Origin of the sequence: Neptunitalea lumnitzerae (assembly GCF_027924185.1) — a bacterium.
Lineage (GTDB): Bacteria > Bacteroidota > Bacteroidia > Flavobacteriales > Flavobacteriaceae > Neptunitalea > Neptunitalea lumnitzerae.
In genome coordinates, this window is the sequence record NZ_BRVO01000001.1 from 1 (window position 1) to 115,343 (window position 115,343).

Consider the following 115,343-nt stretch of genomic DNA (forward strand, 5'->3'; position numbering starts at 1 on the left):
ATAACAAAATAAAAAGGAGGCTTAATAAGCCTCCTTTTTTGTTTCTTTAAAAGAATATAAAACTAACTACTAAAAATATAAATAAAAAAAGACCATCTAAAAGACGGTCTTTCTTTCTGTGGGCCCTACTGGATTCGAACCAGTGACCCCCTGCTTGTAAGGCAGGTGCTCTAAACCAACTGAGCTAAGAGCCCATTTAAACAATAAGAATCTAGAAGTTCCGAAGAACTTGTGGGCCCTACTGGATTCGAACCAGTGACCCCCTGCTTGTAAGGCAGGTGCTCTAAACCAACTGAGCTAAGAGCCCTTATTGCTTAAATGCGGATGCAAATATATAACAGTTTTTTAATCATGCAAAATTAAATTGCATTTTTTCAAACAATTTCTGCAACAATAAAATTACTTCCACCAACATAAACAAAATCTTTTTCCGTAGCACTCTCAATAGCAGCATTATAGGCGATTTCTACCGATTCGAAAGTTTTTCCGACCAACCCAAATTTTTTTGCTTTATTTTTCAAATCTACTTCTGAAAGTGCTCTTCGGTTGTTTGGTTTTGTAAAATAATAGTGCGCATTAGTAGGTAAAAGTGCCAAAACCCCGTCAATATTCTTATCTCCCACAAAACCCAGCACCATATGTAACTTGTCAAAAGTTTCTTCTTGCAATTGTTCCATTACAATAGTTAGCCCTTCTACATTATGCGCCGTATCACAAATAGTCTTAGGGTGCTCTCGTAACAATTGCCAACGCCCCAGTAAGCCTGTATTGCTTACCACGTTTAATAATCCATTACAAATAGCTTCTTCCGAAATATCAAACACCTCATCTAACTGCTCTAAAACCGCCAATACTCCCTTTATATTCTTTTTCTGATAAATCCCTTTCAAATCGGTTTTAAAGCTCTTAAACGTCATTTCTGAAGCAAATACAAGAGGTGCTTCATTCTTTTCAGCTACCTCCCTAAACACAGGAGCAGTCTCTAAATGGTATTCACTAATTACAACCGGAATATGCGGTTTAATAATACCCGCCTTCTCTCTAGCTATTTTAGGCAATGTATCCCCTAACATATCTACATGATCTAACCCAATATTAGTAATTAGTGACACCAACGGAGTTATGATGTTAGTAGAATCTAACCTTCCACCTAGCCCCACTTCTATCACTGCCACATCTACTTGTGCTTGCGCAAACATTTCAAAAGCCATTCCTACAGTCATTTCAAAGAACGACATTCTATTGGCCTCAAAATAACTTTTATGATTTGCTACAAACTCCACTACAGAGTTTTCAGAAACAGGCTTTCCACTAATCCTAATTCGCTCTCTAAAGTCCTTTAAATGCGGTGAGGTATACAATCCTACCTTATAACCTGCTTCTTGCAGTACAGAAGCCAGCATGTGGCTAGAGGAACCTTTTCCATTGGTTCCTGCCACATGTATACTTTTAAACTTATTTTCGGGATGCCCTAAATGAGCACTAAATTGAAGAATATTATCTAATTTATTATTCAACGCAACAGCACCTTGCGTTTGAAACATTGGTAATTGACTAAACAACCAATCTAAAGTTTCCTGATAATTCATGTATGTAAAAGGAAAATAATTATTCCCCCAGATCAAACTTCACTACCACAAAACCAATTTGCTTTTCTGGAGCATTATCATCTCTAGGCCATTTATAAGATTTTGCAATTTTCTCCGCCGGTTCAGCTAAGCAAGTAGCTGTATTGGTAGTCCCACGTTCTCCAGATCTTGCCTCTATCACATTGCCTGCTTTGTTCACTACAATTCTTACTACTACAGTACCAGACTCGTTACAATCTTGTTTAACACTCTGAAAAGTAGGCGTACCTCTACCATTTAATCCCCAACCTCTACCGCCAGAACCTTTCCCATTACCAGGCCCGTAAACGGCAGTTGCATACGGATCTCCGCCTTCTTTACCTATATCACCAGGACCATTACCAGGACCCTGCCCGTTTTCCTCTTTCCCATCTACCGCTTCTGCCCCCAGAATACCTCCTAAGGTTTCTGTGGTGGATTTATCAGGTTTTGGTTTCTCTTTTACTTTAGGCTTTTCAGACTTAGGCGTTTCCTCTTTTGGCTTTTCCTCTTCTTTCTTTTCAGCAGTAGGCACTACGGGCACATCTTCCTCCTCACTCGTTAAAACCTCTTCTTCCTCAGCTACTTCTTCTTGTGGTTGAGAAGGTGTTGGTTGTGGGGTCACCTTAACTTTTTCCATGGGTTGTACGTCTCCACTACCGGTATCCATATAACCCAAGTTAACTGCTATTCCATTTTCTATAGGCGGATCAAAACGGGTCATTCCAGTTACAAACATGATTAACAACAACAGTATCATCAAAACCACTGTTATTGTAAACGACTTCTTTTTATTCTTTGTATCCAGAAAACTCATAGCATGTTATTTAGGCCTTACCGCCAGTATTACTTTAAAATCATTCTGCTGCGCAACATCCATTACGGTTACCGCATTTTCAATTGGCACAGACTCTTCTACTCTTAATATAATAGTAGGTTTTTCTTCCCCTTGTAAAGCTGTCTGCAATTCTTGTTCCAAATTATCAGCTTCTATTAATTTTTCGTCTAAATAATATTCTAGATTCTTATTAATACTTACTGATACATTTTGCTTTTTGGTAGTTTTACCCTTCGCTTTTGGTAACAATAAATCTAAAGCATTAGGAGAATTAGCCGTTAGCATAAAGAACACCAATAACAGAAATACAATATCTGTCATAGATGACATGCTAAACTCTGGACTAACTTTATTTCTTCCTCTTAACTTCATAGACTACTTATACAGGTTCATTTAATAAATCTAAAAACTCTACTGCGTTTGCCTCCATTTGGTGCACTACTTTATCAGTTTTTACAACTAAGTGGTTATACCCTATATAAGCAACAATACCCACAATTAAACCAGCAACAGTAGTTGTCATAGCGGTGTAAATACCACCTGCAAGTTCTCCCATTTCTGCCTGCCCGCTGTTATTGGCCATATTTTGGAAAGCAATAATCATACCTATTACGGTACCTAAGAAACCAATCATTGGTCCAGCACCTGCAATAGTAGCTAACACACTCACATTTTTTTCAAGCTTATACACCTCTAATGTTCCTGCATTTTCAATAGCCTTATTGATATCCTCTAAGGGTTTTCCAATTCTAGAAACCCCTTTTTCAATTAATCTGGCAACAGGAGAATCTGTACTACCACATAAAATCAAAGCAGCATCTAACTTACCGTTAGAAATATGATCTTTAATCTGATTCATGAAATTGCTATCTATTTTAGAAGCCGATTTAATAGCAAAAGTTCGTTCAAAATAAATGAACAATGCCACACCTAGCATAATAAACAGAATAGAAATAATAATTACACTACTCATTCCACCATCTAGAATAAGTTCAATAATGCTAAAGGTTTCTTCCTTTGGAGTAGCTGCGGCAGTAGCATCAACTGCACCCTCTGCTAAATTTTCCTGAAAAAATAAAAACATAAATAATTTAGTAATAAGTTTTGTTAACTAACGTAGATTTCAATCTAAAATTATGGAAAGATACTCAATTTCCCATAAAATAGAATTGCCTTTTTAAAAGAAGTTGATTTCTTTTAAAAAGGCAATTATCTTAACTAAATTTTATTATTTAATTTAAAATAAGATTTCTAATTAACATAAATCCTATAGAACCCGATAAAAACCCTAAAAAGGCTAACCACGAGATCTTTTTAAGATACCACATAAAGTTAATTTTTTCCATTCCCATTGCTACTACCCCTGCAGCAGAACCAATGATTAGCATACTACCACCAGTACCCGCAGAAAAAGCAATAAAATGCCATACAGGATCATCTATAGGGACAGAGAACATACCAATACTAGCAGCTACTAAAGGTACATTATCAATAACCGCAGAACCAGCACCTAATAACATCACTGTTAAATCAGACACATGCTCCCCAACAGTTTCGGTACCCATTTTTGGCATTGAAGCATCTAAAACACCCGCAAACTCAAACAACATACCTAAAGACTCTAAAGCCGCCACAGCTAATAAAATTCCTAAAAAGAATAAAATACTTGGCAGCTCAATTTTAGATAATGCTCTATGAACAGGACTATGATGTGAAGCCGCTTCACTCTCCCCATCAACGTGAGAGATAGATATTTTTGTATTACTATAAAACTCTGCAAAAGTAGCTACTACCGCCAACGCTAACATCATACCAACATACGGAGGTAAGTGTGTTATCATTTTAAATACAGGTACAGATACAATACCCGCTAACCCTAAGTAAAACATAGTAGAACCATATTTAGAGGCTGGCCCATCTTCTGCGTTTTCATCTACCTCAACGTTACCAGCAAAAATTTTCATTCTTGATGCTACAAAAGTAGGCACTGCAAAACATAAAATAGACGGCACTAAAACATGCTCTATCAAAGAAGGTGCACTTACTTTATTTGCTATCCAAAGCATGGTAGTAGTAACATCACCAATAGGAGACCATGCACCACCCGCGTTAGCAGCAATAATAATAATACCTGCAAACCACAAACGCAACTCTTTATCATTCACCAATTTCTGTAAAATGGTAATTAATACAATAGTTGCCGTAAGGTTATCTATAATTGCAGAAAGCACAAATGCTAGAATAGAAAATATCCATAACAGCGTACGCTTCTTTTTAGTTTTAATAAAAGACTTGATTGTTGAAAAACCATCGAAATAATCTATTATTTCTACAATAGTCATTGCTCCTAAAAGAAAGACAATAATCTCTGCTGTTTTACCCAAATGATGCAATAAAATTTCATCAATATGTGTAGGCTCCAACTCTCTTAATTCAGTATTCACCTCAAAAACCGGCATATGAGCCACCCCAATGATTGCCCACAATACAGCCATCATCACTAATGCCGGGATAAGCTTATCTACCTTAACGCTATGTTCAAAGGCAATACCAAGGTATCCTAAAACGAATACGATAATAATAATTGTTTCCATGTATAATATACTTAACTATTTATTTGTTTGTTATAACAATTGGTTTAATGCAATTTCAAAAGCAGTACTACTAATACCAGTAAGGCTAGTACTTTTTTCGTATGTTTTTTCTAATGCCTTTCTAATAGTCTTAGAAGTATCTTCAAAAATAGCCTCATCGGTCATTTCTACTCTTCGTTCCATAAAATAAGCAAATACTCTTGCCATACCACAATTAGAAATAAAATCAGGAATTAAGCTAATTTTAGAATCTGCATACTCCATAATCTCGCCAAAGAAAATTTCTTTATCTGCAAAAGGTACATTAGCCCCACAAGAAACCACCTCTAAACCTGCATTAATAAGGGATTCTATTTGGTTTCTGGTAATTAAACGTGAAGCAGCACAAGGAGCAAATATTTCTGCTTCTAGATTCCATATCTTTTCATTGATTTCTTCAAAAGGGATTAGGTTATCGGCCTGAAGCATATTTCCGTTTTTATTTAAAAATAAGTCCTTAATTTCTTCAAACGTAAAACCTTCCTCGTTAATTAATCCGCCAGCAATATCTATAATACCAACAATTTTAGCACCCATTTGCGATAAATAATAAGCAGCTGCCGACCCAACGTTTCCAAAACCTTGTACTATAGCTCTTTTACCTTTAATATCACCATCATAAATACTATAAAAATGATGTACCGCCTCTGCTACACCATACCCGGTAATCATATCTGCTACCGTATACTTTTTATGAATATCAGGAGAAAATTGAGTATTTTCTAAAACCTTAATTACGCCTTGGCGTAATTGCCCTATTCTATTAATTTTATCTGCCTCTGTTGGATGAAAGTGTCCGTTAAACACACCTTCTTGCGGATGCCATACCCCACAATTTTCGGTAATTGGAATTACTTCGTGAATTTCATCTACATTCAAATCACCACCAGTACCATAATAGCTTTTTAATAAAGGAGAAACTGCTTTATACCATCTTTCTAAAACGCCTTTTTTTCTAGGGTCTTTCGGGTCAAAATTAATACCTGACTTAGCCCCACCAATAGCCGGACCAGAAACAGTAAATTTAACCTCCATAGTTTTAGCAAGAGATAACACCTCATTCATATCTAAACCAAGCCTCATACGCGTACCACCACCAGCTGCACCTCCTCTTAAAGAGTTTATAACTGCCCAACCTTCGGCTTCAGTTTCTGAATCTTTCCAGTTAAATACTATTTCAGGAGCCTTATCCTCGTATTTCTTTAATAATTCTTTCATGTTCGTGTGTTAGTTACGGGAGGCAAATATAAAAAATTGTAAAAGGTTTAGTATCATCGTATAAATTAGGTTGTTTGTTTAATCATAAGCATACACGCTTGATAATTATCTAACACATTCATAACAAAGGTATTATTAATGTTCTAAAAATACTTCTTTGTATATTAAATTATTAAGATTTAACACTTTAAGGATTAAAAACAACACCAGAACTATGATCTTTTAATGCGCCAGTTACACTACTCAAACAATTCACCTCTCCTCTAACCTTTAAAACCCCAAGAAAAGCAAATACCAAAGCTTCCTTAAATTCTATAAGTTTCTCATCTACAGGCGCCACCTTTACCTGAGCTTCTGTAACCATTAAACTCATTAAAAATAGATTATAAGCTCCGCCACCAGTTACCAACATAGAAGCATCTTTTTTTACCACCCGACTAACCTGCTCAACTATATGCTGTACAAAAGTTCTTAATATATCAGGTACCGTTAACTGAAAACTATCAATAATAGGAAACACTTCTTTTTGCACCCACTCTAACCCTAACGATTTTGGATACGATTGTTGGTAAAAAGGTAATTCATTTAACGCCACCAACAAACCTGCATGTACCTTACCAGACTTAGCTAAAGCACCACCATCATCATACTCTAACCCTATTTTTCGGGTATAATAGTTCATCACAATATTTACGGGGCACACATCAAAAGCAAGTCGTTTACCATTTTCCTCAAAAGATATATTTGCAAAACCACCTAAGTTTAAACAGTAATTATAATTATTAAATAACAACTGATCTCCTATTGGTACCAAAGGTGCTCCTTGTCCACCCATAGCAACATCTTGCACTCTAAAATCGCACACCACGGTACAACCTATATAAGCAGCAATTTCTTGTAAATTGCCAATTTGTTTTGTGTAACCGTTATCAGGATCATGAAAAATGGTATGCCCATGAGAACATACCATATCTATATCTACTAAATTATTTTCAGTAATAAATTGTTTAATTAGTATACCTAAATATTTGGTATAGCTAACATCTAACTTCTCCACCTCTTCTTTAGAAGTGTGTATAGCATCTGCCAAAAGTTTTTGCCATTCCGGCGGATAACTATAGGTTTCACCAAGTTTTATCTGGTAATCCCATCCATTATTAAAACGTAACTCGGTGTAAATAATGTCTACCCCATCTAAGGAAGTACCCGACATAACACCTACAACCTTGTATATTTCATTTTCCATATATGTAAAAATAGCAATTGAATATTGAAAATATCATATTTTACATCTATATTTGAAACAGAACTTCAATAATTTGTTAATAATATTACATTCATATGGACTTTTCCTTAACTGAAGAACACCTGATGATTCAGGAAGCGGCAAGAGACTTTGCACGTGCTGAACTATTACCAGGAGTTATAGAAAGAGACGAAAAACAAGAGTTCCCGAAAGACCAAGTTAAACAAATGGGAGAACTTGGCTTTTTAGGAATGATGGTTGACCCTAAATACGGTGGTGGCGGAATGGATACCCTTTCCTACGTTATTGCCATGGAAGAAATTTCTAAAATAGACGCTTCTGCTTCGGTAGTGATGTCGGTTAACAACTCATTAGTTTGTTGGGGACTTGAAGCGTACGGAACCGAAGAACAAAAAGAAAAATACCTAACCAAATTGGCTTCAGGCGAATCTATTGGTGCTTTTTGCCTATCGGAACCAGAAGCTGGTAGTGATGCTACTTCTCAAAAAACTACAGCGTTTGAGAAAGATGACCACTATGTTTTAAACGGCACAAAAAACTGGATTACGAATGGTAGCACAGCAGACTTCTATTTGGTTATTGCACAAACTCACCCTGAATTAAAACATAAAGGTATCAATGCTTTTATTATAGAAAAAGGATGGGAAGGTTTTGAGATAGGAGCAAAAGAACAAAAACTTGGTATTAGAGGGTCTGATACACACTCTTTAATGTTTACCGATGTGAAAGTGCCTAAAGAAAACCGCATTGGGGAAGATGGGTTTGGTTTTAAGTTTGCCATGAAGGTATTAGCCGGTGGGCGTATTGGTATTGCAGCACAAGCCTTAGGTATTGCAGCAGGAGCTTATGAACTTGCTAAAGAATACTCTAAAGTACGTAAGTCGTTTGGTACAGAAATTTGCAACCACCAAGCCATTGCTTTTAAACTTGCAGATATGCATACGCAAATTGAAGCTGCAAGAATGCTAGTATACAAAGCAGCAAAAGATAAAGACAATAAAGAAAACTATGATTTATCGGGTGCTATGGCAAAATTATATGCATCACAGGTAGCCATGGATACCACTATAGAGGCAGTACAAATTCACGGTGGAAACGGATATGTAAAAGAATATCATGTTGAAAGACTTATGAGAGACGCCAAAATAACCCAGATTTACGAAGGAACATCTGAAATACAAAAAATAGTAATTTCAAGAGCTGTCTTAAAAGACTAATTCAGCTTGAAATTAATCAATTTTTACAAACAATTACTTTTATCATTTTGTAAACTCCCCTAGTTATAGGGGAGTTTTTCTATTTATATGATTCATCTTCTACATCACCCCATTATTTATAGGGGTATTTCTACAAAAAATACATTTTTAAACCACTACACCCCACTAAATCACCATACTACCACTACTCACTTCCTTGTTTTTTTGATAATTTATAAATAACTTCATAATAAAAAATAAAGCATTATCAATTTAACAACTGTAATTTAAAAATTACACATTAATTTCAAATTACTGTTAATTTTAGTTAAATATTTATAACTAATAACATAAATTAGTAAACATATCTCAAATAAATAACATAAATAGAATGAGCGGATTATATAGAGAAAGCTTTGAACATGATGCATGTGGAATTGGCTTCATTACTCAGGTAAAAGGAGAGGCTAACCACCAGCTGGTGCTAGATGGAATTACTATGTTAGAAAACATGGAACACCGAGGAGGTACAGGTATAGATGTATGCTCAGGTGATGGTGCAGGAATGCTAACTCAAATACCCGATGAATTCTTTAAAAGTCAGCTTGATTATCTGGGACTCGATTTGCCGGAAGCAGGCAAATACGGGGTAGCTATGCTATTTATGCCAAGCGACAAACATTTAAAATCTAAATGCAGAAATGATATTAATGTTATTCTTGAGAAAAATGATTTTGAACTTATAGGATACCGAAAAGTTCCTGTAGACAACAGTACGTTAGGTGACACCCCTAAAAGTACAGAACCTGCCATTGAGCAACTTTTTGTAACCCATGAAACCTTTGCTGAAAACCCTAAAGAGTTTGAGCGCCGTTTGTATGTTTTACGCAAAGAGATTACCAACACCATACATACGAGTAGAAATATGACAGATGAGGATTTTTATATCCCATCCTTTTCCTCTAAAACTATTATTTATAAAGGTCAGTTAACTACCTTTCAATTAAAAGATTATTATAAGGATATAACCAATCCTTTATTTAAAAGTAGAATCATTTTAATACATTCAAGATTCTCTACCAATACATTCCCTAAATGGCACCTTGCACAGCCTTTTAGATTTTTAGCACATAACGGAGAAATCAATACCATTCAAGGAAATGTAAACTGGATGCAATCTTTCCAGAATCATTTAGAATCGTCTTATTTCTCACCACAAGATATCTCTACATTAAATCCTATAGTAAAGCACACAAATTCTGACTCTTGCAACTTAGACAACATGTTAGAGTTATTATACCAAGGTGGTAGAAGTTTACAAAATAGTATGATGATGCTTATTCCTGAAGCTTGGCAAGAAGATGATATTATGGATAAGCAGCGCAAAGAGTTTTACCAATACCATGCTTCTTTAATAGAACCATGGGATGGGCCTGCTTCTTTATGTTTCACCAATGGAGAAATTGTTGGGGCTACACTAGACCGTAACGGACTAAGACCTTCTAGATTCTGCTTCACCAAAGATGGAAGAATTATATTATCATCTGAAGCTGGGGCGCTACCTGTTGAGGAAGAGAACATTTTACGTAAAGGACGCCTAGAGCCAGGAAGAATCTTTTTAATAGACCTGAACAAAGAAGAGTTTATTGAAGACGAAGAAGTAAAGAAAAAAATTGTTACTGAAAAACCTTATGGTAAATGGTTAGAGAATAATGAAATAGAAATTGACAATCTTCCTGAAAGAAAACTACAGTACACCATTAAAGAAGACCAACTTTTCACCAAACAGAAAATGTTTGGCTATACCGAAGAAGATCTTCACCGTAATTTGGTAGATACCGTAACAGGAGGTAAAGAACCTATTGGCTCTATGGGAGCTGATACACCCTTAGCGGTATTATCAGAAAAACCTCAGCATTTAAGCAATTACTTTAAGCAACACTTTGCTCAGGTAAGTAACCCACCTATAGACCCGCTAAGGGAACGTGTGATGATGTCTACCAAAACAAGTATTGGTAGATCATTCAACATACTTTCTAGTACACCTGCACATTGTAAACAAATTACCTTTGAAAACCCGGTAGTTACCAATGAGCAATTAGAAAAGATTAGACAAATTGACCATACCAACTTTAGAACCCGACAGCTTAACGCTGTATATCTTGCAGACGGAAAACCGGGTAGACTTAAAGAAGCCTTAGAGCAACTTTGTAAAGAGGCAGACAAAGCTCTTTTAGATGAGGGTATGAATATATTATTACTATCTGATAGAGAAGCTAACGAGCTCTACGCTCCTATTCCTTCTTTATTAGCTACAGGTACCATTCACCATCATCTAACACGTAAAAAATTAAGAGTTAGAACAGGAATTGCTGTAGAAGCAGGAGATGTAATGGAATCGCACCACTTTGCTACGCTTATTGGTTATGGTGCCAATGTAGTAAACCCTTATATGACCTTTGCCAACATTGATGAAATTGTAAAAGAAAGCAAAGGTGAAATAGATACCGAAAAAGCTTATAATCATTATATAAAATCTGTAAACCAAGGGCTATTAAAAATATTCTCTAAAATGGGAATCTCTACCTTACAATCGTACCACGGAGCACAGATATTTGAAGCCGTGGGGATACACCCTGAGGTTATTGAATACTCCTTTACTGGCACCGTAAGTAGAATTGGCGGTTTAATGTTTGACGATATTTCACGAGAAATACTTAGCAAACATTCTTTTGCTTATAACGAACATACCAACTATTTACAAGCAGGAGGATATTTCCAATGGAAAAAAGACGGAGAAGAACATTTATTCTCGCCAGAAGCTATCCATTTGTTACAACAATGTGCTTGGAAAAACGATTATCAGCAATACAAACGCTTTGCTGAAGTTATAGATAATTCAAGTAGAGTTTCGTTAAGAAGCCTATTGAAATTTAAAATGCGTGTACCGGTGCCTATTGAAGAAGTAGAACCTGTAGAGAGTATATTAAAACGTTTTTCTACCGGCGCCATGTCATTTGGTTCATTGTCATGGGAAGCTCATACTTCATTAGCTATTGCCATGAACAAAATTGGCGGTAAATCAAACTCTGGTGAAGGCGGCGAAGATGAAAAACGTTACACCCCTCTTGAAAACGGTGATAACATGCGCTCTTCCATCAAACAGGTAGCATCGGGTAGATTTGGAGTTACCATTGAATACCTATCGGAAGCTAATGAGTTGCAAATTAAAGTAGCGCAAGGTGCTAAACCAGGAGAAGGCGGACAATTACCAGGATTTAAAGTAGATGAATGGATTGGTAGGGTACGTAATGCTACCCCAGGTGTAAGTTTAATATCACCACCACCACACCATGATATTTATTCTATTGAAGATTTAGCGCAGTTGATATATGATTTAAAATCGGCCAACCCTTCTGCTAGAATTAATGTAAAATTAGTGTCTAAAGCAGGTGTAGGTACTATTGCTGCCGGAGTTGCCAAAGCAAAAGCAGAAGCCATTATGATTTCTGGTTACGATGGTGGTACAGGAGCTTCTCCTATCAGCTCTATTAAACACGCAGGGTTACCGTGGGAACTTGGTTTAGCAGAAGCTAACCAAACGTTAGTAATGAATGGTTTAAGAGACCGTGTGGTATTACAAACAGACGGACAATTACGTACTGCTAGAGATATTGCCATTGCTACACTATTAGGCGCCGAAGAATGGAGTATTTCTACTGCCGCCTTAGTAACACAAGGTTGTATTATGATGCGTAAATGCCATACAAACACCTGCCCTGTTGGGGTAGCTACTCAGAACAAAACCCTACGAGAATTGTTCTCTGGTAAACCAGAATATGTAGTAAACTATTTTACACATATTGCAACTGAGTTACGTGAAATTATGGCTAAACTTGGTTTTAAAACCATTAACGAAATGGTAGGTAAAACCGATGTTTTAAAAGAAAGCAAAAAAGATGCTTTCTGGAAACTGAACAATTTAGACTTAACCCCTATTTTGTTTAAACCAGAAAACCAATATAATGTTACCAACCACGCATTTATATGTCAGGCTTTTGATTTAGAAGGTAGTTTAAACCAACGTATGGTAAACGATTTACTACCTAAATTTAGTACCGGTGAAAACATTTCTAAGAAGTATAAAATTATAAACCTAGACAGAGCCGTTGGTGCTACACTCTCTTACTACCAAGTTAAGTTTCAAAAAGAGAACCAGAAAAAACCGCCGTTTATAGCACTTGAATTTGAAGGTTCTGCCGGACAAAGTTTTGGATCTTTTACTAATGAAAACATGCGCTTAGTACTAACTGGAGAGTCCAACGACTATTTAGGAAAAGGATTATCTGGTGCTACACTGGTAGTTAAAAAGAACCGCATTGCTACCTTTAAATCTAGAGAAAACTCTATTACAGGAAACGTTGCGCTATATGGAGCTACCAGCGGAGATGTTTACATAAACGGGCGTGCGGGTGAACGTTTTGCTGTTAGAAATTCTGGGGCTCACGTTATTGCAGAAGGTATTGGTGCCCATGGATGTGAGTACATGACCGGAGGAAGAGTAATCATACTAGGTACTATTGGTAGAAACTTTGGTGCAGGTATGAGTGGTGGTATTGCCTATGTTCTGAAAAATCAGGAAAATTTTGAAGATATGCTGAATATGGAAATGATAGAATATGACACCTTCAGACAAGAGGAAATAGAATTTATTAAAGGTAAAATTCAGCAACATATAGAATACACTAACAGTAGTTTTGGAAAAGAAATACTTGCCGACTGGGATACGTATGTAACCAAGTTTGTGAAGATTATTCCAACCGAGTACAAGAAAATTTTATCACAACAAACACTAGAGGTTCAAAAATAATAGGTATGGCTAGTAACACTGACGGATTTTTAAAATATAAAAGAGAGACTGCGAAGGCTGAACAACCTGAAACTAGAGTAAAACACTTTAAAGAGTTTTACGCTCCATTTGAGCCTAAAGCAGAAAAAGAACAAGCAGCTAGATGCATGGACTGTGGCGTACCTTTTTGCCACTTTAAATGTCCATTAGAAAACAATATACCCGACTTTAACAAGGCAGCGTTTGAAGAACGTTGGGAAGATGCCTATAACATATTATTAAAAACCAATCCATTCCCTGAGTTTACCGGAAGAATTTGTCCGGCACCTTGTGAAGATGGTTGTGTGTTAGGTATTAATAGCGATGCGGTAACCATAGAAGAAATAGAAAAAACAATTGCGGAAAAAGCATTTGCTAACAACTATGTAAAACCAGCAAAACCCGACAGTTATATAGGCATCAAAATTGCCGTTATTGGGTCTGGACCTGCAGGCTTAGCAGCCGCACATTTTTTAAATAGTTACGGATTTTCGGTTACTGTTTTTGAAAAGGACCAAGAAGCGGGTGGCTTATTACGCTATGGTATACCCGACTTTAAACTGGAAAAGAAATTTGTAGAGCGTAGAATTCAGGTATTGAAAGAAGCAGGCATTACTTTTAAAACAGGTGTAGATATTGGTAAAGATATTTCTTTAGAAGACTTAGAAAGTGAATTTGAAACCATTATTCTAGCGGTTGGTGCGCAAGCCCACAGAAAATACGATGCAGACATTTCAGATATCAAGGGCGTATACTATGCGATGGACTACCTTACAGAGGCAAACCGCTTTGTTTCTGGCGAAAACACTGAAAGAACGATAGATGTAAAGGATAAGCATGTTATTGTTATAGGAGGTGGAGATACAGGCTCTGACTGTATAGGTACTGCCAATAGAGATGGGGCAGCTAGTATTACAGAGCTAGATTACCATGAACGCCCACCTTTAAAAAGATCAGATAAAACACCATGGCCAATGGATGCTTTAAAATACTCAGAGAGTACTTCGCATAAAGAAGGTTGTAATAGAATATTTAAAAGCTACGCCAAAGAGTTTCATGTAGACCAAAACAACACATTACATTCCGTTACTATAACCGAAGTTGTAATTGGTAGAGATGCTAAAGGTAACCGTGTTAAAGAGGTAGTACCTAATACCACACGCACCATACCTTGCGATGCTTTGTTTATTGCAATTGGCTTTACCGGGCCAGAAAATGCGCAATACTTTACTGAAAAAATAACGTTTGATAGAAAACCATTTCACCTGAAGAACTATGCTTCAGGAAACTCAAAATATTTTCTTGCAGGAGATGCCAGAACAGGGCAATCTTTAGTAGTAAATGCCATAGCCGAAGGTAGAGACGCTGCTAAACAAATAAAAGCCATGTACACGGTATAAGAATTTAAGTAGTAATAGTTTTTTTCATTAAAAAGAGACCTACAATTTTCCTTGGGTCTCTTTTTTGAGTTTAAAACAAGCTATTACACAACAAAAAAACGCAGCCCTACCGAACTGCGTTTTTCTATATTATATGCGATTAATTTTTACAACTTCTCAGCTGCAGCGGCATCTACAAACCATACAGCACTACCTGTATCTGGTTTAATAATTTGTGCCGGATATGTTTTTACATTCGGTTCTCCTTTTAACACCTCGTATAAGGCAGGAGCTTTTTTAGCACCAAACGCTAAAAATGCAACATTAGCCGCACTATTTATAAGTGGTGCAGTTAACGTAATTCTGTACATATCTTGAGGTTTTAAGAAATAAGCCACCACTTTTTTCTCTTGCTCTTCAATAACTGCTTCTCCAGGAAATAATGATGCAGTATGCCCATCATCTCCCATACCTAGAAATATTAAATCAAAAGTTTTACCATTAGCTAATACTTCTTCTAAAATAGCCGCATACGTATCGGCATATTCTTCAGGAGCTACTCCTTCTTTCCACATTGGGTAAATTTGGCTTTCAGGAATGGCTACCTTATTTAAAAAATCAGTATAAGCATTTCCTGCATTGCTTCGCTCATCATCAATAGGCACCCAACGCTCGTCACACCAAAAAACATATACTTTAGACCAATCTACAGCATCTTTGTAAACTGTAGTTAGCAGTGAGTACATTCCCGCAGGAGAAGAACCACCAGTAAGCGCTACCGTAAACTTATTATGCTTTTTAATGGCTTCATTAGCCTTTTCTATAAAGTAAGAAGCTACCGCCTCATTTAAAGCAGTAACTTCCTCAAATACGTTTAACATTCTTTGTTATTTTTTCGTTTCATAGTATTCACCGACCATACATGCCCATCCTGTGCAATTAATGCTTCGGCATTTTCTGGTCCCCAACTCCCTGCTTGGTAATTCGGGAAGTTAATAGACTCACGGCTATCCCATGATTCTAGTATTGTTTCTATAGCATCCCACGCCTCTTCCACTTGGTCAGAACGCATAAATAAGGTGGTATCACCTAACATAGCATCCAACAACAAGGTTTCATAAGCCTCTGGCGTATGTGTAGAACAGCTATCATAATTAAATACCATTTCCGCAGGTTTCAAATTCATTTCTAAACCTGGGCGTTTCACCATAAAACGCAAACGGATATCCATTTGTGGTTGTAAGTTTATAGTTAACTTATTAGGCATTAAATTATCTGATGCCGCACCTGGAAAAGTAGCATGAGGCACTGGCTTAAACTGAATAGTAACCGAAGATGTTTTTTCTTGCATACGTTTACCTGTTCTTAGATAGAACGGTACGTTTTGCCAGCGCCAGTTATCTAGGTAAAACTTAATAGCTGCAAATGTTTCGGTATTAGATGTTTCACTCGTTCCGTTTTCTTCTCTGTAACCAGGAACTTTTTCACCCTCTAACCAGCCTTCTCCATATTGCCCTCTAACGGCATTACGGTTTACTTCTTCTGGTTTTAAGCGTCTAATAGCTTTTAAAACATCTACTTTTCTATCTCTTATTTGTTCAGCATCCATAGAAGTTGGTGCTTCCATAGCCACCATACACATAATTTGCAATAAGTGATTCTGAATCATATCTCTCAAGGCTCCAGATGATTCGTAGTAGCCACCTCTATCTTCTACACCAACTTTCTCAGCTACCGTAATTTGAACATAATCAATATAATTGCGGTTCCAAAGAGGCTCAAACAACGCATTACCAAAACGGAATGCCAAAATATTCTGAACAGTTTCTTTACCTAAAAAGTGATCTATTCTATAAATCTGCTCTTCTTTAAAAGAGTTATTTATTAGCTTGTTTAGCTCAATAGCAGAGTCTTTATCATAACCAAAAGGCTTTTCAATAATTACTCTATCCTGATCATCTTCAGCTGCAAGCCCTTGCTTTTTTAAGTTCACTGAAATGGTTTCGATAAACTTAGGAGACACGGACAAATAAAATAATCTGTTGGCTCTTTTACCCCATTTCTTATCTAAGGCTTCCATTTTCTTAAGAAGGTCTTTATAAGACTTCTCATCGTTAATATCCGATTGAAAATAGTTGATATTATCTTTGAATGCTTCCCAGTCTTTTTTCTCAGGAGTTCTTCTAGAGAATTCCTTTAGACTTTTATAAGCCATTTTTTGATAATCTTCATCTGTAAGCTCAGTTCTTCCCAGTCCAAACACTGCGAAGTCATCGGCCATTCTTCCATCCATATACAGATTAAAAAATGCCGGAAGTAACTTTCTGTGTGCTAAATCTCCTGTTCCACCAAAGATAACCACAATGGTAGGAGCTGCTTTTTTTTCTGTTTTCATAACTAATTTGGGTTGTTTGGGGTTTGCTTAATTCCACTCGGTATGGAAAATTCCATCTACATCTGTTCTTTCATATTTGTGTGCTCCGAAGAAATCTCTCTGCGCCTGTATTAAGTTAGTTGGCAATGTTTCGCTTCTATAAGAATCAAAATACGCCAATGCCGTCATAAATACAGATACAGGCACCCCTTTATCTACTGCTAGTTTTACCACATCTCTAGCAGCTTGTTGTGTTGCACCAACTTTTTCAGCTAGTGTAGCATCTAATAATAAGTTTGGTAAATCTTTGTTAGCATCGTATGCTTTTCTAAAGTCTTCAAGACATACTGCACGGATGATACATCCACCTCTCCAAATTTTTGCAACTTCTTCTAATTGTAAACCGTAGTCATACTCTTTAGAAGCAATATACAATTGTGCCATACCTTGCGCATAAATATTAATCATGCTAAAGTAAAAAGCATCTTTTAATGTTTTTAAAAGAGTCTCTTCATCAATATCGGTAGCAATACCATCATAAGGCAATAATTTAGAAGCCGCTACCCGCTCTTCTTTGTACTTAGAAATATCTCTCATTTGTACAGCAGCATCAATAGAAGGTACCGGAGCCTGAATATCCATTGCATTTTGCGAAGTCCATTTCCCTGTTCCCTTTGCTCTTGCTGTATCAGAAATATAATCTAGTAATAAACCTTTACCGGTAACCTCATCATTCTTTTTAAGAATATCAGCTGTAATTTCTACAAGGAAAGAAGCCAACTCAGAGTTATTCCAGTCTTCAAATAATTGTTGAATGGTTTCATTCTTAACACCAAAACCTCTTTTTAAAAGATCGTAGGTTTCAGCAATTAATTCCATAATAGCATACTCAATACCATTATGTACCATTTTAGTATAGTTACCAGCACTTCCTTTACCTAAATAGGTAACGCAAGGCTCTCCGTTTACCTTAGCAGCAATAGCCTCAAAAATTGGGCGTAAGCGCTCATAGGCACTTTGGTTACCTCCTGGCATCATACTAGGACCAAAACGTGCTCCTTTTTCTCCACCGGAAATACCCATACCAAAAAAGTGTATTCCTTTAGCCTCAAGCTCTTCTACACGTCTGTTGGTATCAGGAAAATAAGAGTTTCCTCCGTCAACTACTATATCTCCTTCTTCTAAATATGGTAACAATGAGTTTATAACTGCATCTACTGGCTTCCCAGCAGGTACTAATAACATTATAGCTCTTGGTTTTTTTATAAGTGCCACAAAACTTTGGGCATCGGTGGTTCCTTTAACCTTATGTTCTTCTGTAGCTTCTTGCTCAAGAGAGGCAGCTTTCTCTGCATCTAAATCTAATCCGGCAACAGAAAAACCATGATCGGCCATGTTTAGTAATAGGTTTCTTCCCATTACTCCTAAACCAACCATTCCAAAATCAAATTCTTCCATGTTTATATATTAATTGTTATGTAAGTGTTTATTATTTAAAATTATCTTTCTCTAACTTCAATACTTTTTGAAGCCTTCTAGAAAAACGTTCTTCTCCTTGAAATTCTGCTTGTAAAAAAGCTTGAAGTAATTCCCAAATAAGTGAAGTGCCCAATACCCTGCCACCAACACATATTAAATTCATGTCGTCGTGTTCTACACCTTGGTGTGCAGAATAGGTTTCAGAAACCAAAGCAGCTCTTACACCTGCAAATTTATTAGCAGCAATAGACACTCCTACACCACTTCCGCATACCGCAATACCACGGTTTACTTCTTGGTTTTGAATTGCCTTTGCTAAAGGCGCAATAATATCTGGGTAGTCATCGTCGGGTATAAACTCATCGGCACCGTAGTCTATTACCTGATATCCATTAGATTTTAGTAGGCTAACGATGTTTTGCTTTTGCTCTAGTCCAGCATGATCTGCAGCAATTCCGATTTTCATAAGGGTCTTTTATTCAAAAACTTATTTTGAAAGAATAAAATTAACTATTTTATTCGGGCTGAGACCATGAAAACATGCAATTAAGATTTTATTATGATTTTAAAACGCTGTATCAGAAAATTTTTATGATAGCTTAATAATTCTCCCACCAATTTTCGAAAACTTTAGCGCCTGACAAGTCTACTATTTCGCCAATCTTTGGAGTTATTAGTTGAATATTGGAATTTTCTGCTGCCGATGTGATTCGTGAAATAGATTCGTTCCAAGGGTGATTAGCTAAAGTAAATTTCCCCCAATGCACCGGAATTAATTTAGCAGCTTTAATATCTTCTGCTGCCTGTAAGGTTTCTTCAGGTTTCATGTGAATATATGGCCAAAAATCATCGTATTGCCCGCATTCTAATAAGGCTATATCAAAAGGACCAAAAGCCTCTCCAATTTCTTTAAAATGATTTCCGTAACCAGAATCACCGCCTACAAAAATTTTCATTCCGAAAAACTCTACCACAAAAGAACTCCACAACGAGGTATCTCGTTTTAAACCTCGGCCAGAGAAATGACGTGCTGGGGTAGCCGTAATTTTTAAATCATTAGAAATCACTACCTCTTCTCCCCATTCTAGTTCGGTTATAGACTTGGCAGGAACATCCCATTTTTTAAGATCGGCACCTACATTTTTAGAAACCACAAAATCCATAGTTTGCCCAGACAGGCTAATAATAGTATCCTTATCTAAATGATCGTAATGGTTATGCGTTTGTAGTAACACATCTATATTAGGCATATCTTCTGCCTTATAATAGTCGGCACCTTCATAAGCTTTAATCATAAAAGAGAAAGGAGATGCAGAACCGCTAAAAACCGGATCTACTAATAAATTGAACCCCTTACAGCTTAACAAATAAGAAGAATGCCCAAACCAAACAAATACAGGTTTAGGTGCAGTTAAATTCTTCAAATTAGTAGTTACATACGGTAACTCTTTTGAAGGAAATGCATCTTTAGGTTTCTTAAAGTTCTTTTTTAATACTTTACCATAAGAAGCCTCTTTTGCCAACTGCGGTGTTTCCTCTATATTCAGAAACTTACCATTTTCTATAATCGGGGGGTGCACCTTTGCATTTCTACTCTTTCTCATAGCAATTGAATATCCCACAAATGTAAAATTCTAGTCGAATTATTTACTAAATAAAAACATTTTTTTAATGGATAAATAATAAGACAACCCACAAAGTTGCAGAAGCTATAGCCACCCACAACACTACTCCTTGCAGTAAAGGCCTGTACCCTACTTGCTTTAAACTACTAAAAGACAGCCCCGTACCTATTAAAAACAAAGTAACTAACAGACCACTTTTAGCAAATTCTGTAATATAAGGCGTAATTGTATGAAGTTGAGAAACATAGGTATTTGCCAAAATGGCTAGTATAAACAAACCTATAAAGTACGGAATTTTTACACCCTTTTTTCCCGTTTTAGAAAACAAAGCAACAATAATGCTAACAGGAATAATCCAAAGTGCTCTTGCTAATTTTACGGTAGTGGCAATCTCTAATGCCTTTTCTCCATATTTAGCGGCGGCCCCTACAACCGAACTTGTATCATGAATAGCAATGGCACTCCACACTCCAAACTGATTTTGACTCATATTAAAAAATGTACCTACCACAGGAAATACAAAAAGTGCCACCGAATTTAAAATAAAGACAACCCCTAGAGCTACGCTAATTTGCTTTTCTTTAGCCCCTAGTACAGGAGAAACTGCTGCTATTGCACTCCCCCCGCAAATGGCAGTACCAGAAGAAATAAGTAAAGAAGTCTTTTTATCTAAGCCTAATACTTTGTATAAAATAAAACCTAAACAAAAAGTTGCTACAATAGAACCAACCGTTATCCACATCCCCTGTTTACTGGCATTTAAAGCACTGGTCACATTCATACCAAACCCCAAACCTATTACAGAAAACTTTAACAAAAAAGAAGTGAGTTTATGATTCAAACCTAGAAATGGATTTTTAGAAATCTGAGCCAATATCAATCCTGCTAATAAAGCCAACGGGTCGCTTAACACTTTAAACGCACATAGTACAATCAATGCAAAAAACACCAATAAATACCATATACTCACCTGAGTTTTTAAAGTGCTGCTTGATAAAAGTGCTTCTTTGATTTTCATATTAAATGCGTTTACCATACAAATATTGGCAATCGTACATCAAAAATGAAATCATTTTTTGAAACACTCTATAACTTGAAGTTATAAGAAGACGCTTTTTCTATAAATAATTTAGCTAGGTAGTTATGAGCACCTTGACTTTGTACCCAATAAAAATTTCGCTCTATGTGCAATCCTTCCACATCTATCACTGTAAAAGTATGATCCTTCAATTCATTCAGTACAGCATATATCGATAAAAAGGCTACGCAATCAGAATTACGTAAATATAGTTTAATACTTTCTGTGCTACTTAATTGCATTACAGTTGTAAACTCGGGCTTTATAGCCACCTTATTTAAAGCATGGTTAATTACATCTAAGGTACCAGACCCCTGCTCTCTTACTAACATAGGCAGTTGTAATAACTCTTGTATTTCTACAGATGAAACCTCGGCAAGTGGATTTGCTGTAGAAGCTACTAACACAATTTCATCTTTTAAAAAAGTATCATAATGCAGCACTGAAGATTTAGTAAACCCTTCAGTTATACCTAAATCTATTTCTTTTTTCACTAGTAATTGTTCAATATGTTCTGTATTATCAATTACTAATTCCACTGTTATATCTGGAAATTCTTGTTTAAAACTTGGCAATACTACAGGTAAAATATAATTAGCTATAGTAGTACTAGCACCAATGCGTAAAGTACCCACATTAGCTTCTCGCATAGCATTTAAGTCTGCCTCCATTCTTCTATAAAGTTCCAACAGCTCTACAGTATACCCCAACAACTTAGTTCCAGCATCAGTTAATTTAATCCGGGTGCCATTGCGCTCAAATAATTTATTCTTAAAATGCGCTTCTAACTCTTTTATATGTTTGGTAACAGCAGGTTGCGAAATGTACAACTCTTTAGCTGCCTTTGTGAAGTTAAGTCTTTTAGCTACTGTATGGAAAACCCTTAATCGAAAATCGAACATATGTAAATGTACATATTTTTAAAATTACACATTAAAAATGAAGGGGTGCTAATTCACCCAAACAACACCCCTTCTAAAAGCTTAAAACTAAACTTCTAATCAATCTATTGTAATAATTCAAATGAACTTTTCATTTGTGTATCAGAATTAGGACCTACAAAAACCTCAAACATTCCAGGTTCTGCAACAAAGTCTAATTCACTGTTATAAAACTTAAGGTCCTCTACAGTAAGGTTAAAAGTAACCGTTTTAGTTTCTCCTTTTTTAAGAAAAACTTTTTGGAAACCTTTCAATTCTTTTACCGGTCTGGTAACCGATCCTACAAGGTCTCTAATATATAGTTGCACTACTTCTTTTCCATCGTACTTACCAGTATTGGCTACATCTACAGACACCTTTAGCGTACCATCTACGTTTAGTTCAGAAGCGCTAAGTTTCATATTTGCATAAGAGAATGAGGTATAACTTAAACCATACCCAAAAGGATATAAAGGCTCATTTCTCACATCTAAATAATTAGATCTAAATTTTTCAAATTGTCCTTCTTTATTCATTAGTGGTCTGCCCGTATTTTTATGATTGTAGAACAATGGTATTTGCCCCACATTTCTAGGGAAGGTAGCAGTTAATTTTCCTGATGGATTCACATCACCAAAAAGAACATCAGCAATAGATAAACCAGCTTCACTACCAGGAAACCATACATTTAGTATGGCAGGTACGGTAGCATCCTCTTCCACCATCATTAAAGGTCTACCAGTAAACAACACTAAAACTACAGGCTTACCTGTTTTTAATAACGCCTCTAATAAGTCTTTTTGTACTTGCGGAATACTCGGGTTTGTTCTACTACTACTTTCGCCACTCATTTCGGCAGACTCCCCTAAAGCAGCTACAATAACATCTGACTTTTTAGCTATCTCCAATGCCTCTTGCAACATGGCTTTATCAGACCTTCCGTCTCTTGGAATAGCCTTACCAAACATAGTGGCATTTTTCTCAAACTCTTCATTGTAATCTACATTACTACCTTTTGCATATAAAACCGTTGCTTTGTCGCCTGCTACTTCCTTAAGACCTTGTAACAACGGAATTGAATTTTCCTGAACTGTAGCTACACTCCAAGTACCAGCCATGTTCACCGCATTATTAGCTAAAGGACCTACTAAGGCAATAGTACCCGATTTTTTTAAAGGTAAAATGCTCTTCTCATTTTTTAGTAATACCGTAGATTCTGCTCCAACTTTTCTAGCAAAATCACGGTTTTCTTGTGTATACACTTCGCTTTCTGCACGCTCTACACTACAATATTTATAAGGGTCTGCAAACAACCCTAATTGATACTTAGCATGTAAAATACGTTTTACTGCTAAATCTATTTCTTCTTCAGATATTTTACCTTCTTCTAATGATTTTGCTATGGTACCTAAAAAGCCTTCACCAACCATATCCATATCTACCCCAGCATGTAAAGCCAATGCAGAAACAGTTTGTAAATCGCCCATACCATGCGCAATCATTTCAGGAATACCGGTATAGTCAGTCACCACAAAACCATTAAAACCCCATTGATCTCTAAGCAATTCGGTTAACAACCAACGGTTACCTGTAGCAGGTACTCCATCTATCTCATTAAACGAAGCCATTACAGAAGCAGCACCAGCATCTATCGCCGCTTTATAAGGTGGCAGATACTCATTAAACATACGTATTTTACTCATGTCTACGGTATTGTAATCTCTTCCAGATTCTACCGCCCCATACAATGCAAAGTGCTTAACACAAGATAAAATAGTATTTTCTTTAGTCAGGTCGTCTCCTTGGTAACCTTTCACCATTGCCTTCGCAATTTCACCACCTAAAAAAGCATCTTCACCATTACCTTCAGAAACACGTCCCCATCTTGGGTCTCTAGACACATCCACCATCGGAGAAAACGTCCAGTTAATACCATCTGCACTTGCTTCTTGTGCTGCAATTCTAGCGGTTTTTTCAATCATTTCCATATCCCATGAACTAGACAGCCCTAATGGGATAGGAAATGTGGTTTGATACCCATGGATTACATCCATTCCGAATAATAGGGGAATATGTAAGCGGCTTTTCTCTACCGCAATTTTCTGTACTTCTTTAATTTTTTGAGCCGATTTAATATTGAATAAACCACCCACTTTACCTTCTTCTATAAGTTTGGCAATATTAGAGCTCTTTGCTTGCCCGGTAGTAATATCACCTGAAGATGGTAAATTTAATTGCCCTAGTTTTTCATCTAAGGTCATTAATTCTAGTAGAGAATCTATCTGTTTATCAAATGGGCTACTAAAAGAATGGGTACCCGCAGCCCCGTATGCTGCGGAACCCTTCTTTGTTTGGGAGAAAGAAGCTTTATCATTAGATTGTGAGCAAGCAGCAATTGCCACTGCTGTAGTAACAGATATAATTACTTTGGATAATCTCATTATTTTGTAGTATTTGTTTGTTGTTTGTGTTTAGAGAACAGCCAAGTTAACAAACCTGGTTGTGCAAATGTTGGATCCCAACTGTTGTGGTTAGAATTAGCAAACAATGTAAATTGCGGAAATCCTCCGTTTTCTAAAATAGAGGACACCATATTAATTGAATGTTGAGGGGCTACAACATTGTCATGTGATCCGTGAAAAATCCATAATGGAATTTTAGTAGCATAAGCTGCTGCTGTTTCTGGATGAGCACCACCGCAAATGGCAATTGCAGCAGCAAACATCTCGGGCTTTCTATATAAAATTTCAAAGGTACCCATACCACCCATAGAAAGACCCATAACATAAATTTGATCTTTTTTTACATACGGCTTTTTTGCCATATCATCCATTAAATCCATAACCATAGAAAGCGCCTGTGTTGGTGCTCCTTCTGTTTTAAACGTAATATTTAATGGGTATGAAGATCTATCAATATCCGCATTTGCCCAGTAATCCTCTTTTGGGCATTGTGGAAAAATTACAATAGCAGGATGCTGTTTCTGAATACTGTCAGATAAAAACAATTGACTTCCGTTTACTAACTGCGAAGTATTATTAGAACCTCTTTCGCCTGCACCATGTAAAAACAACACCACAGGATATTCTTGAGATTCAGAAAAATTTTCAGGATATAGTATCTGGTAGTTCAACACTTTTTCTCCGCTACCCCAGGTAGCAGGGTTAAAAGTATTTTGTGCCGTTAAGCCAGCAGTTACCAATAGTAACAATATTAAAATATATTTATTCATATGTAAAGCCTAAAGTTGTTAATCCGTTTTGTATATCGGTATTTTGCATAAACAGCTGCCAAAACAATCCACTTCTGTAATTTTCAATCATTACAATTTGCGGACCTTGGTCTATTGCTAAATAAGCTTCTGCCACCCAAAAAGCATATTCAGGACTAAAAGCATCATAAAAACCTGCTTCCCCCACTAAATCATCTTTATGCGCATAGAAATACTGCATAGCTTGTAAAGACTCATTAGGCGTATAAGGTATAGAACTAACTGCTGCTGTAGGTGATATAACTCCTAAATCATTCTCTGGCTTATGAGCACTATATCCTCTTGACCCATCTGCATTACGAGAATAACTAGCTGTTAACCCCCAACAATCAGGTCCGTAATCTTCATAGTTTAATGGGTTGTCTACACAATAAGTGTAATTAACCATGGTATGGTTTACATTCACATCCCAATAACTAGGTGCATACTGATCGGATAAATTTTGTGGATTTAAACCTAGGTATGAATAATGTGCCCAGAATAAAGGTCCGCCATAATTAGCCCCGACATGATTTACATATAGCGGAAACCCATATCTCGTATTACCAGATATAATACCTCCTGAACTTGCCCAACCATTTTCATACACCGATGGCGTAATTGCATTTGAAGGAGAGGCAGCCGCCATTACATACGTAATTAAACACTCATTATACCCCACCAAAGGTAAGTTCATTTGCCAATTATAATTAGGAGACCAGTGCCAATACAGCACATCTTGCCCTTGCGTAAACCAATCCCACTCTACACCTTTCCATAGCGCATCTGCTTTATTAGCTAAGGTAACCTCACTGGTTGAGCCATCTTTAAAGTATTCTTTTACACAAACCAATCCTTGAGTTAAGAATGAAGTTTCCACCAAGTCTGCACCATCATCTTGTGTACTAAAAGGGATCACGGCACCGGTAGTACCATTTATCCAATGCGGCCAGGCTCCGTGGAACCTATCTGCATTTTCTAAAAAGTTCAAAATTGTAGTTAACCTCTCAACTGCTTGTGCTCTGGTAATATAACCTCTCTCAATTCCTACCAGAATAGCCATTAATCCAAATCCGGTGCCCCCTGTAGTAACCACATATTCATCCTGAGAAGGGTTTGCTGAAATATATCTTTCTCTGGCACAACCTGAGTTACTCTCTGCTAGATCCCAAAAATATTTAAAGGTTTCTTGTTGCACAAAATCCATCAACTCATTGTCTGTAGGTGGTTCCACTACAGGCTCTTCCTCATCAATAATATCCGGATTTTCTGTAAATTGAGTTCCAGAATCATCTTTAGAGCAAGATGCAAAAGTGATAATAAGGACAACTAAGAAAACTATTTTTTTCATTGCAATATTTTATTTTGTTACTGTAAAACCTAGTTTATCTAAACCGTTTTGTACATCTTCTCGCTGCATAAACAATTTCCAAAATAAACCAGATCTGTAGTTTTCAATCATCACAGGAATAGGCCCTTGATCTATGGCAAGATATCTTGGGGTGTACCAGTTTGCTGATTGACTGTAGGCATCATAAGGCCCATATTTACCTATTAAAGAATCTGCATCTTTATACAGGTATGCTATCATTTGTAAACTCTCTTTAGGAGTATAAGGTGTAGACGATAAAGCTGCGGTTGGCGAAATTACTCCTAAGTCCATACCAGGGCGGTGCCCTGCATACCCTTTCATAGAATAACTAGAGGTAAAACCCCACTGATTTTCTCCATAGCCTTTATATCCTTTCGGATTGTCTACAGCATATTTATAATGAATTAATGCATGGTTTTGCACTAATTTCCAATAATCTGCATATTTATCACTTAGCCCTTTAGGGTTTAAACCTGTATAGGAATAATGTGCCCAAAACAAAGGTCCAATAGGAGCATCATCATGCTCAAAGTAGTTTAATTCGGTTTCTAAACCATAGTATGTAGTATCTTTAGCTATAGCTCCATTTCTTGCCCAACCTTCATGATATACTTCTGGTTTAATAGCATGTGTTCTTGAAGCTGCCGCTAGCACATACATAATTAGACATTCGTTATACCCGCCCACAGGAAAATTCATTTCCCATTGATATTCAGGAGACCAATGCCAATACAATACATTTTTACCTTGGGTGTACCAATCCCACTCTACCTCATCATACAATTTTTCAATTCTTTCAGAGATTTTTTGCTCTCGCTCCGAGCCATCTTTAAAGTATTCAGAAACCGTAAGTAGACCTTCTACCAAGAAGGCTGTTTCTACTAAATCTCCTCCATTGTCCTTTTTAGAAAATGGTTTTACCTTACCGGTCTCACCATCCATCCAATGAGGCCAAGCCCCATGAAATCTATCTGCTTTTTCTAAAAAGTTAAGTATTTTTTCGTAACGTTCCACCGCTTGTTCACGGGTAATAAAACCTCTTTCTACACCCACTAAAATAGCCATTACACCAAACCCTGAGCCGCCTGTGGTTACAACATTTTTATCATTCTGCGGATACACATTATCCATATGAATTCGCTCTCTACCCAAACCTGAATTTGGCTCTGCGCCTTCCCAGAAATAATTAAATGTTTGGTATTGTAAGGTATCTAATAACTGATTATCTAGTACCTCTTTATTTTCTGTAGTTTCTTTATTTAATTGGTCACTCTCTTTCTTTTGAGTTTCATTACAACTAACTAAAAGCAAGACAAGTATCCAAAAGGGCAAATTTTTCATAATATTTTTTTTATAAGAATACCTGCGGATATTGATATCCGCAGGTATTGCTTCACATTTTAAGTTTACCAACCAGGGTTCTGCTCCATTTCAGGAGTTTGTATTAACTGATTGTTTGGTATAGGAAACAACTCATGCTTACCTGTAATAAATGTTTTTCCATCAGCACTCATAGCTGATTGCGCCTGTCCGGTTCTTACCAAATCAAACCAGCGGTCGTGTTCAAAAGCTAATTCAAGTCTTCTTTCGTTCCAGATATCTTGTAGTGTAGGTGTAGCTATATCGGCTAACCCAACACGCTCTCTTACCTGATTAAGAGGTGTAGCAGCATCTTGCCCTATTTGCACAGCTGCCTCTGCTTGTATTAATAACACCTCTGCATATCTTATCATTCTAATATTTTTATCGGTATCACCAGCCCCTCCATTTGCACTAGAGTATGCTTTCTCATTGTACATTGGGTTTTCTGGATTACTAATAATTACCGTACCATCCCACATAGTTTCACCTGGGAAAATAATGGTAGCATCTCTTCTTACAGTATCACCAGCATCGTTAAATGCATCTAAAAGGTTTTGAGAAGGCACGTTAAAGCCCCATCCAAACTGACCTCTTACACCTTGTGTTTGAGAATACTGTTGTACCCCATGAGCTACAACCTCACCTCTCGCTTGTACTTCAAAAATAGATTCAGTACCGTTTTCTGTAGAAGCTCTCCATACGGTAGCATAATCTGATTCTAACCCATACTCTCCAGAGTTAATTACGTTACTAGCCATATTGTAAGCTGCTTGGTAATCTTCTTCATATAAATATACCTTAGCCAATAATGCTTGTGCAGCCCCTCTAGTAGCTCTACCTAAATCTTCAGAAGCATAAGCGCTTTTTAAAGGTAATACAGCAATTGCATCCATTAAGTCTTGCTCTATAAATGCATATACATCTGCAGTAGATTGTCTTTCTACATAATCAATATGTTGTAAAGGCACATTACCAAAAGCACGTACTAACCAGAAATAGTGTAAAGCTCTTAAAAACTTAGCTTCACCTATTAATCTGTTCTTATACGCTTCATCAGTTAAACCATACTCTTCTGTATAGTTAATAGCTATAGAAGCTCTACCAATAGTTTTGTACCAAGTAGTCCAAACTGCCGCTACAGAACCTGCGCTACTAGTAAAGGTTAATTGATCTAAAACATCTTTATCTGCACCTGTATCAGAAGGAGAACTTCCTTTATCTGCATTATCAGAAATAATTTCTGTTACTCCTAAATAAGAGAACGCATACGTCCAATCTGTTAAATATCCGTAGATACCGTTTACCATTTGTTCTGGAGTAACGGTTTCGCTATCCTCTTGCTCATATCTGTCTCTACTGTCTACGTCAAGAAAATCTTCACTACAACTACTTACAATTAAAAGAGCTGCAAAAAGGAATGCTATATTTTTAGTTATTACTTTCATTGTATACAATTTTTTAAATATTATAAATCAACATTTACTCCAAACAAGAATGTTTTAGTATTTGGGTAAGCAGATAATTCTATACCTCCTGTACCAGCAGCAGACCCAACAATTTCAGGAGTAAACCCGCTATACTGAGTAATTAAGAATGGGTTTTGAGCAGTAGCATAGAAACGTACTCTAGAAACATACTCAGAGAAATCTTTTAAAGTATAACCAACTGTAATAGCGTTTACTCTAAAATAATCTCCATCTTCTAAGTAATAGCTAGATGCATAAGAATCTCTATACGCACCTGGGTGTGTATTGGTAGACCCTTCACCTGTCCAACGATTTGTAAACACATCTGCAGCAATGTTTTCACCACCGTCAATTCTAGTACCTTTTAAACCATTGTATATCTTGTTTCCTCCGGCACCATACCCGTCAATTGAAAGATCAAATTGCTTATAATTTAAAGTAACATTTAAACCAAAGTTGTAAGTTGGTAAATAAGAACCAAAGAATTTTTTATCGTTATCATCAATAACACCGTCTCCATTTTGATCTTTGTAACGTAAGTAACCAGGAGCTGGAGAACCATAGTGAGGGTTAGCGTCTATTTCAGCTTGATTTTGCCAAACTCCATCAGCTTCCCACATCCACCAAGAATATAATGGCTGCCCTTCTTGTAGTCTTTTTGTTATTTGACCGTTGCTTAAACTACCACCTGTTTGACCATCGTAAGCAGCTTTAACATTTTCAACGTTGTTTTTGTTTGTAGAGAAGGTTCCTCCAATACTATATGAGAAGTCATCAGTAATAGCATCTCTCCAATTTAGTTCAATTTCAAAACCTTTATTAGACACCTCAGCACCATGATCGTAGAATGCATCTGAAGATTCAGAAGTTAATACTGGTGTTACTAACAAAATAGCATTTGAAGTGTTTCTGTTATAATAGTTTAAAGCACCTGACAATCTAGAGTTAAACATTGCAAAGTCTAAACCAATGTTAGCTTCATCTGTTTCTTCCCATGAGATAGGATAGATTTCAGCTCCTAAGGCTGCTCCATACACTAAATCTTGACCAGGCCCAAATACATAGTTTACATTACTAGAAGCAGTACTTGTGGTAAAACTACGAATATTAAAACGTACATCTGAGTTACCCATTCTACCCCAACCTGCTCTTAATTTTAAGAAGTTAATAGCCTTAACATCAAAAAAGTCTTCGTTAGATAATGCCCAACCAGCACTAAATGAAGGGAAATTACCAAAATAATCAGTACCAGAAATGTTATCAGATTGGTTTTTAAAAGTACTTACACCATCTCTTCTAAAGTTAACTTGCAAGTAGTATTTAGAATCGTAGTTATATTGTAAACGTCCGAAATAAGACAATTGTGTAACAGGTGTTGTATACCCTTGTGTTACCGTATTATCAAATTCATCACCAGTAAAGTTCATACTCCAGTATTGATCTTGAGGAGGTACATTGTAACCTAACATATAAGTTGTAGAGGCATTATCTCTCATCCCTTTTGTTAAACCAACAACGGCATTTACATAATGTTTATCGTTAAATGTTTTATCAAAGGTTACAAAAGTATCCCAGTTATATCTGTAGCTCTCATACTTTGAAAAAGACAAACTATTGTCTGCATAAGTAGTAGACGTAGGGTTGTTAGTTTGTAAATCTTCAAAATCTGCATCAGAAAAATAAGGGTAAGAAGTTAACCACTGATTTCTAATATCTGTAAAGTTTCTAATCTCAGAAATAGATCTGGTTAGTGCTACACGAGAAGAAACCTTTAAATAATCTGTAATATCTAATTCTGCCTGGAACATACCTTGTAAGTCCATACCTGTATTTTTCTGATTCGCATAATATACAGAAGCTACAGGGTTACCAATAGAATTTAATCTACCCAATGTTTCAGATCCTGGAACTACATAAGTACTTGCATCACCAGTAGTTTGGTTCCAGATAGGCTGACCAAATTTACCATCAGGGTAATACACAGGAATAACAGGTGCCTGTCTGTAAGCAGAGTTAAAAGAACTAAATGGCTTAGGAGTTGCTTTTATAAAAGAAGCACTAATGTTAGAAGTTATGGTTAACTTATCATTAAAAAACTTCCCAGAAGTATTAGATCTAATAGTATTTCTTTGATAATCGTTATCATCTAAAATACCATCTTCATTATAATTACTAAAGCTAAAGTAGTAATTGTATTTTTCAGCAGCACCTGAAAAATTTACTTCATTGTTATTAACAGTACCAACATCTGTTAATTCATCATACCAATCTGTATTATACTGCTGGTTTGTATTTAACAATGCAGTTTCTCCTTCTGCTAATTGCTTTTCATTAAAATAGGTAATGTATTGGCTAGCGTTTGCCATTTCCACAGGATTCAGCATACTTTTAGCTCCGTAGTAAGAACTAAAACCAACTTTCATTTTACCTTCTTTACCTTTTTTAGTAGTAATAATAACAACACCATTTGCAGCATCCATACCATAAATAGCAGCAGAAGCAGCATCTTTTAAAACGTTCATACTTTCAATATCACCTGGGTTAATATTGGCAATATCTGTTGTTTGAACACCATCTACTATATACAGTACATTAGTACCAGAAGCAGCCGTACCTGTACCTCTAATAGTAATGTTTGGTGTACTACCAGGAGCATTGGTATTAATAATATTTACCCCTGACATTTTACCCTGAATAGATTGGGTAGCATTAACAGCAGGTTGCTTAGTTAATTCCTCCGCTTTAACACTGGATACAGCACCAGTAACATCGGCTTTCTTTTGCGTACCAAAACCAATTACTACTACCTCATCTAATTCAGATGCTGACTGAACCATTGTAATGGTAATTTCAGTTTCAGTACCCACGGTTATTTCTTGGGTTTGAAAACCTATATAACTTATTGTAAGCACATCGCCTTCACTAACCTCAATGGTAAAATTTCCATCAAAATCGGTAACAGCATATGCACTACCATTTTTAACAGTAACATTAGCTCCTGGGAGCGGCATGCTACTCTCATCTACAACAACACCGGTAAGTTGCGTCTGCGCAAAAACACCGATGGTGGTAAATAAAAATAAAACTAGAAATAAAGCTTTAACTTTCATTGTGTATAATATTTGTTCTTGATTACAACGTAAAATTATCACTAAAACACGAAATCGTTTTAGACGTAGCTAATAACGCATTACAAAAACAAGACATTTTTACACAAAACCCTATTAATTAGAGACTTACAAAACACAACAAACTTAACGTTAGGTTAAATTTTAACATATTGATGTAGTAATGATGTAGTGAAATATCTTAAAAATACCTTAATTTTATTGCCATATAGTCAAAATAACAATAGGTATTTTACTAAATCTTGCTCTTTCTCTAATTGAAGTTTTTTCCTCAAACGGTACCTATGTAGCTCTACCCCACGTGTGGTTACCCCCATCAGCGGGGCTATTTCTTTAGACATTAATCCCATTTTAAGATAAGCTGAAAGCTTTAAATCTTTAGACGTTAATTTAGGATGTTCTTTTATAATTTTCTTAAAAAAGTCGTCATGTAACTCATTAAAATTTGTTTCAAAAACTTTCCAATCTTCCTTGTTACTAATTGCATCGGTAGTCTTAGAAATTAAACTCCTAACTCGATATTCATTTACAGGGCTATCTTTTACCCTTTTCATCTCATTTTTTAGCTCTAAAAGCAATTCATTTTTCTTACTAATAAGAAGTGTAGAATTCATTAATTCCTTCTGTTTTAGTTCCACCTCTCTTTCTAGCGCTTCACGTTCTAGTTTAACTTTGCGCTTTTCTTCTTCCTCCAGCATTTTTTGATGCAACTTCTTGTGGTATTTTTTAATACTACGTTCATTGTACCAATACACTCCATATATTAATAAAATAAATAACAATACATACACACCAATCATTCCCTTAGACAAGTACCAAGGGGGTAATACAAAAAAGTTATAAGTAAGGATTTGACGATCAGAATCTTTTAAAAATACACTTAAGTTATAATTTCCATAGCTGAGGTTCTGAAGTGTAATATCTCCAGATGTAAAATCGCCCTCCTGTGCTATTGGGCCAGAAAGCTCATACACAAAATCTGCATTAATATCACTTATATACCCAAATGAAAAGGTTAAACTTCTAGCGTTTACATAAGGAATCTCTGCTACTTTATGTACATCATATAATTTGTTACCAGCACTAACCTTAGCCAAAACCGCCTTTTGATTCATATCGGCCGCATTAGTTTGCTCAATAGCTTCCATATCTAAAACACCATACCCTTCATTTAAAGGAACCTCAAAAACACGACCACCCGCTCCGTATTTTATTTTCTCGTACATAGGTGTCATCCTAGATAATAAACTCTTATCTGTTATAGTTATTCGTTCCTCATCATTTACATAAGTAAGCTTAGTTCTGGCAGTATTAATAAACCATTGAACATCATAGCTATTAAAAATCAATTTATTATTTTGATACTTCTTAAACGGCTCATATTCTTTAATTTCATTCTTATCACTATCATAGTAATACCACTTATTCAGCACATAAAATAACACGGTATTATCTACCTTATGAATTCTGGTTTGGTAATCAGTTAATTTCACCTCATGATCATTAAACCCTTCTTTGCTTAATTTTGTATACGTATCATTAAAAGTTAACTTATATAACCCTTTATAAGGGTGCGTACACCAGATGGTTTTATCATTTTCAAAAACGATAGAACTTACCGGAAAATCCATATTCGGTATACTAACCACCTCCCATGCTCCATCCATTCTGTGGTACACAAGTTTAAACAAGCCAATATAAGTACCTACTAGAAATTCAGAAGATCTACCAGGTATTTCCTGTACAGTATAAGTACCCTCTAATCCTTCTATTTGTTCAAATTCTGAGTTATTCATTTTAAACAAACCTTTATTATGGCAACACAACAGTTGCCCAGCTACACCAAAAGCAAAGCCCCAAACGTGTCCTTGGCTACCTTCTAAAAAGGTTAAGTCATTCTTGTCATCAAAATAATAAACACCTGTATTACTTGCCAAATATCTATATCCATCACTAGTAACAACATCATAAACGGTACCTAACTCACCCGAAGGCTCATTAAAAAAAGAGATACCCTGCCCTATGTCTACTAACGAAATACCGTTATCTTGCGCCACCCACAACTTGTTATTCTTGTAAGCAAGTCCTAAAACGGTATTATTTTGCAGCCCCAATCTCCTGTTAAATGGAGCAATTGCGTGCGTAGTTAAATCATAAAAAACTAGTCCATTTTTAATGGTACCAAAAACTACCGCATTATCATCTAACACAGTAACCTTGTTTAACTGACTTTCAATTAGCCTATCATTAATTTCTTTGCTAAAACCAGTAAGAAAATCTTCTACCAACAAAAACACACCATTAAACTTAGACCCTATAAGCAATCTGTTACTTTGGTCTACCCCTATATCTGCAATTGAAAGTGAACTAATAACCTCTGTACCTGGCAACCTATAAAAGCCTTTATCTTTGGTATAGGCGTGCACCCCTCTGCCTTCTGTACCAATTACCAACTGATTTTGCCAAGGAATAATTTTTGTAATAACCATACCAGGCTCTATAACCTTTATGGTTTTACCATCGTATATATAGATTGCCCTAAACGATCTAAAAACCACCAAATCATTCCACTTAACAATCTCCCAAAACTCTTCACTTCTAAACTCGTAATAAGCGTCTATCAATTTAGTTAACGAAGTATACTCATATACACCAACCCTATTAGCTTTCCAATAGCCAAATTCTTCATAAGAACCAGTATACACTCTATCATTATCTGCCAAAACCGACCTAACAATAGCTCCGTTCGGCAACTTTTTCAAAGACCAATGCTGGCCATCAAAACGTAACAACCCTTGATGATTGGCAACAAATAACTGATTGTTATTACTTACAGACACCCCCCAATTCTGATTTGCAGCGCCATAATCTGAAACTGTAAAATTATTAACCGGATAGGTTTGTACCTGAGCAATGGTAACGCTATAAAGTAAAGAGGCTATTATAAAAACAATACGTTTCATCTAAGAAATATTAGCTTTACGAATGTACCAAATTTATATACTTTAAAAAATATTGAAATTTTTGTAACATTTTTATTGTGCCTTACGTATAACTAAAGATAACGGAATAAATAACCCCTAATTTTAACAAGGATAGGAATATATGAGACAGCTCAAAATCACAAAACAGGTTACCAATAGAGAAACGGCATCATTAGATAAATATCTACAAGAGATTGGAAAGGTAGACCTGATTACTGCAGATGAAGAGGTAGAATTGGCGCAAAGAATTAAAGCAGGTGACCAAAGAGCGTTAGAAAAACTTACCAAAGCGAATTTACGTTTCGTAGTATCGGTTGCTAAACAATACCAAAACCAAGGTTTAACATTACCCGATTTAATTAATGAAGGTAACTTAGGTTTAATTAAAGCAGCACAACGTTTTGACGAAACTCGTGGTTTTAAATTTATTTCTTACGCTGTATGGTGGATTCGTCAGTCTATTCTTCAAGCACTGGCAGAACAATCACGTATTGTACGTTTACCATTGAACAAAATTGGTTCAATTAATAAAATTAACAAAACATACGCTTTCTTAGAGCAAGCACATGAGCGTGTACCTTCTGCAGAAGAAATTGCAAAGGAACTTGACATGACAGTAAACGACGTTAAAGAGTCTATGAAAAACTCTGGTCGTCACGTATCAATGGATGCTCCTTTAGTTGAAGGTGAAGATTCTAACTTATATGATGTATTACGTAGTGGTGAGTCTCCAAACCCAGATAGAGATTTATTACACGAATCTTTACGTACAGAAATTGAACGTGCTTTAGAAACACTTACCCCTAGAGAAGCTGATGTTATCCGTTTATACTTTGGTTTAGGCGACCAACACCCTATGACCTTAGAAGAAATAGGAGAAACTTTTGACTTAACTCGTGAGCGTGTAAGACAAATTAAAGAAAAAGCAATTAGAAGATTAAAGCACACATCTAGAAGTAAAATCTTGAAAACGTACTTAGGTTAATTTACAAGACCATAGATTTTTTTTATATCTTTTAAAAAATTAATATCGATTTTTTTATAACTTTGTTATTACAACTCTGATATTAAAACCAAAAATATATACAATTATAACAGTTTATCATAACTGTTCGTTTTTTGATTGATGAATGAACTCCGGCTGATTACCGGAGTTTTTTCATTTATAATATGTACTTTTACATATCTAAATATAAACTATATGAGTACTACAGCTAAACTTATTGCTCCTTCCCTTTTAGCCGCAGATTTTGCCAATCTTCAAAGAGATATAGAACTTGTAAACACAAGTGAAGCCGATTGGTTTCATATAGATATAATGGATGGTGTTTTTGTACCCAACATATCCTTTGGTATGCCGGTATTAAAAGCAATTACCCAACATACCAAAAAAGTAAATGATGTACACTTAATGATTACCAACCCCGATCAGTACATTCATACCTTTGCAGCCTTAGGAGCCAATAACCTAACAGTACACTACGAAGCCTGCCCACATCTACACCGTACCGTACAAGCAATTAAGGGTGCAGGAATGAAAGCTGGGGTAGCACTGAACCCACACACTCCTGTTCATCTGTTAGAGGATATTATTGCAGATTTAGATATTGTACTAATTATGAGTGTAAACCCTGGCTTTGGCGGACAATCTTTTATTGAAAATACCTATAGAAAGGTAAGTACATTAAAAGAAATGATTTTAACTAAAAATGCTAAAACCTTAATTGAAATAGACGGAGGTGTTTCTACAGCTAATGGTAAAAAATTGACCGACGCAGGTGCCGATGTTTTAGTTGCCGGTAGTTTTGTATTTAATAGTACAGACCCGATAGCAACTATTAAAGATTTAAAAAGTGCCATAGCACACTAACCTTTCTATATAAACTTAAAACACCAAGGCTAGGTATAATTTAAAGTTATAAAATTCTATCATAGTCCTAACTATTAGTTTGTTTAAAAATTAGACTGATTTTTTGAATTATTGTATATTTAAAACACAGTAATCAAGAACTTTATGAAAAAATCAGTTTACGCAGCCAGCATGCTTGCCATGCTCTTATTTGGTTGCACCCAAACTTCTTCTAAAACTGATAAAAACACACCCAAGGAATCTAAAAAGCCTAACATCGTTTTTATCATGGCAGATGATCATGCACTACAAGCTATAAGTGCATACAAGCATCCATTATCTAAATTAGCCCCTACCCCTAACTTAGACCGAATAGCAGACAATGGTGCTTTATTTTTAAATAATTATTGTACCAACTCTTTATGCGGCCCCAGTAGAGCTACCATATTAACGGGTAAGTTTAGCCATATGAATGGTTTTCGGATGAATGGTAATAAATTTGACAACACCCAAGATAATGTTGCCAAACAGCTACAACAAGGAGGCTACCAAACCGCAGTGATAGGAAAATGGCATTTAGGTACCACCCCCACAGGTTTTAACTATTGGGATATTCTAGACGATCAAGGTCACTATTACAATCCAGATTTTATTCATAACAATGACACTACCACAACCTCAGGGTACGCAACAGATATTATTACAGACAAAAGTATAGCTTGGATAGAACAACAAAAGGAAAGTGAAAAACCCTTTTTCTTAATGGTTCATCACAAAGCCCCACACAGAAACTGGATGCCCCCTTTGAGATACACAAATTATTACGACAATATAGACCCACCGTTACCAAACTCTTACTTTCCAGATTTTGACACTACCCAAATAGCTTCACAAAAGCAGTTAATGACCATCTATAAAGACATGTATGAGGGGTATGATCTTAAAATGACATTAAAAGAAGGATCACCAGAACTAGCACATGACCCTTGGCACAACGAATTTAGCCGTATGACGCCAGAACAGCGTGCGCAATGGGATAGCGCTTACCAAAAGAAAAATGATGCTATGCACCAAGCTCATCTAACGGGGAAAGATTTAGCCGAATGGAAAGGAAAACGATTTTTACGAGATTACCTAGGAACGGTTAAGGCTATTGATGATGGCGTAGGTAAAATATTAGATTATTTAGAAAAAGAAGGACTCTCTGAAAATACCATTGTTATTTACACCTCTGATCAAGGCTTCTATTTAGGAGAGAATGGTTGGTTTGATAAACGATTTATGTATGAAACTTCTTTTGGTATGCCCCTGTTAATTCAATATCCTAATCACATTAAAAAGGGAGAAAAAATTACCGCACTAACACAAAACTTAGACTTTGCAGAAACCTTTTTAGACTATGCAGAAACAAACATACCAGAAGACTACCAAGGAAAATCATTAAGACCTTTAATGGAAGAAAAAGTGTCTTCCGATGATTTTAGAGATGCCTTGTACTATCATTACTACGATTTTCCCGCTTTTCATATGGTACAAAAACATTATGGGGTAAGAACCAAAAGATATAAGCTTATACACTTTTATGACAACATAGATGTTTGGGAAATGTATGATTTAAAAGAAGACCCCAATGAAGAGCATAATGTATACAACAACCCAGAATATAAAGATATACAAGAAGAGCTTCTTACTACTTTAAATGATTTACAAAAACAATACCATGTAACGGATAAAGAATTTGAAACAGCTCCACAACAAAAAGTGAATAACGCTTATAAAATGTTTAAAAAACTAAGAGGCACACCTATAGAATAATTTATGAACCTTTTTTACCGATAACGACTTTATAAACACATTCATATAGTATATTTTGTGTATGTAAGCTTTTTTCAGTAACATTGGAATATATTTAACTATTCTATTACTATGAAAAAAATCTATACTCTATTTTTCTGCTTATTTATGTTTGCAGGAGTATCAGCATTTGCACAATCAACTGATGATGTAACTGCTTTAGCTAAAAGAAAATCTAATGAACTAGTAGTTGCATTAGACATGAACAAAGAACAAAGAGTTCAATTAACAGAGGCTGTAAAAGTTTTCGAACTTAACAAATTAGATAATGACTACCAAACACCTTCTGTATACCCAAATAGTAAGTTCACTTTAATGAGAGAAAATTACTCTGGTGAATTACTAGTTAAATTAAAAGAAATTCTAACGGATGACCAATACACTTTACTACAAGATTATTTATAGTATCAAGTAGTTAAAGTCGAGATATAAAAAAAGCGGATAAAATATTTTATCCGCTTTTTTTATGTCTACCAACTATCTTATTTTAAAGTAGGCACTACTTTTTTAAGAGCAGCAATGGTAAAATCTAAATCTTCATAGGTTAAAGCATCATTTAAAAAGTAGCTTTCAAATGAACTTGGTGGCAGATAAACACCCTCCTTTAACATACCATGAAAGTACTTTTTAAAAGTATCATTATTAGCCGCAGCAGACGTTTCAAAATCTACCACCGGTTCTTTAGCAAAAAACACAGAAAGCATAGAGCCAAATCTGCTAATAGTGTATTCTATACCAGAATCTTTTAAAACACTATCTAACCCCTTATGTAAATATGCTGTTTTCTTTTCAAGACTTGTAAATACTTCTGGGTTATTATTCAACTCCGTTAACATAGCTAAACCAGCAGCCATTGCTAAAGGGTTTCCACTTAAAGTTCCTGCTTGATAAACAGGCCCTTCAGGAGCTAAAAATTTCATAATTTCCTCTCTGGCTGCAAAAGCACCTACTGGTAATCCACCTCCAATTACTTTACCAAAGGTTACAATATCAGCAGCAACACCAAACACTTCTTGTGCACCACCTTTTGCCAATCTAAAACCGGTCATAACCTCATCAAATATCAACAATGTACCGTTGGCATCACATAGCGCTCTTAAACCTTCTAAAAAGCCTTCTTTTGGTAACACACAACCCATATTACCAGCCACTGGCTCTAATATAATAGCCGCTACCTCACCCTTATTTGCTTCAAACAAAGTTTTTACAGCATCTAAATTATTATAAGGAGCTAAAAGTGTATCCTTAGCAGTTCCTTGCGTTACCCCAGGACTATTAGGACTACCAAAAGTTACAGCGCCACTACCTGCCTGAATAAGAAAGGCATCTGAATGCCCATGGTAACAACCAGAAAATTTAATTATTTTTTCTTTACCCGTATATCCTCTTGCAAGTCGTACTGCACTCATACAAGCTTCTGTACCACTATTTACAAAACGTATTTTATCAATATTAGGCACCATAGAAACAGCCAATTCAGCAATTTTAGTTTCTATTTCTGTTGGCATACCAAACGAGGTTCCTTTTTTGGCCTTTTCAATAACGGCATTTGTTACAGGATCATAGGCATGACCTAAAATCATGGGACCCCATGATGCAATATAATCTATTAATCTGTTGCCATCTTCATCGTACAAATACGCACCTTTTGCTTCCTTTACAAAAATGGGAGTTCCGCCAACCGCTTTAAAAGCTCTTACAGGAGAGTTTACCCCACCTGGTATTACTTTACTTGCTTCTGCAAACAACTCACTACTTCGTTTATATAGCATTACTTATCTATTTTTAATTTTTGTCCTATATTAATATTTGTTCCTCGCATATTATTAGCCTTCTGAATAGACTCTACAGACACCCCATACTTTCTAGATATACTATACAGGGTATCTCCCTTTTCTACCACATGAATAGTTTCACCAGCATCTGCCACTACAGTTTCTACAACTAACTCATAAGTATCCTTAAGTACTAATTTATCATATTCATAAAGTTCGTAACGCTCTATAATACTAATTAACTTATTAGGATATTTAGGATCAGTAGCATAACCCGCTTTCTTTAGTCCACGTGCCCAACCCTTATAATCTGAAGGTTTTAGGTCGAACAAAAAGCCATAACGACCTCTAGAAGTTAAAAATTTAGAATGATCTTCAAATGACTCACTAGGGTACTTATACTTTCTAAAGCATTCCCCTTTTTCATCATCGTCATGCGTTACACTAGGACCCGTCCAACCTGTATGACATTTAATTCCAAAATGATTATTCGCCTTTAAGGTCAGCTCTCCTTTACCAGAACCACTTTCTAGTATAGCCTGAGCGAGTGTTATACTTGCCGGAATTTTATAGCGCTGCATTTCAACCATAGCTATATCCTTGTACACATTTATGTATTCTTCTACAGTATTGGTTTTCACTACAACTGTTGACGTAGCTGTAAGAATTTCTTCCTGCTCTTTTACTTCTGGAGCCGTAACTACTTGTTCCGTAGTTTTAGTAGGTTTATGATAGTATTTTTTCTTTTTTGCACTTGCTTTCTTTTTCCCTCCACAAGCCGCTAATGCTACAACCAAAAAAGTATAAAATAGTATTTTCTTAAATGTCATAATAATTAATAATGGTTCTGTTCTGTTTTTGCAATTTTTGGTTCATTCCTTTAATTCCCTGTAAGCCTCCGGTATGAATAATCAAAATACGAGAATGCTCTTTAAAATACCCCTTTTCAATCATATCATAAATTCCGTAAACCATCTTACCAGTATAAACGGGATCAAGAGGTATCTTAGTGTCTTTATAAAAACTATTCATAAAATTAATAAGCTCCTCAGACACTTTACCGTAACCTCCAAAATGATAATCCGTAATCAATTCCCAATTATCTTGCCGAACAAATTTACGAATATCCTCATTTAAAAAATCGCCCTTCAGTGCCGGAAACCCAAGTACCTTTTGATTTAATTTACTCGAATTAATAATACCAGAAATTGTACCTCCAGTTCCTACTGCACAACAAACATAATCAAAATTAAAATCATCCCCTTGTAAAATCTCCTCACATCCTTTCACTGCCAACTCATTAGTTCCGCCTTCAGGCAGTAAATAAAAGTTCCCATACTCCTTTTTAAGTGCTTCAATAAAACTATCCGAAGTTTTATCTCTGTAAGAAGACCTTGACACAAACTTTAACTCCATACCATTATCTACCGCAAACTTGAGCGTAGGATTATTATCAATCTGACTCTCAAGCTCTTCACCTCTAATCACGCCGATAGTAGTAAAACCATATTCTACACCGGCAGCTGCGGTAGCGGCTATATGGTTTGAAAAGGCACCTCCGAAAGTAAGTAAAGACGTATACTCTTGATTTTTAGCCTGTAAGACATTATACTTCAATTTTCTGAGCTTGTTACCAGAAATATAAATATGATTTAAGTATTCTCTTTTAACAAAAGCAGTAATACCCTTGTTAAATACCTTGTCTATAGTAGCATTTTCTTTCACTTTATCGAATATTTATGTGTTTTGTCGGTAAAATCAACAAAATCTTACTTTTCTAAAAAATTAAAAATCTTTTTATAATATTTTTGGAAGTAAACCCCTTAAAAAATCACAAAACTAACTGATTTTTTACTTTAACATCCTAACGCCCCAAAACATTATGAAAAAAAATTTTACCCCCAAATTCTTCTTTACTGCTATACTATTTTCAATATTTTCCTTGGCCACCTACAGCCAAACAACTACTACAATCTCTAACACCGGAAATGGAACTTTTACTGTGCCTTGTGGTGTTACCTCCCTTACTGTTGAAGTTTGGGGTGCAGGTGGTGCAGGTGGTGGTAGTGACAACAACAACGCTGGTGGTGGAGCCGGTGGTGGCTCTGGAGCTTACGTAAAAGGTACATACACTGTAACAGCCGGACAAACCATAACCTATTTTGTAGGAGCTGGCGGAACTGGATACAACGGAAGCGACGGAACAAATGGAGAAGATTCTACGATATCAACCTTCAGTATAACAGCAGGAGGAGGTACAGGTGGAGAGCAAAATAGATACAGTACTCCTGGAACAGGCGGTATTGCCTCAGGAGGAAATATAACCAACACTAATGGATATTCAGGCACCTCTGGTAACAATTCAACAGGGGGGGATGGGGCTAACGCACCTAACGGCGGTAACGGGGGTGATGGCCGCTCTAACAACAATGGATACAACGGAAATGCCCCAGGTGGTGCAGGTGGAGGCGGTGAAGGCTGGGGAAATAACTCTAGTAGAGGAGGTCATGGAGGTGATGGACGAATAGTATTTACCTACACAGCCCCTTTAAGTAGTTATTGCACTCCTAGTTTTGACAATGCCCGTGCTATTACTAATGTAACTTTTGCCGGAATCAACAATACAGTATCAAGTTATAATCCAAGTGAGTACCAAAGTTATTGTCAGGAGGCTTCTGTAACTACGGGTTCTGCATACGAAATTTCAGTAACCTCTAGCGCCAATAATTATAATAATTATTACATCACTGTTTATATAGACTGGAATCAAAACAACATTTTTGAAGAAAGTGAACGAAAAAATTTAGGTCATGTATGGTATAGCGGAACACGAACTGCAAATATAGCTGTACCCTCTTCAGCTTTAGCAGGAACCACCGCCATGAGAGTTATACATCATGAAGATGGCTACATAAACAATGCCTGCTCTAACAGCTATTACAGAGATGGACAGGCACAAGATTATCTTGTTAACGTAAGTACATTACCCTGTACAACTCCAACAGCACAACCAACAAACCTTTCACTTAATAGCTATGGTACAGGTGAAATTTCGGGTAACTTCTCTGCCGCATCTCCTGCTTCTGATAGCTATTTAATAATGTATAGCACCTCTAGCACTACCCCTAGTATAACAAACGGTACTACTTATAATGTTGGAAGCACCTATGGTGGTTATACTGTTGCCGCTAATAACGGCAACACATCATTTAACTTAACCAGTTTAAACATAGGTCAAACCTATTATTTTTATATATTTTCCAATAACTCTAATTGTATAGGAGGCCCATTATATAATACCTCAAATCCATTAACGGGGAATATACAATTATCAGTTTCTTATTGTACCCCCAACATAAATAATCCAGGAAACATTTATTTTGAACAGGTAAATTTTATAGGAACGCTAAATGATACCAACAATAGCTCTACTTACTCTTATTTACCTTCGGGATATCAAGATTTCACGAACCTTTCTAACCCGAGCATACAAGCTCAAGGACAGGGTGTTAATATATTTTTAGAACTTAATAATTTAGGTGCAGTATACGCTTGGGTCGACTGGAACTTAGATGGTGATTTTAACGATAGTGGAGAAAGAGTTTACTCTACTAATGGAACAGGTATTTACTCTACTACTTTTGGATTTGTTATACCTGACACAGCCAGCCCAGGAACTTACACATTGAGGCTACGATCCGGAGGCTCTTCCAGCTCTTGCGATAATGATAATACAGGTGAAGTCGAAGATTATTCATTTGTGGTTATTGAAAGTTGTAGTGCCACCATAACTAGTATTACAACCGCTATTAACTGTGGGGAAGGTTCTGCTACTCTAGGTGCTACAGGAAGTAGCGGTACAACAGAGTATAGATGGTACGATGCTTTAACAGGTGGTAATTTAGTAGGAACCACTTCCAATACAACTTGGAACTCTCCATCTATAACTGAAACAACTAGCTTCTATGTAACTGCATTTAATGGTTTCTGCGAATCTTTAGAGAGAACAGAAGTAAAAGCTACTGTAAGGCCAGTACCTTCTTTAACAACAAACCCTGAAAATCCAGTGATTTGTGGTGAAGATGCCGTTATTGAACTATCTGCTGGAGGAGAGTTAGAAGAAGTTATTTTAATAGACGAAAATTTTGAAACAGGCTCTTTAAACACATTTTCTTATCAGCAATTAGGCTCTACATCAAGTGGTGCTGTTTGGCAAGTAAGAGAGAGTCCATATATTCCGGATGAACAAGTATGGTTTCCTGCAATTTCTTCTGGTTTTAGTGGTAACCATTTTGCAATGTCTAATTCAGATCTTGGTGGAAGTACATCAGTAAACAATGCTATAGCATCGTCTAGTGTAAATACAAACGGTTTTATAAACCTAAACTTCTCTTTTGACATATATTACTCAAACTACAGTACTAGTAATTCTAGTGACTTAGTAAGAGTAGAGGTTTCTACTAACAACGGAGGTAACTGGACAACATTAGAAACCTATAACTCAGATCTTGGGGTAGGTTCTAATTTTGCAACCATGACATATGACCTTTCGTCTTATATTGGTTACAATCAATTTAGAGTTAGATTTAGGTACATTGCAGGTTGGAATGATGGTGTAGCTATAGATAATATCTTATTATACGGTAACAAGCCTCTATCTACTTCGTTTAACTGGAGTGGCGCTACTGTAGATGCCTATTTGGATGCAGCATGTACCATACCATATATTGAAGGTACTGACACCTCAACCACAGTATACATTAAACCTACATTAGACCAATTAGAAACAGAGTCTTACACCTTTACTATTAGTGCTGCACTTTCTAACGGATGTATTGCTAGTAAAGATGTTACGGTAACTAACCGTACCAAAATATGGCAAGGTTTAACAGAAGAGTGGGCAGACCCAAACAACTGGCACCCTTATGGTGTTCCGTCTGACATAAACTGTGTTATTATTAAAGATGACCCATTTAACTCATACATTCCTGATGGTTTTTCGGGAGATGCACTTAACTTTAAGGTAAAGAATGGTGGAGAATTTGTTATTGAAAGCGGAGGCTCTCTAACCGTTCAAGACGAAATTATTGTAGAAGATAATGGTAATTTCTTAATTGAAGACAATGCCAGTCTAATACAAGTATCAGATGTTGCTAACACAGGTATTATTACCCAACAGAGAAAGGTAAACATTAGCAAATATGACTATGTTTATTGGTCTACCCCTGTAGCTAATTTTGATTTAAATGACCTTTCTCCAGACACACCAGGTTCACTAATGTGGAAATGGTTACCATCGGTAGGAAACAATTTTGGTAACTGGATTAATACCACCGAAAACATGGTTAACGGAAAAGGATACAGTGTAAGAGCGCCTATGAATTACCCTATTAATACAGATATCGAATTTCAAGTAGATTTTGTTGGGGTACCAAATAACGGAACTATTACTACCACAATAGAAAGAGGTAATTATGTTGGGTTAAGCTATCTTAATATTTTAAACGGAATATTGGTTACCACCTATGATGACAACTGGAACTTAATTGGTAACCCATACCCTTCTGCCATTAGCACTAGTGCATTTTTAGCTGCTAATACGAATATCGAAGGTGCAGTACATTTATGGACACATGGTAACGATCCAAATACCAATACAGGAAATCCTTTCTATGACAACTTTAACTCTAACTATACCATAAACGATTATTTAACCTTTAACGGTACTGGAGTTATTAGTGGCTTACTTGGTTTTAATGGTTACATTGCTGCTGGTCAAGGATTTTTTGTAAAAATGGACGATGGTTTAGCAGCCACGCAAAACGTTGTATTCACCAACGATATGCGTAGTGCAACGTATGCTAATAACGAATTTTTTAAAGAAAATAACGCTGAGAACAGTAAGAACTTCAATGCTACCAACCCATTACCAGAAGGACGTTTTTGGTTAGATTTATATGCTGAATCCAATCAATTTACTAATAGAATTCTTATTGGATATGTAAATGGAGCAACCGATGCAAAGGATAGAATTTATGATGCTTATGCAGATGAAAACTCAGATCAAAACTTCTATTCCATTATCAATAGCGAGAACATATTAATTCAAGGTAAAGCTTTACCTTTCTTAGATACCGATATGGTTCCGCTAGGTGTAAAAGTTCCTGGAGCAGGCAATTATACCATTGCTATACATGAAGTAGACGGCCTTTTTGCTGACGGCACGCAAACGAGCATATATGTAGAAGATACTTACCTAAACATTACACATGATTTATATGTATCTCCGTATACGTTTACTGCTAACCAAGCAGCACGTTTTGATGATCGTTTTATTATAAAATATTCAAGCCTACCTTTACAAACCGATACTTTTATAGATGCTAACAGCATTAAAGTAGTTACTGCTAACAACCAAATAAAAGTAGTTTCTAGTGAGCAGCCTATTAAACTGGTAACGGTTTATGATTTAAATGGTAGAAAAGTATTAACAGTAGACGGAGCTAACAATTTAACTTGCGCGTTCAACTTAAAGAAAAACTTTGCTTCCTTAGTACTTCAAATAGAAACTACAGAAGGCGGTAGTGTTACTAAGAAAGTAATTCATTAATACTATCTTTAAACTATATGTAAAAAGAAGCACTTGTTCAGTGCTTCTTTTTTTATACCCAAAAACCAACAGCTGCATAAAATCTAAACTGCTATCTTTGTAGTTTAACCATTGCCTTATGAAAAAACGAATTCCTATTGAAGAAGGTGATTATTACCTAACACCTGAAGGATACCGATGCTTTACCGAGCAATACCACCTAAAAAGAGGGTATTGTTGCCAAAGTGGTTGTAGACATTGCCCTTATGGTTTTGACAAGAAAACCGGAAGCATTACCAAAAAGTAGTAAGCATATAAAGTTATATCAATGACATTTAAAGAACATATTTTACAAGGAATTCCCGATACACTACCTACCTCTAAACCTTACGATACTGATATAAACCATGCCCCGAAAAGAAAAGATATTTTAACGGCGGATGAAAAAAAGCTAGCATTAAAAAATGCCCTGCGTTACTTTAAACCAGAACATCATAGTACATTAATACCAGAGTTTAAAGAAGAACTTGAAACCTATGGTAGAATTTACATGTATAGGCTACGCCCAGACTATAAAATGTATGCACGCCCAATAGAAGAATACCCAGGTAAATCTAGTCAGGCAAAAGCTATTATGCTAATGATTCAAAATAATTTGGACTATGCAGTAGCGCAACACCCGCACGAGCTAATTACCTATGGTGGTAACGGAGCTGTTTTTCAAAACTGGGCTCAGTATTTGCTTACCATGCAATATTTGGCCGAAATGACCGACACACAAACCTTGGTTATGTACTCTGGTCACCCAATGGGGTTATTCCCTTCTCATAAAGATGCCCCTAGAGTGGTGGTTACCAACGGTATGATGATTCCTAATTACTCAAAACCTGATGATTGGGAAAAATTCAATGCCTTAGGAGTTACCCAATACGGACAAATGACTGCAGGTAGTTACATGTATATTGGTCCTCAAGGTATTGTACACGGAACAACCATTACCGTTTTAAACGGATTTAGAAAAATAAAAACTTCGCCAAGCGGGCACTTATTTGTTACCTCTGGCTTAGGCGGAATGAGTGGTGCACAACCAAAAGCTGGAACTATTGCAGGGTGCATTACTGTTTGTGCAGAAGTAAACCCTAAAATAACCAAAATACGCCATGAACAAGGATGGATTCATGAGGTTCATGAAGACATCAATGCATTAGTTAACCGTGTTAAAACCGCTCAAGATGCTAAAGAAGTAGTTTCGTTAGCGTATCTAGGAAATGTAGTAGATGTTTGGGAACGTTTTGATGAAGAAAATCTACATATTGATTTAGGCTCCGATCAAACATCTTTACACAATCCGTGGGCAGGAGGTTATTACCCAGTTGGACTTTCATACGAAGACGCTAATGATATGATGGCAAACAACCCTACCCTTTTTAAAGAAAAGGTACAGGAGTCGTTGCGTAGACATGCAAGCGCCATTAATAAACATACCGCAAAAGGCACTTATTTCTTTGATTACGGAAATGCATTTTTACTAGAAGCTTCTAGAGCAGGTGCAGATGTGATGGCAGAAAATGGTATTGACTTTAAATACCCAAGCTACGTACAAGACATTATGGGACCTATGTGTTTTGATTATGGTTTTGGTCCGTTCCGTTGGGTATGCACCTCTGGTAAACCAGAAGACCTTGCAAAAACAGATGCTATTGCCTGTAAGATATTGGAAGAAATAAAAGTAAATTCTCCTGCGGAAATCCAACAACAAATGGAAGACAACATTCAATGGATTAAAGGAGCACAAGAGAACAAACTGGTAGTAGGCTCACAAGCCCGTATTTTATATGCCGATGCTGAAGGACGTATGAAAATAGCCAAAGCTTTTAACAATGCTATTGCTAATAATGAAATTGGTTACGTTGTTCTTGGTAGAGACCATCATGATGTTTCGGGTACCGATTCTCCATACAGAGAAACCTCTAATATTTATGACGGCTCTAGATTTACAGCTGACATGGCCATACAAAACGTAATTGGCGATAGTTTTAGAGGTGCCACTTGGGTATCTATCCACAATGGAGGAGGCGTAGGCTGGGGAGAAGTTATAAACGGCGGCTTTGGTATGGTACTAGATGGTTCGGAAGATGCTGAGCGCAGATTACAATCTATGCTATTCTGGGATGTAAATAATGGAATTAGTAGAAGAAGTTGGGCTAGAAATGAAGGCGCTATCTTTGCTGCAAAAAGAGCTATGCAAACAGAGCCACAACTTAAAATAACACTACCCAATTTGGTAGATGACAAACTATTATAACAACAGAAAGGCAGGTATACACCTGCCTTTTCTTTGATGCTATTTTAAAAAAGATTAATTCATTTCCTCTTTAATTTTTATCTCTCCATCTTCCTCTTTAATTTTCACCTCTTTTTCGTCGGTTTCCATTTTAATTTTTTCCTCATCGCCGTCTTTTTTTCTTTTAATGTCCGCATCATTATCTTTCATTTCTTCAATAATCTCTTTTTTCTTTTGCTCTTGAGAAGTTTCACAAGACTGAAAACTTAAGGTTAAACCACCAAAAGCAATCAACATTAAAAATATCTTTTTCATAGCGTTTTTATTTTCTGATTCAGAACTAATATACTCTACCAAAACAGCATTCATAAACACGTTAATATAATTTAACGCTCAAAACAGCGTTTTTTCTAAAACATTAACAAATATTTTACCTTAGGCATAATATTTGTGATGTAACTTTATATAATAAATCACTGATTAGTAACTCATAAAAGCAATATATATGAAGCTGGTTAAATCACTTTTAATTATAGCATTGGTAGCCCTTACAGCTACTTCTTGCTCTAGCGTTCGGGTGGTATCTGATTATGACAAAGAAGCGAACTTTACAACGTACAAGACTTTTGCTTTTTACAAACCCGGAATTGACAAGGCAGAAATATCAGACCTTGATAAGAAACGAATATTAAGAGCTATTGAAGCAGAACTGATAGCTAAAGGCTTTACAAAATCTGAAAACCCAAGTTTACTGGTAAACATTTTCACCAAAGAACAAAAACAAGTAGACGTATATAACAACTATGGTTATTATGGCTGGGGATGGAACCCTTGGTACTGGGGCGGTAGCTACAGCAATGTGAGCACAAGTACAGAAGGGAGTCTTTTTATAGACCTTATAGATGCTAGTACTAAAGAACTCGTGTGGCAAGGTAAAGGTACAGGCTACCTAACTGATAATGTAGATAAAAAAGACGAACGCATTGGTACCTTTGTAAATGAGATACTATCTCAGTACCCTCCAGAACAAAAAAAATAAGCATACGCGATAATCACTATTATATACTTTGTGGACTAGCCATGAAGATAGTAAAAGCGCCTACTAAACAAATAGTAGGCGTTTTTAAGTAAGGCAGCACTGTAACTTTTGATACTTTCTATATGAGAGCTATTTAGTTTATTTGCTAAAAAAACAAAACAATGGGACTATTAGATAAATTTTTCGGAGGCGGCAAAAATGAAAAAATTCAAGACTTTGTAGAACGTGGGGCTATTATTGTAGATGTACGTACCCCTGGAGAATATAATGGCGGTGCCATACCAGGTTCTAAAAACATACCACTACAATCGTTATCTGGTAAGGTAGCAACTATTAAAAAATGGGATAAACCTGTTATTACCTGTTGTGCTAGTGGTATGCGCAGCGCCAGTGCTGCTACCGTATTAAAAAGTAATGGCATAGAAGTAATAAATGGTGGAGGTTATATGAGTCTTTACAACAAATTACAATAAGTATACATCTGAACAGTTTTCATAAAAACGGCTCCAATTATGGAGCCGTTTTCATTATAAATATTTTTCTTACCACCTATCTCATAACAGCTGATTCATACTACGCTCCAGCTCTTTATAATCTATTTCTTCATAACCTTCCGGTATTTTATTAGAAAACTCTTCATCAGCTACTGCTCCTAACTCTAAACTGGTAGCAACATACTCTACCTCTCTACCACCCATATGTATGTTCATACTTAAAATCAACCCATCAAAATTGCCATCTCCTATCGCTAAATCAAAAACCCCGGGGCAATTAACCGCCTCAATATCTTCGGCAACATACACTTCCAAAATAACACCCATTTTAAAATAGATGGCGTGCTTTTTACATGGATGACCCAATATTGCTTTTTCTTCTCCTTCAATGATCTTTTTATCTTTTACCTCTAGTAGTCTTTTAGCTGTATATTCATTATAAAAATCAACGTCTAAAATGCTCCCTAAATGCAAACTATCCTTATCAAACAATACAGTTCCTGTTTTGGCTTTTGTATCAAAAATACCCGTCACTCGTCTATGAGATAAATATTTAGAATCCATCACTGATTTAACCATCTTATTATTAAATAAAATTGTTAACTCACCCATTTTTAAGACATCCTCTCCATATTTAGTAGAAACATCATACGTTACCGTTCCCTCCGCTTTTGTTAACGATTGCGAAAAAACCTTACCACTAATCAATAAAATGATTAGAACCAACACTCTTGAATACTTAGTCATATATTTAAAATTTCATAAACGGATATTCCTTTTGTAATACTGCTACCCTAGCATGTAATTTTTGAAGAAACTTTTGATGCGCCTCTGAGGTAGGGTTAAAGGGTTTATGCGCTAATCCTTTTTGAACAGTTTCCACCTCTTCCATCACCTTCTTACCCTCTTCTGCAACCCAAGTGGCTACAAAACGTTCCCAAATATAGGAAACCGCCAAACTGTTAGGATGCACCATATCTTCCTTATAAAAACGATAGTCTCTCAATTCATCCATCATAATTTCATAGGAAGGAAAATAATAAATATGCTTTCTAATATTTACTACTTCCTGCAACCCGGCAATTAAATGGGCTTTACTACGCATATTTTCCACAAACCCATCTTTTAAATGTCTCACAGGAGAAACTGTTGTAAGAACACGTATTTCAGGGTTTATACTCCTTATTAAGGCAACAATAGCCTGTACACTTCCCATTACCTCATCCACCGTTAGAAGTTCCTTTAAAAAGCGTTTTTGAGGCACTTTATGGCAATTAGCCACCAAGCTATCTGTTTCAATAAATCTGTACACCCAAGCCGTTCCTAAAGTAAGTACAAAATAAGAACTCGTTTCCAAACCTGTTTTAAGTACGTCAAGTGCAGCATTCAAATTAGTTAAACATTGCTCTTTGTCAGAATTACTTAATTGCGAATGTACTTCATAACAATGCCATTGCTCATTAAAATAAAACAAGTCCTCTTCGGTAAAATAATCAACATTTACAGCACGTTCAATCAACTTCGCTATAGCTGCTGGTTGAAAAATAACCCCAAAAGGATTTACAGCATTAGGTAATTTATAATAACTAAACTTCTCAGCTATATGGGTAACAAAGCAAGACCCCATTAACAAAAACGAATCGTTATAAGTTATTGGGTGTACTACTTTTTCTAAAGGTACATTAGTTTGTAATTTCATCATACTACAAAAAAAGCCTGAATAGCAGTATGCTATTCAGGCTTAAAAGTTACGTAATTTATAATTACTGAATATATGTTTTTACCTGTTCTAAAGCCTCTGGTATACCCGCTGGGTTTTTACCACCTGCAGTAGCAAAAAACGGCTGTCCGCCTCCGCCACCTTGAATATATTTTCCTAGCTCTCTAACAATGGTTCCTGCATTTAATCCTTTTTCCTTAGCCAAAGTCTTATCAATAAAGCACGTTAAAACAGCTTTACCACCTTGGTCTGTAGCAAACAAAGCAAATAAGTTATCAACTTCGTTTCCTAAGTTAAACGCCATATCTTTAATAGCTCCGGCATCTAAGTCTACTTTAACCGCTAAGAAATTAACACCATTTACATCGGTTACTTGTTGTTTCAACTCATTTTTAAGTCCGCTAGCTTTATCTTTAAGCAATTGCTCTACTTGTTTCTTAAGTACGGCATTCTCATCTTGTAAAGTAGCGATAGCTTTCACAGGGTCTTTCGCATTTTTCAATACTGCTTTTACCTGCTGAAATGCATTTGCCTGTTCTGCAAAATAATCTTTAGCCGCATCAGAGGTAATTGCCTCAATACGTCTTACCCCAGCAGCCACAGCACTTTCTCCTGTTATAATAAAATGCCAGATATCCCCAGTATTTTTCACATGAGTACCACCGCAAAGTTCTACACTTTCACCAAACTTAATAACACGTACGGTATCGCCGTATTTTTCACCAAACAAACCAATAGCACCTTCTTCTACCGCTAGCGTATACGGCACATTTCTGCGCTCTTCTAAAGGTATTTGTTCTCTAATACGTGCATTTACAAAAGACTGAACTTCTCTTAACTCTTCTTCTGACACCTTACTAAAGTGTGAAAAGTCAAAACGTAAATACCCGCTACGTACCATAGAACCTTTTTGCTCTACGTGCGTACCTAATACATGGCGTAAACCTTGGTGTAGTAAGTGTGTTGCCGTATGGTTACTACTAGTTCTTGCGCGTTGTTTTTCGTCTACCGTAGCGGTAAACTTAGCCTTAATATCGCGCGGTAATGTTTTTGTATAGTGAATAATTAAATTATTCTCTTTTTTGGTATCAACTATATAAGTTATCTCTCCATTAGTACATTCTAGGTATCCTTTATCCCCTACTTGCCCTCCGCTTTCTGCGTAAAACGGAGTAAGGTTAAATACTAATTGATACATTTCACCATCTTTTTGGCTTTCTACCTTTCTGTACTTGGTAATTTTAACTCTGGTAGATAAATTATCATATCCTATAAATTCCTCTTCATTGTCATCTATAAGAATTTGCCAATCTCCAGTATCTACTTTTGTTGCTGCTCTAGAACGTTCTTTCTGCTTTAGTAATTCCTCATCAAACTTTTTCTCATCTAATGTATAACCACGCTCACGAAGTATCAATGCGGTAAGATCAATAGGAAAACCATAAGTATCGTATAATTCAAAAGCTTTACTACCAGAAACTTCTTTACCTTGGGTATTACCAATAATACTTTCTAGCAACAACAATCCTTGCTCTAAAGTTCTTAAGAAAGATTGCTCTTCTTCTTTAATTACGTTTACCACTAAGTTCTTCTGCGCTGCTAATTCTGGGAAAGCAGTTTTCATTTGGCTACTTAGGGTATGCACCAATTTAAAAATAAAAGGTTCATTTTGGTTTAAGAAAGAGAACCCGTAACGGATAGCTCTACGTAAAATTCTTCTTATTACGTATCCTGCACCAGTATTACTAGGCAATTGCCCATCTGCAATAGCAAAAGCTACCGCTCTAATATGGTCGGCAATTACACGCATAGCAATATCGGTTTGCTCTGTTTTCCCGTAATCTTGTTTTGTTACAAGTTCAATTTCTTGTAACAAAGGGGTAAACACATCAGTATCGTAATTACTTTGTTTGCCTTGTAATACCATACAAAGACGCTCAAAGCCCATACCTGTATCTACGTGTTGCGCTGGTAATTCTTCTAAATCTCCATTGGCTTTACGGTTGAATTGCATAAATACCAAGTTCCAGATTTCCACTACCTGCGGATGATCGTTATTTATTAAATCTGCTCCTGGAATTTTTGCCTTTTCTTCTGCCGAACGTATGTCAACATGAATTTCTGAGCAAGGTCCGCAAGGACCTTGTTCTCCCATTTCCCAGAAGTTATCTTTTTTATTTCCTAAAAGAATACGGTCTTCTGCAATATGTTTCTTCCAGAAGTTATATGCCTCCATATCTTTCCCAATACCATCTTGCTCATCGCCTTCGTATATGGTAACATATAAAATATCCTTGTCTATTTTAAATACTTCTGTAAGTAATTCCCAAGCCCAATCAATGGCCTCTTCTTTAAAATAATCTCCAAAGCTCCAGTTTCCTAACATCTCAAACATGGTATGGTGGTAGGTATCCATCCCTACCTCTTCCAAATCGTTATGTTTTCCGGAAACTCTTAAGCATTTCTGAGTATCTGTAACACGTGTACTTTTAGGCACACCATTACCTAAGAAATATTCTTTAAACTGGTTCATTCCGGCATTGGTAAACATTAACGTAGGATCGTTCTTAATTACCATTGGAGCCGATGGAACTATACTGTGATTTTTACTTTTGAAAAATTCTAAAAATGTGTTTCTGATTTCTTGAGAAGTCATATAAAATTAAATTCTATACCGATTTAAAATTGCGCTGCCAAGATACAATTTTTATATTTGCTAATTACACACTATAATAAACTATTATTTAGTGCGTTTGCAAAGCAAAAATAGTATATTTTAACTATGGCTAAAGTAAAATATTATTACGATCCAGATTCACTATCATACAGAAAGATAGAAACAAAAAAAGGGAAGAAAATTAGAAATCTTGCCCTGTTTTTTACCGCAGCAGCTATTGCAGGTGCTATGGGCGCTATCATATTACTGAACTTAAACATTATAAACACCCCTAAAGAACTGGCTTTAGAACGTGAAAACAAGCAACTTAAACTTAACTTTCAGCTGTTAAACAAAGACATGTCTCAGCTAGAAGAGGTGGTAAGTTACTTAGAAGATAAAGACAATAACATTTACCGTGTTTATTTTGAAGCAGATCCCATACCAGACAACCAACGTACCGCTGGGTTTGGTGGTGTCAATCGGTATAGCAATCTTGAAGGGTATGACAACTCTGAAATGATTATTGAGGCGAGAACGCGCATGGACATTTTAAAGAAACGTATTTCCATTCAATCAAAATCTTTAGATGAAATTGTTCACCTTGCAGAAGACAAAGAAGAATTTTTAGAAAAAATACCTGCTATACAACCTGTACGTAATGAAGACTTAAAGCGTATGGCATCTGGTTACGGATGGCGATCTGACCCTTTTACCAAAGCTAGAAAATTTCACTACGGCATGGACTTTTCTGCTAAAACAGGAACTCCTATTTATGCTACTGGAGACGGCGTTGTTGCCAGAGCAGATAACAGAGCTACAGGTTTTGGTAACCACATTAGAATAGACCATGGTTATGGCTATTTAAGCATTTACGCTCACTTGAGTAAATACAATGTAAGAAAAGGGCAAAAAGTAAAACGTGGTGATATTATTGGCTATGTTGGTAATACAGGACGATCTCGTGGACCTCACTTACACTATGAAGTTTGGAAAGACGATGAGCGTATTAACCCTATGAACTTTTACTATGGTAGCTTAACCGAAGAAGAGTTTGATGCGATGTTAAAAGCTTCTTCTTTAGAAAACCAATCACTGGATTAACGGTATGCACATAGACCTACCAGACAAATTGTATTATAACATTGGCGAAGTAGCCGATGCCTTTCAGGTAAACACCTCCTTAATTCGTTTTTGGGAGAAAGAGTTTGATGTGCTTAAACCTAAGAAGAATGCCAAGGGTAACCGAAAGTTTACCCGAGAAGACATCAAAAATCTTCAGCTTATTTACCACTTGGTAAAAGAGCGTGGCTTTACTTTAGAAGGTGCTAAAACTCACTTGAAAGAAGAAAAGGCAAAGACCCTTAATAATTTTGAAATTATTAGAAAACTAGAAAATATTAAAGCTGAACTAATTAAAATTAAAAATCAATTATAAAAATAAAAGCATGAAAAAGACAATCATTATTATAGTTGCCATTGTTGCCGTTGTATTAATAGGTGTATTTTGGTCGTTTAGCATTCAGAACAATGCTGTTGTAAAAGACGAAAATGTTACTGAAGCTTGGGCTAATGTAGAAACCTCTTACCAACGTAGAAACGACCTTATAGGCAACCTTGTAAAAACTGTACAAGGAGCAGCAGACTTTGAAAGAAAAACATTAACCGATGTTATTGAGGCAAGAGCAAAAGCTACCTCTGTAAATATTGACGCTTCTAATATTACACCAGAAAGCATTCAACAGTTTCAACAAGCGCAATCAGGTGTTAGCTCGGCATTATCTAGATTATTAGTAAGTGTAGAGCGTTACCCTGAGCTTAAGGCTAACCAAAACTTTTTAAAGTTACAAGACGAGCTTACCAGTACAGAAAATACTATTATGACTGCAAGAACACGTTACAATGCGGCTGTGAAAGACTTTAATATATACATTCAAAAAATGCCTAATAAGTTTTTCCTTTCTGGTTACGAGAAAAAGCCTAGTTACAAAGCTGACGAAGGAGCTGACAAAGCAAAAGAAGTTGAATTTAACTTTTAAGCAGTATGGCAACCCAACAAAGTTTTTTAACAGCTGAGGAAGAAAAAGAGGTGATTGATGCTATTAAAGAAGCTGAATTAAACACCTCTGGAGAAATTAGAGTACATATTGAAAAAGGAACTGACACCCCTTTAGAAGAACGTGCAAAAGAGGTTTTTGAGCTTTTAGAAATGCACAAAACCCAACTTAAAAATGGTGTTTTAGTGTACATTGCCATAGAAAAGCACAGCTTTTACATTTGTGGAGACGAAGGCATTAATACCCTTGTAGCTGATAATTTTTGGGATAGCACCAAAGAAATTATGCTACAAAACTTTAAACAAGGTTTATTTAAAGAAGGTATTGTTGCCGGAATTTTAAAAGCAGGTGAGCAGCTAAAAGTTCATTTCCCATACCAGGATGACGACATTAATGAATTACCCGATGAAATTTCTAAACTATAACAGCATGAAACAATTTTTTAAAATAGCCTGTTATTGGTTTTTATTATTTATTTCGGTTACCGCCTACGGGCAATATGATATACCAGAAAAACCTTCTGGAAGCAAACAAACAAGTGTTTATGATTATGCAGACATTCTACAACCCAGAGAAGAAAATGCATTAAAAAATAAACTTTTACGGTATGCCGATACCACCTCTACCCAAATAGTAATTGTAACTATTAAATCTTTAAAAGGAGAAAACATTGGTTTATTAACTCCTAAATGGGCACAAGAATGGGGTATTGGGCAAAAAGGCAAAGACAATGGTATTCTTATTTTACTATCTGAACAAGACAGAGAAATTTGGATATCTCCAGGATACGAGGCAGAGCAAAAACTTACCGCAGGTATTAACGGAGAAATTATTAGAAACTACATTTTACCACAGTTTAAAAGAGGCGATTATTACGCAGGTTTAAACAACGGTACCGATGCTATTTTTAAAGTTTTAAACGGCACCTTTGTAAATGACAACCCTAGAGGTAACGTACCTCCTCAAAAATATATAGGCCTTATTTTTGCCATTATATTTATTATTATCATTCTGCTATTAAACAGAAGAAACCGTGGAGGTGGCGGAGGAAACGGCGGAAGAAGATCGTCTACCCTTACCGACATTATTATTTTAAGTAGCCTTGGAAGAGGCTTTGGCAGCGGCGGAGGTTACTCTGGCGGTGGCGGCGGTTTTGGCGGCGGAGGCTTTGGAGGAGGCTTCGGCGGCGGAGGCTTTGGAGGAGGCTTCGGCGGCGGCGGATTCTCTGGTGGCGGAGCCGGAGGTAGTTGGTAAACCATAAAATTGAAACATAAAAAAAGCAGCACTGAGTGCTGCTTTTTTAGTATTAAAGACTTTTCTATTAATGCATTCTAAAATGATTATTGCTTTTTCTTTTACCTCCAAACATCTCAAGATTGTAGGTTAACGAGAACATTACATATCTTTTCAACACCGTATTTTCTTCATCTACAATAGCGGTAGGTGTAATGTTTCTGGTAGTACTCAGATTTTGGTCTAAAATATCATACACCTTTACTTTTGCTAACAGCTTTTTGTCTAAAAAGTAATACCCTAAACTAGTATTCCACAGGTAAAAATCCTTTCGGAAACCATCTGCAATATTAGAATTATATGTGTACCCAAAATCATTACCCCAAACTAAGTTTGCAGGCCAATATAAGGTAGTTTCTACACGTCCTCTATGGGTATAATTACTACGTTCATCAATTACATAGTTCTGGTAGCTTGTATTATAATAATTAAACTCATAGCTAGGTTCTACAGAAAAGAAATCAGTTATTTCATAGGTAAGCGAAGCACTAGGTGTTAACTGCCAACCAGAAGACTCATACAACTCTGCATTGGTTAAACCCTTACTCTTGTTTTGGTTCAACCTCATCCCTAAGCGGTAACGCAAGCTCTTGTTATCTTCCTTTTTCTGCTTATTAATACTAAAACCAGCGTACCAGTTATAAACATCACTTAAGTTTTGATAGGTAGTAGTTGCTCTGTTAGCATCATCATACACAGTAGACCCCACTATTTGATCTTGAAAATAAGAACCTCCTGCATACATAAAGAAACCACTACGTGTAGACCAATCATAATTATTAAAATTAAAATATAAATTATGTCTTCTAGAAGGTTTTAAATCTTCATTACCAATAATTGTATTTAACGGATTAGCTAAGTTAGCCACTGGTAATATTTGCTGAGCAGAAGGTAACGATACATTATACCTATAGTTTGTCCATATAGACTTAGATTTACCCATACGCACATTTAAACGAGCACTTACTTTAGGAAACACATAGTTTTTATCTAAACGGGTAGTTTGCCCAATGTACAATGAAGTATTATTAAAGTCAACAATTTCTGTACCCACATCTAAAGACCCACGTAATTTGCTTTTTCTTAAACTTAAAGACAGTTCTGGGCTGAAAGTATTTCTGGTAGATTCATAATAATTAGATTGCTCAGCATTTAAATCGCTATAGCTACCAGATGTATCATTAAAGTCATACGTATTCCTACTATCAACATTATTTGCATACGTATAATCCATACCAAAGCCTAATCGTAAAGAGTCTGCTATAGGTTCTCTGTAAGACACCCCAACTGTATATTCATCGTTATCTCCATTATCAAAACGGTTCTGATTACGAATGTCTGCCGGATCTCCCGTCTCATAAAAATACGTTTCTGAATTGGTTACAAGGTCAGACTCTGTTTTACTATTATCATTTTCAAACCTAAAACTTAATCCTCTACCCTTCTTTTGGAAACTCTTATATAAAAACAACTCGTTACTAAATGATGAAGTATTTCTTTGTTCAAAAGAATTATTAAAACTCTCATTCAAAATATCACCATCTGTATTCGTTGTATTTTGTATCTGCGAATAGTTATTCTCATTCACTCCATTATTATACTTAGGATTCAAATAAATAGAGAATGTTGAATCTACTTTAATCTCAATATCTGTACTTACATTGTGCCCTCTACTGTAGTTATCTGTAGTATACTCAGAAGCTGTAATTGTAGTTCTATCTGGTAATAAATTTTCAGTATTGGTTCTATTAACGTTATCAGTATTCGTTTCGGTAAAATAATATGTTACACTAGGCTCTACCAACTCTTTCCCATACACATCGGCATAATTTAAACCAATCATATTAGATTGAGTAATACCCGTATTACCACCAAAGCTATTTCCGTTAATACTAAAAGACCCATCAGAATTCACCCATAAAGATTGGCTTCTACCACCTCCCATGTTATCAAAAATATCATCCATAGAAAACCCTATAGAGTTGATATTATTAGAAGAGCCTAACACACTTATTTTCCGGTCTCCTTTAAAGGTATTAAACAACAAACTACTCTCATACCTATCATCAGTACCATACCCAGCGGTAGCCTTTCCAAAAAGCCCTTTATTCTTATCCTCTTCTATAGTAAGATTAATGGTTTTCTCCTCGGCACTAGCATCATCACCAGATAATTGTTCTTCTTTGGTTTTAGTATCGGTAACCTGAATTTTCTTTATCAAATCAGCAGGTAAATTTTGTGTAGCAATTTTACCGTCACTACCAAAAAACGGCTTTCCATTAACCAAGATATTATTTACTTCTTTACCGTTCACGGTAATAGTACCATCAGAAGTTACATCTACTCCGGGTAATTGCTTTAATAAGGTTTCTACATTAGAATCGGGTGCAACTTTAAAAGAGCTTGCGTTAAACTCTAGGGTATCTGCCTTTACGGTAATAGGAGTAGCCTCGGCTGTAACACTTACCCCATCTAACTCAAATGCCATTGGCGCCAAAGCTATGGTACCAGCATTTATAACGGGCTTGTTTAACTGAATTTCTTTTCGGTAAGTTTCATAACCGTTGTAAGTAACAACTAACCTAACCGCTAGTTGTTTGGTTTTAAACTCCAGATTAAAATTACCAGTAGTTCCTGTAACGGTATAATTGATTAATGTACTGTCTGCCAAGGTTTGAGCAAACACGGTAGCAGAAGCAAGATCCTGCTCATTCTCATCTTTTACATTTCCTGTTATCTTGTAATCTTGTGCATTTAAGGCATGAAAAGCACATAGAAAAAACAGCAAAAAGTATGTGACTTTTTTCATAAAATTTGTTGGCTATTTTCGATTGATGATTAATTTTGACGAAAATAGCTACAAATTTCACGCCATACTGTTAACCTCTGTTATTTAAGATATGTTTAACATGGTGTTAAAACCCAAAAACAACGTTAACAGCTTCTTATTTTTTTCTGAAATATACATCTATAGGAACCCCAGTAAAATCAAACTCCTCTCTAAGCTTATTTTCAATAAAACGCTTATAAGGGTCTTTTACATACTGCGGTAGGTTCGCAAAAAATGCAAATTGTGGTACAGGGGTTGGCAACTGCGTACAGAATTTAATTTTGATGTATTTACCCTTTACTGCCGGTGGAGGATAATTCTCTATCACAGGCAACATAAACTCGTTTAGCTTACTAGTTGGCACACGCTTAGATCTGTTCTTGTAAACTTCAACAGCAGTTTCAATAGCTTTGTAAATACGTTGTTTTGTAAGTGCCGACATAAAGATAATTGGTACATCTGTAAACGGAGCTATTTCTCTTTGAATTTGCTTTTCAAACTCTTTAGCAGAATTGGTATCTTTCTCAACCAAATCCCACTTATTTACTAATATAACAACTCCCTTACGGTTACGTTGAGCCAACCAAAATATATTGGTATCCTGACCTTCAAAACCTCTAGTAGCATCTAACACTAATAAACAAACATCAGCATGCTCAATAGCTCTTACCGAACGCATTACTGAATAAAATTCTAAATCTTCCTTTACCTTAGCTTTACGTCTAATACCTGCAGTATCAATTAGGTTAAACTCAAAGCCAAAGCGGTTGTATTTTGTATCGTTACTATCTCTAGTTGTACCAGCAATATCTGTAACAATATATCTATCTTCACCAATAAGTGCATTAATAAAAGAAGACTTCCCAGCATTAGGTCTACCCACAACAGCAAAACGAGGTAATTCACTAATTTCCTCTTCTTCTTTCTCTGGTAATGCTGCTACCACAGCATCTAACAAGTCTCCGGTACCACTACCATTAATACTTGAAATGGTATAATACTCTCCTAACCCTAACGAATAGAATTCTAATGCATCTGCTTCTCTCTTAGCTGTATCAACTTTATTAACCGCTAAAAAAATAGGCTTCTCTACCTTTCTAAGTAAATTTGCCACATCTTCATCTAAACCAGTTACACCTGCCTCTGCATCTACTACAAAAACAATAGCATCTGCTTCATCAATAGCTAATTCTACTTGTTTATCAATTTCTTGCTCAAAAACATCATCACTTCCTACTACATACCCTCCAGTATCAATAATAGAAAACTCCCTACCGTTCCAATCGGTTTTACCGTAATGTCTATCTCTGGTAACACCACTAACGGCGTCTACAATAGCCTCTCTACGCTTTATTAATCTATTAAAAAGCGTTGACTTACCAACATTTGGTCTACCTACTATAGCTACTATACAACTCATCTGCTTAAAAAATTAACTGCAAAGGTACTATAAAGATTGTTACTAAAAAACAAAACAATACCTACACCCCAATAATATACAAAAATTAATAATCATTTCGCGGGTTGTTTAGCAGGGTTTTGCGCAAAACAAAGCTCTAACATGGCATATAATTCTGGGTGTTTACGTTTCATTAATTTTGGTCTGCTAAAAAAATATTCAGCAACCACAGCAAAAAATTCTTCTTGAGAAGTACCCCCATAAGCACGTATATCAGACGCATCTTCATTAATAGCTTCCATGGTTTCATGTATTAATTTTAACCAAGGCACTATGTTAGGTTGTGCCAATAATTGCGCTGGCACACCATCTACACTACCATCTACCCCATCTATTAAATGAACAAATTCATGAATAGCGGTATTCAATTTATCCGATTCATTTTCAAAACCATGATGTAATGCTTTTCTAGATAATATCATGGTATTTTTTAGCCTTCCTGAACCTACAACCCCCAGTATTCTTCTGTTTTTATCTGCTTTATCAAAACTAAAATCATTATTAAACGCATCTGGATAAATAAGCACCGAACTTAAATTTGGATAATACCAATCTTTAAAAGCCAAAGTAGGTATTACAGCAGCAGTGGCTACCAAAACTTTATCGTAATCGGTAATCTTAAATTCTACGCCTTCTACATGCACTTCTGCTAAAAACTTCATCATTCGTTTTTTAAACAAACGCTTTTTAGTAGCAGGCAATCGTTTATAAAAAATAAGATCTGATAGATATGCTTCCCATTCCTTTGGAAAAGGTTGTACGTTAACTTTCTTTTTATAAAAGAAAATAAAATAAAGACTTAATACAAAAGCTACCCCTAATATAATATATCCCATTAAAAAATTTTGCTTCAATTAGTAGGGGATAAAAATAGAGGTTACTTTTATAGTGCCCTATTAATAATAGGCCAATTCTAACATAAAATTTTCAAAATAATACGTATGCAGTCAAACTTACCTAAAATAGTACGCTACTACTTGGTGTTTATATGCATACTTTCAACCGTGTTTATAAAACAAATTAATACAATCTTCTTCTTATTTCTCTCCCTTTGGCTTCCAATACATTTATATTTAATTTTAAAAACAATTAAAGCTTATAAATCTACTACCGGATATCAGAAGACTAACTTTTTAAAACAGCATGGTAATATTATGAAGCACCTTCAAGTATCAGTTGTGTTTTTTATTGCATTTGCTATTATTAGTTTTCTTATTAAATTTTAATCCATTAATAAACAACCACATAAAAACCTTTCTAACATTTTGTTTAGTATTAATAACTAGCCTTTAACACCTTAAGAATGCACTACTAAGTAATTTTACCTCAAGAAAAAAGAAAAATTGCTATGAAGAAATTAAAAACATTAGGTATTACGTTACTAGTTGCAGTATTTTCTGTAACCATGGTAACTGCACAGTCTGCAAAGGACAAAGAAATAATTAGAGATGCTGAAAAAGCCAAAACTGCATTACTAGAAAAAGATCCGGGATTAAAAGAATTTTTTGCTTCTTCTGCCGGTTACGTAATTTTTCCAAATGTAGGTAAAGGTGGTTTTATTATTGGTGCTGCTGCCGGTAATGGAGTTGTTTACCAAAATGGTAAAATTATTGGTATGGCCGACCTTAAAAAAATTAATGTAGGATTACAAGCAGGTGGTCAGGCTATTACTGAGGTAATCTTTTTCAAAACTGATGCTGATTTAGCAGCATTTAAAAATGAAGAGTTTGAATTTTCAGCTGAGGCTTCAGCAGTTGCTGTAAAATCTGGACAAGCTGTAAACGCTAAATATGAAGATGGTGTTGCTGTATTTGCTATGCCAAAGGCTGGTTTAATGGCCGATGCTTCAGTTGGTGGACAAAAATTTGATTATGAATCCTTCTAATCCATAGTTGATTTATAAAAAAAGACCCGGCTTTAATGGCCGGGTTTTTTGTTACTTATTGTTATAACCAAATCGTTTTAATTGGTTCATGTTACTGCGCCAATTCTTATTTACTTTCACAAACATTTCAAGGTGTACTTGCTTACCAAAAAATTTCTCTAAATCTTCTCTGGCTTGCATTCCTACTCTTTTCAAAGCTTCCCCTTTATGTCCAATAATAATACCCTTTTGTGTTTCTCTTTCCACCATAATTACAGAACGAATTCTAATAATAGTTTCACTCTCTACAAATTCTTCTGTTTCTACCTCAACAGCATACGGTATTTCCTTTTTATAATTTAAAAGTATTTTCTCTCTAATGCTTTCATTTACAAAAAAACGCTCTGGTTTGTCTGTTAATTGGTCTTTAGGATAAAATGCAGGAGATGCTGGCAATAATGACACAATACGATCAAACACTTCTTGCACATTAAAATTCTCTAAAGCAGATATTGGATAAATCTCTGCATTAGGCACTTTAGCTGTCCAATACCCCACTTGTTCTTCTAAAACTTCTTGTGATGATTGGTCTATTTTATTTAATAGCAATAGTACAGGAATTTTAGAGTTGTTTATTTTATTAAAAAACGCTTCGTCTTTTAATTCTCTCTCGCCTATCTCTACCATATATAACAACACATCGGCATCTTCAAAAGCAGACTTTACAAAATCCATCATTGAACTTTGCAACTCATACGCAGGTTTAATAATCCCTGGAGTATCTGAAAGTATAACCTGAAAATCTTCACCATTTACAATTCCTAAAATACGGTGACGTGTAGTTTGTGCCTTTGAAGTTATTATAGAAAGTTTCTCTCCTATAAAAGCATTCATCAATGTAGATTTCCCAACATTTGGGTTTCCTATAATATTTACAAAACCTGCCTTGTGACTCATTTCATCCTATGTTTTAAAGTACAAAGGTACTAATAAAAATAGCCCCGAAATATCAGGGCTATTTAAAAATCTTAAAAAGCGAATTCATTTATTGGTAAACTCTTACATAATCTACCATATATGTTTGAGGAAAAATAGTATCATCAACCGCTGGCCCTCCAAAATTTCCACCAATAGCCATGTTTATAATAAAATAGAACGGCTGATTAAACGGGTATACAGCTTCCGTTTTTTCTTCAGGTTGAAAAGTATATACCAACCTATCGTCTACATAAAAGGCTATTTTCTCTTTGGTCCAATCTATAGCATAGGTATGAAAACCCTCCTCTATATTTTCAAAGGTAGTTTTCTTGGTATTAATAGTTTCCCCATGACTATCTTGTGTATGCAACGAAGTAAACACCTTATGCGGCTCTTTGCCCACATACTCTAAAATATCTATTTCTCCACACAACGGCCATCCTTTTTCAGCAATGTTACTGCCCAGCATCCAAAAAGCTGGCCATATACCTTGCCCTACAGGAAGTTTAGCTCTCGCCTCAATATAGCCATACATAAACTCTTTTTTACCAAGTGTGGTAATTCTAGTAGACGTATACAAAGTATCTTCCTTCTTAGCTGTAATTACCAACATACCATCTTTTAACTCATGATTGTTTTTAGTATATAATTGGCGTTCATTATTTCCCCAACCACAAATATTTGGGCATCCGTCTCCTAACTCAAAATTCCAAACTTTTTCATTTAGTGTTTCACCTGAGAAATCTTCTTCCCAAATTAGTTTTTTATCCGTTTTTTGGGAAAAAGCACTCAGGCTAAACACACAAATTATTATACACAAACACTTTTTCATAAGATTACATTTTGTATTCAAACATGGTTTCTAATAAATCCACAGAATTCCCCCCTACAAATAGCTTAAATGCTCCGGGTTCTGCCTCCCATTTTTTATTTCTGGTATAGAAAGATATAAGCGCTTTATCTATAGTAAAGCTTACTGTTTTGCTCTCTCCCGGGTTTAAATGAATTTTTTCAAACCCTTTTAATTCTTTAATAGGCCTAGTAGTGCTGGCAAATAAATCTCTTATGTACAACTGCACTACCTCTTCTCCAGCAACCTTACCGGCATTGGTTACCGTAACCGATACTTCTAAGTTTCCATCTCCCGAAAATGAAGAAGCACTTAACGATAGATTTTTATAAGCAAAAGAGGTGTAACTAAGTCCAAAACCAAATGGGTACAAGGCATCTCTTCTACTATCTACATAATGCGAGTACGTAACATCAGGTATTTCACCTGGTCTACCCGTACTTTTTTGATTGTAGTATAAAGGTTCTTGCCCCACGTTTCTTGGGAAAGACACCGGTAATTTACCACTGGGATTATATTTACCAAAAAGTACTTCTGCCACGGCATTCCCATGCTGAGACCCCAACAACCAGCTTTCTACAATAGCAGGTATATGGTCTGCACTCCAGCTAATATCCATAGGTCTACCATTCATTAAAACTATCACTACATTTTTGTTGGCTTTGTATACTGCTTCAATAAGTTCATCTTGTACACCCGCAAACCCAATATCGGTTTGGCTTCTACCCTCACCAGATTGAAAAGCATCTTCACCAACCACCAAAATTACCAAATCTGCCTCTTTAGCTGTTTTAATAGCTTTCTCAAAACCAGAAGTATCATCATTATTAAAAGTTACATGTTTTAAAAACGAACGCTCTCCCGTGGTAAGTTTAGCACCTTCTGCATAGGTAACTTTCACCCCTTTTGGCGCATATTTCTTAATACCTTCTAAAACAGAAACTGCTGAATTGGCTTCTGCTTGCGCACGCCAGTTACCCAACGGACTATCTTTGTCATCTGCTAATGGACCAATAACCGCAATGTGTTTAACAGTACTAGCAATTGGTAATACTCCCTTTTCATTTTTTAGTAACACAATAGACTTTTTACCAGCCTCTAATGCTACTTGCTGATTTTCTTTTGAGTATAACTCTTTCTTTTCAGCTTTTTCGTCGCAATACTTATAAGGATCATCAAACAACCCCAATTGAAACTTAACTCTTATTATTCTTTTTACAGCATCATCTATCATAGCTTCTTGTATACGCCCTTCTGCTAACAATTCCGCTAACGAAGTTTCGTATGCGTTACCTTCCATATCCATATCGCTCCCCGCTGTTAAAGCAATATAAGCAGCCTCTTTATGATTTTCTGCCACTCCGTGCGCTATCATTTCAGATATAGAACCCCAGTCAGATACTATAAAACCATTGTACTGCCATTCATTTTTTAACAACTCTCTCTGTAAGTACGGGTTTCCTGTAGAAGGCACTCCGTCTATTTCATTAAAAGAATTCATAAAAGTGAGTACCCCAGCTTTTGCCGCTTCTTTAAAAGGAGGTAAAATGGTATTATGTAATTCATTCATACCAATATTAACCGTATTATAATCTCTACCTGCTTCGGCAAAGCCATAACCTGCAAAATGCTTAGCACAAGCTGCTATTGCAGTAGTAGCCGTTAAATCTTCCCCTTGAAAACCTTTAATTCTGGCTACGCCAATTTTACTAACTAAAAACGGATCTTCTCCTGCACCTTCCATAATTCTACCCCAACGTGCATCTCTAGACACATCAATCATAGGAGCAAATGTCCAACCGATACCAGAAGCAGCCGATTCTTTAGCAGCCACGTGAGCAGTTTGTTGCATTAAATCTAAATCCCAACTTGCACTTTCACCTAATGGAACCGGAAACATGGTTTTGTAACCATGAATTACATCGTACCCAAAAAGTAGTGGAATTTTTAATCGGGAATTTTCCATATTAAGGCGTTGTGCCTCTTTCGTACTCTTTACCCCAGTTACATTTAGCATAGAACCTACTAACCCTTTTTTAAGGTTGTCTAACCGACCTTCATTTCCTGCTGTTGGCGGACCAGTAACATCCCAGCTTGCGCTGTATTGCACCATCTGCCCTATCTTTTCTTCTAAGGTCATTAAGGCTACTACCGAATCTACTTTAGCCTCTAATCTCGCATCTGTAGGAGATTGTGCCAATACACCAGTAAGTGGTAATACCAATAAACACCAAACAATTACTATTTTTCTCATAAGCAATAGGTTTTAAAGCACCCGAAAAATCGGGTGCTTAAATAACATCTATTTAATAATTATGATTATTGATATACTCTTACATAATCTACTTCCATAGTAGACTCTGTGAATGCACCATCTATAGCTCCACCAAAGTTACCTCCCATAGCTACATTCAGAATTAAAAAGAAATCTGAATTAAATGGTAAACCACTATCGTTTGCTACAGAGTGAAATGGTGTTGTATTTTCATCTATATAGAAATCGATACTTGTATCACTCCATACTACAGAATACACATGAAACTCATCTAAAGCATCACTTAACGTTGTTGAGCCGGTATTACCATTACCACCAGAATTACCCGGGTAATGCAACGTTGCATGAATAGTACCTTGATCGTTACCAACATGCTCCATAATATCTATTTCACCACAACCTGGCCATGAATTAGTAGCATAATCAGAACCAAGCATCCAGATAGCAGGCCATGTACCACCACCACTAGGTAGTTTTGCACGTACCTCAACTTTACCATACGTAAAATCGAAATTACCTTCACTTACTATTCTAGCCGACGTGTAATCAGAACCAGAGTAACTTTCAGCTTTGGCTGTAATTTTAAGCATTCCGTTTTCTACTTTCACGTTATCAGCTCTATCAGTGTAATACTGTGCTTCTGCATTACCCCAACCATTATCACCAGTACCAATGTTGTAAGACCAATTTGCAGCATCAGGAGCCCCATCGGTATCAAACTCATCAGACCATACTAAATTGGTAAAATCAGTTCCTCCAGAACCGCCCCCACTTTGGTCTGCAATAGTGGTAGTAGTAAAGGTATGGTACCAAGCAAACAAAGGTTCATTTGCCTGTTGTACTCTCACTACCATTCTATTATCAGTTAATTCAATAATTTCATAGTCACTAGACCCTGCATAGAAGCCCATAAAACCACCATCAGAATACGTCATAGCAGTACCTCTGTAATTGCCATCTACTGTAGCTACAGAATTTGCCGGACCAAATGATACAGTTTTCACACCTGTTACATCAAAAGGATAACAACCTTCATCTCCAAAACCAAACTCAGCAGCATATAACCCTTGAATAAATGCCATATCTGTAACATTCACTTGTTCAAAAGTAACTATATCTCCATTCAAGGTATAAGTAAGTTCCGTATCGTACATACAAGACTCTGATTTTTCAAAAGCCACTGCCTGATACCAAGCTGCAAAAGTATGAGAACCATCTTCGTACGCCTGATCGTTTGGTCCCAATCCTAAATGCCCTGGTTCAGAAGCTGCCCAATACCATGTTTTAGAAGTACCACCCGTTAGCATTTGCACCGCTTCATCATCAGAGAAGCTACTAAAAACTGTTACTTCAAAAGTTGTACTTGTGGTAACACCTGCTGTACCATTTGCTATTACAGTTACGGTATACGTATTTACACCATTTGATGAAAATCTTTTGGTTAACTCTCCACTAGCGGAGTTATAATTTGTGTTATCGCTAAACACATATTTGTAACTAATAGCTCCCTCTGCAGTAGCCGTAAAGTCTACTAATCCAGAACCATCTCCGTTAAGGTTTGTTCCATCCTGACCTTCAATAGCATAATCAACCATTAAATTGGTAGGCGTAACGATATCTCCAAAGGTAGCATCCTCTTCCTGACAGGCTGAAAAAACCAGCAGCAATGCAAATACACCTAAGACTTGTTTTATATAATTTTTCATAATCATTTTTTAGTTTGTAAGTTCTATATCATCAAAATAATAATACCCTTCTGTACCGCTCACATTAAAGTTATAGAAAACAACCACTCTCATAAACTGAGCTGTTGTACTAACGCCTGAAAAATCAAAGGTTAAGGTTTCCCAACCGTTAGCTACGGTAGTTGTAGTAGAAATCTCTGTAGTAATAGAAGCATCTGAATTTTCTAACTTCATTAATACCGTGGTACCAGCAGTTGGCGACCATGACTTCATGGAAATCTGTTGTGTTGCAGAAAAATCTATTGGAGTATCTAATTCAATAAACGATCCTGCCCAGGTTTCTGCAAAGTTTGGTTTATAAAACTCCCCTACCATAGCACTACTGTTGTCTGCATCAGGAGCTGGATTGGCTACAACTTGAGATGAAGCATTACCAAAGTTGGTAAAACCATACGTAATTAGCGAATTTTCAAAAGTTACTGGCAATTCTAAACTAGGAGTACCACTACTCAATTCAATCTGGTCAAAATAGTATAACGAACCATCTCCCCAGTTACCAAAATCAAAGAAAATAACAACCTTATGATATTCTATAGATGGGTCTACCCCAGAAAAATCAAAATATAAAGTTTCCCATTGGTTGGCTACAGTTGTAGTACTTGTGCTTTCTAAGAACACATTACCATCTAATGCATTTTCTAACTTTAATAGCACTGTTGCTCCTGCTACTGGAGAATAGGTTTTAACACTTAAGAAAGTATTGGTAGAAAAATCTATTGCTTCATCTAACTCTAAATAGGTACCTGCCCAAGTTTCTGCTCCTGCAGTTTTATTAAACTGCCCTACAGTAGCACTGGTATTATTACCTCCTACAGATGGGTTTGCTACTACAGAACCAAAAGCATTACCAAAATCTACAAACTCATAGTTTAAGGTAGGCGACTCAAAAGTAATTGGTAACAGTAACGGATCGTACACCTCTACATCTTGCGTATATACTGTAGTAGCAGCTCCACCACTATAAGCAGTTACCGTTACTGTATACACACCTGTGTTTTCATACGTATAAGAAATGGTTTCTCCCTCATTAAACGCCACCGCATCTAGGGTAGCATCTTCACCAAAAGTTACATCAAAATACGTTTCGTAAGATGCCGTTGCCGACACATTAAACGAAAATGGATCTCCAGTAACTCCATTAATAGACACCATAAAATCTTCTGGCGCTCTAAACGTTACATCAAACTCTTTGTTTAAAACGGTAGTTAACCCTGTTACACCCACAGCTGTAATAGTAGCTGAGTAATTGCCTTCTGTATAAGCGTGGTGTGCCATTTCTCCCGGATTAATATCTGTTGTTTCAGAACTATCTCCGTAATCTACAGTATAGTATGTTACCCCTTCACCATCTGGCTTAAGCGTTACCATACCTGTGTTATCTTGTGTTACAGTAACCAATGCCGATAGGTTTGAAGGCGCTTCTACATCTTGTAAAAAACCAGCATCAAACGAATCTTCATCACACCCTGTAACTACTAATATAGCTGCAAAAATATAGGCTAAAAAACTAATCTTTTTCATGTTATAATACTTTTAGTAGTTAGGATTTTGTTCCCAATTTCCGTTAGAAAATTGTATCTCTTCAAAAGGAACCGGGAATACTTCATTCTTACCGGCAGTAAAACCTGGAATATTCTGAGCGGCTCTTCCTGTTCTTACCAAATCAAAGAAACGGTGACCTTCGCCCATTAATTCTAAGCGTCTTTCTTCCCAGATATAATCTGTCAACGCATTACCACTTACTGTGATATTATGGTTGGTATCTCCATAAGCACGTGCTCTAACCTCATTCAAATATTCCTGAGCTTTGGTATCGTTAATACCTCCTCTGTTATACGCCTCAGCAGCCATTAATAAAACATCTGCATAACGTATAGCTCTATAATTATTTGGATTGGTTAGGTTTAAATCAGACTGTGCATCTGCACTTCTCTTACGTGGTAAATATTTTCTATTAAAGTATCCGGTATGCTCATAACCAGTACCATAAGTAGCACCTGTTTCAGCAGCCCAAGCTTCAACATCTAACACCGTATAATCTCTTCTCATATCATCATCATCAAAAGCAGCATACGCGTCTGGTGTTGGTAAATTGAAACTAAACCCAGAAGAAAACATTGGCCCTTCATAATTTCTAATTCCCATGAAACCAACAGCTACATTCCCTTCACTACACTGTAAACATCCAAAACCTGCACCTTCAATATCTGTATACTGAACTTCAAAAACCGACTCTATTCCATTTTCTTGTTCTTCTTCAAACAACGTAGAAAAATCGTTGACCAATGCATAATTACTCGAAGAAATAAGATCTTCTAATACCGCAGCAGATTCTGAAAATTTCTCTTGGTACAAATATACCTTACCAAGTAATGCCTGTGCAGCACCCTTTGAGGCACGCCCTACTTGTGGCGCCGTAACACTTAAGTTCTCTACAGCGTACTGTAGGTCTGCCTCAATGTATGCATACACTTCTTCTACCGGCGAACGCGGTATAGACTTCTCGTCGTTAATGGCAAAACGTGCATCATCTTTTAACGGTAATGCACCAAACCATTTTACTAATTCAAAATAAAAATAAGCTCTTAAGAAACGAGTTTCAGCAATAATTTGCTCTTTCCCTTCAAATTCTGTTTTATCTTTAAACTCAAGGATATAGTTTGCACGGTTAACCCCTGCAAAATTCCAATCCCACACATTAGTAAGATTGTCATTAATTGGCGTATGCGTCATGTCGTCCACTTGCTGAAAACCAATTACATCAGTGGCACTCTCACCACCACAAAGTGTATTATCAGAAGCAATTTCTCCTAATAAAACATTTACATACGTTGATTGTAAAATATCATACACCGCAATTAGTGCATTATAATAGTCATCCTCTGAATTAAAATAGTTTTCAGAGTCTATAGAATATTCTGCTTTTCTGTCTACAAAATCATCTGTACATGAAAATGTTACAAATAGCATGGCCATCAATGCCCATATAGTTAATACATTATACTTTTTCATGATTTACAGTTTATAGTTTTACATTTAACCCTAACATATATGTTCTAGGAATTGGGTAGAAACCATAATCAATTCCACCTCCAATAGGAGCTCCTGAAGAAGCACCCGGATCAAATCCTCTATACTCGGTAAGTGTAAATAAATTATTAGCCGCTACGTATACTCTAATTTTATCGATTCCTTTAATACTGGTTAAGCTATACCCTAACTGTACGTTTTGTAAACGGAAGTAAGACGCGTCTTCAACAAAATAATTTGAGAACACATTATTAGCAGTAGCCGCAGTTGTTACTCTAGGCACTGTATTACTAGTACCCTCACCAGTCCATCTGTTAAGCACATAATTCATTCTGTTTACATCACTTAAGGTTCTTTCATAATTTCTCACCATATCATTACCTATAGAAGCAAAACCATACATGGTAAAATCAAAATTCTTATAGTTCAACTGAATGTTTAATCCCATAGTAGCATCAGGAATCGGGTCACCTATATTAGTTCTATCATCTTCATCTAAAACACCATCTCCATTTACGTCTACATATCTAATATCACCAGGAGCAGCCGCTGCACCAAGTGCTGTCTGACTTGGGTGAGCATCTACCTCATCTTGGTTTTGGAAAATTCCATCGGTTTGGTATCCATAAAAATACCCAATTGGCAATCCTACTTCCATACGCGATGGTGCTGGTTGCCCTACTCCGAAGGCTCCACCTTCAGTATACCCTGTACTATTGTTTACTTCCGTTACTTTGTTTTTAAGAAACGTAGCATTGTACGCTACCGAATAACTAAAGTTTTCAGAAAGTGCACCTCTGTAGTTTACCGCAAATTCAAAACCTTTGTTTTCTACACTACCTGCATTTACTGTAGGCGCACTAGCACCAGGAGCGCCAATACCTACAATACCAGATACAGGCATGTTGCTAAGTAATAAGTCTTTTCTATTATCTATAAAATAATCTGCTACAATAGATAGTTTATTATCAAACATATTAAGGTCTACTCCCACATCTATTTTTTCTGACTCTTCCCATTTTAAATCAGGGTTAGAAAGTAAACCAGTTGCAGTACCATTTACTAAAACATCATCAAAAATATAGGTTGCTTCACCACCTAAAATACCAACATAAGCGTTGTTAGCAATTTGGTCATTTCCTAATCTACCATAAGAAGCTCTTATCTTCAACATGTTAATATTACTAGCATTAGAAAGAAAATCTTCTTCAGAAATTACCCAACCAGCAGTCATTGATGGGAAGTACCCTACGCGGTTATTAGGCCCAAACTTAGTAGAAGCATCTCTACGATACATAGCCGAGAATAAATACTTACCTTGGTAGTTGTACTGTAAACGACCAAAGTATGAAAGTCTACGCTCATCATATACGTAAGATGAATTAGTAATAGACTCACTTACACCAGTAGCTAAAGAAATATCTGCATACGCCCAAGAATTATTAGGTACATCAAAACCCGTTGCATACAAACCATTACCCCACTCTTTAAACACTGTATTACCAAGTGTAACAGAAAAGTTATGATCTTCGGCTATTGTTTTTTCATACGAAGCAAAAAAGTCAAACGTATAACTGTTGTCATTTACAGCACCTTGTGTTACTGAACTACGTGTATTATCAAATACTTTTCCTCCGTAAGAAATTTCAGGAGCAAATGTTTTAGACTCACTATTAGAGGTATTAAAACCAATACGTCCAGTAATGGTTAACCCTTCTATAGGTTGATAATCTAACCCAAAATTACCGTTTAGCTTTTTAAAATTGTAATCGTTATACGTATTTGCAATTTGCGCTAACGGATTAATAACCTCCGTACCTAAACCAGTAGTACTAGGTACTAACGTATATGCGCCATCATCATCATGCGTAGACAATGTAGGAGGTGCATTCAACGCATTAAATAACACAGACCCCAGTCCGTTTTCATTTAATGTTTTTCTAGTAAAATATGTATAGATAACATTGGTAGAAGCCTTTAGCTTGTCTGTAACATCTACATTCAAGGCTAAACGCGCTGTATTTCTTAAAAATCCAGATTTATCTCCACCAACAATACCTTCTTGATCTAAATGCGAAGCACTTAAAGCGTACGTTACTTTTTCAGTACCGCCCGTAAGACTCATATCATGATTCATAATAGGAGCTGTATCAAACGTAGCCCCTTGCCAATCGGTACCCACACCAAAACCCGTTACATTTGGATACGGTGCAGCACCTCCACCGTTTACATAGGCTTCATTTAATAATAATGCATATTCGGTAGCATTTAATAATGATAGTTCTCTTGTTCTTTCTTGAATACCATAATAAGTATTATAAGTAACTGTAGGCTTCATATTCTTTCTACCTCTTTTAGTAGTAATTAACACTACCCCATTAGCTCCAATAGAACCATAAATAGCTGCCTGAGCATCTTTTAAAACGGTAATCGTTTCAATATCATTAGGGTTTAATAAACCTAACTCTCCCACATATCCATCAATAATAACAAGTGGTGCATTTTGTCCGTTAGTGGCAACCCCACGTATTCTAATATCTAAACCTGCACCAGGTGCCCCTGATTGTGTAGTAACGTTTACCCCAGACACTGTGCCTTGTAGTGCCTGTTCAACTTTTACAGGTTTAAACTCTTCTAAAGTAGAAGCATCTACGGTAGCTACTGCCCCGGTAACTTCTTTCTTCTTCTGACTACCATACCCAATAACAACCACTTCTTCTAAAGCGTTGGTATCTTCTTCTAAATAGATAGTTAAATCATCGCCGTTGGCTATAATAAAGGTTTGTGATTTAAACCCAATATAGCTTACAACGATTTCGGAACCTTTACTAATTCCTTCCAATATAAAATTACCGTCAAAGTCTGTTGAAGTTCCTTTAGAATTATCCGCTAAAACCACATTAACCCCCGGCATTGGCACTCCGGTAGATGCCTCATAAACGACACCTTTTATATCATAATCTTGACTAAAAGAAAAGAATGATATAAAACCGAAAATGAGAAAAAACAATTTTGATTTCATATAGTTATAATTTGTGTTTTGATAAAATTATGACGATATATTGCGAAATCCTCAATTTTACACGCTATAAAAAGTATACAATTTAAAAAATACTCATCCCCACACTATTAAAAGGCCTCTAAACCCTTATTACTACAGCTTTTAGCGTTTTTTATACTGCTTTTACAATTTCTTAAAAAAGTTAATAAAATAAGCTAATACAACGTTATTGTTGAGGTGTTGTATAGGTAAAATTAACAAATGTTGTAGTAGTTAAATTGACAATATGTACTCAATTAAACCCTGTTCGTGAGCCAAATCCATCTTTTTTCGCAAACGATATCGTTTAATTTCTACACTACGTACCGAAATGTTGAGGAGCGGAGCAATTTCTTTAGAGGTAAGATTCAAACGTAAATAAGCACACAAACGTAAATCGTTAGGCGTTAAACTAGGATGAATATCTTTAATCTTCTTTAAGAAATCTTTATCGGCATTATTAAAAGCCTCTGAGAATAAATTCCACGTATCCTCTTCATTTATATTTGCATTGATAGTACTAATTACCGATTTTACATTTTGAGTAGAATCTAGCTTCTTTAAATCACTTTTGATAGACGCTAACACCTCATTCTTTTTAATTAAGTTTAGCGTAGAGGCAGCCAACTCACGGTTTTTACTTTCAATGTCTTTTTCTAACATTTCTGTTTTAGTTTTCATCAATTGTTGAGAAGCTTCTAACTGATGAATTTCTATTTCACGTTGATTTTCTTCAATAAGTTTCAATCGCTGTTTTTCGTAATAATTCTTATACAGCATATTAATTACAAAACCAGCAATAAGTAATATCACCAAATAAATAATTATAGCTGTATTGGTAGCAAACCACGGTTTTAAAATAGTAAATTGATATACTTCAACATTCTCTGTATTTCGGTCGCCCACTTTACCCCTCACTTTAAACACATAATCTCCCGGAGGTAAGTTTTTAAACGTTGCCTGCGTCTCAAGACTATACTCACTCCATACCGTATTAAACCCTTCTAAGATATACTGATACTCTGCATTTGCATACTTCAAATACTGAGGTATGGTATACGAGAACATTACATTATTCTGTTTATAGTTTAGTTTTGCAACATCCTGCAAGTTCAAAAAACGAACCGTATCATTCAATTTATAATTCTGAATACCATCTAAATACACACGATATGTATCGGAAGGTTTTTCTTCCGGATCTATTAAATAATACCCGTTTACAGAACCAATTAAATACTTATTAGCCTCTATAAAACTAATATTCTCATACCCCCACATGGTATTTGCCAAAGTATAAGGTATAGGAATGGCTTGGTGCACCAAACTATTATCAAATTTACTATGCGTAAAATAATTGATATGATTTTTTGTAAAAAACCAAAGTCTGTTTTGTTTGTCTACAATAAGTTTACCCGAAGTATACCCATCATTCAACATAATATCTGACAAGGTTTGGTTTTGTTTAAAACGTCCCTCATTAGAAGCCAAACTATAAACCCCCTCCTTAGAAGCAAACCAAATTTGATTTTGATATTTAGTAATACTTATATTTTTACCTTTTTTAGGTTCTTCTAGCATTTCTACTTTTAAAGCTTTGGTAATACTGTCATTCACCTCAACCTTAAACACCCCTTTGTATTCATGACTTACATACAGCGTATTATCTAACTTTTCTAAATAGCGCGTTGAATAGTTAAAACCTTCTATCCAATTTCTTAACTGCCAGGTACCATTTACATTTTTAAGTACAGATATACCCGCATAATTACCTTGTAGTAAAATATCAGGTTTCTCTGTTATAGTTTCAAATTTCCAAGTTCCCGACTCAGAAAATATACGCGTAGCGGTTGTATCATCAACCAAAAAAGTTCCTGAATCATGTCCACAAAAAAGCTGATTATTATACACAAACAAGCTCCAAACTTGCCCTTTAGTATTACTAATAAGTTTAAAAGGAATATTTTCATCATACGGTTTATAAAACAATCCTTGATTGGTACCTAAATATAATTTATCTTGATGTAGTACAGAAGCATATATAGTACCCAGCATACCTGAATCGTCTTCGTAACTTTCTACCTTACTGCCAAGGTTAATACAGTTTACTCCATTATCCAACCCTACCCAAAGGTTATGATCTATATCTTCAAACAAGGAAAGTACTGTATTATTGGTAAGCCCATTTTCTTGATTAATATGTAACTTTATCTTTCCGCTAGGTTCAATAATATACACACCGTCTGAAACAGTACCCAGCGCATAATCTCCATTAGATAACTGAATACTATTATAAATGTTATTAGGCGGTATCTGAACTTCAAACGGAACCAATTCACCTTCTTTCAGGTAAAATAAACCACTTAATTGTGTGTGCACTACAAGTCCCTTATCACTTTTTAAAAGATTCACTACTTTGGTTTCTTTCACAACTTCATTATCAGACACCAATACATCGTTTCCGTTTACAATTTCATAAATACCCCTACCCATGGTTTGGTAATACACTGAGGCTCCTATATTGAATACCTTAGTTAAGCCACCCTTTGGGCTATGTACAGTAAAGCTTCCATTAGTAACATCATAAATAAACAACTGATCTAAAGATTGAAAAATTATCCAATCTCTGTAATTGATAATATTCCAAATTTGCTCATCATCTAAAACCCTATCTTTAATAGTATCACTTAAAGATGTATACACTAAACGTCCATCCTTAGTTTTCTCCCAATAACCAAACTCCATATAGCAACCTGTGTACACTCTACTACCCACTACCTTTACCGACCGTATAATGGTTTCATTTGGCGAATCGTACAACTTCCAACTGGCGCCGTCATATTCTAACAACCCCATATGATTGGCCACGTACATAAATTCTTGATTATTTTGGCTAATCATCCAGTTTTGATTTCCGGCTTGGTAATCCTCCGTTTCAAACTTAATAATAGGCGGAAGCTCCTGTGCAAACAGGTTATATGTTAGGAAAAATAGAAAAACTACTTTTATTGAAATTATTTTCATAGACTTCAAAAATAGGTAAAATACTGACTACATATAGGTTACATTAACTTAAACATAAATTAACAACCAGTTGAAACAAAAGAATGAATTTTTTTTTGAATAAAGCTTGCACAGAAGTTAAAAAAGAGTGTATATTTGCACCACAATAGCGCGGGATAGAGCAGTAGGTAGCTCGTCGGGCTCATAACCCGAAGGTCACTGGTTCGAGTCCAGTTCCCGCTACTAAGCTTCAAAGCAATAAAATCAACGGATTGTTACTCGCAATCCGTTTTTTTATGTCTTCTATTTTCTTACTTTTACAAAGAGTACACGAAAACGTACACGATTTTTCAATGAAGCTGAATTATTCTGAACCCAAAATTTTCACAGGAGGGGTTGACATTTCCTCATGGTCAAAACTACACCCAAAAGAAAAAGAAAAAGCATTAAGTAAAGATTGGTATGTATATTATTCATTTCGTGAACCTAAAAGCGGTAAGCTAAAAAGGCAAACAAATATTAAAGGTGGTGCTAACAAATTTAAAAACAAAAAAGAACGCTATCACATACTTCGTATTCTACAAAAAAGCTTATTAATCGTCCTAGAACAAGGCTACAACCCATATGCAGATAACAAAAGTCTTGGTGATTATTTAATTGACAAACTCAACAATCAAGGACAACAACAACCACAACAACCTGTAAGACAACCACAACAACACCTTGTTTTACATGCTCCAAACACTAACCATTCGGAAACAGAAACTAGTATCAAACAAGCTTTTAATCTAGCACTAGAACTTAAAAGTAATGTGATGAACAATAACTCCTTTACCAAATACAAAAGTAGAATAACCAGATTTGAAAAATGGTTATTAGCAGAAGGCTACACCAACAACTCTTATATATCTGATATAAATAAAAAAACTGTAATACAATACCTAAATAATGTACTACAAAGTTCTAGCCCTAGAAACAGAAATAATACAAGAACAGATATAGCTTCCTTCTTTCAAGTACTTGAGGATAATGAAATAATAAAGGAAAACTTCGTGAAAAACATAAATGTTTTAAAAGCTATCCCAGAAAGAAACAAGACATATAAACCAAAGGAAGAAAAAGAAATATTCGATTATTTACGCGAAACCGACCCCATCCTATTACTATTTGTACAATTTGTTTCCTATAATTTTCTTAGACCAATTGAAGTATGTAGATTGAGAATTGGTGATATTGATGTCGCGGATAAGAAATTATATGTTCGTGCTAAAAACCAACCTGTTAAAACCAAAATAATCCCAGATATCTTATTACGAGAACTACCTGATATATCTAAATCAAAAACAACAAATTATCTATTTACACCAGACATAATTGGTGGTGAATGGGATATTGAAGAAACAAATAAACGAGATTATTTTACTAAAAGATTTAAAAAAGTTAAAGATCACTTTAATCTAGGTGTAGATTATGGCCTATACAGCTTTAGACATACATTTATAACAAAGCTTTATAGAGAAATGGCCAAGAACACATCCCCTTCAGAGGTAAAAAGCAGATTACAATTAATTACAGGACACAGCACTATTAAAGCATTAGAACAATAACTTAGAGATATAGATGCTCAATTGCCAGAAGACTACTCAAAACTTTTGAAATAAATGGAAAATACTTTCTTCGGAATCATCAATGAAAATGAATTTCAGAAACTAGACACTAAGGATAAAGAAAACTATCTTATTAAAAATAATATTCTAGAAGCAAATTTGGTAATCCAATTTGAAGGTACTTTAGAAAAAACTGGTATAGGCGAATCAAGATTGAGGTTTCCTTTACAACCAAAACGTGAAGTTTCCATTTCATCAATTGCCATAAATAACTATTATCAATTCCTAATAGAAATATATACACCTATCATTGAGGGAGAATTTATAATGTTCAGAAGGGATTATGAGAAAGACAACTTCGCAATTGAAAACGATAAAAAAAGAAAATATGCGCTAAAAATATTCAATAACAAATTTGAAAAAGTTTGCAAAAAAGGATATGACGTAATGATAATAGAAAATAATCAATATACGTTAAAAAACCACTTCTCTTCATTAGACAAAGAAAGAAACGATCTAAAAGCTAAATTAACAGAAGATCCTACTCACATAATGCCCTTTTTATATGGAAGAAAGGAATTTTACAATCACGATTTTATCCAACAAAACGACTTAATCAAATTAATAATAACATTTGAGTCTACATTAAAAATATTAACTTGGATAAATCTAGAATTCAAATTCACAGAAGATAATTATTTTGACGAGGACAGACTTAAAATAAGAGAATTAAGCGATAGACTTAACAACCAAGTTCCATTTCGTGTAATACAATTTATTCACAAATGTATTACAGATATAGAGGTAGATAAATATGCTCATGTAACCTCATTATTTATAGCAATAAAAACTTTAAACCTAGCTAAGATTAAAGAAGTTGATTTTAGAAAAGCTATCAATGAACTATATGGATTTAACTTAAGTCGTTTAAAGAAACCTTCATTTAGTTATAGTAGCAATGAACGAATAGATTCTTTCATTAAAAAATGGGAAAAATTCAAAAGCTAGAAGGTATTTTCTATTAGGTCGCTGTAAAACAATAAAAGTCAACAGCTACAACGATTACCGTCGCTACATGTCGCTGATAGCGACCTTGATTAAATATTTATAATTCAACACATTGCAATACAAATTTAAAATTATGTATATGCAACGTGTAGAACAACGTCACCCCCTATTTGAAAGGGTGTATCCAAGAAAAAAAGAATTTAAAATTGTTATAAAGCCCAAAGCTTTTGTAAACCTTTTAAATTCTAAACTTATCCATATTAAAAGAGGTTATGCACCTTTCTTAATACCACTCAATTCAATTTCAAAACAAGCTCTTTACCAAAAAGGTATTAGAGCTCTACTTGTTTAATCATTATCCAATTAACTATAAAAAATTATAATCATGAAAAAATTCACCATTTCAATCAGGGTTGATGAAAACCTTAAAAATTTGCTTGAACAATATGCTGCTGTGGACGGCATTACTGTATCAGAGTACACAAGATCCGTTGTATCGTATGAAATTAATGAACAAGAAGAAATATCCAAAAGACCACCAGAATATGTAATTCTTTAAATACCAGCTAAGCATGTGCAAACAAATATTGAATCAAATAGCTAATGAAATACACACACAGGAACAACTACTCTATAACCAAAAGAGTAGTTGGGAATGTTTGGTTGTAAAACCTGCTAATAAATGGGTAGAAGAAGCAAAGAACCGCCCTATACCTAATATGTTATTTAGTGAGTTTTGGTATGAAGGAGAGCTCTGTATTCTATTTGCCGATACAAATATTGGGAAATCAATTTTAGCTGTTCAAATAGCAGATAGTATAAGTAAAGGTGAATCCATAAATGGTTTTAAAAATCAATGCATCCCCAAAACAGTTCTTTATCTCGACTTTGAACTTTCAGATAAACAATTTGAAAATAGATGCTCTGACAATTACAAGAATCATGCTGAATTAAATACAGAACTTAATATACCAAAAGAATTCAAAAGCATTGAAGACTATTTATCTCATTCCTTACAAAACATAATAATAGAGAAACAAATAGATACTGTGGTAATTGACAATCTCACTTATTTAAAGAGTGATAATGAAAGAGCCAAAGATGCTTTAGAGCTAATGAAGCTATTAAAGAAATTAACAAAAACGTCCAACACGTCCATTCTAGTCTTAGCTCATACACCTAAAAGAGACGACACAAAACCTATTACAAAAAATGACTTGGCAGGAAGCAAAATGCTAATGAATTTCTGTGATAGCTCTTTTGCAATTGGAGGAAGCTCCATCGACACCTCATATAGATACTTGAAACAAATCAAGCAACGTAATACCGAGCATATCTATCACGGAAACAATGTCGCTATATGTCAATTAACAAAACGGACTAATTTTCTATGCTTCGAGTTTCTAGAATATGGCATAGAACTAGACCACCTTAAGCAGTTTAATCACAACGATCTTTCTGAAAGAGATGATCAAATGAGAGACATGATTGATCAAGGATTATCTAATGTAAAAATTGCACATCAATTAGGTATAAGTGAAGGTGCTATTAGAAAAAGAAGAAAAGCGTTAAACGTATAATTAAATGAATGCTAACGATGTATACAATATAGCTACAGCTCTCCCCGATGATGAGCTGAAAAAGCTGTATGATATGATACACGTTAAAATTCAACCAAAGAAACAAAGCATTCCTTTTAAACGTAAGAGAAAGAGTCTTCCTGAATTCACAATAGAAGATGGAATACGGTACTTAATAGAAAACCACTTTTAACTCCTCGTACCGTTCGTACCAATATTTAGGTACGAAGAGTACGAATCAATTATATTTTATGCAATACAGATATACATTAGATAAATCTAGTAAAAAGTTTATTTGTCCGTCATGTGGTAAAAAAAAAAGCGTTTGTAAAATATGTGGACAACCAAAACAACCACTATCTAGAAGATCATTCAGGAAGATGTGACCGAGAAAGCAAGTGTAAATACCATTTATCCCCAAAAGGTAACAACCCAATAACAACCAATTCATATAGAGAACAACCTGAACACCCTACATTTCATAATGAAAATGTAATACAAACCTATGGTAATTCGTATAACAACAACCATTTTATACATTTCCTTGCTCAATATTTCACAGAAGATGAGCTTATTGATGTAATAAAAAGATATTGTATATCAACAAGTACTTATTGGAAAGGAGCTACCATTTTTTGGCAGATAGATGAAAAACTCAACATTCATGCGGGTAAAGTTATGTTATATAATATCTCAACTGGAAAACGAATTAAAAAACCATTTCCACATATCAACTGGATGCATAATGTATTACAAATGAAAGATTTTGTATTACAACAATGTCTTTTTGGGTTGCACAACCTAGAAGACCACCCTGTAGAGAAAGCAATTTGTATAGTTGAATCAGAAAAAACCGCCATCATCATGAGTATCTACTACCCTAACAACTTATGGTTAGCAACCGGATCTAAATCAAACTTTAAATTAGAACTTCTTAAACCATTAAAACAGTATAACATACTTGCATTTCCAGATAAAACAGAGTACGAAAATTGGAATTCTAAAACCCAACAACTTAACAAATACGGCTTTAATATAAAGTGTAGTACCTATATTGAAAATTTAAATGTTAAGGAAGGAGTTGATTTGGTAGATTTGGTTATAGATTAACTCATTTTGATCCATCATCTGCCCTAAAGCTTTCTCAATTATAGTCTTCAAAAGCAACAAAATAACACTTTAGAACATTTTATTTCGAAAAATTAAGTTTAGGCCAAAAATGAATAAAGTCATTTAAATCATTGAGTTGCATATTATTTACAGAAACCAATTCCACTAAGTAGTTTTAGAAAATTTTTTACTCATTTGTTTTATAGTATCATCTTTTTGAACAATTTTAGCTTCAAGGTCTTTAATTGCCAAACTTAACTTTTCATAAGTTTTGCTGGCATCCTTACTGAATGGTGGTGTTTTTAGTTTTTTAACGACCTCTATAGATTTTTTCAATTCAGCCTCGAAAACTGGTTTTGTCAAATCGTGATGACTAAAAGGATTCATTACAGTACCCCTACAAGTTTCTACTTCGGCAATTAGTGCATCATCTATATTGGTTTGCGTTTTTATGGCTTTCCAAAAGTCATCACTTTTTAACTCCTTACTGTTAGCTTTATACTTGACCAATAAGTTATGTTTATCACAAATATTATTTACTAACTTCTCAAACTCACTTCTAACATAAACAGCAGATGCTTTAAAATCTTTTTCTTTTAAGTAATGTTCAGCTTGTTCAATGTAGTCGGTATTTTGCTTAATGATTGGTATCTCAAAATTGTTGTCGTTAAGACGCTTTGAAAAAATATCTATGTATTTCCATTTAGACTCACCAAAGTAGTTTTTAACCAATTCAAACCAAACCTTATCATAAGTTGTCATTATGATCTGAAAATCATCTTGAAAATGGTTTTTGATAATATCTAATAAAGGTAGCCTATTACTCATATCTAAACCAATAAGTAAATCATCTAAAACCAAAGTTTTTAAAACGCCTTGGCTTGGATTAGATTTTACTGTGGCTAAATATAAACTTATAGCCAATGCTGATAAACGAGCTTCATTTAAAAAGTGTTGATGTTGTGCAATAGGTTTTTTAAAAAAATCAATTACAACTTCAATGGATTTATCTCTAATGTCTCTTCTACCGTGATAAGATATTCCAATATAATTGAACTTAACATCTATATTATAACCAAAGGATTGAATAAAAGTATTTGTATCTTTTTCAATAGCTTTTATCTTTTCATCAACACCAAGATTAAAATTTGCAATGTTTGTTCTTAATCTATTCCTTACGTGAACACCTTGTCGTAGCTCGTGACTATCATAAACAATACTTTCCCATTCTTTACCTATCTGCTTAGTTGTTACTCGATTTTCTTGTTCAGCTAAAATATTGAAAACAAGTAAATCAAATAGGTTTACATTTTTTGTTTCTACTAAATGTGTTTTTAAAAGACTTTTGTAATCGAAAAAACCTTTTATCTTATTTGCATCAGCAATCAGCAATTTTTCAGGTCCCGTAATCTCATTATTCTTTACGTTGATTTCAATAGTAGTACTTGAAGATGCCTTGTCATCCTGTTTTACAACAAACTTTAAAGAGGCTGTATCTTTATCTTTTTGGGGGATAAAAATATTTTCTAATGCCTGTAGATTAACAGGTTTTGCCGCCGATTCAAAAAATGTTTTTAATGCTAAAAAAAAGGAACTTTTACCACTTCCATTTTCACCATAGACCATTAAGTTTTTACCATCCTTATCTAAACTAATGGTATGTTTGCCGTAAAAGGCTCGAAAATTATTTATCTCTATTTCTGTAATCCGCATAATTATTCCTTTAAACCTTCTATAACAGCAATTTCTTCTATATTACGCATATAAAAGAGGTTGTTTCTTACAGGGTGGTCTTTATCATCTAAACGTTTAAAAACTGACTCTACAATTTCTTCTTTATGAGAATTAGACATAGAGTTGCTAAATGCTGGCAAATCTCCTAAATGTTCAATTATAGTGCGTTTATTTTCTTTAAGTAATTCAGGGAAGTATAATTCATAAACCATCCCATCTATTATTTGCTCAAAATAGATAGACATCAATTTTGAACCAGTACCTTTATTAGATATTAGAAAAATTATATAATCTACAAGTATCTTAAACTTATCAACTTCATCTGTAATAATTAAAGGAATTTCTAATAACGGCGACTTATCCAACTGATAATTTGTGCCTTGCATTTTGCCTTTAAAAAAAAGAAAAAACTTTACAAGATTTGAATTTAAGATAGAACAAAGGAATTTATTATCGATTCTTTCCGTTACTATTTGCATAAATGTCCTGTTAAAATAAGTGTCAAAATTGGTATAAGTAAAAGTAGGGCTATCAGGACATTTTCTTTTAACAACAATCTTTTCTCCTATAAAGGATACTCCATCTTTTCTTGCTCTGTTTAAGCCATAAGGTTTATTTTCAGAAGTTATAATTTCTTGTAAAGAATCTAAATGTTTCTTTAAATTAGGCATATTATTCAAGCTTGAAGGGTCTTTATATGAGCTATCAGTATAAATTATCCAATACTTGTTCTGTTTGTCTCCATAATATCTTATAAGTTCAGATGTGGTATAATATGGTTTTAATATTTCCCATTCTGTCTCATTTAGGTTTAAATTATTTGCTTCATAATCACTCAAAACAAAGACTCCCATACCAACTTCAAATCCTTCACCCAATTTTTCTTTATTCTTTTTATTTAAAAAATCTTGTGGTATATCAATTCCTGATAACACTTCTTCAGATACAAGCTTAAAATTCGATTTATCATTAATTAAACTTAAAACACGTGAAACCTCTTCATCTAAAAATGAAATTGTATTATCCTGATTTTCATCTACATTTATATTAGAATAAAAAACATCAAAATCTTTAGTTGTTTTTAAATTACTTAAAAAAGCAACTAAATCAGTATTACTTATTCTTGAGTTTTTCAGTTTCTTAAATAAAGTTTTCTGTATGGATACGGGATTGTTTTTTAAAACCATAATCATTGTTTGTATTCCAGCAGATTTAAAAACTTTATAATCATTAAAATCAACGAACTTTAATATTTCTGTTTCTAATAAGACTTTTTTTCTTAAGATTGAAGCTCCATCATTAGTAATCCAATTATTAGTAGCAATAAAACATTCAACGCCTTTTTCTTTTAATAAATCTAAACTCTCGCAAGCAAAACCATACCAAATATCCATTTTACCTTGATAATATTTAGAATTTCTAAAACCGTCAAATGCACTTTTCTTTGTAGCTTCTTTAATGTAGGGTGGGTTTCCAATTATTATATCAAAGCCTGTATTTTCATTCACAATAGGGTTTAATATTTCAGGAAAATCTAACCTCCAGTCAAAATGTTCAAATGGTTTGTTATTGATTTTTAAGGTATTTATTTTCTGCAAAGTTCGCTTCCATCCTTCGGTTTCTAACCAACGTTCAGTTTGTGCCTTTGAAAGTCTATGTGTACCAATTTTTTCAAATCCATTTGTTGTTATCATCAACTCTAACTGCTTGCTTAAAATTTCTAATTTTAATAAGCGTATTTCTTTAGACAATGTTGTTTTATTATTATTGTTTGCCGAAAAATATTCTTTTTGTTTTTCTGAAATTTGTTTTAATAACTTTTGTATTTCTTCTTGATAAGGATTACCAAATAAATTGCTCTGTGTTCCTTCGTCTACTTCCCAATCAATCTCAATTATTTCATCGCCAAACTTGCTTACTAAAGAATTACCTACTACAATTTTATAGGCTAAATTAGGTAGTGGTTTTGGTTCTTCTTCATCAACTATTAGGCTTAACCAAAAGCGTAATTGTGCAATATCTACCGCACCTTTTTCTATGTCTACTCCATAAATAGAGTTTTGTATGATATTTTCTTTTACAGTAGCAGGACTCCATACTTTAAAGCCTAAATCGAAAGCAATTCGTTCTTTTAACGCAAATATCTCTTGTAATAAACCCATTGGGAAAGCTCCAGAGCCAATAGCAGGGTCACAAATTTTTACATCATCTAAATACCCGTCTATCTTTTTAAGTTGATCTTCAGTTAAATATTCTTTGTTTTTTTGTTTTACAAATAAACTGATCCCGTCTTTAGCATTATCTCCTATATGTGTTACTAAATACTCAATTAAGGATTCTTGTGTCATATATTGCACAATTTCCTTTGGGGTATAGAAAGCACCTTTGTCTTTATTATCTTCCAATAAGTTTTCAAAAATGTGTCCTAACATTTCAGGGTCAACAGCTACGGTATGTTCCTCTGGACTGTTTTCGTAAATCGTGAAATTAAAGCGATTAAAAAACTCAAATAAATCTGTAAACAACTCACTTGGAAATGTTAAATAGTCGAACTTATCTGATTCTTTTTCAAATAAACCACCATTTAAATATGGTATTTTAACGATTGAGCCATCAGGCATTTCAAAATCGTCATTATCTCTTTTTTGATTTAAGGTATCATAAAACAACTTGGATAGCCAAAGCGGATAAAAGTTATCATTTTCTCCTGCTTGTCTGTAAAAGTTTTGAATGAAGTTTTTATCTCCGTTACCTTCTTTATAATTCGTGTTAGTAGCACCTAACCAACCTTTTTTCTGAATAAAGTATAAGAATACTATTTGACCTAACAACTTTTTACAGAAGTCACGAGCATCCTTTTTATCACCATCAAATACTGAATCTAAAAAAGGGGATGGGTTTTGAACCTTAATTAACTCATATTTGCCAGCTTTTTTCTGAAATTCTTCTCCAGTAAGATACTTTACGAATTTAGCATAGTGGGTTTCTCTATACTCATCGAAAAACTCTTTAGACATTGCCTCAACTGCAAATGCCTCTTGTATGTCTTTAACTTTTATTTGAAACTTGCTATCTAATTCTTGAAAACGGTCTATTGCTGTACGGTAGGTTTCCTCTGTATCACCAAACACATAAGTATAGCGTTTAGGATTGGTTTCTTTGGTTTGTACTTGACCATCTTCAAAAAAACTATCGTATGCTATAAAAGAAAAACGCCAATGTTTGTCTGTAACATCTTCATATTTAAAAGTTGCAAATACTGCGTTGTTCCCAATAATTAGTTTTTTTACTAATGCGCCTAAACCAACACGAGCAATTTTAACTTGTCTGAAGTCTTCAACGGTTACCTCATACAATTCAATTTTTCGGTTGTCGTGTGTTTTAAATTCACCGTACTTAACAACTTTTTTAGCTGTACGTTTTTCGGTATCGGTTAATTCTACTTCTTGTTCACCTTCTTTATTGTAAATTATATAATCTTTTACAGATTTGTTGAAAATAGGCGTTAGTACATTCTTCTCAAATGAATCTCTATTATAACTTTCTTTGAATATTTGATATAGTGTGCTTTCCATTATTTAGCTTCGATATAAGATTCTGAAATAACAATTTGAGGTTTACTAAATAGTGAAGCTCTTTGTTGTTTTATTCTTGCTGTATCGCTAAAGTTCATTGATTTTAATACATCATTAAATACATTCTCAACAACCTTTTGAGGGTCGTTTTCCGTATTTGATTTAAAGAACTTGTTTAATTTGTTAGGTAGTTGTCTGTGAGAACCTTTATAAATTTCGTCTAATGCTCTTTGTAATTGATGTTTTATAAATTCATTTTCGGCCACACCAATAAAAAACTCTAATTGTGTTATTACTTTCTTTTCGGTAGCCGATAGTTGTGCCTTGGTTACATTTTTAGTTTCGATGTTTTTAGCTATCGTTTTAAAATGCGTTAGGGCTTTTGATACTTGTTTATGATGATACTCTGGTAGCTTTACTGCTTTTTCTTTTGTGGTTGCTTTAAAAATTTTAGCCGCATTAACAAAGGTGAGTTCGTGAACTACATTGTTTTCATCTGTTTTATAGAAAACACCTGGGTGACCTTCACTTTTTATATAAGTAATGGATGCGTTATCTACATTGATAAACGAATTTACACTACTTGTTCTACGCGCAATCCGTGACTTTTTAGGTATGTTTTTTATTTCGTTAAACTTGTTGATGTTTTTCTTTTTAAAATCTCTTAATTCCTGTAAAAATAATAAAGTTTCATTAATCTCTTCTTTTAGCTTAGAGCCGTATAGACCAGCTTCTCCAACCTCTTCTAATTGAGAATAGATTTGACTGTCCTCACCAAATGCAGAGTGAAATGCTTGTAATTTTTTAATAGCAGTATTGGTTAATTTAATTTGATTATCTGATTTATCTGAAGGATAAAAATTAAATACATGTATCTCTTCCGCTTCTGTTCCAATACGATTAACACGTCCAATACGCTGCATTAAACGTGTAGAGTTCCAAGGTACATCATAGTTAACGATAACATTTGAACGGTGTAGGTTTACACCCTCTGCCAATACTTCGGTAGTAAATATAATATCATAATCATTTTTCCAATCTTCCTTTTCTTGATTAGCATCAAAATTTTCTAAAATAATTGGAAATTTATCCTTGCGATTTTCTGCACTAATAGTCAATATTTTATTTATACCTATATCTTGCAACACATTGCTGATATATTCAATAGTTTCCTTTGATTCAGAAAACACTACTAACTTTCCTGAATGATTGTTTTTCTTATTTAGAAATTTAGATTTTAAATCAGCTATGAACTTCTCCAATTTTGGGTCGTAATTGATTTTTTCCCAATCTTCAACTAATTGATTGATTTTCCTTTCATCATCCTTCAACAAATCAATAAAACCTTCTTTAAAATCTGCGACTGTGTATATTTGATTATTCCCTCCTTTCTCGTTTATTCTTTCCTCTAATGCCTCTTCACTACCCTCATTTAAGTATTTATTAACATCAATATCTGGAGCAACATATACCTTATTATCTTCAAACATCTTAATCATATGTTTCGTGTTTCTATGAAGCCTTGATAGAGACCTTTTAAATGCATAAAAACTACTTTCTAATCGTTTTACCAGTAGCGTTTTCATAATTGAAGCTAATCTTTTCGAAATATCTTCTACGTTACCATAGCGTTTTCTATCTTCTTCATTAAATAAGAACTCTATAGCTCTATATCTATAAAACCCAATACCATCAATTAGATTTCTGTTTTCATCCATTGAAGTAAGCATAGTAATTGTTCTGTCGAACAAAATACTTAGTGCATCATCGAATTCATATTTAACTTCGTTAGGTGGATTGATTTTAGGAAATACAATTCCTTGTTCGTTTATATCTTTTCTGAAGTCATCGTTATTTTCGATATCTGTTCTACTCCTTCTAATGACAAGAGGCTCTACTACTTTATCTCTAATTTTATCAAATATTGCTTTTACTCTTTCAATATCTAAGATCTCTTCATATTTTAAATCATCATACTCTTCTTTTAAAGGTTGAAAAAAAGCTTGTAAATCTTTCACACTTGGCAAATTCGCATTTCTTTTATCCTGAAATAGATAAATTTGATTCTCAATATCTGCAGGATGATTGTTTAACGGTGTAGCAGAAAGTAACATTACTTTCTTTCGAGTATCTCCATTTGATCCCGGTATTCTTCTGTCTGTTTTAGTAATGGTTTGTAGTTTCTCATACATATTAGATGTGTCATTTCTAAATTTATGAGCTTCATCAATTACAATTAGATCGTATTCGTTTGGATTAGGATAATTTAAATATTTATCTTCTAATACTTTGTGTAAACTTCCAGTTGACACAAAGTATGTATTATTATCAATATGAAAATCTTTAATAGTATTTTTCCAATTCTCTTCTAGCGCCGGAGGATATATAATTAAGACTTTTGAATGGTATCCGTTTTCAAAAATAAACTTCTTAACAATAATGGAAGCAATTACAGTTTTCCCTAAACCTACAACATCTGCTAAAAAAAAACCGTTATACTTCATTAACTTTTCAAAACCTTCAATTGCCGCTTCTGACTGATATGTTAATCTCATATATTTATCGGGTAAAAGAATATCTATATTGGTTGGATCATATTCTATTCTCTTACCAAAATACTCGATAAGTAATTTGATATACAATTCAAAAGGTGTGAAATTTTCATTTAGAAATGTGTCCTCTTTTAAAGCTGAAACATCAACTGGTAAAATATCTATTGATTCAGCCCACAACATTTCAAACTCTTCCGAGGCAAATCGAATATCGTCATAGTCCCTTAATTCAACATTAAACTCGTAATTTGATTTTTGACGACTTCCCAAACCAGACTCCGTTAGATTTGAAGATCCAGTAATTACACTACCTGTTGAATATTGGTTGAAATCCTTAGGTCTAAAAATATAAACTTTAGCATGAAGGTTCTTTTCGGGATGAGCCTTTATAGTTATCTTTTTATCTAAAATATCTACAATAAATTGTAAAATTCCCTCCTCAATATCTTTTTCGTATTCCGCTCCCTGAATATCTTCCTTAAGCTTTTTAATAAATTGATCTTTAGCCTCCTTTGGATCTACAATGTATTGCTGACCTAAAGAATGATATTTTTCTAAAATCACATCCACATTGATCCCTACTAAGATTCTTATTTCAGGTATATTTTCTAAATAAGGTCTTAACTTGAAGTAACCAGTAGCTCTAAAATACCCCACTAATGCGTCAAAATAATGTATATTGGGTAAATTTGTAAAAACTCCCTCGAATTTTTTTAAAAGACTATTATTTGATTTATTAGTGAAAAACTTTGTTGACATTTATCTGAAACGATTTTTTTAATAACACAAAAATAGTAATCTTAACGCTATATTACATTTAAAATGATATTACATAAAATTAAAGCTTAATATACACAAAAAAGCTAGAGTTGAAATAAATAATTCCAATGACTACATCTATAGATAGACTAGAGCTCTACAATCTCATTTGGTCAACACCTGTCACTCATATTCTAACCGATTTAAATATTTCGAATACTAACTTCAAAAAAATATGTAAAGACTTTCATATTCCCCTACCTCCAAATGGATACTGGCAAAAGATAAAATTTGGTAAAAGGGTTGAAAAAATAGCATTGCCTGAAAATAAATTAGAAAGCGAAAAAATCGAACTCAAAAAGTATACAACTTCATTACATAAAAAATCTATAGATCAATTAGCTATTGAATTACAAACCAAAACTACCTTTAATATTAATCGCAAGAAATTAATCAAACCAGATCCGATTGTTTCCGCAGCCAAGAACGATTTACTCAACTCAAAAGCTTCATCTCGAAACGGAGTTGAAAACTTATATTGCACTTCTCAAGGAATAGTTAATATTTATGTATCAAAAGCACTCATTAATCGTGCTTTAATTTTTACCGACACTCTAATAAAAGTTTTTAGACAAAGAGGACATGACATAAAAGTACTCACTGATGAGCGATACACTAGTGATAATGGAACAAAAGCCATTGTATACGGTGAAAAATATAACATCTGCATAAAAGAGAATAGAAATCGAGTTATAAAAAAGGCTGAACGTTATTGGAACGAATATGATTACGCCCCAAATGGCATTCTATCTTTAAGATTAGATGGATATCCCAACTACCAATGGCAAGACACTCCTAACAAAACTTTAGAAGATAAGATACCTAACATAATAGCATATCTAGAGTCACGTGCAAAAGGAGACATAGAAAATAGAGAACGAAATAGAATAAGATATGAAGAACAAGAAAAAGAGAGGAAAGAAGCTAAAGACCATCAGGAAAAGATCAATAACGAACTAGAACTCTTTAAAAATGTTTTGAATAACTCTAGTAGGTGGCAAAAATCTGTAAATCTTAGAAACTATATCAATGCTGTAAGACAAAATGCAATTGAACGTAATACATACGATAATAAATTAATAAACTGGTTAGAATGGATTTCTAATAAAGCAGATTGGTACGATCCTTTCATAGAAAAAGAAGATGAGTTGTTTAAGGATATTGACAGGGATTCTATATAAATCAACTAAATATCAAAATATAACAGTTAAAATAAACCTAATTTAATTAATTTTTAACACCACAATTTTCACCTAAAACTTAAAGTTTCATTTATTTTAAAGACAGATTCTTCAAAAATCACATAGTCCTCACCTTCTACATAATTTTCTAGGCAAATTTCTTTAGAAAATTTTATTCCTTTTTTAATTTTTAGATAAATAACATGAATTCTCTTTTTTGGATTAGATAATATCATATCTGTAAAAGAAGGATCAGTCTTTACGTGAATGGATCTTGTATTTCTATTTGCTCTTATATCAAATGGACCTGAAAAGTAGGAATAACATTGTTTATTTGAATCAGTAAAATTTTGTTCTTCATTCAAAGCTACATAAACCCTCCAATTTTGAGCATCTTCCTTATCAATTACATTATCATATGGAAACATTCCTAAAACAGGGCTTATGGACAATTTGGAAGACTGAATGTTATTTCCGGTATCATAAGATAATTCTACGTTATCCAAAAGAAAATACGCATCATTATTCTTGTATAATACTCCAATTTTATTTAACACAGGCTGACTAATAGTTCCGAAAAAACCAATAATAGCAAGTATTACTGGTAACCAAAAGCTTATCAATTTACTTGAAGGTTTTATCTCAACAAGAAGATGAGCCACATCCCTTGAAGAATCTATTATATGTTTATTAAAAGTTATAACATTTCCAAGTATATTATAATCTCTTGAAGAAACATCCTTACCATTCACATTCAATCCTATAACCTTAACTCCATTCAATTTAAGCATTGGAACATTCCACTGATTCGTACTCTTATTGAAACCCGAAGAATCTAATAATATTATCTCTGTATTCATCTTTATATATTAAAATTAAGATCATTTATTATGATAAAACTCCTCTATATTTTCAAGAATTACATCAATTGGAATTTGAATTGTATTCTTACAATACAAAGTTTCCGTAGATTTAAAACCTCCATTTTCATAGTATTTATTTGAAGGAGCTCCTCCTCCACAAAGATTAAAATAATTACATTCTTTCTTACATAAATTCACTCCAGCAGCAATATCGTCTTTCAAATCTTTAAACGTTTTTAAACCTAGTGCTTCCTCAAAACTATTATCCCAAACATTGCCTATTATAAAATCATTATATTCCTCAGATTTTTGACCTAATAACTCAGGTGAAAAAGTTGAAAAATCACCGTTAGTATCAACATTAATAATACCATAAGGAACTAATAAATGACTAACAGGAGGACTTAAAAAAAAAGAATTTAAAATTAAACTTGGATCACCTACAATTTTAGCAAAGGCCGATTCCAACTCTCTAATAATTATTTTACCCTTAAATTTTTTTTGAAGAAACAAAATATTCATCCAAAAGTTTCTAAGTTTATTAGAGCTCTCTTCACTTTTATTTAATGAAGATTCCAAATTAATCCCCTCTATCTCTTCAATATTAAAACCCACACGTTTGATTTCATTATCCAAAAAAAAAGAAAAAATTTCGTTTGAAAAATCTAACGAATAATTGGTTATAACAGCTATAGCATGAAAATCGATTTTATGTTTTTTCAAAAAACCAATTCCTCTCATTACTTCTTTATGTGTACCTGTTCCATTTCTTTTCAATCTGTATTTATCATGAACAAATTCAGGTCCATCAACACTAATACCAATTCTAATTTTATTCTCCTTTATAAAATCACACCACTCATCATTTATGAGAATTCCATTAGTTTGAAAAGAATGATTTACTCCTATTTTACTAGGAACTAAATCGTCGATTTTTTTAAAAATCTCTTTGTAATATTTTAATGGTAGTGCAAGTGGTTCCCCTGCGTGCCAAACTATTGTAAACTCACTACTAAGCAATTTAGACTCCACAATTCTCTCAAATAATTTTGAAATTGTATCAAGAGAAATTTTACTAGTATTATTCCGCTCTGGCAGATAACAATATTTGCAATTTATATTACAAAAAGGAGATCCCTGAACAATAAGTAAATCTAATGGTCCATATTTCATCATACTTTTATAGATTTAGTAATTGCTAAATTTTTGCCAATTACTAAAGTCTTGCCAATTACTCCAATCATTCCATTTAGCCCATTTAGCCCAATTATTCCAATTATTCCATTTACCCCAGTTACCCCAGTTACCCCAATTAGGCCAAGAGGAACGTTCAGAGAATGATTCTACATCAAAACTTATATTTTTAAAATCATTCCCTTTCAGATCATTATACATACTTCTTCTAACATCAACAACCCTTCTTTCCAAATCATTTATATGCTTCTTATCAGCAAATATTTTTGAGCTAACAAAGAATAATGAAGAAATTAATACATATAAAAACTTTCTAAAAATGCCCCTATAATTCATTATATTATAATTTAGTTAATGTTTGATATTTAGTTATATTCTCTTCTAAATGATTAGCAACTTCTAAAGGCATTTTTCTTGATTTTGATCCAATAGAATGTGCTTTCTTGGCATAAACTACTGCAGACTCATAATCCATCAAGAGTGCTAATAATTCACTTTTAACTATATAAGCATTAAAATCATCAGGTTTCTTATCTATCGATTTATCAACCAAACTTAAACACTCTTCGGCTTTTAAAGTATCATTGGTAAAAACACAAAAATTAGCTACTTTCAAATAATACTTACTTTTTATACTATCAGGAATTGATTTACTTTTGAAATATTGATTAAATTCATCCCAAACTGTTGACTCATCTATTCGAATGGGAAATTCAAAACTTTTATCAGCCCATCCAAATTTAATATTCAAATCAAAATCTTTAACTTCATCAAACATAAAAGTCATTGTCTCAAAAAATTCAGAACTAGATACAGGGTTCACTTTAAGTCTTAAAACATCTTTTTTCGAATCATATCCACTTGTACCATAAAGAGAATTATCTTTGTTAAAAACAACCTCCCAAGCTGTATTCTGTTTTGGAATAATAAAAAACGAATACTTACCTTTAGGTAAAATACTTTCACTTTTACCAACATAAACATCTTTTTCTATTTCAAAAACGGTTGAACTTTCTGCACCTGCTCTCCAAACAGAGTCCCATTCAACAACTTCTCCCCAAACATTTCTATCATTCACATTAGGTCTAAAATATCCAATACTAACATTAGAAACTCCTAGTTTTTGAGAAACTGTACTAAATTGACTTTTAGTTGGAATGTCCAAACCTGGATATGATTCTAGCTGTACAGTTTCTTTAATATTTTCACCTTTATCCATTTTCTCATGATTATTGCATGAAATAAACATTGCAAGAATTAATAGTACTAAAACACCTTTTTTCATACTGTTAATCAATTAGTTACATTTTCAAATATATTTATCTTTAACTTATAAACCTAATTTTTTTTATGCATTTTTATACCATCCGTGATAAGCGTAAGATAACTCTTATATCAGATAAAATTTAATTCTGTTTTAAAACCTAGATGCTAGCTTACCCTAAAATTTAAGATAGTTCAATATTTTCTTATCTTTGAAATAGAAAATTAATGTTAATCAGAGTACACAATCTCGTATACGATTTTGTTGAAAACCTTGTTTGGTAGCGGAAATTGAGACAAAATATCAAACTCATAACCCGAAGGTCACTGGTTCGAGTCCAGTTCCCGCTACTAAGCAAGAGTAATCAGAAATGGTTACTCTTTTTTTTTTGGAGTAAATTGGGGTTTAGCTAGTTTTTTGGCTTCATTTGTTATTTCTCAACTAGGTAAAACCCAACTATAAAATAGGCTTATACCGAAGTAAGTAACATGCTTATATCTTTAGGTTTGTACCTGAAACTTAAACGCACAAACTAAACTTTATTAAAATGAAAAAACTTCTTATTTAAATGTCTTCACATTACTTCTTGGAACTACTGCAGTAAAAGCTCAAATAAACGTTGTTGTTGCTATTGCCAACAAGAAAACTTGCAATTTTACAGATTTAGGGTATCAAATATATTTTGGTGATATACCCTTTGATCAATTAGAAGACAATGCCGTAAATACTCTTAAAACTAAGGTATCCAATTATTACAAAATTGAAACAAAAAAAAATGAATACCAAGGTGAACACATGGGAACACACCTAATTATTATATTAGCCACTTTTACGGTTGATGGCTGCCTTAGAAATGTATTTGGAGTAGGTTACGCAGAAAGCAAACTTGAGGCTATACATAACGCAATAGCGCATTTAAAAAGTAGAGATAGCGACTATGACGAAGAAAGAGACGGCTTCACTATTGATGCTGAAAAAATTTACTAAAAACCACATCTTATTTTTAAATCATAAAGGCGAATCGTTTATGATTCGCCTTTATGATTTAATACTACAACCCATTGCGTTCATTAATTATTACTACCTTTAAATCAGGTAATTAAGATACATTATGGACACCAACAACTATATAGATGGCTTTGTTTTCCCAATTGAAAAGAAACACTTAGAAGCGTACAAACAGGCGGCCGAAAAGATTGCTGAGATTTGGAAAGAATACGGAGCTCTTGCCTATTTTGAATATATAGAAGATGACCTTACACTAGAAGGGGTTAAGTCCTTTAGCGCCACTTTAGAGGTTAAAGAGTATGAAACTGTTATTTTTGGCTGGGTTGTTTTCCCATCTAAAGAGGTTCGCAACCACGCAAATAAAATGGTACCATTAGATACTAGAATAGCACAACTTGTAACTCCTCTTACCAATCCTAATAAATTAATTTTTGATGCTAGTAGAATGGTTTACGGTGGCTTTAAAGCGTTTATTTCAAAAGATTGACATATTAAAACGCTTCATTAAAATTAAAGTAAAAACCTGCTGTTTCCCTACCAATACCAAAATCTATACGCACATTCATTCTAGGCTGCACTTCTAAACGATACCCTATTCCATAGTTAGGCAACCACAATGCTTGATTATTATAAGCCTCTGATCTTTCTAAGTCAAACACAGTACCGGCACCTATCCAACCTACCATTCCACTCTTACTTTCTGTACCATCGGCTTTCAGAAATTTATGTCGGTATTCTGCTAAAAAATAGAACATACTTTTATCTCGGTAACGCCCCCAAGTATACCCTCTTAAATCCATAGGAGTTCCAATTTGTGACATTTCACCATAAGGTAACTCTCCAAAAGCAAGTCTACTCTTCATTTGCCAAGCAATTACTTGACCACTTCTACTACCAACCGATTTGTATTGTCGGTAATCCAGTATATACATCTGATAGCTATTATCACTACCCCAAACATCATCATAAAAAGCAGCCAGAAAATTCAAATACAAACCTTTATAAGCGTTTACAGGCACATCTCTACTATCATAAATAAACTCAGGCCCAAATCCTACATTAAAAGGCCTGTCATTAAAACCAATATAATTTTCATCGGCCTTAATCATATCTGTTTCATCTTTCCCTTTGGTATAATTAACATCTGTATAGGCTCCTATATAAAAATTAGGTTTAGCTTTAAAAAGTACATCGGTACGTATTTGGTACCATGTTCTAAAATATTCTGTAGTAGAGTCAGATTGTTTTATATTATACCCATTTTCATACCCAATACCCCAATAATTATCAGGCATCGCTTTAAACCAATAATCACCATTAATACGCAGTTTATCATTATTCCAATACGTAGTTGGTCTAAAACTTAAGGTAGTGGCTCCTGTGGTAGAAAACGCCAACATTACAGGCATACTAGAGCGGGGTAAACTATCATTGGTCTTACTGTTTCTCCAACTTAAAATTCCACCTCCACCCAAGGTAAATTTAAGCTCAGGTGTATAAGCAGGCCCTGCTAGCGGGGTTATTATAAGTTTACCATCTTTTATAGCTTGCTCTTTTTTCTTCTTCTTTAGTTCTTTTTTGGTCAACTTAGTAGTATCTGCCTGTGCATTTACTTCTGAACAAAACGCAAACATTAACAACCACAAAACAGCCGAGGTACAAATATATTTTTTCATAGGTAGATTATTTAGAGAACCAATTTTTTCCACGAATTCCAAATCGATAATTTAAAGAGAATAATCCCGCTGTTCTATCGCCCAAAAACTGAATTTCGGCACGTAATTGCCAATGATAATTGTATTGATATTGCCCGCCAACTACCATATTCCAAGGATGTTCAATAGCCTTCGTAAAGGCATAGTTTATATACCCATTTTCTACATCGTCTTCTAAACGAGTTAAGCCTTCTTCCAATAAATTGTATGGTATGGCATACTTAATTTGATCTACCGTACCTAAATTATTGTACCAATTGTCTAAACTAGTTTGCATTTCATTGATATGCGCTGGAGCATCAGGTGCCAAATCTAAAGCTCCAATAGAACCCTCTGTATCCCCATTAAAATGATTATACATGGCTCCAACCCAAAATGACACATTCATCTCAGGTTTACTATTGAATTTAAAAACAGGACCAGTTCTTAGTCCTGCCAACGATATTTTAGCTGGCTTATCTAACCTAGGATTATAACTATAAGTTTGGTTACCATCTAACGATACAAATACTGGCCCCACGGCTCCGGCAAGCATTGCTCCGTACCCAACATACGTTCCTGTAACCTCTGTACTAACGCTTAGCGGAAAAGGCTTCTCTAAATTAATATTGATATCTGCTTTCTTTGTTTTCCCTACAATGCCGTAAACATTTAAAAAAGGAAGTACCCATGCATCTAACCTCACATTATAAGTGCTGGTTTGTGCTTTAGTCTCATCAAAAACAACAAAATCACTAATGTCAATCATAGTAGGACTTCCAGCATTGGTGTAATTACCAAAGCCCACCGCCATATTATCTAAAGCCAATTTTTGGTAACCTGCTAACGCATTAACCATCACACCAAAAGGTAGAGGAGGTCTTATTTTAACACTATGCACTTTAGCTCCCATAATAGGAAGCACATACGGATAAGGCTCACTAAAATAAATGGAATCTTCTACACTAAGATGTTTGTCTTGTGCAGTTACAATAGCCATACTAAACAGAATAGCTATTAACGTTATTAGTAGTCTGATTTTCATAGCACAATACCCCACTTCAGGACAACCCCACAAAGTTTCATTAAATATTTAATTCTTATTTAAAGGCAACCCCTCTTTGCTTTGGCTGCACTGTAGTATAGCTCCATGTTTTTCAGTTCTTATGAAACCATATCTTAAACATTCTACCAGGTAACAACAGCACCTGTTTACCATCATAAAATATTGTTTTATAAAATTTTGTAGTAACGTGAACTACGAGCCCCAAAACCCAATTACACGCTCTATCGTCCAAAAGGCTGCTACACTACCAATAGCATACGCAGGTGCTTTTTTAAGTACTAAAGGCCAATCTCTCTTTATGGCTATAAAACGTAATACTACTAAAACCAATAACACAAATACAATTTGCCCAACCTCTACTCCAATATTAAAAAATGCCAACGCTAATGGTATTTCATTTGTTGGCAACCCCACTTTACTCAAAGCTCCCGCAAAACCAAAACCATGCAACAACCCAAAAGTAAAGGCTACCAACCAAGGCTTCTTAGCTGTAAGCGTAGTTTCTCCGTTGGCAATTTTAATCATTTCAAAAGCTAAAAAAACAATACTCAATGCAATAACAGCTTCTACAGGAGCCCCAGGTACATTTGCATACCCTAACACTGCCAAACTAAGTGTTATACTATGAGCCAAAGTAAATGCCGTAATTGTTTTTACTATTTTCTTAAACCCTGAGGTTATAATAATAAGCGCTAATACAAAAAGCAGGTGATCTATCCCAAACCAAATATGCTCTACCCCCAACACCGTATAGGCTTTTATTACTCCCCATTTACTAGTAGTACCATCAAGCACGGTAGAAGCCTTATCTGGATGCAATACAAAGGTTGATTTTTCACCATTTAAATAAGAAACAGTCACCAACACATCTACCATTGTTTTATTCAGATTCACAATTTTTAAGTTGGTACCAGAAAGCGGCTTCTCTCCAGTTAATACAAATCTATTTAAAAATGCTCCTGCTACGGGCTTAGCCAATTGACTTTGTGATAACGTAAAACCATTATCAAACTCCGGATATATTTTTAAAATATAATCTCCATTGCCGGGTACTTTCCAAACCACGTCGTATTCATTTTCGGTAGCTTGGGTTATTTGTAAATATGCTGGCCTAATCTCGTGTGCTTGAAGTTTTACAGCAAATAAAAATACCACACCAACTATTAGATACCACTTCATTCTGTTTTGTTTTGTGCCAGTTCTTTAGAAGCAATAGCTTCTGACTTTATAATTACATGATACTTTTTCTTAAGCTCATTTAAAATAGCTTCTTTACCATCGTTTTCCATTTGATATTCATAATCGGCAGTAACCTTTTCTCGAACATCCTCAAAAGGCTGAATTTTTGGTTTTATCTGCTTTTCTATATACACCAAATGAACTCCAAATCCTGAAACTATAGGGCCATCCCAACGCCCTGTCTCAAGCGTTTTTAGTTGTTCAGCTACACCATCTCCCAATTCTCGATTAATATAAAAACTATCAACATTGGTAAATTCAAAATTAAGAGGAAATGCATCCCCTGCTTCTTTTAGTTGCTCTGCGGTAAGGTTTTCTTTTTCTTTTAAAATGTTCTTAGCTGCTACCATCGGGTTTTGATGATGATCTCCTGTAAAAATGATTTGTTTAAAGCTATATACATAATCTGACTGGTAATTGTCTTTATGTTTTTCGTAAAAAGCCAAAACATTTTCTTCTGTAGCAGGTGCAACCATGGTAGACAAATCATTCCCCAGAAATTCCATTTTCTGAGCAAGCCTTCTTTTTACAATTTCATCGTTATGATCTAAGTTTAATTTTAAAGCCTCACGGTACAGCACTTCCTGCTCTACATACCTATCTATTAATCCTTGTAACTCTTCAGCAGTTGGTGGTCTATGCCATTGCAACTGCCAAAGCTCTGCCATGTGTGCAACGTCCTCTTTATCTACAATTATATCTTCATTGTTACTACGCTCATTTACCAAGCCATACACTACAAACAAAACAGCACCTATCAGAAAAAAATGAACCAGCGGTTCTTTTAAAAGTTTCTTCATTTATTTTTTTATTGAATTATAATAGATAGGGGAACTGTAAACTCTTTCTTGAATGGTAGGTTCATGCCCTGTTTCTTTATAATCAATCCCAAGTTCAATAGCATCTAAAAGAGAATACCTAGGAGTAGGAATTTCTAAAGTACGTACGTAATAAAAAGCATTCTGATTTGCATTAAAATCAGGATCTGTCCAAAATACACTAAGTTCAGGAGCACCAATTGTGTTGGTGTACTTTCCTGTTTTAAGATCAACCGTATTTCCTACTTTCGTTTTTCCATCGGTTCTACCCCCTGATAAGGCTACATCATATATTTTTTCTTCTGCTACTCCTTTATCATTCACCCAGCCTTTTACCACTTGAATTCTATCTAAATTAGCTCCATCAGGGTCTTTAATTGCTGAAATTAAAAATCCAGGAGCTGCTCCGTTGGTTGGCTTATATAAATCTCCTCCCATTGGTACACCTTTGCTATACCCGTTTGTTACCATATGAGCTCCTAAATCTTCTTTTGTAAACTGAAAACTTCCAAATACACGAAGCGTTATACGAGGTCCGGTAGTAGCGTAAACTTCTTTTCTTTGAAAAGCATCTACAATACTTTGGCGGGTATTACTCTCTGCCCAAACACCAACCCATCCGGCTGCTCCCATATCCCAACCTTTAGAAGAACCGATACCTGTAGGATGTGATCTTTTAGAAGGTTCAGAATCGTGTTGACCTTTCCCAGCAAAATTATTCTCTTCTATGGCAGACATTCCTGTATGTGCATCGGTACTACCAACAAATCCAATCTTATAAGGGTTTAATCCTATTTTTTCTTCTAACTCTAAACCAACTTTTAAACCCGAACGCACATAATCAGCTTTTGTTGGTTTAGGACGGGCTCCATCTGGAGTTAAGGCAAAATCGTACGTTTCAAAATCTGCAAACTCATCATTTGGTGACAAAATAGGGTGTGCCTCAGAATCTCCTTTTATTTGCGTAATCTCTACGGAACGTTCCCATTTCATACGTTGCGCAGCATATGCTCTATCTATGGGCTGTCCGTTTAAACGAGTTTCAGCAAACATAAGTCCTAAACTTATATTAGGGTTGTGAGGTATTGCCACAAATTCAGCTCCCGTTTTTTTACTTGTAGCTTCTAACCAATTCCATAAATCTTCTGGGTTATCACTATCCAAGGCACTGTAAGGTATAAACTGTTTAGCAACATCGCCACCCTGCGGCATAAATACAACACGGTGAAGGTTTGCCCCTCTATTGTTAGAAGACCACTCCCAGCCTATTAATGTAGTAAACTTACCAGGATCGTTATAACGTTCTGCTGTTTCTATATACCTATGCCAAGCTTGCATTACTTTTTCTCCACCAATATCATTTACTAAATCTTTCGCGGTTAAATTTGCTTCATTTGGTTGATCAAATGCAGCGTAATTTAAAATATCATAGATTTTTTGAAGATTCTTCTCCGACTTATTAGGTGCTATATCTAAAAAAGTCTTTCCTGTTTTGGTATCTGAAATACCAGGCACATCCTGATACATTAAAGGGATAGACCCTAATAGTTCTGCGTGATCTGCTACCACCAGAAAATCCAATGGCTTAGACAGTTTCCAAGGTTTGCCTGTAGTAGGACTTTCTACCTCTTCCCCTCTGGCAAATTTATAGGCAATTTCAGGAGTAGAATTTGGTGTACCAAATAAAAACACGTCAAACGAATTACCCGTATGATTGTGTGTATCTCCCCAAAATACCTTTTTCTCAGGAAACGAGTCTACTTTAGATTCCTTTACTTCAGTAGCCGTTACTTCTTCTGGCTTTTTCTCAGTTTTGGTATCACAGCTTACAAGAACAACTAAGCCAAGCATACCCAGTAATAGTTTTTTCATAACATTTTTTTTAGTAGGTTATAGCAACAATCTTTAGTACTCTAAAGGCTGCAAAAAAACAGTAAATAAGGGGTGTGACTAAAGCCTACCCTTATCGTATTAAAATAAAAGTTGTATTTACTTACTAAAAATACGAAAAAAATATACTTAACTAAAAATCAGTATGTTAAATTATTTTTATACAACTAACTTAAAAACCTAAAAACGGTATACACAATAAGCCTTTACAAAAAATGGAGTTCCTGGTGTAAAGTGTATTTCTTCTACAGAAGTAGTTTCATTTTGCAATCTTGATTCTGTTGCAAATTGCGTTTCGTTCCAATCTACATCAAATAAATTCTGTATTTGAACACCTAAATCGAACTGTTTAAACGTATATCCTACATTAAAATCTACAACCGTATAACCATCTGCTACTATAGAATTATCTTCATTTGCAGGTCTATCTCCTAAATATCTTAGGTTAAGCCCTCCATACATACCTGAATCGTGTTTTACATTAAGGCCACTAACCAATGTATATTCAGGAGCCAGCGGTATGTAATCTTCCCCCGTAGGTTCATCAATAGCTCGTGCTTTTGTATAGTTTGCATCTATATTCCAAAATAACCATTTTACAGGCTGGTATCGCACGCTTACATCTACTCCTTGTCTACTGGTTTTGCCACTAGGCTCTACAACACCAGCATCTCCAACATATACAAACTCTTGGTCTAAGTACAAATTCCAATATGCCATGTTTAAAAATATATTGGGCACAGGTTTCCATATATACCCTACATCTAAACCATAGGCACTTGGTAAAATTTTCTTTCCATCTTGTACCACTACCACCCTTGTATCGTTAGAGTGGAAACCTTTACCACTCTTTACATAAGCTTGAAAATTATCGGTAGCGTTATAGAAAACATTTAGTTTAGGGCTTAGCGTACTTTCTGAAACCGCTTGCGTTTCATAATTGGTTTGCAAGTAATCGTTGTACTGAAAATTAAAATAATCGGCACGTAGCGACGGATTAATGATCCATCTTCCCATTTCAAAAGTTACGTTTACATAGCCCCCCATATTAGTTTCGTTAATATCACCTTGTTGTATATAATTCAAGGTTTCTGATCTATTAACTGTATGTGCCAACTCATTACCTGTACTTACATCATTACGTAAACTAAAACCTGCCTGCCAATTGATGCGTGTATTATTAAATACCTTAGAATGATTATACTCGGTTTGTAAACCATATAAATTTCTACTTTCCTTTTGTTTAATCTGATCACCGTTTATAGGGTCCTCCAAGAAAAAAGTAAAATTAGAATACAACTCAAAATCGTAGTGACTATAAAAAACGGTATTTTTTATAAAAGAATGTTCATCTAAAATCTTATCATAACGTATACTCAAATTGGTTCGGTCAGTAAGTCCACCTTCGGTATCGTCTATAGCTCCAAACCTACCAATAAGTCCGCTATCTACAGCACGCTGCGGTATTTGTCCAGAAGCATCCCAACTACTCGTAAAATGAGATAATAATACTTGTAATTTATCTTCCTCTGTAATATCACCTGTATATTTTGCAAATAAGTTGATTCTATTAAAGTTTTGAGAACTATCAAAATATCCATCAGTGGCTAAATACTCCGTAGCTACATAAGCATGATGATCATGTGTATTTAATACATTAAACATCCCTAACAATCGCCACGAATCAAACTGACCACCCTCAAGCTTAACACTGCTGTTTTGTAATTGATTTTTAGTTGTAAAGTTTACATAAGCTGCTGTACTAAAATTACCTTTATCTGCATAATATGGTCCTTTTCCAAAATCAATATTATCAATGGTTTCCGGAATCACAAAATGCAAATCTGCATATCCCTGCCCATGAGCATGTGAAACCATATTTACTGGCATATCATCTACGGTTATAGCAATATCGGTTCCGTGGTCTAAGTCAAATCCTCTTAAAAACATCTGTTCCGATTTACCCCCACCTGCATGCTGACCAATAAAAAGTCCTGGTACTTTTCTAAGCACATCTTGCGAAGAATTTACCGGATTCATTTGTATATCTATATCGGTAATTAAACGCAATGCATTTATCTTATTACCAATAGTAACCTCAGCTAGCTCAATATCTTTTTCCTTTACTACTACTACAAGTTTATCAAGAGAAGAAACTACCAATTTTTGCTCTGTATACCCCATTAATACAAATTGAAGTGTATCACCTATCTGTACATTGTTTAGCTCAAACACACCTTCTTCATTGGTATGTGCATGTGTATTCTTTTCCAGATTTAGAACATATACATTAGCTAAAGGATTTCTTTTGCTGTTGGTAACAACCCCAGTAAAAAGTTGCGCTAAGAGTGTAGATGGTACTAACAATACACCTACCACCATAAGTAGTTTGAAATAGAGATGGTTCATAAGACTGATTTTTTTCTTTTGAACCAAAAGTAAGATTAATCTTAATTTAAGATTAATAAAAGAAGCTTTTTAACTTTTTTAAATAAGGAAACAAAAGGTAAAATTTAAAAAACCTTTGTCTACTTCTCTTCAGTAGCAGCTTTTATTTTATCTGCTATTTCTGTAGCTAATTTACGCCCCCATAACTGGCCAATCTGTGATGATTCTTGCATAATCATAGGTGTTTTTTCCACAAGTTTTTTTCCAATATCAGAATTATAAAAAGCAATCAATTGGTCTAAGTCTTCCATGGTAAAATGCTTCTTATAAACAGGGGTTAACATGGCTACCAAATCTTCTAACGGTTGGTTTCTCAGATCATCTTTTACCGCTTCCAGCAGTTTTAATACACTATCGTTACCAGAATTCTGCTGTTCATACATTGCAAAAATATTCTCTATACTCGCTTTAAAAACAGCTTCGGTTCCTCCAACTTTTAAGAGCTCATGTACTTTAGCCTCATAGGCGACCGCGCTTTCTTCATTTTGAGCGCATACCCCTTGAAGAGTAACAATAATAAATAGTAGTAAAAAAACTTTTTTCATGCTGGGTTATTTTCTTCCTTTATAATAATCCGTATGTTAAACCTAATTGTACTACAGACGATTTTAACTCGTCTCTAATCAATACACCATAGCTATAACGGGCACCTAATTTTAGTTTTTTAGTCAAATAGAAACCTGCATCAAGGTTTAAGTTTAAACCCAACTTATCCCTATCCTCTTCCTCGTAAAAATCTTCTACATCTACACCATCTAAGTTAATATCCATTCCTTCAATAGCTGCGGTGGCATCCATAGACCTATCAAGAGCATAGGATATCTGTGGACCAATAGCTACATCAAACCTGCTCAGTTTTAGGCGAAACATTAAAGGGGCAGCAACTATCATTTCTGTAGCTTGCACATTTACTTCACCATTAATTGTAATAGGTATTTGATAATCTAATAAGTCTAATAAATCATTTACATCACCATCGGCACTTGCTGTTTGGTAAGAAAATAAAAGCTCTGGAGCAAAACTTAGCTTTACCCCTACAGGCACACTTACAAAAGCACCTGCATAAAAACCAAAACCACCATCATAATCAGCATAAATATCTCTGTCGCCCACATACTTATAAGTAGCATAATTACCACCTGCAGTAAATCCGAAATCTAAACCGTCTTGGGCTTGGAGGGTTAATGTTGAAAATAGTCCGAAAAAAGCGCAAATGTTAAGTAGTATTTTTTTCATGAAGTTAAGTAGTTAGTTAGTAATTATTTTGGTTGGTTAAACGTAAAAATAATCATTCTGTAAGAATAAACTACACCACTGTTAAAAATTAGGAACTTCATAAAAACTCCCCATAAAAATTACACATAAAAAACCCCGAAACAATATTTCGGGGTATTACTCTTATTTTCTTATATACTTACGAGGCTACTCTGGGGTTCCAAACCGTACAAAGCATTCCTTCGCTTGCCTTCTTAGGATGTGCACAATTATCTGTTTGAAATTTAGAACATTTCAAACAATCTGAATCTCTATGTAATACCGCTCTAAACTCATACGCATTACACACCTGATTTTCACTAGTAACTATTTCTTGTACGCTACACAACTGCCCGTTTACATGATGTTCACAGTTACCACAACATTCTGCTAATTTAATTTCCATAACGCTACTTTTTATATTTTCATTTAAAATACACAAAAGAGCACTCAAAAACAATCTTAAAACACTATTAACCAATCATTTATAATTAGATTAATTATAAACAAATAATCATTGTCCTATTATACACCAAGAATTTTAGCATCTACAAAAAAGGTAGAGTTTACAGTAATGTAATGGTCAGAAGATATTAACTCATCAGTAGTAGTTGTAAGTTGTAGACTAAACTCATCTTTTTTAATATACTCCTTAATATCTTCATTGGTTGTATCCAATTCTAAAAACACGGTACCATCATTAGCTATGTTTTCTTTCCAGGCTATTTTCATATCCGCAAGACCATCTGCAGCAATAAACACTTCAATATCTGTTAAAAAATTAAAATTACCATCAACCGGGTTGGTAAGCGTTAACGTTAATTTGGTTAACTTAATTTCTTCAACAAGGTCTTTTCTTGTATCATTAACCTCAAAAGTTGACTCAGAATTGGTAGTCATCTGCGGAGTATTGATGGTAAATGGCAAATTAACTACCGAAGAAGCTGGTATTACCACTTCCTCTTCAAAGTCCATATTAAATTGGGTTAAATCATCTATTACATCACAGCTTGTTATACATATAACAACTGCAAAAAGCAGTAAGATTTTTTTCATTATTTAGGAAAATTTGGGGTTTACTATTTATCTATATAAAATCTAAACTATTGTTTTTTATTCATATTCCCTAATTTTCATATTCCTTTAACCCTTTTTAAGAAGCCACTAATACAAGCTTGTAAACAAATTTTGTAATTTGAAATTATGAATCATAAGACTATAAATAATAAAAAAATACCTGAAACAATTTTAGAGGAGGCTTTAATTGCATTATCACATTACCCTGAACTAAAGGATGTTTCTATAGAGTTTAGGTTTAAAAAGAATATTAAAAAATCTTTTATGCAAGCACAACCTAAATTCAGTTCATTATTATCATCTAGAAGAAAAAGAAAGTATTTCATTTTTATGAATACTCGCTTACACATAGATGGGGAAGATATTACGGTTACAGATGTACCAAAAGAAGTATTGGTAGGTTGGCTAGGACATGAACTAGGTCATGTGATGGATTATTTAAACCGTAATACTTGGAATTTGATTGTATTTGGATTGAAGTATATTTTTATAGGCAAACATATTCAAGAAGCAGAGCGCGCAGCAGATACCTTTGCCATACAGCATGGCATGGTAAATTATATATTAGCTACCAAAAATTTCATATTAAATCATGCTAATATATCTCCGGAATACAAGGCACGTATTAAACGTTTATACTTGTCTCCCGAAGATATTATGCAATTGGTGAATGAGTCTTAAGACTTCACCAATTGCTTTACAAAATCTTCCCATTTCGCAAATTTCTCTTCATTCATAACACGCTCCATTTTTACTTGCCCTCCTTTTTTCTTGTTATGGTTACTCCATTCATGAAAAACTTCAGTATTTACTTTGGTTACTTTTACACCTTTAAGCGCCTTACTACGTGCTACACCATAATTTTTATTAGCGTCTTTTAAAGCACTATCTAAAGCTTCTGCCAAAGTTGTTTCGTCTGGTGCATTTACAGAGTTGGTTCCTAAATACCAATGATGGTGAAATTCTCCATCAATTCTAACTGCTGCCAAGGTAAACTCTGGTATTTCTATGTCATATTTTTCTTCTAATGCATTCACAGCATCATTCATTTTATTTACAGAAAGTTGAGACCCCACAACGTTTAAGAAAAACTTGGTTCTACCTGTAATTTTAATTTCAGCTCTTTCTACATCGGTAAATTTAATGGTATCCCCAATTAGGTATCGCCACAAACCAGAAACAGTACTAATTAGTAAAATATAATCTTTTTCAGGTTCTACTTCATCTAATGTAATTACTGGAGCATTATTATCTATAGAACCATCTTCATTAATATATTCCGCCTTAAATGGTACAAACTCAAAATAAATACCATTCCCTGTAATTAACTTCATTGCTGTAGTTTCAGGGCGTTGCTGACAAGCAATAAATCCTTCTGAAGCAAGGTATGTGTCAATTATGGTAATAGGATGCGCTAATAACGCGTTAAAACTCTTCTCATAAGCATCAAAGGCTACCCCGCCACTTGTATATACTTGTAAATTGGGCCAAACATCATGAATTGTGTCTACATTATGGTATTCTATAACCTTTTTCATCATTAATTCCATCCAAGATGGTATTCCACTTAAAGCTCCAATATCCCAATTCTTGGCATTCTCTGCTATCCTTTGTACACGCTCATCCCAATCATCTATTTTTGCAATATCTTCTCCTGGTTTATAATATCCTTTAAACCAAAACGGAATATTACTGGCACTAATACCACTAATCTCGCCTTCTAAATGTCCGTCTTTTTCTGTTAGATCTGTAGAGCTACCCAACATCATTATTTCTTTCTCAAAAAAGTCTACCGGCATATCAAAATTAGCCAAAGCTCCCACCTGTGTAATCCCTGCTTTTTTAATTGAGTCTACCATTTCATCGGTTACCGGAATGCGTTTGCTTTTTTTACCTGTAGTACCAGAGCTCAAAGCATAGTAAGAAGGTATTCCCGGCCACGTAACATCACGCTCCCCTTCATGATATCTATACCACCATTCACGGTTCATTTGGTGATATTCAAAATAAGGCACTTTCTCTGCAAATGCCTTTTCTATATTTTCGCTTGCTAAAATACTTTCAAAATCGTAGTGCTTTCCAAAGGCAGTATCTTTAGCAGTTTCTAATAAATGTTGTAGTGTTTCTTGCTGTTCCTCAACAGGATGTGATTCTGGAGTTACCTTATCTTTAATATCAATAAGTCCCTTTATAATAGATCCAAAAAATGACATAGTTATAGCTTTTAAGTTTCTTTATAAAGTTACTCTTAACCAGCCAACTATTGAATTAAAGAAATACTAATAAAAGCTAAAAAGTTGTAAAAATTACTGTCCAATTTCTTGGGCATTGAACTCGGTTAACTCACCATCCTCAAAACCGGCGGTAATTTCAATAGGGTTGCAACATACCTCGCAGTCTTCTACGTAGGTTTAAAAAATTTCAAAACTTCTAAAATTTATTTCTTATAATTAAAATATTTAGCTTTAATTTGTAACCCTTGTATAAGGTTAAATAAGTTGGTTATGAAAAAATACCTATCACTTTCTGAAACTGCCGAGATGTTCAACAAAAGTAAAGAAACTTTAAGAAGATGGGATAAAGAAGGCATTTTAAAGGCAGTTAGAGAGCCAGTATCTAATTATAGAGTCTACAAAAAAGAAGATATAGAAACATTATTAGGAAATTTCTTAGATGATATAGAAGAAGACAATACAACAAATTATGTTGAACCTGAAAATGAATACTCTGTCCTTGAGCTATTTGCAGGTGCAGGCGGACTAGCAATAGGATTAGAAAAAGCAGGTATTAAGTGTACTGCATTGAATGAGATTGATAAATGGGCTTGCCAAACTCTACGTAAAAATCGACCTTTATGGAATGTTTTAGAGGGTGATATAAAGGACTTCAATTTTAGCCATTTAAAGGGATCAATAGACGTAGTAACAGGCGGGTTCCCTTGCCAGGCTTTTAGTTATGCAGGGAAAAAGCTAGGTCTTAAAGATGCAAGAGGTACACTATTTTATGAATTTGCAAGAGTAGTAAATGAAGTTAAACCGAATATTTGCATAGGGGAAAATGTAAGAGGTTTGCTCAGCCATGAAAAAGGTAAAACACTTCAAGGTATGATTTCTATTCTTGACGAAATTGGGTATAGGGTTGCTCCTATTAAAGTTTTGAAAGCTATAAATTATAAAGTTCCACAAAAAAGGGAACGTCTAATTTTAGTTGGTGTTAGAAAAGATATTGAAATCGAATACAATTATCCTACTCCATATAGAAAAATCTATAATTTAGAAGACGCTCTAAAAAAAGGAAGTTTATACAAATGTGATGTACCAAAGTCAGATGGTGCAAAATATCCTGAATATAAAAAAGAAGTTCTAGACTTGGTTCCACCAAAAGGTTATTGGAGAGATTTGCCATTAGATATTCAAAAAAAATATATGGGAGGAAGCTTTCATCTTGGAGGAGGAAAAACTGGTATGGCACGAAGAATAGGATGGGATGAGCCATCACTAACTCTAACATGTAGTCCCGCACAAAAACAAACTGAAAGGTGTCATCCTGAAGAAACTAGACCATTTACAGTTCGTGAATATGCCCGAATCCAAACTTTTCCAGATGAATGGGAATTT

87 protein-coding genes, 3 tRNA genes and 1 pseudogene (1 of these 91 running past the window's edge) are annotated in these 115,343 nt (G+C 34.8%); 31 read left to right on the top strand and 60 right to left on the bottom strand.

What is annotated here, in order from left to right; genetic code table 11:
• Window positions 1-119: 119 nt before the first annotated feature.
• The 9 genes from Y10_RS00005 to Y10_RS00045 form a co-directional block, all read right to left on the bottom strand.
• Window positions 120-194 (bottom strand) — tRNA-Val (locus tag Y10_RS00005).
• A gap of 38 nt (window positions 195-232) precedes the next feature.
• A tRNA-Val gene (locus Y10_RS00010) sits at window positions 233-307 on the bottom strand.
• Window positions 308-374: 67 nt separating this feature from the next.
• The gene (locus Y10_RS00015; RefSeq protein ID WP_281763302.1) at window positions 375-1,589 is read right to left on the bottom strand and encodes a bifunctional folylpolyglutamate synthase/dihydrofolate synthase; all 1,215 of its coding nucleotides are present in this window, start codon (window positions 1,587-1,589) and stop codon (window positions 375-377) included.
• Between the two features lie 19 nt (window positions 1,590-1,608).
• The gene (locus Y10_RS00020) at window positions 1,609-2,424 is read right to left on the bottom strand and encodes an energy transducer TonB (protein ID WP_281763303.1); all 816 of its coding nucleotides are present in this window, start codon (window positions 2,422-2,424) and stop codon (window positions 1,609-1,611) included.
• 6 nt (window positions 2,425-2,430) lie between these two features.
• On the bottom strand, window positions 2,431-2,817 hold the full coding sequence (locus tag Y10_RS00025) for an ExbD/TolR family protein (protein WP_281763304.1): 387 nt from the start codon (window positions 2,815-2,817) through the stop codon (window positions 2,431-2,433).
• A gap of 7 nt (window positions 2,818-2,824) precedes the next feature.
• A complete protein-coding gene (locus Y10_RS00030; RefSeq protein ID WP_281763305.1) occupies window positions 2,825-3,529 on the bottom strand; it encodes a MotA/TolQ/ExbB proton channel family protein in 705 nt (234 codons plus the stop codon).
• Window positions 3,530-3,677: 148 nt separating this feature from the next.
• Window positions 3,678-5,039, bottom strand: a complete 1,362-nt coding sequence (gene nhaD, locus Y10_RS00035) for a sodium:proton antiporter NhaD (protein WP_281763306.1) — start codon at window positions 5,037-5,039, stop codon at window positions 3,678-3,680.
• Between the two features lie 30 nt (window positions 5,040-5,069).
• Entirely contained in the window at window positions 5,070-6,296 is a 1,227-nt protein-coding gene (locus tag Y10_RS00040; RefSeq protein WP_281763307.1) for a Glu/Leu/Phe/Val dehydrogenase dimerization domain-containing protein, read from the bottom strand.
• Window positions 6,297-6,483: 187 nt separating this feature from the next.
• On the bottom strand, window positions 6,484-7,542 hold the full coding sequence (locus Y10_RS00045; protein ID WP_281763308.1) for an anhydro-N-acetylmuramic acid kinase: 1,059 nt from the start codon (window positions 7,540-7,542) through the stop codon (window positions 6,484-6,486).
• 95 nt (window positions 7,543-7,637) lie between these two features.
• Here Y10_RS00045 and Y10_RS00050 point away from each other — a divergent pair, with 95 nt between their 5' ends.
• The 3 genes from Y10_RS00050 (at window position 7,638) to Y10_RS00060 (ending at window position 15,047) form a co-directional block, all read left to right on the top strand.
• Window positions 7,638-8,780 (top strand): acyl-CoA dehydrogenase, encoded by a 1,143-nt coding sequence (locus Y10_RS00050; RefSeq protein WP_281763309.1) that lies wholly within the window; start codon window positions 7,638-7,640, stop codon window positions 8,778-8,780.
• 370 nt (window positions 8,781-9,150) lie between these two features.
• Window positions 9,151-13,629, top strand: a complete 4,479-nt coding sequence (gltB, locus tag Y10_RS00055) for a glutamate synthase large subunit (protein ID WP_281763310.1) — start codon at window positions 9,151-9,153, stop codon at window positions 13,627-13,629.
• Window positions 13,630-13,634: 5 nt separating this feature from the next.
• Entirely contained in the window at window positions 13,635-15,047 is a 1,413-nt protein-coding gene (locus Y10_RS00060; protein ID WP_281763311.1) for a glutamate synthase subunit beta, read from the top strand.
• Between the two features lie 146 nt (window positions 15,048-15,193).
• Here the strand turns inward: Y10_RS00060 and pgl are convergent, their stop codons facing one another.
• The 14 genes from pgl to Y10_RS00130 all read right to left on the bottom strand — a co-directional run bounded on the left by pgl (window position 15,194) and on the right by Y10_RS00130 (window position 36,043).
• Complete coding sequence (pgl, locus tag Y10_RS00065; RefSeq protein ID WP_281763312.1) at window positions 15,194-15,907, bottom strand: 6-phosphogluconolactonase; 714 nt, start codon at window positions 15,905-15,907, stop codon at window positions 15,194-15,196.
• On the bottom strand, window positions 15,901-17,421 hold the full coding sequence (zwf, locus tag Y10_RS00070) for a glucose-6-phosphate dehydrogenase (RefSeq protein WP_281763313.1): 1,521 nt from the start codon (window positions 17,419-17,421) through the stop codon (window positions 15,901-15,903). The genes pgl and zwf overlap by 7 nt, the downstream gene beginning before the upstream one ends.
• Before the next feature lie 27 nt (window positions 17,422-17,448).
• A complete protein-coding gene (gene gndA, locus Y10_RS00075; protein WP_281763314.1) occupies window positions 17,449-18,858 on the bottom strand; it encodes an NADP-dependent phosphogluconate dehydrogenase in 1,410 nt (469 codons plus the stop codon).
• Window positions 18,859-18,889: 31 nt separating this feature from the next.
• Window positions 18,890-19,345 (bottom strand): RpiB/LacA/LacB family sugar-phosphate isomerase, encoded by a 456-nt coding sequence (locus tag Y10_RS00080; protein WP_281763315.1) that lies wholly within the window; start codon window positions 19,343-19,345, stop codon window positions 18,890-18,892.
• 133 nt (window positions 19,346-19,478) lie between these two features.
• Window positions 19,479-20,483, bottom strand: coding sequence for an MBL fold metallo-hydrolase (locus Y10_RS00085; protein WP_281763316.1), 1,005 nt, complete (start codon window positions 20,481-20,483; stop codon window positions 19,479-19,481).
• Between the two features lie 64 nt (window positions 20,484-20,547).
• Window positions 20,548-21,522, bottom strand: coding sequence for a YeiH family protein (locus Y10_RS00090; RefSeq protein ID WP_281763317.1), 975 nt, complete (start codon window positions 21,520-21,522; stop codon window positions 20,548-20,550).
• Window positions 21,523-21,590: 68 nt separating this feature from the next.
• Complete coding sequence (locus Y10_RS00095; protein WP_281763318.1) at window positions 21,591-22,484, bottom strand: LysR family transcriptional regulator; 894 nt, start codon at window positions 22,482-22,484, stop codon at window positions 21,591-21,593.
• A 104-nt stretch (window positions 22,485-22,588) separates the two neighbouring features.
• Entirely contained in the window at window positions 22,589-24,943 is a 2,355-nt protein-coding gene (gene bglX, locus Y10_RS00100) for a beta-glucosidase BglX (RefSeq protein WP_281763319.1), read from the bottom strand.
• Complete coding sequence (locus Y10_RS00105) at window positions 24,943-25,734, bottom strand: carboxylesterase family protein (protein WP_281763320.1); 792 nt, start codon at window positions 25,732-25,734, stop codon at window positions 24,943-24,945. Before Y10_RS00105 ends, bglX (Y10_RS00100) begins: the two co-directional genes overlap by 1 nt.
• Window positions 25,727-27,103 (bottom strand): glucoamylase family protein, encoded by a 1,377-nt coding sequence (locus tag Y10_RS00110; RefSeq protein WP_281763321.1) that lies wholly within the window; start codon window positions 27,101-27,103, stop codon window positions 25,727-25,729. The genes Y10_RS00105 and Y10_RS00110 overlap by 8 nt, the downstream gene beginning before the upstream one ends.
• A 9-nt stretch (window positions 27,104-27,112) precedes the next feature.
• Window positions 27,113-28,465 (bottom strand): glucoamylase family protein, encoded by a 1,353-nt coding sequence (locus Y10_RS00115; RefSeq protein ID WP_281763322.1) that lies wholly within the window; start codon window positions 28,463-28,465, stop codon window positions 27,113-27,115.
• Window positions 28,466-28,530: 65 nt separating this feature from the next.
• A complete protein-coding gene (locus Y10_RS00120; RefSeq protein ID WP_281763323.1) occupies window positions 28,531-29,931 on the bottom strand; it encodes a RagB/SusD family nutrient uptake outer membrane protein in 1,401 nt (466 codons plus the stop codon).
• A 20-nt stretch (window positions 29,932-29,951) separates the two neighbouring features.
• Complete coding sequence (locus Y10_RS00125; protein WP_281763324.1) at window positions 29,952-33,062, bottom strand: SusC/RagA family TonB-linked outer membrane protein; 3,111 nt, start codon at window positions 33,060-33,062, stop codon at window positions 29,952-29,954.
• Between the two features lie 230 nt (window positions 33,063-33,292).
• A complete protein-coding gene (locus Y10_RS00130) occupies window positions 33,293-36,043 on the bottom strand; it encodes a LuxR C-terminal-related transcriptional regulator (RefSeq protein ID WP_281763325.1) in 2,751 nt (916 codons plus the stop codon).
• Between the two features lie 142 nt (window positions 36,044-36,185).
• Between Y10_RS00130 and Y10_RS00135 the strand changes: the two genes are divergently transcribed.
• The 4 genes from Y10_RS00135 (at window position 36,186) to Y10_RS00150 (ending at window position 40,172) form a co-directional block, all read left to right on the top strand.
• On the top strand, window positions 36,186-37,049 hold the full coding sequence (locus Y10_RS00135; RefSeq protein ID WP_281763326.1) for a sigma-70 family RNA polymerase sigma factor: 864 nt from the start codon (window positions 36,186-36,188) through the stop codon (window positions 37,047-37,049).
• A 216-nt stretch (window positions 37,050-37,265) separates the two neighbouring features.
• Window positions 37,266-37,934 carry a ribulose-phosphate 3-epimerase gene (rpe, locus tag Y10_RS00140; RefSeq protein WP_281763327.1) on the top strand — a complete coding sequence of 223 codons (669 nt, stop codon included), beginning with the start codon at window positions 37,266-37,268 and terminating at the stop codon, window positions 37,932-37,934.
• A 144-nt stretch (window positions 37,935-38,078) separates the two neighbouring features.
• Complete coding sequence (locus Y10_RS00145) at window positions 38,079-39,728, top strand: sulfatase family protein (protein ID WP_281763328.1); 1,650 nt, start codon at window positions 38,079-38,081, stop codon at window positions 39,726-39,728.
• Window positions 39,729-39,839: 111 nt separating this feature from the next.
• Window positions 39,840-40,172 (top strand): hypothetical protein, encoded by a 333-nt coding sequence (locus Y10_RS00150; protein WP_281763329.1) that lies wholly within the window; start codon window positions 39,840-39,842, stop codon window positions 40,170-40,172.
• 77 nt (window positions 40,173-40,249) lie between these two features.
• On the opposite strand, the gene hemL is transcribed toward Y10_RS00150, so the two are convergent.
• From hemL to Y10_RS00165, 3 genes are read right to left on the bottom strand one after another with little or no spacing between them, the layout of a single operon-like run.
• Window positions 40,250-41,539 carry a glutamate-1-semialdehyde 2,1-aminomutase gene (gene hemL / locus Y10_RS00155; protein ID WP_281763330.1) on the bottom strand — a complete coding sequence of 430 codons (1,290 nt, stop codon included), beginning with the start codon at window positions 41,537-41,539 and terminating at the stop codon, window positions 40,250-40,252.
• Window positions 41,539-42,372: a glucosaminidase domain-containing protein gene (locus tag Y10_RS00160; RefSeq protein ID WP_281763331.1), complete on the bottom strand. Its 834-nt coding sequence runs from the start codon at window positions 42,370-42,372 to the stop codon at window positions 41,539-41,541. Before Y10_RS00160 ends, hemL begins: the two co-directional genes overlap by 1 nt.
• Window positions 42,362-43,267, bottom strand: a complete 906-nt coding sequence (locus tag Y10_RS00165) for a 1-aminocyclopropane-1-carboxylate deaminase/D-cysteine desulfhydrase (protein WP_281763332.1) — start codon at window positions 43,265-43,267, stop codon at window positions 42,362-42,364. Before Y10_RS00165 ends, Y10_RS00160 begins: the two co-directional genes overlap by 11 nt.
• A 157-nt stretch (window positions 43,268-43,424) precedes the next feature.
• Between Y10_RS00165 and Y10_RS00170 the strand changes: the two genes are divergently transcribed.
• The 3 genes from Y10_RS00170 to Y10_RS00180 all read left to right on the top strand — a co-directional run bounded on the left by Y10_RS00170 (window position 43,425) and on the right by Y10_RS00180 (window position 50,436).
• Window positions 43,425-48,152, top strand: coding sequence for a GEVED domain-containing protein (locus Y10_RS00170; protein WP_281763333.1), 4,728 nt, complete (start codon window positions 43,425-43,427; stop codon window positions 48,150-48,152).
• 118 nt (window positions 48,153-48,270) lie between these two features.
• Window positions 48,271-48,438 (top strand): DUF5522 domain-containing protein, encoded by a 168-nt coding sequence (locus Y10_RS00175; RefSeq protein WP_281763334.1) that lies wholly within the window; start codon window positions 48,271-48,273, stop codon window positions 48,436-48,438.
• 21 nt (window positions 48,439-48,459) lie between these two features.
• Window positions 48,460-50,436, top strand: coding sequence for a urocanate hydratase (locus Y10_RS00180; protein WP_281763335.1), 1,977 nt, complete (start codon window positions 48,460-48,462; stop codon window positions 50,434-50,436).
• Window positions 50,437-50,490: 54 nt separating this feature from the next.
• Here the strand turns inward: Y10_RS00180 and Y10_RS00185 are convergent, their stop codons facing one another.
• The gene (locus tag Y10_RS00185; protein ID WP_281763336.1) at window positions 50,491-50,730 is read right to left on the bottom strand and encodes a hypothetical protein; all 240 of its coding nucleotides are present in this window, start codon (window positions 50,728-50,730) and stop codon (window positions 50,491-50,493) included.
• Between the two features lie 190 nt (window positions 50,731-50,920).
• On the opposite strand from Y10_RS00185, the gene Y10_RS00190 reads away from it, so the two are divergent.
• On the top strand, window positions 50,921-51,454 hold the full coding sequence (locus tag Y10_RS00190) for a DUF4136 domain-containing protein (protein WP_281763337.1): 534 nt from the start codon (window positions 50,921-50,923) through the stop codon (window positions 51,452-51,454).
• Between the two features lie 161 nt (window positions 51,455-51,615).
• On the top strand, window positions 51,616-51,927 hold the full coding sequence (locus tag Y10_RS00195; RefSeq protein ID WP_281763338.1) for a rhodanese-like domain-containing protein: 312 nt from the start codon (window positions 51,616-51,618) through the stop codon (window positions 51,925-51,927).
• 81 nt (window positions 51,928-52,008) lie between these two features.
• On the opposite strand, the gene Y10_RS00200 is transcribed toward Y10_RS00195, so the two are convergent.
• The 3 genes from Y10_RS00200 to alaS all read right to left on the bottom strand — a co-directional run bounded on the left by Y10_RS00200 (window position 52,009) and on the right by alaS (window position 56,324).
• A complete protein-coding gene (locus tag Y10_RS00200; protein WP_281763339.1) occupies window positions 52,009-52,695 on the bottom strand; it encodes a hypothetical protein in 687 nt (228 codons plus the stop codon).
• A gap of 4 nt (window positions 52,696-52,699) precedes the next feature.
• A complete protein-coding gene (locus Y10_RS00205; RefSeq protein WP_309297810.1) occupies window positions 52,700-53,650 on the bottom strand; it encodes a GSCFA domain-containing protein in 951 nt (316 codons plus the stop codon).
• A 61-nt stretch (window positions 53,651-53,711) separates the two neighbouring features.
• The gene (gene alaS, locus Y10_RS00210) at window positions 53,712-56,324 is read right to left on the bottom strand and encodes an alanine--tRNA ligase (protein WP_281763340.1); all 2,613 of its coding nucleotides are present in this window, start codon (window positions 56,322-56,324) and stop codon (window positions 53,712-53,714) included.
• Between the two features lie 126 nt (window positions 56,325-56,450).
• Here alaS and Y10_RS00215 point away from each other — a divergent pair, with 126 nt between their 5' ends.
• Genes Y10_RS00215 through Y10_RS00235 form a run of 5 tightly spaced genes read left to right on the top strand, consistent with a single transcriptional unit; the run spans window position 56,451 to window position 59,635 of the window.
• Window positions 56,451-57,428 (top strand): M23 family metallopeptidase, encoded by a 978-nt coding sequence (locus Y10_RS00215; RefSeq protein WP_281763341.1) that lies wholly within the window; start codon window positions 56,451-56,453, stop codon window positions 57,426-57,428.
• Window positions 57,429-57,432: 4 nt separating this feature from the next.
• On the top strand, window positions 57,433-57,762 hold the full coding sequence (locus Y10_RS00220) for a MerR family transcriptional regulator (RefSeq protein WP_281763342.1): 330 nt from the start codon (window positions 57,433-57,435) through the stop codon (window positions 57,760-57,762).
• Between the two features lie 10 nt (window positions 57,763-57,772).
• Window positions 57,773-58,363: a LemA family protein gene (locus Y10_RS00225; protein ID WP_281763343.1), complete on the top strand. Its 591-nt coding sequence runs from the start codon at window positions 57,773-57,775 to the stop codon at window positions 58,361-58,363.
• A 5-nt stretch (window positions 58,364-58,368) separates the two neighbouring features.
• Complete coding sequence (locus Y10_RS00230; RefSeq protein WP_281763344.1) at window positions 58,369-58,806, top strand: TPM domain-containing protein; 438 nt, start codon at window positions 58,369-58,371, stop codon at window positions 58,804-58,806.
• A gap of 4 nt (window positions 58,807-58,810) precedes the next feature.
• Entirely contained in the window at window positions 58,811-59,635 is an 825-nt protein-coding gene (locus Y10_RS00235; RefSeq protein ID WP_281763345.1) for a TPM domain-containing protein, read from the top strand.
• Window positions 59,636-59,702: 67 nt separating this feature from the next.
• Here the strand turns inward: Y10_RS00235 and Y10_RS00240 are convergent, their stop codons facing one another.
• The 3 genes from Y10_RS00240 to Y10_RS00250 form a co-directional block, all read right to left on the bottom strand.
• Entirely contained in the window at window positions 59,703-62,483 is a 2,781-nt protein-coding gene (locus Y10_RS00240; RefSeq protein ID WP_281763346.1) for an outer membrane beta-barrel protein, read from the bottom strand.
• 136 nt (window positions 62,484-62,619) lie between these two features.
• The gene (gene der, locus Y10_RS00245) at window positions 62,620-63,924 is read right to left on the bottom strand and encodes a ribosome biogenesis GTPase Der (protein WP_281763347.1); all 1,305 of its coding nucleotides are present in this window, start codon (window positions 63,922-63,924) and stop codon (window positions 62,620-62,622) included.
• A gap of 92 nt (window positions 63,925-64,016) precedes the next feature.
• A complete protein-coding gene (locus Y10_RS00250; RefSeq protein ID WP_281763348.1) occupies window positions 64,017-64,799 on the bottom strand; it encodes a M90 family metallopeptidase in 783 nt (260 codons plus the stop codon).
• A 512-nt stretch (window positions 64,800-65,311) separates the two neighbouring features.
• Between Y10_RS00250 and Y10_RS00255 the strand changes: the two genes are divergently transcribed.
• The gene (locus Y10_RS00255; protein ID WP_281763349.1) at window positions 65,312-65,848 is read left to right on the top strand and encodes a lipid-binding SYLF domain-containing protein; all 537 of its coding nucleotides are present in this window, start codon (window positions 65,312-65,314) and stop codon (window positions 65,846-65,848) included.
• Window positions 65,849-65,899: 51 nt separating this feature from the next.
• On the opposite strand, the gene era is transcribed toward Y10_RS00255, so the two are convergent.
• From era to Y10_RS00295, 8 genes are all read right to left on the bottom strand, one after another.
• On the bottom strand, window positions 65,900-66,784 hold the full coding sequence (gene era, locus Y10_RS00260; RefSeq protein WP_281763350.1) for a GTPase Era: 885 nt from the start codon (window positions 66,782-66,784) through the stop codon (window positions 65,900-65,902).
• An 88-nt stretch (window positions 66,785-66,872) separates the two neighbouring features.
• Complete coding sequence (locus Y10_RS00265) at window positions 66,873-67,637, bottom strand: glycoside hydrolase family 16 protein (RefSeq protein ID WP_281763351.1); 765 nt, start codon at window positions 67,635-67,637, stop codon at window positions 66,873-66,875.
• A 4-nt stretch (window positions 67,638-67,641) separates the two neighbouring features.
• The gene (bglX, locus tag Y10_RS00270) at window positions 67,642-69,909 is read right to left on the bottom strand and encodes a beta-glucosidase BglX (protein ID WP_281763352.1); all 2,268 of its coding nucleotides are present in this window, start codon (window positions 69,907-69,909) and stop codon (window positions 67,642-67,644) included.
• Between the two features lie 65 nt (window positions 69,910-69,974).
• On the bottom strand, window positions 69,975-71,636 hold the full coding sequence (locus tag Y10_RS00275; RefSeq protein ID WP_281763353.1) for a glycoside hydrolase family 16 protein: 1,662 nt from the start codon (window positions 71,634-71,636) through the stop codon (window positions 69,975-69,977).
• A gap of 9 nt (window positions 71,637-71,645) precedes the next feature.
• The gene (locus Y10_RS00280; RefSeq protein WP_281763354.1) at window positions 71,646-73,196 is read right to left on the bottom strand and encodes a hypothetical protein; all 1,551 of its coding nucleotides are present in this window, start codon (window positions 73,194-73,196) and stop codon (window positions 71,646-71,648) included.
• A 12-nt stretch (window positions 73,197-73,208) separates the two neighbouring features.
• Window positions 73,209-74,687 (bottom strand): RagB/SusD family nutrient uptake outer membrane protein, encoded by a 1,479-nt coding sequence (locus tag Y10_RS00285; RefSeq protein ID WP_281763355.1) that lies wholly within the window; start codon window positions 74,685-74,687, stop codon window positions 73,209-73,211.
• A 10-nt stretch (window positions 74,688-74,697) separates the two neighbouring features.
• On the bottom strand, window positions 74,698-77,727 hold the full coding sequence (locus tag Y10_RS00290) for a SusC/RagA family TonB-linked outer membrane protein (protein WP_281763356.1): 3,030 nt from the start codon (window positions 77,725-77,727) through the stop codon (window positions 74,698-74,700).
• Between the two features lie 252 nt (window positions 77,728-77,979).
• A complete protein-coding gene (locus Y10_RS00295) occupies window positions 77,980-80,766 on the bottom strand; it encodes a triple tyrosine motif-containing protein (protein WP_281763357.1) in 2,787 nt (928 codons plus the stop codon).
• Between the two features lie 149 nt (window positions 80,767-80,915).
• On the opposite strand from Y10_RS00295, the gene Y10_RS00300 reads away from it, so the two are divergent.
• From Y10_RS00300 to Y10_RS00335, 8 genes are all read left to right on the top strand, one after another.
• Window positions 80,916-80,988 (top strand) — tRNA-Met (locus Y10_RS00300).
• A 110-nt stretch (window positions 80,989-81,098) separates the two neighbouring features.
• On the top strand, window positions 81,099-82,352 hold the full coding sequence (locus Y10_RS00305; protein ID WP_281763358.1) for a tyrosine-type recombinase/integrase: 1,254 nt from the start codon (window positions 81,099-81,101) through the stop codon (window positions 82,350-82,352).
• A 54-nt stretch (window positions 82,353-82,406) separates the two neighbouring features.
• The gene (locus Y10_RS00310) at window positions 82,407-83,360 is read left to right on the top strand and encodes a hypothetical protein (protein WP_281763359.1); all 954 of its coding nucleotides are present in this window, start codon (window positions 82,407-82,409) and stop codon (window positions 83,358-83,360) included.
• A gap of 139 nt (window positions 83,361-83,499) precedes the next feature.
• Window positions 83,500-83,712: a hypothetical protein gene (locus tag Y10_RS00315; protein ID WP_281763360.1), complete on the top strand. Its 213-nt coding sequence runs from the start codon at window positions 83,500-83,502 to the stop codon at window positions 83,710-83,712.
• A 33-nt stretch (window positions 83,713-83,745) separates the two neighbouring features.
• Complete coding sequence (locus Y10_RS00320; protein WP_281763361.1) at window positions 83,746-83,919, top strand: DUF6290 family protein; 174 nt, start codon at window positions 83,746-83,748, stop codon at window positions 83,917-83,919.
• Window positions 83,920-83,947: 28 nt separating this feature from the next.
• Window positions 83,948-84,940 carry an AAA family ATPase gene (locus Y10_RS00325; RefSeq protein ID WP_281763362.1) on the top strand — a complete coding sequence of 331 codons (993 nt, stop codon included), beginning with the start codon at window positions 83,948-83,950 and terminating at the stop codon, window positions 84,938-84,940.
• Between the two features lie 4 nt (window positions 84,941-84,944).
• A complete protein-coding gene (locus tag Y10_RS00330) occupies window positions 84,945-85,133 on the top strand; it encodes a hypothetical protein (RefSeq protein ID WP_281763363.1) in 189 nt (62 codons plus the stop codon).
• A gap of 143 nt (window positions 85,134-85,276) precedes the next feature.
• On the top strand, window positions 85,277-86,050 hold the full coding sequence (locus Y10_RS00335) for a DUF6371 domain-containing protein (protein ID WP_281763364.1): 774 nt from the start codon (window positions 85,277-85,279) through the stop codon (window positions 86,048-86,050).
• A gap of 165 nt (window positions 86,051-86,215) precedes the next feature.
• On the opposite strand, the gene Y10_RS00340 is transcribed toward Y10_RS00335, so the two are convergent.
• Genes Y10_RS00340 through Y10_RS00350 form a run of 3 tightly spaced genes read right to left on the bottom strand, consistent with a single transcriptional unit; the run spans window position 86,216 to window position 94,670 of the window.
• Window positions 86,216-87,763 (bottom strand): AAA family ATPase, encoded by a 1,548-nt coding sequence (locus Y10_RS00340; RefSeq protein ID WP_281763365.1) that lies wholly within the window; start codon window positions 87,761-87,763, stop codon window positions 86,216-86,218.
• A 2-nt stretch (window positions 87,764-87,765) separates the two neighbouring features.
• On the bottom strand, window positions 87,766-91,359 hold the full coding sequence (locus Y10_RS00345) for an Eco57I restriction-modification methylase domain-containing protein (protein WP_281763366.1): 3,594 nt from the start codon (window positions 91,357-91,359) through the stop codon (window positions 87,766-87,768).
• On the bottom strand, window positions 91,359-94,670 hold the full coding sequence (locus tag Y10_RS00350) for a helicase-related protein (protein ID WP_281763367.1): 3,312 nt from the start codon (window positions 94,668-94,670) through the stop codon (window positions 91,359-91,361). Before Y10_RS00350 ends, Y10_RS00345 begins: the two co-directional genes overlap by 1 nt.
• A 128-nt stretch (window positions 94,671-94,798) precedes the next feature.
• Between Y10_RS00350 and Y10_RS00355 the strand changes: the two genes are divergently transcribed.
• Window positions 94,799-95,911 (top strand): hypothetical protein, encoded by a 1,113-nt coding sequence (locus Y10_RS00355; protein ID WP_281763368.1) that lies wholly within the window; start codon window positions 94,799-94,801, stop codon window positions 95,909-95,911.
• A gap of 68 nt (window positions 95,912-95,979) precedes the next feature.
• Here Y10_RS00355 and Y10_RS00360 read toward each other — a convergent pair whose 3' ends face one another.
• The 4 genes from Y10_RS00360 to Y10_RS00375 are packed head-to-tail and all read right to left on the bottom strand — an operon-like array spanning window position 95,980 to window position 99,253.
• Window positions 95,980-96,771, bottom strand: a complete 792-nt coding sequence (locus Y10_RS00360) for a hypothetical protein (RefSeq protein WP_281763369.1) — start codon at window positions 96,769-96,771, stop codon at window positions 95,980-95,982.
• Between the two features lie 21 nt (window positions 96,772-96,792).
• Window positions 96,793-97,950 (bottom strand): cyclophane-forming radical SAM/SPASM peptide maturase GrrM/OscB, encoded by a 1,158-nt coding sequence (gene grrM / locus Y10_RS00365; RefSeq protein ID WP_281763370.1) that lies wholly within the window; start codon window positions 97,948-97,950, stop codon window positions 96,793-96,795.
• 12 nt (window positions 97,951-97,962) lie between these two features.
• A complete protein-coding gene (locus Y10_RS00370) occupies window positions 97,963-98,304 on the bottom strand; it encodes a hypothetical protein (RefSeq protein WP_281763371.1) in 342 nt (113 codons plus the stop codon).
• Between the two features lie 4 nt (window positions 98,305-98,308).
• Complete coding sequence (locus Y10_RS00375; protein WP_281763372.1) at window positions 98,309-99,253, bottom strand: DUF2911 domain-containing protein; 945 nt, start codon at window positions 99,251-99,253, stop codon at window positions 98,309-98,311.
• A gap of 774 nt (window positions 99,254-100,027) precedes the next feature.
• Between Y10_RS00375 and Y10_RS00380 the strand changes: the two genes are divergently transcribed.
• A complete protein-coding gene (locus Y10_RS00380; RefSeq protein ID WP_281763373.1) occupies window positions 100,028-100,219 on the top strand; it encodes a hypothetical protein in 192 nt (63 codons plus the stop codon).
• 124 nt (window positions 100,220-100,343) lie between these two features.
• Window positions 100,344-100,727 carry a DUF1428 domain-containing protein gene (locus tag Y10_RS00385; RefSeq protein ID WP_281763374.1) on the top strand — a complete coding sequence of 128 codons (384 nt, stop codon included), beginning with the start codon at window positions 100,344-100,346 and terminating at the stop codon, window positions 100,725-100,727.
• A gap of 4 nt (window positions 100,728-100,731) precedes the next feature.
• On the opposite strand, the gene Y10_RS00390 is transcribed toward Y10_RS00385, so the two are convergent.
• From Y10_RS00390 to Y10_RS00435, 10 genes are all read right to left on the bottom strand, one after another.
• Entirely contained in the window at window positions 100,732-101,916 is a 1,185-nt protein-coding gene (locus tag Y10_RS00390; RefSeq protein WP_281763375.1) for a BamA/TamA family outer membrane protein, read from the bottom strand.
• A gap of 7 nt (window positions 101,917-101,923) precedes the next feature.
• The gene (locus tag Y10_RS00395; protein WP_281763376.1) at window positions 101,924-102,979 is read right to left on the bottom strand and encodes a hypothetical protein; all 1,056 of its coding nucleotides are present in this window, start codon (window positions 102,977-102,979) and stop codon (window positions 101,924-101,926) included.
• Window positions 102,980-103,192: 213 nt separating this feature from the next.
• Window positions 103,193-104,179 (bottom strand): HupE/UreJ family protein, encoded by a 987-nt coding sequence (locus Y10_RS00400; protein ID WP_281763377.1) that lies wholly within the window; start codon window positions 104,177-104,179, stop codon window positions 103,193-103,195.
• Complete coding sequence (locus tag Y10_RS00405; RefSeq protein WP_281763378.1) at window positions 104,176-105,039, bottom strand: peptidylprolyl isomerase; 864 nt, start codon at window positions 105,037-105,039, stop codon at window positions 104,176-104,178. Before Y10_RS00405 ends, Y10_RS00400 begins: the two co-directional genes overlap by 4 nt.
• Complete coding sequence (locus Y10_RS00410) at window positions 105,040-106,929, bottom strand: DUF3604 domain-containing protein (RefSeq protein WP_281763379.1); 1,890 nt, start codon at window positions 106,927-106,929, stop codon at window positions 105,040-105,042.
• Between the two features lie 198 nt (window positions 106,930-107,127).
• Window positions 107,128-109,356 (bottom strand): TonB-dependent receptor, encoded by a 2,229-nt coding sequence (locus Y10_RS00415; RefSeq protein ID WP_281763380.1) that lies wholly within the window; start codon window positions 109,354-109,356, stop codon window positions 107,128-107,130.
• 119 nt (window positions 109,357-109,475) lie between these two features.
• Entirely contained in the window at window positions 109,476-109,940 is a 465-nt protein-coding gene (locus tag Y10_RS00420) for a DUF2059 domain-containing protein (RefSeq protein WP_281763381.1), read from the bottom strand.
• 19 nt (window positions 109,941-109,959) lie between these two features.
• Window positions 109,960-110,631, bottom strand: a complete 672-nt coding sequence (locus tag Y10_RS00425; RefSeq protein WP_281763382.1) for a porin family protein — start codon at window positions 110,629-110,631, stop codon at window positions 109,960-109,962.
• 178 nt (window positions 110,632-110,809) lie between these two features.
• The gene (locus Y10_RS00430) at window positions 110,810-111,055 is read right to left on the bottom strand and encodes a hypothetical protein (protein WP_281763383.1); all 246 of its coding nucleotides are present in this window, start codon (window positions 111,053-111,055) and stop codon (window positions 110,810-110,812) included.
• Between the two features lie 119 nt (window positions 111,056-111,174).
• Window positions 111,175-111,705, bottom strand: a complete 531-nt coding sequence (locus Y10_RS00435) for a hypothetical protein (protein WP_281763384.1) — start codon at window positions 111,703-111,705, stop codon at window positions 111,175-111,177.
• A gap of 147 nt (window positions 111,706-111,852) precedes the next feature.
• On the opposite strand from Y10_RS00435, the gene Y10_RS00440 reads away from it, so the two are divergent.
• Window positions 111,853-112,407 (top strand): M48 family metalloprotease, encoded by a 555-nt coding sequence (locus tag Y10_RS00440; RefSeq protein ID WP_281763385.1) that lies wholly within the window; start codon window positions 111,853-111,855, stop codon window positions 112,405-112,407.
• Here the strand turns inward: Y10_RS00440 and Y10_RS00445 are convergent.
• Together Y10_RS00445 and Y10_RS00450 are read right to left on the bottom strand one after the other, a co-directional pair.
• Window positions 112,404-113,939, bottom strand: a complete 1,536-nt coding sequence (locus tag Y10_RS00445) for a GH3 family domain-containing protein (RefSeq protein ID WP_281763386.1) — start codon at window positions 113,937-113,939, stop codon at window positions 112,404-112,406. The genes Y10_RS00440 and Y10_RS00445 overlap by 4 nt on opposite strands.
• A 93-nt stretch (window positions 113,940-114,032) precedes the next feature.
• Window positions 114,033-114,137, bottom strand: a pseudogene (locus tag Y10_RS00450) (CPXCG motif-containing cysteine-rich protein); the annotation flags it as partial.
• Window positions 114,138-114,224: 87 nt separating this feature from the next.
• On the opposite strand from Y10_RS00450, the gene dcm reads away from it, so the two are divergent.
• Window positions 114,225-115,343, top strand: the 5' portion of a protein-coding gene (gene dcm, locus Y10_RS00455) for a DNA (cytosine-5-)-methyltransferase (protein ID WP_281763387.1). 126 nt of this gene lie beyond the right edge of the window; 1,119 of the gene's 1,245 nt are visible here — the first part of the coding sequence; it begins with the start codon at window positions 114,225-114,227; its stop codon lies off the right edge, out of view.

Coding starts and splice junctions, on each gene's coding strand:
- zwf (WP_281763313.1), bottom strand. CDS start 17,421: ATGAAAACAGAAAAAAAAGCAGCTCCTACCATTGTGGTTATCTTTGGT.
- era (WP_281763350.1), bottom strand. CDS start 66,784: ATGAGTCACAAGGCAGGTTTTGTAAATATTATAGGAAACCCAAATGTT.
- rpe (WP_281763327.1), top strand. CDS start 37,266: ATGAGTACTACAGCTAAACTTATTGCTCCTTCCCTTTTAGCCGCAGAT.
- Y10_RS00185 (WP_281763336.1), bottom strand. CDS start 50,730: ATGAAAAAGATATTTTTAATGTTGATTGCTTTTGGTGGTTTAACCTTA.
- Y10_RS00145 (WP_281763328.1), top strand. CDS start 38,079: ATGAAAAAATCAGTTTACGCAGCCAGCATGCTTGCCATGCTCTTATTT.
- Y10_RS00050 (WP_281763309.1), top strand. CDS start 7,638: ATGGACTTTTCCTTAACTGAAGAACACCTGATGATTCAGGAAGCGGCA.
- Y10_RS00115 (WP_281763322.1), bottom strand. CDS start 28,465: ATGAAAAATTTGCCCTTTTGGATACTTGTCTTGCTTTTAGTTAGTTGT.
- Y10_RS00220 (WP_281763342.1), top strand. CDS start 57,433: ATGCACATAGACCTACCAGACAAATTGTATTATAACATTGGCGAAGTA.
- Y10_RS00395 (WP_281763376.1), bottom strand. CDS start 102,979: ATGAAAATCAGACTACTAATAACGTTAATAGCTATTCTGTTTAGTATG.
- Y10_RS00330 (WP_281763363.1), top strand. CDS start 84,945: ATGAATGCTAACGATGTATACAATATAGCTACAGCTCTCCCCGATGAT.
- Y10_RS00445 (WP_281763386.1), bottom strand. CDS start 113,939: ATGTCATTTTTTGGATCTATTATAAAGGGACTTATTGATATTAAAGAT.
- Y10_RS00255 (WP_281763349.1), top strand. CDS start 65,312: ATGAAGAAATTAAAAACATTAGGTATTACGTTACTAGTTGCAGTATTT.
- Y10_RS00045 (WP_281763308.1), bottom strand. CDS start 7,542: ATGGAAAATGAAATATACAAGGTTGTAGGTGTTATGTCGGGTACTTCC.
- Y10_RS00305 (WP_281763358.1), top strand. CDS start 81,099: ATGAAGCTGAATTATTCTGAACCCAAAATTTTCACAGGAGGGGTTGAC.
- Y10_RS00060 (WP_281763311.1), top strand. CDS start 13,635: ATGGCTAGTAACACTGACGGATTTTTAAAATATAAAAGAGAGACTGCG.
- Y10_RS00160 (WP_281763331.1), bottom strand. CDS start 42,372: ATGACATTTAAGAAAATACTATTTTATACTTTTTTGGTTGTAGCATTA.
- Y10_RS00355 (WP_281763368.1), top strand. CDS start 94,799: ATGACTACATCTATAGATAGACTAGAGCTCTACAATCTCATTTGGTCA.
- Y10_RS00085 (WP_281763316.1), bottom strand. CDS start 20,483: ATGAGAAAGAGTAGAAATGCAAAGGTGCACCCCCCGATTATAGAAAAT.
- grrM (WP_281763370.1), bottom strand. CDS start 97,950: ATGATGAAATATGGACCATTAGATTTACTTATTGTTCAGGGATCTCCT.
- Y10_RS00315 (WP_281763360.1), top strand. CDS start 83,500: ATGCAACGTGTAGAACAACGTCACCCCCTATTTGAAAGGGTGTATCCA.
- Y10_RS00015 (WP_281763302.1), bottom strand. CDS start 1,589: ATGAATTATCAGGAAACTTTAGATTGGTTGTTTAGTCAATTACCAATG.
- Y10_RS00350 (WP_281763367.1), bottom strand. CDS start 94,670: ATGTCAACAAAGTTTTTCACTAATAAATCAAATAATAGTCTTTTAAAA.
- Y10_RS00175 (WP_281763334.1), top strand. CDS start 48,271: ATGAAAAAACGAATTCCTATTGAAGAAGGTGATTATTACCTAACACCT.
- Y10_RS00385 (WP_281763374.1), top strand. CDS start 100,344: ATGGACACCAACAACTATATAGATGGCTTTGTTTTCCCAATTGAAAAG.
- Y10_RS00285 (WP_281763355.1), bottom strand. CDS start 74,687: ATGAAAAAGTATAATGTATTAACTATATGGGCATTGATGGCCATGCTA.
- Y10_RS00200 (WP_281763339.1), bottom strand. CDS start 52,695: ATGACTAAGTATTCAAGAGTGTTGGTTCTAATCATTTTATTGATTAGT.
- Y10_RS00360 (WP_281763369.1), bottom strand. CDS start 96,771: ATGAATACAGAGATAATATTATTAGATTCTTCGGGTTTCAATAAGAGT.
- Y10_RS00380 (WP_281763373.1), top strand. CDS start 100,028: ATGGGAACACACCTAATTATTATATTAGCCACTTTTACGGTTGATGGC.
- Y10_RS00290 (WP_281763356.1), bottom strand. CDS start 77,727: ATGAAATCAAAATTGTTTTTTCTCATTTTCGGTTTTATATCATTCTTT.
- Y10_RS00040 (WP_281763307.1), bottom strand. CDS start 6,296: ATGAAAGAATTATTAAAGAAATACGAGGATAAGGCTCCTGAAATAGTA.
- Y10_RS00215 (WP_281763341.1), top strand. CDS start 56,451: ATGGCTAAAGTAAAATATTATTACGATCCAGATTCACTATCATACAGA.
- Y10_RS00280 (WP_281763354.1), bottom strand. CDS start 73,196: ATGAAAAAGATTAGTTTTTTAGCCTATATTTTTGCAGCTATATTAGTA.
- der (WP_281763347.1), bottom strand. CDS start 63,924: ATGAGTTGTATAGTAGCTATAGTAGGTAGACCAAATGTTGGTAAGTCA.
- Y10_RS00090 (WP_281763317.1), bottom strand. CDS start 21,522: ATGAAAATCAAAGAAGCACTTTTATCAAGCAGCACTTTAAAAACTCAG.
- Y10_RS00370 (WP_281763371.1), bottom strand. CDS start 98,304: ATGAATTATAGGGGCATTTTTAGAAAGTTTTTATATGTATTAATTTCT.
- gltB (WP_281763310.1), top strand. CDS start 9,151: ATGAGCGGATTATATAGAGAAAGCTTTGAACATGATGCATGTGGAATT.
- bglX (WP_281763352.1), bottom strand. CDS start 69,909: ATGAGAAAAATAGTAATTGTTTGGTGTTTATTGGTATTACCACTTACT.
- Y10_RS00205 (WP_309297810.1), bottom strand. CDS start 53,650: ATGATGAAATTACAAACTAATGTACCTTTAGAAAAAGTAGTACACCCA.
- Y10_RS00180 (WP_281763335.1), top strand. CDS start 48,460: ATGACATTTAAAGAACATATTTTACAAGGAATTCCCGATACACTACCT.
- Y10_RS00435 (WP_281763384.1), bottom strand. CDS start 111,705: ATGAAAAAAATCTTACTGCTTTTTGCAGTTGTTATATGTATAACAAGC.
- bglX (WP_281763319.1), bottom strand. CDS start 24,943: ATGAGATTATCCAAAGTAATTATATCTGTTACTACAGCAGTGGCAATT.
- Y10_RS00415 (WP_281763380.1), bottom strand. CDS start 109,356: ATGAACCATCTCTATTTCAAACTACTTATGGTGGTAGGTGTATTGTTA.
- Y10_RS00080 (WP_281763315.1), bottom strand. CDS start 19,345: ATGAAAATCGGAATTGCTGCAGATCATGCTGGACTAGAGCAAAAGCAA.
- Y10_RS00170 (WP_281763333.1), top strand. CDS start 43,425: ATGAAAAAAAATTTTACCCCCAAATTCTTCTTTACTGCTATACTATTT.
- Y10_RS00225 (WP_281763343.1), top strand. CDS start 57,773: ATGAAAAAGACAATCATTATTATAGTTGCCATTGTTGCCGTTGTATTA.
- Y10_RS00095 (WP_281763318.1), bottom strand. CDS start 22,484: ATGTTCGATTTTCGATTAAGGGTTTTCCATACAGTAGCTAAAAGACTT.
- Y10_RS00190 (WP_281763337.1), top strand. CDS start 50,921: ATGAAGCTGGTTAAATCACTTTTAATTATAGCATTGGTAGCCCTTACA.
- Y10_RS00240 (WP_281763346.1), bottom strand. CDS start 62,483: ATGAAAAAAGTCACATACTTTTTGCTGTTTTTTCTATGTGCTTTTCAT.
- Y10_RS00405 (WP_281763378.1), bottom strand. CDS start 105,039: ATGAAGAAACTTTTAAAAGAACCGCTGGTTCATTTTTTTCTGATAGGT.
- Y10_RS00340 (WP_281763365.1), bottom strand. CDS start 87,763: ATGCGGATTACAGAAATAGAGATAAATAATTTTCGAGCCTTTTACGGC.
- Y10_RS00410 (WP_281763379.1), bottom strand. CDS start 106,929: ATGAAAAAACTATTACTGGGTATGCTTGGCTTAGTTGTTCTTGTAAGC.
- Y10_RS00125 (WP_281763324.1), bottom strand. CDS start 33,062: ATGAAAGTTAAAGCTTTATTTCTAGTTTTATTTTTATTTACCACCATC.
- Y10_RS00420 (WP_281763381.1), bottom strand. CDS start 109,940: ATGAAAAAAGTTTTTTTACTACTATTTATTATTGTTACTCTTCAAGGG.
- Y10_RS00440 (WP_281763385.1), top strand. CDS start 111,853: ATGAATCATAAGACTATAAATAATAAAAAAATACCTGAAACAATTTTA.
- alaS (WP_281763340.1), bottom strand. CDS start 56,324: ATGACTTCTCAAGAAATCAGAAACACATTTTTAGAATTTTTCAAAAGT.
- Y10_RS00020 (WP_281763303.1), bottom strand. CDS start 2,424: ATGAGTTTTCTGGATACAAAGAATAAAAAGAAGTCGTTTACAATAACA.
- Y10_RS00375 (WP_281763372.1), bottom strand. CDS start 99,253: ATGAAAAAAGGTGTTTTAGTACTATTAATTCTTGCAATGTTTATTTCA.
- Y10_RS00195 (WP_281763338.1), top strand. CDS start 51,616: ATGGGACTATTAGATAAATTTTTCGGAGGCGGCAAAAATGAAAAAATT.
- Y10_RS00120 (WP_281763323.1), bottom strand. CDS start 29,931: ATGAAAGTAATAACTAAAAATATAGCATTCCTTTTTGCAGCTCTTTTA.
- Y10_RS00030 (WP_281763305.1), bottom strand. CDS start 3,529: ATGTTTTTATTTTTTCAGGAAAATTTAGCAGAGGGTGCAGTTGATGCT.
- Y10_RS00105 (WP_281763320.1), bottom strand. CDS start 25,734: ATGAATAAATATATTTTAATATTGTTACTATTGGTAACTGCTGGCTTA.
- Y10_RS00235 (WP_281763345.1), top strand. CDS start 58,811: ATGAAACAATTTTTTAAAATAGCCTGTTATTGGTTTTTATTATTTATT.
- Y10_RS00345 (WP_281763366.1), bottom strand. CDS start 91,359: ATGGAAAGCACACTATATCAAATATTCAAAGAAAGTTATAATAGAGAT.
- Y10_RS00230 (WP_281763344.1), top strand. CDS start 58,369: ATGGCAACCCAACAAAGTTTTTTAACAGCTGAGGAAGAAAAAGAGGTG.
- Y10_RS00400 (WP_281763377.1), bottom strand. CDS start 104,179: ATGAAGTGGTATCTAATAGTTGGTGTGGTATTTTTATTTGCTGTAAAA.
- hemL (WP_281763330.1), bottom strand. CDS start 41,539: ATGCTATATAAACGAAGTAGTGAGTTGTTTGCAGAAGCAAGTAAAGTA.
- Y10_RS00275 (WP_281763353.1), bottom strand. CDS start 71,636: ATGAAAAATTATATAAAACAAGTCTTAGGTGTATTTGCATTGCTGCTG.
- Y10_RS00135 (WP_281763326.1), top strand. CDS start 36,186: ATGAGACAGCTCAAAATCACAAAACAGGTTACCAATAGAGAAACGGCA.
- Y10_RS00320 (WP_281763361.1), top strand. CDS start 83,746: ATGAAAAAATTCACCATTTCAATCAGGGTTGATGAAAACCTTAAAAAT.
- Y10_RS00130 (WP_281763325.1), bottom strand. CDS start 36,043: ATGAAACGTATTGTTTTTATAATAGCCTCTTTACTTTATAGCGTTACC.
- Y10_RS00150 (WP_281763329.1), top strand. CDS start 39,840: ATGAAAAAAATCTATACTCTATTTTTCTGCTTATTTATGTTTGCAGGA.
- Y10_RS00265 (WP_281763351.1), bottom strand. CDS start 67,637: ATGAAAAAGTGTTTGTGTATAATAATTTGTGTGTTTAGCCTGAGTGCT.
- Y10_RS00250 (WP_281763348.1), bottom strand. CDS start 64,799: ATGGGATATATTATATTAGGGGTAGCTTTTGTATTAAGTCTTTATTTT.
- Y10_RS00295 (WP_281763357.1), bottom strand. CDS start 80,766: ATGAAAATAATTTCAATAAAAGTAGTTTTTCTATTTTTCCTAACATAT.
- Y10_RS00390 (WP_281763375.1), bottom strand. CDS start 101,916: ATGAAAAAATATATTTGTACCTCGGCTGTTTTGTGGTTGTTAATGTTT.
- gndA (WP_281763314.1), bottom strand. CDS start 18,858: ATGGAAGAATTTGATTTTGGAATGGTTGGTTTAGGAGTAATGGGAAGA.
- Y10_RS00425 (WP_281763382.1), bottom strand. CDS start 110,631: ATGAAAAAAATACTACTTAACATTTGCGCTTTTTTCGGACTATTTTCA.
- Y10_RS00430 (WP_281763383.1), bottom strand. CDS start 111,055: ATGGAAATTAAATTAGCAGAATGTTGTGGTAACTGTGAACATCATGTA.
- Y10_RS00110 (WP_281763321.1), bottom strand. CDS start 27,103: ATGAAAAAAATAGTTTTCTTAGTTGTCCTTATTATCACTTTTGCATCT.
- nhaD (WP_281763306.1), bottom strand. CDS start 5,039: ATGGAAACAATTATTATTATCGTATTCGTTTTAGGATACCTTGGTATT.
- Y10_RS00025 (WP_281763304.1), bottom strand. CDS start 2,817: ATGAAGTTAAGAGGAAGAAATAAAGTTAGTCCAGAGTTTAGCATGTCA.
- Y10_RS00310 (WP_281763359.1), top strand. CDS start 82,407: ATGGAAAATACTTTCTTCGGAATCATCAATGAAAATGAATTTCAGAAA.
- pgl (WP_281763312.1), bottom strand. CDS start 15,907: ATGTTAAACGTATTTGAGGAAGTTACTGCTTTAAATGAGGCGGTAGCT.